Here is a 115343-nt window from a genome sequence, read left to right as displayed (position 1 = left end):
GTGTACGACTTTCAACATCAAGGGCTGGATTGTCTAAAACCGCTATTTGCCAACTCGATGTGGCATCTTTGGAGTCGGGTTTATCGGCGTACATTGCTAGCAGGAGATACTTTTGAAAATGGGCGGCGCTATGAAGATGTTATCTTCACACCTTTCCAATATTTCAAAACCCGAAAAATTGCCCATATTGACCATGCGCTCTATCTATATCGCGATAATAACCAAGGGATCACCCGCAATATCAAGGCTAAAGATATTGAAGACATGCTGTTTGCGATGAAAAAAATGCTGCAATTTGTGGCACAACACCAAGGTGATGAACCGCTACGACAATTGGCTGCATTGATGCTCGCCAACTGTTTCTCCGAGGTGAAGTCCATGTCAAAAATAGTTTACGGCTATTATCACTATGAACCAGAGACCCTAAATACTCTTCGTCAGGCGGCCATGATATGCCAAGATAGTGACGTCCCGGGAAAAAAAGTCCGCCAAATGCGTTATGCACGAGTGGATACTTTTCTATCGAAAATGCGTTGGTGGCTACGCACCATCATACCAAGACGTTTCTAGCCTCTTATCAAGAGTTCAAAGACATATGAGCCACAATCTCATCATAAACACGCTGTGGCTGAATAACCCCCACCGGTCCATCAACCTCCAATGGCATGGTATAACCCGTTCGAGAAAGATGAATAATTCGGTGCAACTCTACATCCTGAATTGGTCCGGTAGACCGAGGATCAGCCGTCACAAATAAACTTATCGTCTTGGTTTTCAATGCAATCGCCAAATGCAAAGGCCCCGTGTCCCCAGATACCAGTAGATCGAGGCTATCAATTAATGTCAACGTTCCCTGTAGCCCAGTCTTACCTATCTTATTATCAACACAAGTCCGAGTATCAGGATGAATAAGCTGCAGGAACTCTTGTGCTTTCTTTTCATCTTTTTGCCCTGCACCAATCAACACAAAGCGCACATTTTGATATTGGACAGCCAACATATCCGCCAACTTGGCAAAGTGACCAACCGGCCAACAACGAGACTCTGTAGAAGCCCCAAGTTGAAATCCAATTGAGCAAAATTCGATGTTTCTAATGCCTGGCTTATAGGGGACAGGAATTTCCATAGTCGGATCGTCACTACGACACCCTAAAATGGAAATCAACTCCAGTTTTCGGCGAATAAAGTGCCCATAATAATGGAATACATAGTTGGTCAACCAAGGTTCCAACCCACATATCCCTGAACTATAGTTATCTCTGATGACATATTTTGCACCGGCCATAATGGCACTGATAACGTCATAAGGTAGGTGTGAATGCAGGATCAGAGCCAGGTCCGGCTGATGTTGCCGCAATGATTTCAATAGAGGGCCAATGGTCTTTATTTTACTGTTCCAGTAAATCACCCGATCATAATAGCGACCATTTTCTACTAACTCGCTATTTTTTTCATGTACTACCAGTGTGATATGTGCGGCAGGATAACGTTCACGCATCGCTCTCAACACCGGGGTATTGAACATGAAATCCCCTAAAGCTGTCGTGGAATAAATAACGATATTCTCGAACTGCATTTTGCTGTCAAAGGTCGCTTTATCCTGGAAACGACCATACTTCGCGGTATAACGTCGCAAGAACCAATCAGCAGCCTTGATTTTCCACTTTTTCGACATGTTAATTCACTTTAACCTGATAATATTCAGCCAACGTCATACCCACCGTGCGTTGCTGTAGCCAATCAAATAACTGTTCTAAATCCCGATACAAGGCTTCAATATCCTGCTCGTTTTTAAAGGTCGGGCTACCACCGGGCATAAACTCGGAAGAGTGCAGCATAAACTCAACATAATCATGCCCTTGTGCCAGCGAATTTTCCGCCACTCGCTTCATTTTTGCCAGATTATGACCGGATGGCCGCAGCCAATCTACTGATGGTGAGCGTTTTTTACCGCGAAAGCGATCATAACCTTGCTTGAGCAAATTCATCAACGCAGAGTGTTTATACTGAATACTCATAGGAACTTCCAGCAACATCGAGTTACCGGGTTTGGCAATATTGGCTGGGTCAATAAAATAAGCCTGAGAGGGAAAATGGCGATAATCAGTTCCGCCGTTACCTTGGGGATTGCCCGGTGAATACTGCCAGTTAACCCGTGGAGTGACCGAACAATCTACCTGATAGCCATATTCCAGCAAAAGTGACGCATAAAACTCATTAAACGCCCAGCGCCCGGCACGGTGGCTGCGCATCTTGGTTTGAAAGGTATCTTCCAGCAACTTAGTCATATGATCGACTTTGGCACGGATCTGATTAGCGGGATATTCAATCAGATAAGGCTTATGGCGCCAGTCATTGTCAGTCAGTGGCTCAAGTGGGGGGCTGTTCCAGGCATGCAGATGCATACCCACTTCGGCGGTGCCGCGGGCAATCACATCACGGGCAAATTCGATATAGTGCGCATCCACTGCCATCTCATAATTGGTTAGATAAACTGGCTTGAACCCATATTTTTCACACAGCGCTTGAAATCGCGGCAAAAAACGGCTGTTCTCGGTCAAAATACGATCATGATTTTGCCAAAGGTTATCGCCTTCAGTATCAATGGTAATAAGAAACGCTGGTACGCTCATAAAGATACCTGTTGTTGTGCAAGCAGCGGGCTGATACTCATAAGGCATACATGTTACGCAGCTGATTTCTTCAGGGCAAACAACTTTGTCATCAGACTGTCCGAGGCTTTGCTCGTCAGGGGAGATTTTCGTTATCGGTAAGAAAACTTGGCAATAGTAGCAACATACGATTAGGTCATTTAGAATCACACTTTGGTTTCACTGAAAGCGACTTATGATGAACGACGCGTTAGCCTCGGCTTCTGCCACGCCAATACAGCATATTCTGATCATTAAACTGCGCCATCACGGCGATATGCTGCTGACTACCCCAGTCATCAATACTTTGCGACAGAACTACCCCCAAGCACAGATCGACATATTACTGTATCAAGAAACGCAAGATATGCTGGCCAGCAACCCGGCACTATCACAGATATTTGTTATCGATCGCCAATGGAAAAAGCAAGGCCTCAAAGCTCATCTCAGCCATGAGTGGCGTTTGATCCGTCAGCTCCGAGCCCAACGATACGATCTGGTGATCAATCTTGCCGATCAGTGGCGCAGCGCGCTACTTTCACGTTTAACCGGGGCGCGCATCCGCCTGGGGTTCGATTTTCCCAAACGCCGAGGTTTTCTGTGGCGCCATTGCCATAGTCGATTGGTCTCGGTGGCTGAACATCAGCATCTGCACACTGTTGAGCAGAACCTTTCATTGCTGCAACCGCTCGGTTTACCCAATCTCAGCCAGCAAGTCACCATGAGTTACAGCGCGCAAGACTGGCAAGCCAGCCAACAACTTTTACGCCAGCATGGCATCAAGGATAGCTATATTGTGGTACAACCCACGTCACGCTGGTTCTTTAAATGTTGGAGTGAAGAAAAAATGGCAGCTACCATCAGCGCCCTACAGGCTGATGGACACCAATTAGTGATAACCTCCGGGCCCGATACCAAAGAGCAGCAGATGGTCAAGCAAATACTGGAGCTGTGCCCACAGCCAGGTATCGTTTCCCTGGCAGGGCAACTGACGCTGCGGCAGTTGGCTGCACTGATTGATCACGCCAAACTGTTTGTGGGTGTCGACTCTGTCCCTATGCATATGGCAGCAGCATTACAGACGCCTTGCGTGGCGCTTTTCGGGCCATCAAAATTGACATTCTGGCGCCCTTGGCAAGTCATCGGCCAGGTAATTTGGGCGGGGAACTATGGCGAACTGCCAGACCCTGATGCGGTTAATACCCGCACTGATGAGCGTTACCTCAACATTATTCCTACAGACGTGGTGATTGCAGCCGCGCGGAGCACCCTGGCATGAAAACATTTCGTTTGGCAATTGTTCGCCAAAAATACCGCCCAGATGGCGGGGCAGAACGTTTTGTTTCCCGGGCACTGGAGGCTCTCGAGCAACAGGGTCTGGATCTGAACGTTATCACCCGCGAATGGCAAGGTGATGCCAATCCGCATTGGCATATCCATCTGTGCAACCCGATGAAATTTGGCCGTATCAGCCGCGAGCGTGGTTTTGCGCAGGCCGCTAGAGCCTTGTGGCAAAAAGAGCACTTCGATCTGGTACAAAGTCATGAGCGCATCCCTGGCTGCGATATTTATCGTGCGGGTGATGGCGTACACCGCCGCTGGCTGTTGCAGCGAGCACGCCTGCTGCCGGAGTGGCGGCGCAAATGGTTATTCTCTAACCGTTACCATCGTTATGTCATGTGCGCTGAACGCGCCATGTATGCCGCACCTGAGTTAAAAGCGGTGATTTGTAATGCCGAAATGATCAAGCAAGAAATTATCGACGACTTTAGCGTCCCTGCGGATAAAATCAGCGTGATCTACAACGCTATTGATAACCAGAAATTTTTACCTGCGGGTGAACAGCAACGGCAACAACTGCGCGCGCAATTTCAACTTCCCCAACAAGCACACTGCCTGGTCTTTGTCGGTTCCGGTTTTGAACGTAAAGGTCTGGCAGCAGCCATCCGTGCGGTAGCCGAAACAGAGAGTTATCTATTGGTCGTGGGTAAAGACAAAGCCGAGCAACGTTACCGAGCACTGGCGCAGTCACTGGGTTGTGGCCACCGAGTGCGCTTTATGGGCGTGCAGCAACAAACACTGCCGTTCTACCAAGCTGCAGATGCTCTGCTGCTGCCAACCTTATACGACCCCTTCCCCAATGTAATCCTGGAAGCGATGTCATGTGGATTACCGGTGATCACCAGTACCACCTGCGGTGGAGCCGAGTTTATCATCCCAGGTGCAAATGGATTTGTCAGCGATGCACTGGATATTCGCGCGCTGACCGAAGCAATTGATGCATTACCTCGGCAAGCGTTGGGGTCCGCCATGGGAGAAACGGCAAGGCAGCGTATTATGTCGACAACACCGACACAACTCTCAGAACAACTTATTGCACTCTATAACCGACTGCTGGATTAACTATGCGTATTCTGATGATTATCGACGGTCTGCCTGGTGGCGGGGCAGAAAAGGTAGTACTGACGTTATGCCAAGGCATACAGCAAGCAGGGCATGACATCAGCCTGATTTCACTGCGTGATATCTGTAACTATCCCATCCCTGCTGGGATTAATTATCAAGTGATTCCCGACACCTGCAGGACACCCTGGCGCAAATTGACTGAGCTGTCACGTCGCGCTGCCATGCTGGACCGAACAATTAGCACCAATGAACAGCAAAAGGGCCGTTATGACCTGGTGTTCTCTAACCTGCATAAGACGGATCGTATTGTCAGTCGTAGTAAAGTGATTGATCAGCAACGTCTCTGGTTCTGCATACACGGTATTCTTTCCACTTCCTATCTGGGCCACCGAGCTGGGCTGGATCGCTGGTTAAAGCGCCGCAAGATAGCAAGCATCTATCAGCACAAAAATATTGTTGCCGTCTCACAGGCGGTAGGCCATGACCTGCAGCAAAATTTAAGAATTGAGCCCAATCGATTGGAAATAATCAACAATCCTTTCGATATCAAAGCAATAGAACAAGAAGCCGCCGAGCCCTGCATGTTAGCAGGCAAAGATTATCTGATACATGTAGGCCGTTTCCATCCACACAAGCGCCATGACCGCTTGCTGAAAGCCTATGCGCTCTCCGGTATTAAAGCCCCTTTGGTATTGCTGGGTGGCGGAGACAAAAAAATAGTCGAAGAGACAAAACAGTTAGCGCAAGAGTTGGGGATCTATGAACAAGTACAATTTCTTGGTTTTCAGGCCAACCCCTTCCCATTTATCAAACACGCGCGCATGTTGGTGCTTAGTTCAGACAATGAAGGTTTCGGCAACGTACTGGTTGAGGCATTGCTGTGTGCGACTCCAGTGGTTAGCACGCGTTGTCCCGGTGGGCCGCAGGAAATCCTGGAAAAAGTAGGTATGAGCAATGCACTGGCCGAATTAAATGAAAAATCTCTAGCGGAAAAGATGGCAAACATTTATGCCAACCCTCCCGAAATTAATCATCAACAATTATTAAGTTATGGTCTAAAACCTATTTGTGAACAATATATTGCATTAAAAAAATAAGCATAGGCAGGGTTGGCCTGCCTTTATTTCAAACTATTTTAACTGTTGCATTTTTTGCCAAACCTCTTCAACCGGAATATCAGCACAGTTACCACTCGTAGCCTGTATTATCTGATAATCATCCGACCAAGGATGCCATTCCTCCGGTTTGGTCTCACCAAAAAATACCACCTGCTTTTTATTCAATGCCGCAGCCAAGTGCATTTGACCACCATCACTGCACAACACCAGATCACACAAATCAAATGCGGCTAGCAACTCACGTACCGAGGCGGTGGGATACAGCGCCACTCGCGGATTTTGACACTGCATCAACAACTGTTCAGCGCGTTTATCATCACCAATATCATCTGGAGCCAACGTACCCGGCGGTGACCAAAAAATCAGTACCGAGGCATGATGATCCGTCGTTAAGTGACGAATAATCTCAGCATAGCGCTCCAGTGGCCAACTACTCTTTACTCTGCGGTTACTGAAATGCACAGCATAGAGATGCCCACTGCTGGCAGGTAACAATGCCTTTAAACGTTGCCTGGCGATATGACGCTCTTCATCGGTTAGATAGACACGCACAGGTGGAATCGGAATAACCTTATCCGTTATTGCCGACAAATAGCTATAGGTACGTTCTACCTGATGTTTACCATGAAAATTAGCTGCTTTAAAAGGATGATGAATGTCGCTGGTGCCTAAATCAGCACCGATAATATTTTTAGCCCCAATCATTTTTGCCATGCGTAAGCTATACTTGCAAGGCTCTGGATTAGCGAGGATCACTGCATCAAATTTTATTTTTCTTAACTGCCAGAGCATCATTAACCGTTGAAAATAGACACCCAGTGTTGTCTCATTCTTGGCTTTATGTTTCGCCTTTTTATACACGAATACTTTTTCAAGGTGGGGGTTATGCTTCACCACGTCTTGGCTGACTTTATTGATCAACAGATACAGTTTTGCATCAGGGTAGGCAATTTTCACTCCTTCAATCAATGGAGTGGTACAAACCAAATCACCAATATTGTCACGGCGTATAATTAAAATATTCTTCATTCCAAACCTATCAGCCAAATCTTGTGTCAGTCGTCGCCAGCGCTCTTCAAACCACCAAACTAGCACCTTTCCGTGCTGGATATGATACTATTCAGAATAACGCATATAAATGAAATTGATAGCATGCTGCTTCGTGTATATCAGGTACTACTCTACCTTATCCAACCGCTAATCTGGCTTCGCTTGCTGTGGCGTAGCCGCAAAGCGCCTGCCTATCGTAAACGCTGGGCTGAACGCTACGGTTTCTGCGCCGGAAAAGTGGTGCCGGGCGGTATTATGTTGCATTCAGTTTCCGTTGGCGAAACCCTGGCCGCAATCCCGTTAGTTCGAGCGCTGCGTCACCGTTATCCCTACCTGCCGATTACCGTCACCACCATGACACCAACCGGCTCTGAGCGTGTGCAATCCGCCTTTGGTAAAGATGTTCACCACGTCTATCTCCCTTATGACTTGCCGGGTTCCATACGCCGTTTTCTCAAGCAGGTTGAGCCTAAGCTGGTGATCATCATGGAGACCGAACTTTGGCCAAACCTGATCAATGGGCTGTATCAACGCCAAATCCCGTTGGTCATCGCCAATGCTCGCCTTTCTGCACGCTCCGCAGCAGGCTATAAAAAAATTGGCGGATTTATTCAAGATATCCTGCAGCATATTACCTTGATTGCTGCTCAAAATCATGAGGATGGTGAGCGCTTTCTTGCCCTTGGCTTAAAACGCTCTCAACTGGCTATCACCGGTAGCCTTAAGTTCGATATCTCGGTGACACCAGAACTTGCCGCGCGGGCCATTACGCTACGTCGCCAATGGGCACCGCGCCGTCCGGTGTGGATCGCCACCAGCACGCACGAGGGTGAAGAAACCTTGTTGCTCGAGGCTCACCGCAGGTTATTGATCACCTACCCGAACTTATTACTGATTTTGGTACCACGCCATCCAGAACGCTTCCCTACCGCTAAGGCGCTGGCACAAAAAGCGGGTTTTAGCTATATCACTCGTAGCAGTGGTGAGATCCCCTCCGGTAGTACGCAGGTGGTGATTGGCGATACCATGGGGGAGTTGATGCTGCTGTATGGCATTGCCGATTTGGCTTTTGTTGGTGGCAGCCTGGTGGAACGTGGGGGGCATAATCCCTTGGAGGCTGCTGCGCATGCCATTCCCGTCCTGATGGGGCCGCATACCTTCAACTTCAAGGATATCTGTGCCAAGCTCACCGAAGCGGGGGGACTTATCACGGTCAATGATGTCGATGCTCTGGTAAAAGAAGTGGCGACATTACTGACTGATGAAGATTACCGCCATTACTATGGCCGTCATGCCGTTGAGGTGTTGTATCAGAATCAGGGAGCACTGCAGCATCTGCTGCAATTGCTGCAACCCTATCTGCCGCCACGGAGTCACTAGATGAGCGACCGTAAACGTCTTTCGGTTGTGATGATCGCTAAAAACGAAGCCGAGCTGTTGCCTGAGTGTCTGCAATCGGTCTCTTGGGCTGATGAAATCATCGTTCTCGATTCCGGCAGTACAGACGGTTCTGTCGCCTTGGCGGAAAGCCTGGGGGCTAAAGTATTTACGCATACCGAGTGGCAAGGTTTTGGCAAGCAACGCCAAAAAGCGCAAAGCTATGCCACCCAGGATTACATTCTGATGATCGACGCCGATGAGCGTGTCACACCAGAGCTACGCCAATCAATTGAACAAGCGCTGGTAACTGCAGAAGACAACGTGGTTTACAGCCTTGGGCGCCGCAATCTGTTCCTTGGCCGCTTTATGCGCCATAGTGGTTGGTATCCGGATCGGGTCAATCGGTTGTATGCCAACGCCCATTATCGTTACAACGATGATTTAGTTCACGAGTCACTCAATACGGCGGGCGCCAAAATTGTGCCATTAAAAGGTGATTTGCTACACCTGACCTGCCGCGACTTTTTTGCTTTTCAGCGTAAACAACTGCATTACGCCGAACAGTGGGCTGCCCAGCGCCATCAGGCCGGTAAACGTTGTGGTTACCTGTCGATCCTTACCCACACCTTGGGAGCCTTCTGCAAAACCTGGTTGCTACGGGCTGGTTTTCTTGACGGTAAACAAGGCTTGCTGTTAGCCATGGTCAACGCGCAATATACTTTCAATAAATATGCCGCACTGTGGGCATTGGGACGTAACGTTACCCAATAACCCTCAAGATACAGCCATGCTGCTTCTTGAAGGTCGTTAGGTCTATTCAGAGAATATGAGTGATGAGCAGCAAAGCAATCTATCCTGGCACTTTCGATCCCATGACCAATGGTCATCTGGATTTAGTCACCCGCGCCTCAAAGATGTTTGATCACATCATCTTGGCTATTGCCGCCAGTTCGAGCAAAAAACCTCTGTTTACGCTGGAAGAGCGCGTAGCCTTGGCTACACAGGTGACCGCGCATCTGGATAATGTTGAAGTACAGGGTTTCAGTGAGCTGATGGCACACTTTGCCGCCCATCAGAATGCCAATATTCTGGTACGCGGCCTGCGCGCCGTGTCTGATTTTGAATATGAATTACAGTTGGCAAATATGAATCGCCACCTGATGCCACAGCTTGAAAGTGTCTTTTTGATGCCATCGGAACAGTGGTCATTCATCTCTTCAACACTGGTGAAAGAAGTCGCTCGCCATGGCGGTGATATCACCGCCTTTCTGCCTGATGTCGTTGCCAAGGCATTAATGGAAAAACTGGCTGAACAGTAATCAATGCTGGCAGTTGCGGCAGAAAAAGGTGCTGCGCTGCCCGTGTTTTGTGCTATCAATCAAGGTACCACAGACGCGGCAGGGCTCTCCTGCTCGGCCGTAAACCTGCAGTTGTTGCGCAAAATACCCAGGTTTGCCATCTGATTGCAGAAAATCACGCAATGTCGTGCCACCTTGTTTAATGGATTGTAGTAAAACCGCCTTGATGGTTGCTGCCAACAACTCTGCCTCTGCTTGGCTTAATGACCCGGCCTGACGACCCGGCAGGATCCCCGCACTGAACAGTGACTCACTGGCATAGATATTACCCACCCCAACCACCAGTTTGTTATCCATCAACCAAGGCTTAATCAATGTGCGTTTGTCGCGGGATTTCTGGTAGAGATAAGTACCATTGAACGTTTCGCTCAACGGCTCTGGGCCAAGATGAGCTAACACCGAGCTCTGCGCAAGGTCTGCACACCACAACCAGGCACCAAAACGGCGCGGATCGGTATAACGCAGGATCATGCCATTACTCATCACAAGATCAACATGATCATGCTTACCGGCTTCAGTCTCCTCTGTCAGCATGCGCAAACTGCCAGACATGCCTAAGTGAACAATAATCCAGCCATCATCCAATTCAATCAGCAAGTATTTAGCACGGCGTTGCACGCTACGTACCAACCGATCACTCAATGACAGGATCTGTTCTGAAACCGGCCAACGCAGGCGAGAATTACGTACCACCGCATACTGAATGTGGTGACCAACAAGATAAGGCTCAATGCCACGGCGGCTGGTTTCGACTTCAGGTAATTCAGGCATACCAGGCTCCTTCTCTGCTTTTGTTACTCCAAGCTATAAGGGATATCGGCGACAACAACTTGGCTTACTGAGTGATACAACGAAAAAAACCCGGCCTAGACCGGGTTTTTATTATAATCCACTAAAATTATTTAATTTTAGCTTCTTTGTAGAGCACGTGTTGACGGACAACTGGATCGAATTTCTTCAGTTCCAATTTTTCCGGCTTAGTACGCTTGTTCTTCGTAGTGGTATAGAAGTGACCAGTACCAGCAGAAGAAACCAGCTTGATCTTCTCGCGAACACCTTTAGCCATGATTCAGTTCCTTAATACTTCTCACCACGGGCACGTAGATCGGCCAAAACCGTCTCAATACCCTTCTTATCAATAACACGCATACCTTTAGCAGATACACGCAGAGTGACAAAGCGCTTCTCAGCCTCAACCCAAAAACGGTGTGAGTGCAGGTTAGGCAGAAAACGGCGTTTAGTCGCGTTCATTGCGTGGGAACGGTTGTTACCGCTCACCGGGCGCTTGCCAGTAACTTGGCAGACTCGGGACATGTCTATTCTCCAAAAATCAAATCAGCTCGAGCTCAAAGGGGTATGGCCGCCTCGTCAGGCTTTTAGAGCCCATCTCAGCAAACTTCATACTGAGGAGACTCTCGTCATCAGGTCAGAAACCACACATCAGGTCAGAAACCTGCTGAGATAGGCTCTTAACGCCAAACCCAAGATTCTCAAAGGTGGCGTAGTATACGCTCTGAAGCGTAAGTGCTCAAGTCCCGAACAAATAAAGATCCCACAAGGATCGCGAAAAAGTGACTTAAAGCCATCCACGCTCAGCAAAAGAGACGCATTCTCCCCGGCCAATCACCACATGATCGAGCACTCGGATCTCCAATAATCGGCAGGCATTGACCACTTGCTCGGTTATTGAACGGTCAGCGTGGCTAGGTTCCGCCTTACCCGATGGGTGATTATGCGCCAAAATGATGGCCGCTGCATTAGCCTTCAACGCTTCACGCACAATTTCTCTTGGGTGCACGACGACACTATTAATGGTACCAGCAAACATCTCCTGATGGCGAATCACCCGGTGTTGATTATCCAAAAAAAGCACTAAGAAAACCTCCCGTTCGTGATGAGACAGCAAACTATGCAAATAATGCTGGGTAATTTTCGGATTGAGTAGAGCATTCTCCAACAGATGGGGGCCCGAAAATAACCGGAAAGCCAATTCAGAAATCGCCTGTAGCTGTGCATACGTCGCTATCCCTAACCCTTTCTGGCTGCAAAATTGTTGGTAATCAGCCGAAATAAGGTGATACAGCGAGCCAAAATGTGCCAATAACTGTTCAGCACGTTGTGAAACATGAACGCCTGGTGAACCTGTTCGTAAAAAAATTGCCAACAACTCGATGTCAGAAAGTGCCGCCGCACCATCACGCATCAGTTTCTCTCTGGGCGCCAGAGCCCCTGGCCATATAGACATATCTTGACTACTCATCGCCTCCTCCCTGCAAGCCACAGAGTATGCCTCGAGAGATTTTGGACTGCGACAGGTGCTTGATAACATTGCGATGCATAGCGAAAACCACCATGCAACTGGCTGCATACACAGCAGAATCGCGCTCCCTGGCAGTGGTTATGCTAATATGCTGCATCTTTAGATTTTCAATCGGACAATCATGATGACGGGACTTTCCGGTAAACATATTGTGCTGGGTATCAGTGGCGGTATCGCTGCTTACAAATGCCCAGAGTTGGTACGGCGACTGCGCGACAGGGGGGCAGAGGTACGGGTGGTCATGACCACCGCCGCTAAAGCATTTATTACCCCACTGACACTGCAAGCGGTTTCCGGCCACCCGGTTTCCGACGATCTCCTCGACCCTGCGGCGGAAGCTGCCATGGGACATATCGAATTAGGTAAATGGGCTGATTTGGTGATCCTGGCTCCGGCAACCGCTGATTTGCTGGCTCGTATCGCCGCCGGTATGGCTAACGATTTGTTAACCACCGTCTGCCTGGCAACCGATGCCCCCATCGCCGCAGCCCCGGCCATGAACCAGCAAATGTATCGCGCAACCGCCACCCAAGCGAATCTGCAAACCTTGCAAGCCCGTGGTTTGCTATTATGGGGGCCGGATTGTGGCAGCCAGGCTTGTGGCGACGTTGGGCCTGGGCGCATGTTGGACCCTCTGCAGATCATTGAACTGGCAGAGAGCTATTTTTCTGCGCCACAAGATCTGAAACAATTAAAAATTATGATTACCGCGGGTCCTACTCGCGAGGCGCTGGACCCGGTGCGCTTTATCAGCAACCACAGCTCCGGCAAAATGGGCTTTGCCATCGCCCATGCTGCTGCTGCTCGTGGGGCACAAGTGACGTTAGTGGCTGGGCCGGTAAGCCTGCCAACGCCCCCTGGCGTAACTCGTGTGGATATCATCAGTGCACTGGAAATGGAACAAGCAGTAAAGCAACAGGTCGAACAACAAGATATTTTTATTGCCTGTGCCGCCGTCGCTGACTATCGGGCAGAGCAGGTTGCCAATGAAAAAATCAAAAAACAGGGTGATACCATCACCCTTAAAATGGTAAAAAATCCCGACATCGTTGCGGGTGTTGCCCTGATGAACAAAAATCGACCTTTTGTCGTCGGGTTTGCGGCAGAAACCCAGAATGTGGAAGAATACGCCCGGCAAAAACTGGCGCGTAAAAAACTGGATTTAATCTGCGCTAACAATGTATCGCTTGCAGAGCATGGTTTTAATAGTGATACCAATGCACTGCATCTTTTTTGGCAAGATGGAGAAAAACGCCTCGCCCATAGTGACAAGGCATCCCTTGGCCAACGTTTAATAGACGAGATAATCAGCCGTTATGATGAAAAAAATCGACGTTAAGATCCTCGACCCACGTATCGGTCAAGATTTCCCATTACCGACCTATGCTACCCCAGGCTCTGCTGGTCTTGATCTGCGCGCCTGTCTGGACAGTGCTGTCGAGTTGGCACCCGGCGAAACCACTTTACTCCCTACCGGTCTGGCGATTCATATTGCCGATACCGGTCTTGCCGCAGTGATCCTGCCGCGCTCGGGTCTGGGCCATAAGCATGGGGTGGTACTTGGCAATCTGGTTGGCTTGATCGATTCCGATTACCAAGGCCAATTAATGGTGTCGGTATGGAACCGTGGCCAGAAATCTTTCACCATTGAACCCGGTGAACGCATCGCACAAATGGTGTTTGTGCCAGTTGTACAAGCGGAGTTCAATCTGGTGACTGAGTTTGATAGCAGCGAGCGTGGAGCCGGTGGTTTCGGCCATTCGGGACGCCAATAGGGTTGCTCTATCTTAAGATGATCACTGAAAACCTTGCTGCCCAAAAGAGGAAGACATCTCTATGGCAAGGTTTACCCGACAATAAAATACCGAATACCAGGTCACACGCAGAATCATTGTCGGAGAAACTTTTGGCTTATATCCAGGTTGATTCAAATTGCCCGAAAGCAGTTTGAAAGACGGTGGGTGTCGGCTGTTTTAGCAAGGGTCTTATTACACATGGCAGAAAAAGAAAATACCAAAAGGAATCGGCGCGAGGACATACTGCAGGCGTTAGCCCAGATGCTGGAATCCAGCGATGGCAGCCAGCGTATCACCACAGCCAAGCTTGCCGCGAACGTAGGTGTCTCTGAGGCAGCCCTTTACCGGCACTTCCCTAGCAAGACTCGAATGTTTGATAGCCTGATCGAGTTTATTGAAGACACCCTGATAACGCGCATCAATCTGATCCTGCAGGATGAAAAAGAGACGCTCAACCGTCTGCGCCTGATTATGCTACTCCTACTTGGGTTTGCTGAGCGCAATCCAGGCCTGACACGTATCATCACCGGGCATGCACTGATGTTTGAGCAAGATCGCCTGCAAGGTAGGATCAACCAGTTGTTTGAACGTATTGAAGCACAGCTACGTCAGGTGCTGAAGGAACGTAAACTGCGTGAAGGGAAAGGCTTTAACGTTGATGAAACGTTGCTGGCCAGCCAATTATTGGCATTTTGCGAAGGGCTATTTTCACGCTATATCCGGTCTGAATTCCGCTACAGTCCAACACAGGATTTCGATGCCCGCTGGCCACTCCTGGCAGCACAGTTGCAATAATCTTTTGAAGTAGCGCTACTTAAATAGTGATGAATGAGGTGCCGGGGTTAACCCGGCATCACTCTTTATACTCCGTACTGTTCGCGATACGCCCGCACCGCTGCCAAATGTTCAGCCATCTCCGGTTTCTCTTCCAGATAAGCAATCAGCTCCTTGAGCGTAATAATTGAGATCACTTTACAGTGATAATCGCGCTCTACTTCCTGAATTGCCGAAACATCAGCACGGCCACGCTCTTGGCGATCAAGGGAGATCAGCACCCCAGCCAAAGTGGCATGATGAGCCTGGATAATCTCCATTGACTCACGAATCGCCGTCCCTGCGGTGATCACATCATCCACCAGCATCACCCGCCCTTGCAGTGGACTCCCCACCAAGGTGCCACCTTCGCCATGATCCTTGGCCTCTTTACGGTTAAAGCAATAAGGCATATCTCGGTCATGATGTTCCGCCAGTGCGACCGCGGTAGTCGTAGCAATGGGAATGCCCTTATAGGCTGGGCCAAACAGCAGATCAAAATCAATACCAGAATCCACCAAGGCTTCAGCATAGAAACGCCCTAATAACGCCAGATCGCGCCCGGTATTAAACAGGCCAGCATTAAAAAAATAAGGGCTGGTACGTCCCGATTTCAAGGTGAACTCACCGAATTTCAGTACCTGTTTGCTAAGCGCGAATTCAATAAACTGGCGCTGATAGGCTTTCATGACTCACTTTCCTCGTCTGAACTGTAATATTTATGCTGTGGTTGCAAATTTAAGTTGTAAAAAAGGCGACTTCGTCGCCTTTGAAAAATTATTCTGCCAACGCCGCTTTCTGCGCTTGAAAGATGGTTTCGATACCCCCACGGGCCAATGCCAGCAAGGCCAGCAACTCATCATGGTTGAACGGCTCACCTTCGGCGGTACCCTGCACCTCGATCATGCGGCCATCTTCCATCATCACCACATTCATGTCGGTTTCTGCTGCAGAATCTTCAACATATTCCAGGTCGCATAACGCTTCACCATTAACGATGCCCACCGAAACTGCCGCCACCAAGCCTTTCATCGGGTTGGTTTTCAATTTCCCTGCAGCAACCAACGCATTCAGCGCATCGGCCAGGGCCACACAGGCACCTGAAATTGAAGCGGTACGGGTGCCACCATCGGCTTGCAATACGTCGCAGTCCAAAGTAATGGTGAATTCACCGAGTTTTTTCAGATCGACAGCAGCCCGTAGTGAACGTGCAATCAGGCGCTGAATTTCCAACGTGCGCCCACCTTGTTTTCCTTTCGCTGCTTCGCGCGCATTACGGCTATGGGTAGAACGGGGTAACATACCGTATTCAGCGGTCACCCACCCTTGCCCCTGACCTTTCAGGAAGCGTGGAACGCCCTCTTCGACGGTGGCGGTGCACAAAACTTTGGTATCGCCAAACTCGACCAGCACTGAACCTTCAGCGTGTTTGGTGTAGTGACGGGTCATTGTCAGGGGGCGAATTTGTTGTGGTGCTCTGCCTGCAGGACGCATGGGCTGTTTTCTCCGGCTTCTTATCAACAATTTGAGGCGTATTATACGAGCTTCGTGACGTTATGCCTATCCTGCCCTCAGGTGCAACGCTATAATCAACGCATCTTTAGCTATTACAGGGTAAGCAACAATGATCCGCAGTATGACCGCCTATGCCCGGCGTGAAATCAAGGGCGAATGGGGTAGTGCAGCCTGGGAGCTACGCTCTGTTAACCAGCGCTACCTTGAAACCTATATCCGCTTGCCGGAACAATTCCGTAGCCTTGAGCCGGTGATCCGCGATCGTATCCGTGGCCGCCTGACTCGTGGCAAAGTGGAATGTAACCTACGTTTCGAACTCGACCCAAGTGCGCAGAGCTCGATGATCCTGAACGAAAAGCTGGCCAAACAACTGGTTGAAGCCGCCAACTGGGTGAAAATGCAAAGCGATGAAGGGGAGATAGACCCCATCGATGTATTACGCTGGCCAGGTGTTATGTCCGCAGAGGAACAAGATCTGGATGTCATCAGTGAAGAGCTGATGCAGTTACTGGAAAATACGCTCGACGATTTTATTACGGCACGCGAAAGCGAAGGTAGTGCACTGAAAGGCATGATCGAACAGCGGCTGGAGGGCGTAAACACTGAAGTGGCAAAAGTACGCACCCAGATGCCCAATATCCTGCAATGGCAACGTGAACGGCTGGTCAGTAAGCTAGAAGAAGCGCAAGTGCAATTAGAAAACACACGTCTTGAGCAAGAACTGGTGCTAATGGCACAACGCATTGACGTTGCAGAAGAGCTGGACCGTCTGGAAGCGCACGTCAAAGAGACGTTCAATATCCTGAAGAAAAAAGAAGCGGTGGGCCGCCGTCTCGACTTTATGATGCAAGAATTCAATCGTGAAGCGAATACCTTGGCCTCAAAATCAATCAATGCGGAGGTCACAGCCTCAGCCATTGAACTAAAGGTATTGATTGAGCAAATGCGTGAGCAGATCCAGAATATCGAGTAACCATTCAGGAAGAATCAACAAGCCGCATAAATCCAGAATGCCCGCATAACAGCGGGCTTTTTTGTTATCATGAGCTAGCATAAAGAAGCAAGAAAGCACACTATTGCCATGTACCTCGCTTTGCCCCTCAAAAATTGGTCGAGATCGCCTTAAAATGAGTTTGGCCTGATGACTTGACCAGCCTTGGCAAGATGTATCAATTTACCAGGCAATTCGTGACGGTATGGATCTTGCCTCATATCGGAGTTTTATTCTGTAAAATGACCATGGCCACGGCGAGTCGATAACAAAAAACTCTGAGAGGTGGTATCGATGCGAAAGAATCGGCGTGAAAAGGCTGCGCAGCACACGGCAACGATTACCGGCACAATCACCAACACACCCAGGCGCATAAAGACACGAATGGGCCGAGTTATGGCCGCCGCCACAGTGCTGGTGGAGTCGGACAAGCCCAACCCGTACCCGATGCAGGTAATCGGCTTTGTCTGTTGGCGCTGGGATTGATGATCCACCGGCGGAGTTAACGGTTATCAGATAACGGTGCATACAGCTTCTCCGTCAAGAGTTTCCTACTCTAATGAACTCCACCAATCTCATAACGGATAAGGAACAATTGATCACGGATAGACTTAACGTCATAACGGATTGTAGATCACTCGCCTTCTTACCACACAAGGCTACCCACTTAAAAAACTGTTCAAACATACAGTTATATTTTTAATTTGGCGTTTTAATGATCCTTCCTGGACTTTCTTATCACTTAAACTAGGGTAAGATACGACCAATTTATACCCACAATACTCACATGGAGGTACAGTGTTCCGGATATCTGATCTGACAGATCTGCGTGCGCTATCTGAATCCTCAGAGCTGGAGTTTAAATTGGCTCAAGGGAAAGATGGTAGAGGCAAGTTGCCGGATGACTTCTGGCCAACTTATAGCGCCATGGCAAATTGTCGCGGTGGATATGTTGTTTTAGGTATTCGTGAAAAGAAAGGTGAGTTCACTGTTGCGGGTATTCCGGATGTTAATACCGTCAAAAAGCAGCTCTTTGACCTTGCAGGCAGCAAGAAAAAGGTAAACGTTAATCTTCTTACTGATCAGCTTGTTCAAACTGTCAAATTAGACGGCAAAGAGATACTTGTCATTGAGGTACCGATTGCAAGACGTGAGCAAAAACCAGTCTATTTAAACAATCAACCAATAACAGAAACATGGTTCAGAATGCATGAAGGTGACCATCGTTGTTCTGAAGAACAAGTTCGCAGGATGATGGCTGAACAAGTTGAAGAAAGCCGTGATAACCGCATTGTCCAGAACTTCGATATGAACGATATAAACCTAGAGAGTCTTCTGGCCTATCGAAACCTTCTTTCAGCCTCTAATCCAGTCCATCCCGCATTAGAGCTAGACAATTTTGCATTCTTACGCAGCATCGGCGGATATAGAAAAGATCGCCAAACAGGTACTGAAGGTATGACTTTGGCAGGCATCCTCATGTTTGGAACATGGGAGGCCATACAAGACGTAGCTCCAAACTATTTCGTAGATTACCAAGAACGACCAGAAGCGAGAACAGAGAGAAGGTGGGTTGATAGACTCTGCCCTGATGGAACGTGGTCGGGTAACGTATTCGATTTCTACAGGCGTACATACCGAAAACTAATAGCCGACTTGAAAGTGCCTTTTGAACTAAAAGAAGGTATCAGGCAAGACGATACACAAATACATACCGCTCTGCGTGAAGCGCTGGTAAACACCTTGGTACATGCGGACTATACAGGCCGGATTTCAATCATGGTCGTAAAAAGACCTGATTTATTCGGCTTTCGCAATCCTGGGCTCATGCGTGTACCTCTTGAACAAGCGATAAAAGGTTACGAGAGCGATTGCCGTAATCGTCTTATGCACCAGATGTTTTTGATTATCGGTGCTGGGGAGCGCTCAGGCTCAGGGATTCCCAAAATATTTAGTGGTTGGAAGTTGGCCAACTGGCGTCTCCCCCGGTTGTATGAAAAAACAGAACCGGAACAAACACTGCTTGAACTCTCTATTGGTAACCTTGTCTCGGAAGAAACAGCGGCTCTTCTGCATTCCAAATTCGGAGACAAAGTTGATCACCTAAGCGAGCTTGAACGCAGTATCGTAATTACAGCAGCGGTAGAAAAATGGATAGATCATGAACGGGCTTGCCAACTCACCAGCTTGCATTCTCGTGAAGTTACTCTTACGCTTCCTCGCCTCGTAACTGGCGGTTTTTTGATTCCACACGGTGAAAAAAGAAACAAATCATACACATTACCAGGGCAAGAGCTCCCCTCTCCTGAAGATGTTTTTGGTGTTAATCCGTTATCAACAAGCACACCCGATTCCCTACACGGCCAAATCATCACGGATAATACCTCTTTGATCACGGATAGCAGCTACTTGATCACGGATAACGACGAGATAATAACGGATAACGAGCAAGAACGAGACGATCTGGGCCGTTTTGTTACAGACAAACTTCCTTATCCTTATATCGACAACCTCGATCACCTTTCTTTGTCGCTAAGGCAGCAACTAGAAGCAGCATCAGCATTAGCAAGAGAGAAAAAAAGACTCTCAAATGAAGTTATGGATGAAATTATCCTTGCGCTTTGCGCAGGCCATTACATGCCGCTTAGTATTATTTCTAAACTGATGTCCCGCACCCCACAAAACTTGCGAGAGAAACAACTAGTTCCTTTAGTAAGGATGGGAAAAATTCGTTTAGCCTTTCCTCATGCAAGAAGACATAAACGGCAGGGCTACATAGCTTGTGATGTGGTGAATACCAGCATGTGTACAAAAAACAGCCCGAAAAGGTGAGCATTCCTTTTTACCGTGTACACAAGGGTGTACACAATAGAAAAGCGCATTATAAGAAATCCAGTAATCAAAAGGATTTTAAGCCGACACTCAATGTATAAATCCAATATCGAGTAACCATTCAGGAAGCATCAACAAGCCGCATAAATCCAGAATTCCCGCATAACAGCGGGATTTTTGCTTGTTATGGAGCAGTATAAGGCAGCAATAAAACGCAACGTTTACATGAGATTGTCGGATGAGTGCGCATTTACCTGATGGCAGCCACGAAGCAAAACCGGAATGTATCGGACCATTTCGTTGAAGCCACCTAAAAGGTCACTCTTGGTTCTGGGGCTCAACGCGAATTAGATGATATTCATCTATCTCGGTATGCTACTACGATTTTTGCTCACCCAGTGGCGAGAGCCTGGATGGTTGTTTAGCACCAATGCCAGCCAGTAGTTCGGTAAGCGATAACACCATGGTGGAACGTACCATCTGTTGATAGCGCTGGTGTTGCATGGCAATCAACGACTCATCCGCTTCACTCGGCTGTAAAAAGGTGGGTACTGGGGGGAGTTCACTCACACAGTGCAGTTCACCAAAGGGCCCCAGGATTTCATCATCAATAAAGCGATATTCAGTGCCATCATGATTCAACTCTTCGCGCATTGCCATCAGCAACTCGGCATCTTCATATTCATGCCGTGAAATAACCCCCAGGCCATACATCAGTTTAAGGCGAACTGAGAGTTCACCAAGCGGGCCAGCACCAGACAATAGGGGTTCGACGGCATACTTCACCGCATAATCGTCTTTACGAAATACCTGCACCACTAATACGTTCAGTGCTTCGGCTAACAACTCGACCGCTGCGATCAGAAAGCTACGTACCGTTTTGCCAGCATTCAGTTTTTCCAAAACTTTGTTTTCAAATGCCTTTGTGTCAATCATCGTCACTTTTCGAACAGCATTAGGGGTGCCCTTTCTTGGCGGAAATCAATATATGCAGGGCAAAAAATTTGCCCTGCATCCTAACCGTTATCCGTGAAGTAAGGGAGTGTTTATTGACACCGATTTATTGCGCCATGGAATTTACTGCGACTGCATGGTGTTATACGCAGCCACCGCCTCTTCCACCACCTTGCTGTCAGCCGGTAAACCAGAAATTTGTATCAGTGCCGCTTTTGGCCCCAATTTTTCCAGCAATTCTACCAGCTCTTTGGCCTGCGGGTCCTGTTCACTACGGTAACTCATGGCGGCCGCAATCCCTTTTATCAGGTTGCCATGTGGCAAATCGTATTCCAATGTTCCCAACAATGGCTTAATCAAGCGGTCGCCTGCACTGAGTTTACGCAGTGGTTGGCGCCCAACACGCTCAACATCATCATGCAGATAGGGGTTTTCAAAGCGGGAGAGAATTTTGTTGATATAAGCGGCATGTTTATCCGCATCAAAGCCATAACGCTTGATCAACACAGCACCACTCTCTTCCATCGCCCCTCGTACCACCTGACGAACTTGTGGGTCGAGAATAGCATCACGAATCGTCAGTAAGTTGGCGCGCTGCCCCAGATAAGCCGTGATTGCATGGCCAGTATTAAGAGTGAACAACTTGCGTTCGACGAACGCCATCAGGTTGTCAGTCAACTCCATACCCGCAATAGCAGGCGGGGGCCCCTTGAACTGAGTCTGATCCACAATCCATTCGCTGAACGTTTCCACGGTAACTTCCAGCGGATCGCTGCTGTTGGCTTCTGCGGGTGGCACGATACGGTCTACGGCAGAATCCACAAACCCGACATGCTGTTCAACCCAAGCCTGCTCATCCTGCGGCAATACGTCGAAAACAGAGTGCTTGAGCTGGCTGGTGCCGCGCACCATATTTTCACAAGCAATGATATTGAGTGGCTGGGTGTTTCCTTGTTGATGGCGTTTAATCAACCCCTTGGCAATAGTCCCGGCGATTTTAGCCAAGACCTGTGGGCCAACTGCTGTTGTCACAATATCCGCCTCAGCAATCAAATCCACCGCCTGCTCACTGCCGCTGTTAACCGCACTGACATTATTCACTTGTTCAATACGTGATTCATCGCCTACCACGTGTACCTGGTAGCTTTTACGTTGGTTCAGTTCATCCAGCAACGTCTGGTTAACGTCAGCAAAAGTCAGTTCGGCATGAGCATCAGCCAGTAACTTGCCGATGAACCCACGGCCGATATTACCCGCGCCGAAGTGTAATGCTTTCATAGTTCTACCTTTGTTAATATCGAAGGGTGCACCCGGTGCACCCTTTAAAACAGCGCTGTGATATTAGCTCTTCTTACTACCAAGTAGTTCCAAAACTTCTTGGACGCTTGCCGTATTGGCTAACCGCTCAATAACCGTTTCATCATCCAATGCATTGGTTAGACAAGTAATCACCTGAATATGCTCATTATTACGGGCTGCAATACCAATCACCAGACGGGCAACCTCATCCTCATCGTCACCAAAACGCACGCCTTGCGGATATTGACAGAACACCACGCCAGTACGCAGTACGCGATCTTTCGCTTCGATGGTACCATGTGGTACGGCAATCGACTCTCCCAAGTAGGTAGAAGTGAGCTTTTCACGCTCCAGCATCGCCTCTACGTATTCAGGTTCCACATAGCCGCCCTTCACCAATTGCTCACCAGCAAAGCGAATTGCCTGCTGTTTGTCGCTAGCCTGTAGACCGAGGAACACATTATTTTCACTCAATTTAAACAGGTTATTTTCGCTGGCTTCAAAGCTGTCATCCAACGTTGAAATCACTTTCTGTTCTGTTTCGCTGGTTTTGTGAGCGGCTAGCAGGCGTGCGGTCAAATCACTGTATAACTGACTGTCCAGAAAATTGGTCAATGAAATATGCTGTGCTTGTGGTGCATGACGCATGGCACGTTCCGTCAAATCACGGTGGGTAATCACCAGATCGACATCTTCCGGCAAACTGTTGATCGCGCAATTGGTAACAGAGATATTTTTCAGCCCTGCATCTGTCACTTTCTTACGTAGAACACCGGCCCCCATCGCACTGGAACCCATACCCGCATCACAAGCCACAATAATTTTGCGCACGGTACTCAGGTCACCATCTACCGCTCCATTAGGTGCTTTAGCCCCTTTGGATTGCGCCTTCATCTCCTGCATACGACGGGTTGCTTGTTCCAGACCCTCTTCCTCTTTCACTTTCGACGTTTTCAGCAGGAAAGAAGAAACCAGGAAGGAGACCAGGAAAGCAGCGAAGATGGCAGCCAAGTTGGCGAAATAGGCTCCTTTTGGCGTCATTGCCAATACGGCCAGAATCGACCCTGGGGAAGCCGGCGATACCAGACCCCCATTCAACACCGTCAGTGTGAATACGCCAGTCATACCACCCAGAATCACCGCCAGCAGCAGGCGTGGATTCATCAGTACATAAGGGAAGTAAATTTCATGGATACCACCCAGGAAGTGGATGATAGCGGCACCACCAGCAGACTGTTTGGCACTACCACGGCCAAAGAACATATAAGCCATCAAGACTCCCATACCTGGGCCCGGGTTGGCTTCAATCAGGAAGAAGATAGACTTGCCAGCCTCTGAGGCTTGCTGAATACCCAGCGGCGAGAAGATACCGTGGTTGATGGCGTTGTTCAGGAAAAGAATTTTTGCTGGTTCAACAAAGATCGAGGTCAATGGCAGCAGGTTATTAACCACCATGACATGTACACCCGCCGCCAGAATTTTGGAGAGCGCTTCGACCAATGGCCCAATCCCCATAAAGGAGATAAGTGCCAGCAGCATACCGATGATACCGGCGGAGAAGTTGTTCACCAACATCTCAAAACCACTTTTGATCTTGCCATCTACCCAGCGGTCAAAATGCTTAATCGCCCAACCACCCAGCGGACCCGCGATCATGGCACCGAGGAACATCGGGATATCAGCACCCACCACGACACCCATGGTGGTAATTGCACCAACCACACCACCACGATCGCCACCCACCAGTTTACCGCCGGTATAACCGATCAACAGTGGCAACAGATAGGTGATCATTGGCCCAACCAGCTTGGCCAATGTCTCATTTGGCACCCAACCGGTAGGGATAAATAATGCGGTGATAATACCCCAGGCGATAAATGCGCCGATGTTGGGCATAACCATATTGCTTAGGAAACGGCCAAAGTTTTGCACTTTAACCTTGATATCTGGTGAAAACATAAAACACCCCCCTATTGCTACGCGCTGACAATAAGAGCGCGCATTCATTGTTGTCATATCCAGCCGTGTTGCTGCTGTTTGCGAAATGGACTCTACCACGCTCCTCTGACTACGCGAACCTCACCCAAGAAACGTGATTAAAATCACACAATAGAGGGGGTTAACCCAGTGGATTTAGTGATTAAAATCACAATTACTTTCGATATTAGAAATAATAGACACTAATAAAGCGTCACCGCCAGCCAATAACGTGATTAAAATCACGTTTATGTCCGCAGAGTTTGTTCTTAAATTGATACATTGATCACAATTTATTTTACGCACCACAAGCGAACCGCGCTCTTGAATGGGATCTTCCCTGCGGCACCCACTCTGCCAGAGAGCTAACCAGGCAAACTCAGCGACCCACATCTCTGGCTGACACTCAAAGCCATTTTTCATGCCGGCAAAAAGAAACACTGATCCACAAATCCAATTCTGGATCCTTTATAACCTGGACAATACGCTCACGAATCAAATCCAACTGACTGATGCCGATATGTTCCATGCTTTCTGGCAGAACGACATAGATCTCCAAGAATAATCCGCGACCTATACGTGTTTCATAGTGGGAATATTTGATGAAGCCGTATTCACGGCTGAGTTGTTGCATTAACTCTTCCACCTTTTTATCCAATGCTGCAGGTGTCATCATCAGAACTTCTTTTATGGCATTAAAGATTATTTTGGCCGGCATTGGCATGACAAACAGGATCAGGACTGCCAGTATCATCGAATCCACATAGGGGACCAGATAGGCAAAGCGCGTGTCTTGTAAAAACCAGGCGAGGATAAAAGCGACAAAGATCGCGGCACTGATCGCTGTGGAGATCATCCAGCCCCGCACGTCCAACTCGACCAGTGGGGAAGATATCCCTTTGTTAGCGTTTTTTTGTTTCAAAAATATCGCAAAACAAATGACGGTGATACTAAACGCGTAAGCTATCGCCCACCCTAACTCAAAATGATTTCCCCCTCCCAAAAGACTTTGAATCGCGTTAATAAAAGCATACAGACAGAGTAACAACAGTAGGCTGCCGTTAAATACCAGAACCAAGGGTTCTACGTGCCAAAAACCGTATTGAAAACGGCGACTGCTCGGGTTTTGCCCGATTAGCCGTAATACGAATAACGCCAAGCCAGATAGGGTCGCATCCAATATGGCGTACATACCATCGAACATGATCGATCTTGAGCCGGTAATAAACCCGAAGGTGATACTCAGACAAGATATCCCAAGAGCACCATAAATTGAGCGCCTTAAAAGCTGTTGTTCACGTTGAGTGCTGGGCACGATAATGACCTCCAACTGACCGAATGACTCTGTTCCCGTATTTTATGCGGCGCTGTTGAATATACCCATCGTCAATCAAGTCGCCGGGGTGTTCAAAAAGCCAGATATTTTATCCTGCAAGTTAATTGAACTTGGCCATAGTTATGCTTTGACCGTGCGTTTTCGGCCCGATAACTGAAGTGTAGTATAGAGATCAGGGTACGGAAGGATGACAAGGCGTTGAAAGAAGGGGAACCGATACTCAGGTACATTCAAACTACAAGCCTGAAAGCCGCTCGAATGTACCTGGATAGTCAATGTACCTGGATAGTTTTGCTTACTGCATCACTGCCTGCACCGTTTTCTGTGCATTGAGCCAATCCTGCTGCTTAGCCACCAGATTAGACATCATGGTGTTGTATTGCGCCACCTGCTGCTGAGTACGGAACTGTACACCGCCATTATTGAAACTCACCTGATTACCCTGAGCCTGCAAGAAATCCCCAACTAGCACCAGTTCCTGAACAAAACTACTGGTGATTGGGATCACTGGCATCAAGCTATTGCTTGGTGTGGTAACAATCTTGTCATACACCTGGCTATACACCGCTTTCAAATCATCGGGTTGCTTCAACGCGGCACGGGCGCTATCCGCCTGTAACTTCGCTGACTGTATCTGTTGACCCAACAGGTTCAATGCACCCAACGATTGCTGCAAGGTATCGCGCTTAGCGATATAGTCTTGTGCGGTGCGAATTTGATTAATCTGTTCCAGTGCTGGTGTCAGACTTGCCTCAACCGATTTCGACAATTGCTGAGAAAAGCCCACCAGAATGGCGTAATCACTCACATAAGTGCCAAATTTCTGTTTTTGGTCTTCACTCAACGTTGGAATGTGTACACCGCTACGCATCACCGTATTATGTAAATAATCAATAAACGCTTTACGCTGTTCTGGCTCTTTATCGCCGCAGGCGGTCAGTTGTATCACGACCAACAATGCAAATACCGGTGCCAACCAACGCGAAAAGCCTCTGCTTTGGATCCCTACCGCCATGTGACATAACTCCCGTTATTAATGTCTCTTTTATCTGGCTCCATGCCTTATGTTGCACTCCATTGCAGATAAGAATAGATCAACTCCCTGCTATAGGATACGTGATTCAACGTTCAGCCCAGAATAACCGACGGATTCTCATGGTGATGAAAAAGCGCCCTCAGGCGCCTTTTCATTAATACTTTACCCTTACTGCAACACCGAAATATCCGCTACTTGCAGGAACAGCTCACGCAACTTACTCAGCAACGTCAAGCGATTCACCCGCACCGCATCATCTTCAGCCATCACCATCACACTGTCGAAGAACGCATCAACCGTCTCACGCAACGCAGCCAGTTCAACCAATGCTTCCTGATAACGACCTGCAGCAAACAAAGGTTCCAGCTTGTCACGCAACACCACCAGATGAGTGGCTAATTTCAGCTCTGTCGGCTCTTTCAATACCGAGGCTTGAACCTGATCCAGCAATACATCGTTGGATTTGGCTAATATATTGGAAACACGCTTGTTAGCCGCGGCCAACGCGGTAGCCTCAGCCAAAGTACGGAAATGTGTTACCGCCTTCACCCGTGCATCAAAGTCTGCCGGGCGGGTTGGGCGACGCGCCAATACCGCCTGGATAGTATCCACTGCATGGCCTTCTTCCTGATACCAGGTACGAAAACGCCCCAACATAAAGTCGATGACATCATCCACCACCTTGGCATTGGTCAGCTTGCTGCCATACAGGCGTGCAGCCTCTTCGGTCAGGGTTTGCAAATCCAGTGACAGGTTTTTCTCAACGATGATACGCAGCACGCCCAACGCAGCACGGCGTAAAGCAAACGGGTCTTTATCACCTTTTGGATGCTGGCCAATACCAAAAATACCGACCAGCGTGTCCATTTTGTCAGCGATTGCCAACGAGCAAGCCACCAGCGATTGAGGCAGTTCATCACCCGCAAAGCGTGGCTGATACTGCTCGTTAAGCGCAACAGCTACGTCCTCGGCTTCACCATCATGGCGTGCGTAGTGCATCCCCATCACACCCTGAGTATCGGTGAATTCGAACACCATATTGGTCATCAGGTCGCACTTCGACAGCAGCCCAGCACGCGTTGCGTGGTTAACATCAGCACCAATCTGGCCCGCAATCCAGCCGGCCATGGCTTGAATACGGTCAGTCTTATCACGCAGGGTACCCAACTGCTGCTGAAACAGTACCGTTTCCAGGCGCGGTAAATGATCTTCCAGACGCTTCTTGCGGTCAGTATTAAAGAAGAATTCAGCATCCGCCAAACGAGGACGCACCACTTTCTCATTACCAGAAATGATTTGCTGCGGGTCTCGGGACTCAATATTGGCGACGAAGATAAAATTCGGTAACAGTTTGCCAGCGGCATCGTAGACCGGAAAATATTTCTGGTCACCCTTCATGGTATAAACCAACGCTTCAGCAGGCACTGCCAGGAATTTCTCTTCAAATTTTGCCGTCAGCACCACTGGCCACTCAACCAATGAAGTCACTTCCTCCAGCAGGCTCTCACTCAGATCGGCTTTTCCACCAATCTTCTGTGCTGCCAGTTCAGCATCACGTTTAATCAACGCCTTGCGAGTTGCGTAATCGGCGATCACTTTACCGCGCTCCAGCAGGATTTGCGGATACTGATCGGCGTTCTCAATAGTAAACTCTGGCTCACCCATAAAACGGTGACCACGAATGGTGCGAGCCGAATCGATGCCCAGCACAGTGCCTGGGATCAGTTCGGCCCCTAGCAGCATGGTCACCGTATGTACCGGACGCACGAACTGGGTTTCTTTATCACCCCAACGCATCAATTTGGGAATCGGCAGCTTTGACAGTGCCGTGCTCACCATACCGGCCAACAGTTGCTGTGCGGATTGGCCTTTAACATGGGCGCGATACAGTAACCATTCACCTTTATCGGTCACCAGGCGTTCAGCTTGATCAACGGTAATGCCGCAACCACGCGCCCAGCCCTCAGCGGCCTTACTGGGCTGACCGCTGGCATCGAATGCCTGAGCGATGGCCGGGCCACGTTTTTCAATTTCACGGTCATCCTGTGCCGCGCTGAGTTTAGCCACTTTTAATGCTAGGCGACGCGGAGCAGCAAACCAGCTCACTTCGCCATGTGCCAAGCCGGCATTATCAAGTTCAGCCGTAAAATCTGCAGCAAAAGCTTCTGCCAGTGAGCGAAGAGCCTTCGGCGGCAGCTCTTCGGTGCCGATTTCCACCAGGAAAGTCTGTTGAGTCATAGCTGCCTCTTACTTCTTATTACACATCGGGAAGCCTAACGCTTCGCGGGAAGCGTAGTAGGCCTCGGCAACGGCTTTGGTCAGCGTGCGGATACGCAAAATATAACGTTGACGTTCGGTGACCGAGATCGCCTTACGCGCATCCAGCAAATTGAAGGTATGGGCCGCTTTGAGAATACGTTCATACGCAGGTAATGGCAGGGGGTTTTCCAACGCCAATAGGGTTTGCGCTTCCTTTTCGTATTGCTCAAAACAGGAAAACAGGAAATCTACATCCGCATACTCAAAGTTGTAGGTGGACTGCTCCACTTCGTTTTGATGGAACACATCACCATAGGTGGTGATACCCAATGGCCCGTTGCTCCAAATCAAATCGTAGACGCTATCCACACCCTGGATATACATCGCCAGGCGTTCCAGACCGTAAGTGATCTCGCCAGTGACCGGTTTACATTCCAAACCGCCAACCTGTTGAAAATAGGTGAACTGGGTCACTTCCATCCCGTTCAACCACACTTCCCAACCTAATCCCCAGGCCCCTAGTGTCGGGTTTTCCCAGTTATCTTCAACAAAACGGATATCGTGAATAGCAGGATCCAACCCCAGTTCTTTCAATGAACCCAGGTACAGTTCCTGAATATTTTCCGGTGAGGGTTTAATCACTACCTGGAATTGATAATAGTGTTGCAGGCGGTTGGGGTTTTCCCCATAACGGCCATCGGTCGGGCGACGTGAAGGTTGCACATAGGCCGCAGCCATTGGCTCCGGGCCAAGAGCACGCAAGCAGGTCATCGGGTGAGATGTTCCTGCGCCAACTTCCATGTCCAAAGGTTGAACAATAGTGCAACCCTGGCGCGCCCAATAGTCCTGCAGTGTCAGGATCAGACCCTGAAAGGTCTTGGTATCAAACTTTTGCATGTTGAATTCGCACGCGATACAAGTGGATTTAATAGAGGGGCTCAGTATACCTGTTGACCGTAAGATATACAGCCAGAATCCAGCAACAAGTCACAATCCCCCGATAAAAAACCGTGGTGTGACATGCAAAAAGCCGGTTCAGCGCGATACCCTAGTTCATTCAGCTTACCCCATGAGGCCCGAATAGCGACAGCAACAGGTTCAAGGTTGACGAGGCATCAAGGGAGTTTGCAAGATGCTACACTTTAAACTCAGCGTTCTTGGGAGCATAGCCTACGCTATAAGTGAAGTGATATAGCGTAGCCAGCACAAGTAACTTCAAGGATAATGTGTCAAACATTTTAAAATTCATTATGGACAGCTAAGTATGATAGAAGGCCTTGATAAAGATTGCCATTTATTATCAGAGAGTAAACCTAACGAACTCATTAATTCATCTATCAAAAGCTATCTAGAAAAAAAACTAAAAGAGTTTAATAATATAAAGTACGCTTATGCCATAATGAATAAAAAGAACCCTGCTGATTTTTCAGTGATTTCAAATAGAACTGAATGGTTTGATTTTTATGTCAATAACAACTTTCAGTATATCGATCCGGTTTTAGTGACTGCATCACATCGGGTTACCCCATTTTTTTGGGATAAAAACATCATGATTAACTCGGGTATTAAACTGCCAAAAATATTTAATATGGCGAAAAGTTATGATGTTACTCATGGTTATACCTTCGTGTTGCATGACCATCTTCATCATCTGGCGGTTTTATCTATTATCATAGATAGTCATTGCGATAATAGTGTTGAACCGCTGATTAGAGATAAGCAAGATAGTTTACAGCTATTGTTGATGAAAACACATGAAAAACTCATTAATACCTCTCAAGAACTGAATAATGCTAACTACTTTGATAAAATAAACCAGAGAAATTTCTTTTCCCCTCGCGAGAATGAAATTATTTATTGGGCAAGCATGGGGAAATCCTATCAGGAAATTGCACTTATCTTAGGAATTAAACTCACCACAGTAAAATTTCATATTGGAAATGCAGTTAAAAAGTTAGGCGTTAACAATGCCAAGCATGCCATAAGGCTCAGTGTTGAATTGCAGCTAATCAGGTCGGTTCGCTAATGTAGCCAAACTTTCAGATAAAATTGCTCAAAAACCATTTGACTAAAAAAAATAAAAAGGAAGAGGGTAAAATGCATAAAAATATACTCTCACCCCTTCTTTGATTGGGTGAGAGAAACTGTTGACAGGCACTCTGTGATTTACAATAATGTTTAAGAATTTTCCCTGGTGTTGGCCAATTTGGCACCTGATCCTTTAATCGGGATCAGTTTTTTTTGCTTAAAATTCTTGTTATTGTTGTTACGCATTAACGATAAAGTTTTTTGTTACTGAATGATAGTTATACTAAAGTACAGTTACCCACTATACTTTTTCGGTAACAGGCCCGCATCAGGCACCGTACCAGCGTTTGTGGCACCCTATGCCGACTGCAAACTACCAGGTAGTCCTTATCTATGGTGCCTTCCCGCTAAGCCAATCATCAGAAATGGTGCACTAACGCTATATACTCGGGTCACTGCGTCAGTAAAAAACGAAATAAGAATAAGGAGTATCGGCATGGATAATCAACGTTGCGGTTGGGTTACCGCTGACCCATTATATCTTGAGTACCACGATAAAGAATGGGGCACCCCAACCACGGATGCACGCGAACTGTTCGAAATGTTGTGTCTGGAAGGGCAACAGGCTGGCCTCTCTTGGATCACGGTGCTGAAAAAACGTGAAAACTACCGCCGTGCTTTCCACAATTTTGACCCAACACGTATCGCGGCCATGAACGAACAAGATGTGGCGTTATTGCTGCAAGACAGCGGGATTATCCGCCATCGCGGCAAGATTGAAGCCATCATTGCCAATGCCAAAGCTTATCAAGCCATGGAACTAGCGGGGGAAAATTTTTCTACCTTTATCTGGCAATTTGTCGGAGGTAAACCGCAACTGAACCACTGGCAAGCCCTAAACGAAGTGCCCGCTCAAACAGAGATTTCTGTTGCCATGTCCAAGGCATTGAAAAAGCGCGGCTTCAAATTTATCGGTTCAACCATCTGCTATGCCTTTATGCAGGCCTGCGGCTTGGTAAACGACCATGTTACTGGTTGTTTTTGCCACCCGGAGAATACCAAAGATGATACGCACCGCAACGCCCGCCGACCTTGACGTGCTGATGGTGCTCTGGCTAGAAAGCACCACCCGTGCTCATCCCTTTGTGCCATCTGACTATTGGCAGCAAAGTGCTCAACTGGTACGGGATAACTATTTGCCCCGGGCTAAAACTTGGGTGTATCTGCATAACCAGCAAATTGTCGCTTTTATCAGCATATTGGATGAGCGCTTTATTGGCGCTCTGTTTGTTGACCATCACTTTCATGGCAAAGGGGTGGGGGCGGCATTAATGGCCTGCGTACAACATCATTATCGTTGGCTTAGCCTGGAAGTGTATGAGGAAAACCAACGAGCTTGCGCCTTCTACTACAAACAAGGGTTCCGCGAAATGCAGCGTCTGTTTAACCAAGAAACTCAAGCCCATACGCTAATCATGAATTGGCCTGCCACCGAGTTCCAATAAACTGGCATGGGTCGGTCCGTAGATTGATCGATTAGGATAGGATGAACTTGAATGAACTGAGCTGGCAGAGGTTGATCACTCCCCTAAAACAACCCGCTATTCTTCCCGTTTTGTGATTGATATCATATTTTTCTCTTCTGTCACTTTTTAATGGGATCGGTTCCATTTATGGTGGCGATACTGATAACAGTGGCAATACTTCCAGCTTAATCTCAAAAATTCACAGGCAACCTGTAAGTTACAACAGTATTTAATCATTTTCCCTGGTGTTGGCCAATTTGGCACCTGATCCTTTAATCGGGATCAGTTTTTTTGCTCCTAAGCAATGATAGCAAAAGCTAAACTGAATGATGTTATCGGTCGCCACTCCGCTTCCCCTATATATTCATCGCCATTCAAGCCGCGACGGTACCCGGGTACCCTGGTTCACACTAATTAATTGATTTATGATAGCTATATCGTTCTCTCGTTGGAGTTTTTAATGAAGCCTTCAGTCATATTGTATCGGAGTATTCCTGCCGACCTGCGTCAGCGGCTGGACAAGCACTTCACGGTACATGCTTTCGATGATTTACCCCCAGATAATACCCCTGCGTTTGAGGCTGCATTACAACAAGCTGAAGGGATTATCGGTTCTGGCGGCAAAATTGATGAAGCCTTTCTGCAACGGGCACCTAAACTACGTGCTGCTTCAACGATTACAGTAGGTTACGATAACTTTGACCTCGAAGCGCTTAATGCCCACCAAGTATTATTGATGCATACCCCGAGCGTATTAACAGAAACCGTGGCCGATACCATCATGGCCTTGATGTTGGCCACCGCACGCCGCGTAGTTGAAGTCGCCGAGCGAGTGAAAGCGGGTGAGTGGCAAAATAACATTGGGCCCGAGTGGTATGGTGTTGATGTTCATCATAAAACTATTGGCATCCTCGGTATGGGGCGCATCGGGCTGGCATTGGCACAACGGGCACACTTAGGCTTTAACATGCCAGTGTTATATAACGCCCGCCGCACCCATCAACAGGCCGAACAAAATTTCAACGCCCGCCGTTGTGATCTTGATACTCTGCTGGCTGAGTCAGATTTTCTCTGCATCACACTCCCGTTAACTAGCGAAACCTTCCATATGATCGGCCATGAACAGTTGGCGAAAATGAAGAAAAGCAGCATTTTGATCAATGCAGGGCGAGGCCCGGTGGTTGATGAGCAAGCGCTTATCGAGGCCTTGCAGAACGGTACTATTCACGCTGCCGGGTTGGATGTTTTTGAGCAAGAACCGTTATCGGTGAATTCACCACTACTGCAATTGCCCAATGTGGTTGCTGTGCCCCATATCGGTTCTGCCACTCATGAAACCCGCTATGGCATGGCTGAATGTGCTGTGGATAACCTGATTGCCGCACTCACAGGTAAGGTAACAAAAAATTGCGTTAATCCCCATTTACTGATTAACCCCTATTAACGACTTGACCTCTATTCACTAAAAAGGTGATAGATACCCGTGTTACTCTTTTAGCTGTAAAAAATAATTAGCGTTTTATGCTATAAAAAGTACATATCATGATACTTCACGTCGCCAGATAAAATATCTGCTTAATTGCACCTGCTTTTATCTGGCGGTATGGTGGAGCCCTACTGACCAATAACAATTCTGCGGCACCTATGACTTTTTCTCTTTTCGGCGATAAATTTACCCGTTATGCCGGTATCACCCGCTTAATGGACGACCTGAATGATGGTCTACGCACCCCAGGCGCCATCATGCTCGGCGGTGGAAACCCTGCAAAAATTCCAGAAATGGAAAGTTACTTCAAGCAACTGTGCCAAGATATGCTCGAAAATGGCAAATTGACTGAAGCACTATGTAACTACGATGGCCCACAAGGCAAAGACCTCTTACTGTCAGCACTGGCTAATCTGCTACAGAAAGAGTTTGATTGGCCCATCGGGCCACAAAATATTGCGCTAACAAACGGCAGTCAAAGCGCATTTTTCTACTTATTTAATTTGTTCGCAGGCCGCTACGCAGAAGGGAAACGCCGCCGCGTGTTATTCCCACTGGCTCCCGAGTACATCGGCTATGCCGATGCCGGGTTAGATGAAGGGCTATTTGTCTCCGCCAAACCCAATATAGAGTTCCTGCCAGACGGCCAATTTAAATATCACATCGATTTTGAGCATTTAACTATCGGCGACGATATTGGCATGATCTGCGTTTCACGCCCGACCAACCCGACAGGTAATGTGATCACCGACGAGGAACTGAACAAACTCGATCTATTGGCACAGCAGCACGGTATACCTTTGGTGATTGATAACGCTTATGGCGTACCTTTCCCGGGCATTATTTTCAGCGACGCGACGCCATTGTGGAACCCCAATATCATTCTGTGCATGAGTCTGTCTAAACTCGGCCTGCCAGGTTCGCGTTGTGGCATCGTCATTGCCAATGAGCAGGTGATTACCGCCCTGACCAATATGAATGGCATTATCAGCCTGTCGCCAGGAAGCATCGGCCCAGCGCTGGCGGCAGAAATGATTGAGCGTGGCGATCTGTTACGTCTGTCTAATGAAGTGATCGGCCCGTTCTACAAACAACGTGTTGAACAGACCATTGGTATTATTCGCCGTTATCTGTCACCAGAACGTTGTCTGATCCACAAACCGGAAGGGGCTATTTTTCTCTGGTTATGGTTTAAGGATCTGCCCATCACCACAGAATTACTCTACCAACGCCTGAAGAAACGTGGGGTCCTGATGGTGCCAGGCCACTATTTCTTCCCAGGACTGGAGCAGGAATGGCCACATACCCACCAATGTATGCGTATGAACTATATCCCTGACCCAGCAAGCATTGAACAGGGTGTGATGATCTTGGCAGAAGAGGTTGAACGAGCACATCAAGAAGCGGGTTAAAGAACCAAGGGGCTCTGAAGAGCCCCTGAATCTACCAACTTGAAAAACATTACTACATGATCTTGAAAAACACCATTACATGGCCCAAAACAGCACGGCCAACAATTGCGGAGACATAATACGCAGGAACATTGCCAACGGATAAACCGTGGCATAAGAGAGTGCCGCTGCACCACTGGTGGGATGCAGGCCATTGGCAAAGGCCAGGGCAGGTGGATCAGTCATCGACCCTGCTAACATGCCCGATAGTGTCAGGTAATTCATTTTGCCCATCACCCGGGCTAATATACCCACGGTGATTAAGGGAATGGCAGTGATCAACGCACCATAGCCAATCCAGGCTAACCCTTCACCATGGATCAGGGTGTTAATAAAGTTACCGCCCGACTTCAACCCCACCACCGCCAGGAACAATACAATACCCAACTCACGCAACGCCAGGTTAGCACTGGGGGGCATAAACCAGTAAAGTTTGCCGATACTGCCAATACGCCCCAGGATCAAAGCCACCACCAGTGGCCCGCCAGCCAACCCCAACCGCAACGCCGCCGGGAAGCCAGGAATAAACAACGGAATAGAACCCAGCAGCACCCCTAACCCGATGCCAATAAACACCGGCAACATTTGTACCTGTTGCAACTTCTGCTTGGCGTTACCAACAATCGCCGCCACGACCTCGATAGATTCTGGCCGCCCTACCAGGTTGAGAATATCCCCGAACTGCAGCGTGACATTACTGCCTGCCACCAGCTCAACACCAGCACGGTTAAGGCGAGAAATCACCACGTCATATTTCTGCTTAAAATTCAGATCGCGAACTTTTTTACCCAAGACCTTTTCGTTGGTCACCACGGCACGAACCACCTGCAGAGCAGTACCCTTGGTAGAAAGTGACACATCCACTTCCTCACCGATCACCAAGCGCGCGTTCTCCAACTCTTCACGCTTACCCACCAGGTGAAGAAAATCCCCTAACTCCAACGTTTCTTGCGGTGATGGCACCATCAACAGGTCGCCCCGCTTCAGGCGCGAGCAGATGATGTCATCGCTGTTAAGTAATGGCACATTTTTGATGGCCAGACCTTGCAGGTTAGGGTTACGTACCGCCACATTCATGGTCTGCAGCAGTTCGCGATTGTTGCCCATGCTGTTTTCAAACTCTTTCGCTTCTTGTTCAATATTGATACGAAAGAACAGCCGGATAAGCCACATCACCAGTAGAATGCCACAGATACCAAATGGATAGGCCATGGCATACCCCATCCCCATACGATCAACCAGTGCTGGATCCGACCCTAAATCGGTCAGTATCTGTTGCCCGGCACCCAGTGCCGGCGTATTGGTCACCGCACCAGAGAACACCCCAAGAATAATTGGTAATGGGACTGCAAATAATTTGTGGACCGCCGCTGCGACCACCCCGCCCATAAGCACCAGCAAAATGGCAAAACCATTCAACCGGAGACCAGAGACACGCAAGGAAGAGAAGAAACCAGGCCCAACCTGGATACCGATGGTGTAAACAAACAGGATCAGCCCAAACTCCTGAATAAAGTGCAACATATCGCCGTTGAGGTCTATCTGATAAGTCTGTGCAAAGTGCCCGACAATGATACCGCCAAACAAGACGCCACCTATCCCTAAACCCACGCCATACACTTTCCAGTTGCCAATCCATAACCCGAGAATAGCCACTAACGCCAGCATACTGACGGTCAGGGCGATATCACTCATACGTCACATCCTTAACAAAAGTTTAATAACCAATATGTGGTAAAAATCACAATTTAAAACGCAACCTAACTAGGTTAGAGGGATTCTGGCATAAACTTTGAGGGGGTAATGTGGGGTATTCCACATTAATGTGACAGGGGAGGCCATTCAGACCTCCCCACCATGATTTTCTTTTTATTCAGCCAGTTACTTGACTTCTAGCTCTGGAGTGCTACTGATGCTGATCCGTTGTGGCTGTAAGGCTTCCGGTACATGGCGCACCAGCTCAATATGCAGCAGGCCATTTTCAAATTTGGCCTCGGAAACCTGCATGTGTTCCGCCAAGGTAAAAGTCAAAGTAAATTCTTTGCACTCCCATCCTTGATGCAGATATTCCACCTGTTTTTCTGGTGGTGTGGGTTTACCGTTTATCGATAAACGCGGACCTTCCACTTCAATAGCCAACTCACGCTGTTTGAACCCGGCCAACGCCAGAGAAATACGGTAGTGGTTATCGTCACTCTTCTCGATGTTGTAGGGGGGAAACCCTTGGGGTTCCTGCCCACCCATTGAGCTGGCCAGCTTGTCAAAACCGATCCATTGACGCAAAAGTGGCGATAAATCGTAGTTACGCATGGTATTAACTCCTTCCAAGAAGCGAGATAGGTATTAATTTGCCCCCGAACTATCAGCAGGCAAGGTGGTGTTTCACCCACAGTGAAACGGAATTATTTAATTTCGATCCGACGCGGTTTTAATGTTTCCGGCACGATGCGCTGCAGATCGATATACAGCAAACCGTTTTCCAACTTGGCCCCTTTAATTTGAATATGTTCGGCCAACTGAAATTTACGTTCAAAATTACGCTCGGCAATACCTTGGTATAAATAGGTTTTTTCAACGGCCTGATTATGGCGAGCCCCACGCACAATCAGCAGATTGTCCTGGGTGATAATCTCCAGTTCCGGCTCGGCAAACCCGGCCACCGCGATGGCGATACGATAATTATTCTCATCAACCAGCTCAACGTTATACGGCGGATAGCCACCATTACCTTGATTTTGTCCGGTTTGCAGAGCATTAAACAGGCGATCAAAACCAATAGCAGAACGGTATAGTGGGGAAAGATCAAAATTGCTCATAAAACTGCCTCCTAAAACACTTCAGCGAGGTGGGTAATAACGTCTTCCATTATGGACAGACTCAAATGTGGACAAGCTCAACGCCAGTGTCCCTTTTCAGCGAACTCTTAAATTGGCGTTACCAAGAAAATGGGGCTGGGTTCACTTATTTCAACTCACCGGGTTAAAAAAATCGTCAAACATAAAGACGATAATTTGCCCATCACATACAATAAAGTGAGATAACCGCCACAGAGCGAAATTTTATATCTTTCAATCTATTCGTGAGCTGGTACAAATTGATTTAACTTAATCATAAATCAGCAAATTTCGGCAGAAATCCACCTCAGGATGAGTCAATGAAATCAGTAAAGAGACTAACCACCAGCGGCCTGTGCTTACTCATCAGTGGCTGCTCCAGCGTGATGAGCCACACCGGTGGCGATCAGGGTTACTATCCTGGCACCCGTGCCAGCATAGATACGATGAAAAAAGAGGACACCAGTTGGGCCATGATGCCCCTGTTAGCCGTCGATCTACCCTTCTCGGCAGTGATGGATACCATTTTGCTACCTTATGATTACCTCCGTTCGGATGATGATAAAACCACCCAGTCCCCCAAAGCACGTATCGAACGTGACGAGGCAAAAAATCTGTCTGAGAGCGGTAATCTAGGGCAGGGGATGCCAACGCTCCCCCCCCGGAAAACCCCGAAATAGTTCCACTCCATTTAAAATCCTAAAGAGAACAGTATGAGCCTATTTGATGACATTGTTTCCGCCCATCAACAATTGCGCCCACAAGTCCGCGTTACCCCGTTGGAACACAGCGTGCTACTTTCACAGCAATTAGGTTGCGAGCTCTATCTCAAATGCGATCATTTACAACATACCGGCTCATTTAAGTTTCGTGGCGCCAGCAACAAACTACGGTTACTGAGTGAACAACAACGTCAACAAGGCGTGATTACCGCATCAACCGGTAACCATGGCCAAGCCGTTGCACTCGCGGGTAAATTAATGGGCGTCAATGTCACCGTCTATGCACCTGAAAGTGCCGCTACCATCAAGCTCGATACCATCCGTGCCTTAGGCGGCAAGGTGGAATTGGTCCCGGGTGACCCATTGAATGCCGAGTTAGCTGCGGAAAAGGCCGCACGCCAACAGCATAAAACCTATATTTCCCCTTATAACGATGCCGACGTGATTGCAGGCCAAGGCACCTGCGGGATGGAAATCATCGAACAGCAGCCAGAACTGGATGCGGTTTTTGTTGCAGTGGGTGGTGGTGGCTATATTGCGGGAATGGGTACCGTTCTAAAGCAATTGTCGCCAAAAACACAACTTATTGCCTGCTGGCCAGAAAATGCCACCAGCATGTACAGCGCACTGGAGGCGGGGCATATCTACCCAGTGGAAGAACAAGAGACTCTCTCTGACGGTACCGCAGGGGGAGTGGAGCCTGGCGCTATCACCTTCCCTCTGTGCCAACAGGTCATCGACCGTAAAGTATTGGTTAGCGAAGAGGAAATCAAACAGGCAATGCGCCTGGTTGCCAGTAGCGACCGTTGGATTATCGAAGGTGCTGCCGGCGTGGCCTTAGCCGCCGCCTGCAAACTGGCTCCCGAGTTGCAAGGCAAAAAAGTGGCCGTGGTGTTATGTGGTAAAAATATTGTGTTGGAAAAATATTTGCAGGCAGTCAGCCATGAAAGTCATTAATAAAACACAAATTCTTGCTGCTTTTGATGCCGACTGCATCACCCAACTGCTAAAAACCGGTTTTATCGCCTACTCTGCGCGCCAGGTACAGATGCCACCAGTGCAACACTTTCGGTTTGAAGCGGCGGAAGGTGACTGTTGTATTAAATCCGCATGGCTGGAAAGGGAAGAATACTTTGTGGTGAAAGTGTCTTCTGGGTTTTACCACAATCCACAACAAGGCCTGCCTAGCAACCAAGGCTTAATGATGGCCTTTTCTGCGCAAACTGGCAAACCACAGGTGCTACTGTTGGATGAAGGCTGGCTGACAGCATTACGTACTGCCCTGGCTGGGCGCATCGCTGCGGAATTATGCGCACCGCAAAACGTGCAGGCCATTGGTATCGTGGGCACAGGAATGCAGGCATGGCTACAATTGCAACACCTTAAAACGGTCACCGACTGTCGCCAAGTGTGGCTTTGGGGTCGCAGCCCACATCACCTTGCTGACTATTGTCAACGGGCTGAAGCGGAAGGTTTTCAGGTAAATACCACCCAAAATGCCGCTGAACTGGCGGCACATTGCAATCTGATTGTGACCACCACACCAAGCCGTGAACCCCTGCTGCAAGCAGAGGATATCCGCCCAGGAACACATATCACCGCCGTAGGGGCAGACGCTGAGGGAAAACAGGAGTTAGCAACGGCGTTGGTCGCCAAAGCTGACACCATCCTGGTGGATGCACTCAGTCAATGCAGTCAATATGGTGAAATTGCTCGTGCCTATCAGCAAAATTTACTGGCGTCAGTAGCTGTGGTTGAGTTCGGAGAAATACTGGCTCGTGGCGAGCGGGTTAGAAAGAATGAACAACAGATCACCTTGGCCGACCTCACCGGGTTAGCCATTCAGGATGCTCAGATTGTGAAAGGAATTCTGGCAAAACTATAATACGAACTTCTCAATAGCGCGTGCCACGCCGTCTTCGGTGTTGGTACTCGTTACAAACTGGGCAATCTCTTTCAGTTCCGCGATCGCATTGCCCATCGCTACGCCAACACCAGCATATTCAATCATCGCAATATCGTTACCCTGATCCCCCAGCGCCATCACGTTTTGCTGTTTGATACCCAGATGATCCGCCAGCATTCTCACCCCAGCGCCTTTATCAACCCGCTGGTGCAAGATTTCCAGGTAAAAGGGGGCGCTTTTCATAATGGTGTAACGCTCGCCGGCTTCCGCTGGCAAATGAGCGATGGCATGCTCTAACAATTCAGGCTCATCAATCATCATCACTTTCGGGAAACGTAGGGTTCGATCCATCTCCTCTACGCTACGGTATTTCAACGGAATACCGGTTATTCCCGCTTCACGAATGGTATATTTGCCAATGTTTTTATTCGGGGTATACAGGGTATCGAAATCAAATGCGTGATAATGCACCCCAAGCTGCCGCGCTAACTGCTCAAAATAGAGATAATCGTCAAAACTGAGGGTTTCTTGCAGAATGCAGGTTCCATCGGCGGCTTTAAGCACCAATGCACCGTTATAGGTAATACAGAAATCATCAGCGCCTTGCATATCCAACTGACATAGATAATCCTGCACCCCCACATAGGGCCGCCCTGTAGCCAGCACCACCTTCACCCCTTGAGCGCGCGCCGCACTAATCGCTTTCTTCACCGCTGGCGTGATCTGGTGTTGAGGGTTGAGTAACGTGCCATCCATATCAATTGCTATCAGTTCAATTGCCATACGAATTTCTCTTAGTGGTTTCCTTGGTAGGTATCAGGTTGATGCAAGGTGTTGGTAGACGATAACCTAGCCTGGCTAGAACGCAGCGAGACTAAAACGCAGCGATAAAAAATCCGCGCGGGAACACCGGCGCGGATTTTTTGTTGCTGATTAACGCATTAAATATCGATGTTCGCCGCTTTCAGGGCATTCTCTTCGATAAAGGCGCGACGCGGTTCAACTGCATCACCCATCAGGGTGGTGAACAGTTGATCTGCGGCGATAGCATCTTTCACCGTCACTCGCAGCATACGGCGTTGTTCTGGGTCCATGGTGGTTTCCCACAATTGGTCTGGGTTCATTTCACCCAAGCCCTTATAACGCTGCACCGACAGACCACGGCGAGATTCTTTCACCAGCCATTCCAACGCTTGCTCGAAACCATTTACCGGCTGACGACGTTCGCCACGTTCAATAAATGCATCCTCTTCCAGCAAACCACGCAGTTTTTCACCCAATGTACAGATCTTGCGATATTCACCGCCGTGGATGAAATTGAAGTCCAGAGGATAATCAGTATCGACGCCGTGAGTACGAATACGCAGCACCGGCTCCAACATCTGACGTTCTGGGTTCTCAACCATGACAAAATCATAGCTGCTGCCATGCTGTTCGTTATCGTTGAGCAATTTCACCAGTGACTCGATCCAGGTTTTCACTTTAGCCTGGTCACTCAGGTCATCTTCGCTCAAGGTAGGTTGATAGATTAGGTTGTTGAGTAAGGCACGCGGATAACGACGCTCCATTCGGCCAATCAGCTTTTGTACGCTGTAATGCTCAGCCACCAGTTTCTCCAACGGTTCCCCGGCCAATGGCGGTGCGACCTCATTGGTATGCAAGGTTGCCCCATCAAGCGCAATGGAAATCAGGTACTGGTCCATGGCCTCGTCGTCTTTAATATACTGTTCCTGCTTGCCTTTCTTCACCTTGTATAGCGGCGGTTGTGCAATAAACACATGACCACGCTCGATGATTTCCGGCATCTGGCGATAAAAGAAAGTCAGTAACAATGTACGGATATGCGAACCATCGACGTCAGCATCGGTCATGATGATGATGCTGTGATAACGCAGTTTATCTGGGTTGTATTCGTCGCGGCCAATGCCACAGCCCAGCGCAGTGATCAAGGTAGCCACTTCCTGCGAAGAGAGCATCTTGTCAAAACGCGCTTTCTCAACGTTAAGGATTTTACCTTTCAGTGGCAAAATCGCCTGGTTTTTGCGGTTACGCCCCTGTTTTGCCGAGCCCCCCGCAGAGTCCCCTTCCACCAGGTACAGTTCAGACAACGCCGGATCGCGCTCTTGGCAGTCCGCCAATTTGCCTGGCAAGCCAGCCAAATCCAGTGCACCTTTACGGCGTGTCATTTCACGCGCTTTACGTGCTGCTTCACGCGCTCGGGCCGCATCAATGATTTTACCAACAACGATTTTGGCGTCTGATGGGTTTTCCATCAGGTAATCCACCAGCTTCTCGTTCATCAGTGACTCAACTGCCGTTTTCACTTCCGAAGAGACCAGTTTATCTTTGGTCTGTGAAGAGAACTTCGGATCCGGCACTTTCACCGAAACGACGGCAATCAAACCTTCACGGGCATCATCACCGGTGGCACTGATCTTGGATTTTTTGCTGTAGCCTTCTTTATCCATATAGCTGTTAAGGGTACGCGTCATCGCGGCACGGAAACCGGCCAGGTGAGTCCCCCCATCACGCTGCGGGATGTTGTTGGTAAAACAGTAGATATTTTCCTGGAAACCATCGTTCCACTGTAGTGCCACTTCCACACCGATATCATCTTTTACCGTTGAGAAGTAGAACACAGTTGGATGGATTGGCGTTTTGTTCTTGTTCAGATACTCAACGAACGCCTTGATCCCGCCCTCATAGTGGAAGTGGTCTTCTTTGTCGTTACGTTTATCTTTCAGACGAATAGAGACACCCGAGTTAAGGAACGACAGTTCCCGCAGGCGCTTGGCCAGAATATCGTATTCAAATTCGATGTTATTGGTAAAAGTCTGGTAACTCGGCCAAAAACGTACTGTGGTGCCGGTTTGGGTGGTCTCACCCACCACTTTCAGCGCCCCTTGTGGCTCACCGTGTTTATAGGTTTGCTCGTGCACTTTGCCTTCACGGCGGATCACCAGCTCAAGTTTCTCTGACAAGGCGTTAACGACGGAAACCCCCACGCCATGCAAGCCACCGGAAACTTTATAGGAGTTATCGTCAAACTTACCGCCGGCATGAAGAACAGTCATGATGACCTGTGCCGCAGAAACCCCTTCTTCTTCGTGAATACCGGTGGGAATACCGCGGCCATCATCCTGCACCGACACCGAGTTGTCAGCATGGATGGTCACCTGAATGTCATTACAGTGGCCAGCGAGGGCTTCGTCGATAGCGTTATCCACAACCTCAAACACCATGTGGTGCAGACCGGTGCCGTCATCAGTATCGCCGATATACATGCCTGGACGCTTACGCACAGCATCCAGCCCTTTTAATACCTTGATACTTGAAGAGTCATAAGAATTCGACATCAACGTTTCTCGCTTATTTTAATCCTGTGGTTGAACTTCTATTTTACCCTGTTCCACACGGAACATCCTGCCCTTTTCACCGATCATGTCAGTAACTTGTTCAGCACTTACCGCGCTGACAAAAACCTGAGCCTGAGTGGCTTTCAGACGTTCAGCCAGCAACCGGCGACGGCCAGTGTCCAGCTCGGAGGCAAAATCATCAATCAGATACAGGCAACGCCGCCCGCTCTGCCGGGTGAGAAACTCACCCTGCGCCAAGCGCAATGCACACATCAGCAATTTAAGCTGACCGCGTGATAATAAATCTTCTACCGGTGTGCCTTCGGCACGAATACGGAAATCTGCTTTATGTGGCCCAACCGAGGTATAGGTTAATGCCCTGTCGCGCTCAAACTGGCGCTCCAACAGCTCCCCATAGTCACTCTCTTTATCCCAACCGCGCTGAAAAGAGAAATTTAACGCAAATTCAGGCAAAAATTGTGCACAGGTCGCAGTAATATCGGCGGAAATGGCCTCACTGTATGCCGCCCGCCACTCGCTGATGCGTTCAGCCAGTGGAACCAACTGCTGATCCCAGGCGCGCAGTTGCGCATAACGACTGACTTGGCGCAAGCCAGCATTACGTTGCTTCAGTAACCGTTTCAGGTTGCTCCAGGCGGTGAAAAAACCGGGTACATCATGGAAGCATCCCCAATCCACAAACGCGCGCCGATATTTTGGCCCGCCATTGAGCAGGGTAAAACCTTCGGGAGTAATCAACTGCATGGGCAATAGTTGGGCGAGTTCCGCCACTTTATGACCATCGCTGCCATCAATACGTACTTTGCTGTCACCTTGCCGGCTTCGGCTTAGCCCTACTGATAACTCACGCTCCGCCCCTTCAATCCGGCCATGCAGTACAAATTCCGGCTGATCATGACGGATCACTCGGCCAGCCTGCAAGCTGCGAAAAGCGCGCCCATGACCAAGGGTATAAACCGCCTCTAATACGCTGGTTTTACCACTGCCATTGGCCCCAACCAGGAAGTTAAACCCAGGTGCGGGAGCCAGATCCGCCGCTTCAATATTGCGGAAATCTTTAATCAGTAAACGCGTTAACGCCATGCGGCAGTTATCTTAATCATCGAACAACCCTGGGCGTTATCGTCGCAAGCCATTTGCGTGGCGTAAGCCGCCCAGCAACCGGAGCGTACACAGAGTACGTCAGGATTGCGAGCACGGCCCAACCGCAAAGGGGCAAGTAAGATAGCCCGATAATTTTTACAAACGCATTGGCATAACAACATAGGCCGCCGCCTGGCTGGCCGCGTCCTCAATCTGTACGCTGGAGACCGAATCAGTCAGCAGTAGACGCACATCCTCGCACTTGAGCGAGTTTAATACATCCAGCACGTAGCTGACGTTAAACCCAATTTCCATCTCGCTGCCATCATAGCTGACATCAAGGATCTCTTCTGCCTCTTCCTGCTCCGGATTATTGGCAGTGATCTTGAGTTGATTTTGACTGACGTACAGGCGGACACCGCGAAACTTCTCATTCGACAAAATGGCCGCACGGGCAAAGGCCTGCTTAAGCAAGTCACACCCGGCTTCTAAGGTCTTGTCAGGGTTCTTCGGCAATACACGACGATAATCAGGGAAACGGCCATCAACCAACTTGGAGGTAAAGATAAAATCCCCCACATGGGCGCGAATATTGTTGCTGCCGATCTGTACACGGAGTGGCGTATCACCTGCATCCAGCAGACGCACCAGCTCCATCACCCCTTTACGTGGCACAATCACCGAATGTGTTGGCAAGGATTGACCAATCGGCATGGCGCATACCGCCAGACGGTGACCATCAGTCGCCACAGTGCGGAGCTCTTCCCCTTCGGTCTCAAACAACATGCCGTTGAGGTAATAGCGCACATCCTGATGCGCCATCGAGAACTGGGTCGCATCGATCAGGCGCTTTAAGGTCGCCTGCGGTAGCGTGAACTCTACTTCACTCTGCCAATCATCCAGATTCGGAAAGTCTACCGCCGGTAGCGTGGATAATGAAAAACGGCTACGGCCAGAACGCACCAACATGCGCTCACTTTCAAGCGTGACGGTAATCTCGGCACCTTCCGGTAAACCCCGGCAGATATCAAAAAATTTGCGTGCAGGGACGGTGGTCGCCCCCACTTCATAGGGCTGGGAGAGAGAGACGCGTGCCACCATCTCCATTTCCAGATCGGTTCCCGTCAACAATAGAGAACCTTCCGTTACCTGCAATAACAGGTTACCCAGAATTGGCAACGTTGGGCGGCCACCCAGTGGACTACTCACCTGTTGCAGCGGTTTTAGCAGATGCTCACGTTCAACGATAAATTTCATATGCGCTATGACGACAATGTTCTGATTAAATTGGAAAAATCTTCTTTGATGTCGTGACTTTCTTCACGCAACTGCTCAATTTTCCGGCAGGCGTGCAACACCGTGGTATGGTCGCGGCCACCAAACGCATCGCCGATTTCTGGCAAGCTGTGGTTGGTGAGTTCCTTTGACAATGCCATCGCCATCTGGCGCGGGCGAGCAACGGAACGGGAACGCCGCTTCGACAGCAGATCCGCCACTTTGATTTTATAGTACTCTGCCACCGTCTTTTGAATATTATCGATAGTGACCAGCTTTTCCTGCAACGCCAGTAGATCCCGCAACGCTTCACGCACGAAATCAATGGTAATGGCGCGGCCAGTAAAATTCGCATTGGCGATCACCCGGTTCAATGCCCCTTCCAGTTCACGCACGTTGGAACGTAGACGTTTAGCGATAAAGAACGCCACTTCACCCGGCAAACGAATATCGTTTTCATCTGCCTTTTTCATCAGGATCGCCACTCGGGTTTCCAGCTCTGGTGGTTCAATTGCCACCGTCAGGCCCCAACCAAAGCGAGACTTCAAACGATCTTCCACCCCGTTAATCTCTTTAGGATAACGGTCAGAAGTGAGGATGATCTGTTGGTTACCTTCCAACAACGCATTAAAAGTATGAAAAAACTCTTCCTGCGAACGCTCTTTATTGGCAAAAAACTGAATGTCATCGATCAGCAACGCATCCACCGAACGGTAGTAGCGCTTGAATTCTTCAATCGCGTTATTCTGCAACGCCTTAACCATATCCTGCACAAAACGTTCCGAGTGCATATAAACCACTTTGGCATTGGCTTTACGTGCCATGATGCCATTACCCACCGCATGCAACAGGTGAGTTTTACCCAAGCCGGTTCCACCATACAGGAAGAGTGGGTTATAAGCCCCACCAGGGTTATCTGCCACTTGCCGAGCCGCAGCGCGCGCCAGTTGGTTCGACTTACCTTCAACGAAGTTATCGAAAGTATGTTTGGGGTTAACATTGGAACGGTAAGAAAGCTCGGGTGGCGGTGCGGCATTATCCCAACTGTGACGAGAAGGTGCCGCAGTACGGGCCACTGGAGCTGCCGGTGCATTGTTGACGCTGGCCGTAGCCGCCTGACTTATCGTTCGTGTCAGAGGTTTACTGCCCACCTCAAAACGCAATAGTGGCACATCAGTCCCACAAAAATCATTAAGCAGCCCATTGATATTGTTTAAGTACTTATCGCGCACCCAATCCAGCACAAAACGATTGGGCGCATACAGCGCCAGAGTATTGTCACTCAGTTCCGCCTGTAATGGGCGTATCCACATACTAAATTCTGTGGCTGGTAACTCATCCTGCAATCGGGCAAGGCACTGCTGCCAAAGCGAAAGTGACACGGCGGACTCCACTCGAACAAGATCAAAAATAAAAAGAAAAGGATCAGGTTACTTTTTTATCACTCATGATGATGCCCACAGGGCTTCATCGGCTGAAAACCGCTAGAAGCATGTGGAACACCTTGGTAGCATAACCTGATGATCCCTGTTTAGGATCGGGATCCGAATGACGGATCATAGCGCAATCCGCGCAAGAGATCCTCTCCTTCATCACAGATTAGATCCATTTTATCCACAGCCAAGAGCGTGCGGTGATATTTTAACCAACGGAAAGCAACCGCTGCAATCACGGTAGTCGATCGCCTTCTTTTTCACACCATGAGCCCGTTGTACTGGGTTATCCACCAGGATCCTGGCGAAAAATGCCGAGGATCGCACGGAGATCCTTGTGATTTACCCTTGAGTCCGTATAATCTTCGCCCACGTGTGATACTTGGTTCTGATTGGTCGGGTTATTTACCAGACAGGATCCTGCGGTGATTATGGGCCAAGACCGTGCTTTACTTGGCTAACAACCAAGTAGACTACCCCCATCAATTTCAAATGACAGGCAGCACAACTGCGGCCTGAAAGATGAAAGGGGCGCGATGTGAATTGACTCAGGGCTGTACAATTATTACAATCCCGCCTCTTTATATTGCGATTGAGGCGTCGGTCATCTTCACGCCGAGTAGTCAAACGCATTTGACTTATACTCTACATAATTCAAGTGGGATGTAGGCAGCAAGGTCGAGAGTCGCCAGAAGCATAGAAAATGATGCGACTGAGGCTAGTGGACACAAGCCAACACCCCGGTCACTTGAAGTATGATGACTATATTAGTAATTCATTTAAGTTTAGGTAGAAATCGCTATGAAACGCACTTTCCAACCGTCCGTACTGAAGCGTAACCGTAGCCACGGTTTCCGTGCTCGTATGGCCACTAAAAATGGTCGTCAAGTTCTGGCCCGCCGTCGTGCAAAAGGCCGTACTCGTCTGACTGTTTCTAAGTAATAAAAGCTAACCCCCTGAGTGGTTAAGCTCGCTTTTCCCAGGGAGTTACGTTTGTTAACTCCCACTCATTTCACTTTCGTCTTCCAGCAGCCACAAAGAGCTGGCACGCCGCAAATCACCATCCTCGGCCGCCAAAACCTGCTGGGGCATCCCCGCATCGGTCTTACTGTCGCCAAAAAACACGTCAAGCGTGCGCATGAACGTAACCGGATCAAACGCCTGACACGCGAAAGTTTCCGTTTACGCCAGCACCAATTACCAGCGATGGATTTTGTCGTGGTTGCCAAAAAGGGGATAGCTGAGTTGGATAACCGTGCACTGACGGAAGTTTTGGAAAAATTATGGCGTCGCCATTGTCGCTTGGCTCCCGCATCTTGATTGGGGTGGTACGGGGTTATCAACTCGTACTGAGCCCACTGCTTGGGCCACGCTGTCGCTTCCAGCCGACATGTTCTCATTACGCAATTGAGGCATTAAGCAGGTTTGGGATGTTAAAAGGCAGTTGGTTGACATTGAAACGCGTATTAAAATGCCATCCTTTGAACCCAGGTGGCGATGATCCCGTACCACCGAAAACCAACGATAACAGAGAACACTAACGATGGATTCGCAACGCAATCTTCTTCTCATCGCTTTTCTGTTCGTGTCTTTTCTGATTTGGGATGCTTGGCAAAAGGATAACAGTCCGCAGCCAGCACCCCAGACCACGCAACAGACAACGAACCCTACAAGCGGTGATGCCGCAAGCCAGGCTGTGCCAACCAGTGGCCAAGGTAAATTGATTACCGTTAATACAGATGTGCTGTCGTTGACCATCAATACTCGTGGTGGTGACATTGAGCAGGCTAAACTGCTGGCCTACCCAGAGTCCCTGGGGTCAGTGACGCCATTCGAATTGCTGGAAACTACGCCAGGATTTGTTTATCAGGCGCAAAGTGGCCTGACCGGCAGAGACGGGCCAGATAATCCTGCCAACGGTGAGCGTCCTCTCTTCACAGCCGCACAAGATACTTTCACCTTAGCTGATGGTCAGGATGAACTGCGGATCCCACTGACCTTTACCGGTAAAGACGGCTCGTTGTTCACCAAAACCTTTGTGCTCAAGCGTAACCATTATGCCATTGGTGTGGATTACTCCATTGTTAACAAAAGTGCGTCTCCACTTGAATTGACGCTATTTGGTCAACTGAAGCAAACCACACAGTTGCCGCAACACCGCGATACTGGCAGCAGTAATTTTGCACTGCACACCTTCCGTGGCGCGGCTTACTCTTCCAGTGACAACAAATACCAAAAGTATGCGTTTGATAAAGAAGAGAACCTGAATATCACCACCCAGGGTGGTTGGGTTGCCATGTTGCAGCAATATTTTGCTACAGCCTGGATACCTCAGACGGAAGGTCAAAATACCTTCTATACCGCCAAACCAGGCGATAATCTGTCTACCATCGGCTTCAAAGCAACGCCGGTTGTGGTAGCGCCAGGTGCTGAGAAACAACTGAATGCCACCTTATGGGTAGGCCCGGAACTGCAAGATAAAATGGCCACGCTGGCACCCCATCTGGATTTGACGGTGGATTACGGCTGGTTGTGGTTTTTGTCTCAACCACTGTTCAAATTGCTGAAGTTCATCAACGGATTTATCGGCAACTGGGGTTTCTCAATCATCATCATCACCTTTATCGTACGTGGCATCATGTACCCGCTAACCAAAGCGCAGTACACATCGATGGCCAAAATGCGCATGCTGCAGCCAAAACTGCAGGCAATGCGTGAACGTATTGGTGATGACAAGCAGCGTATGAGCCAAGAGATGATGGCGCTGTACAAAGCGGAAAAAGTAAACCCTCTGGGGGGTTGCTTGCCGCTGCTCATCCAGATGCCAATCTTCCTGGCGCTGTACTACATGCTGATGAGCTCGGTTGAACTGCGCCATGCGCCGTTTATATTGTGGATTCATGACTTGTCAGCACAGGATCCGTACTACATCCTGCCGTTGCTGATGGGTGTGACGATGTTCTTCATCCAGAAGATGTCACCGACTACAGTGACTGACCCAATGCAGCAGAAAATCATGACCTTTATGCCGGTGATTTTCACAGTGTTCTTCCTGTGGTTCCCGTCTGGTCTGGTGCTGTACTATACCGTCAGTAACTTGGTGACCATCATCCAGCAGCAGTTGATTTATCGCGGGCTGGAAAAACGTGGCCTGCATAGCCGCGATAACAAAAAGGCATAATACAGCTTTATCCCTGAGTTCATCCAAGCTGTAGCCAGTAACACCGCTGCAGCTTTATTGGCGAAGGGCATAACAAGCCAATGTAAGGCGGTCATCTAGGCCGCCTTTTTGCATATTGTTGAGAGATAACCGGCAATGAACAATTCTGATACCATCACGGCCATTGCCACACCACCTGGGCGTGGCGGTGTAGGCATTCTGCGCATCTCAGGCCATGACGCCAAAGAGGTGGCTCTGGCGCTGCTTGGCAAACTGCCCAAACCACGTCATGCCGATTATCTGCCATTCCGCGATGCCGATGGCAGTACCCTGGATCAGGGTATTGCGCTGTGGTTCCCGGCCCCCAATTCCTTTACTGGTGAAGATGTCCTGGAACTTCAGGGTCACGGTGGGCCGGTTATTCTCGATTTATTGCTAAAACGTGTGCTGGCGTTACCCCGTGTACGCATTGCCCGCCCGGGTGAATTCTCAGAGCGCGCTTTCCTCAATGACAAACTGGATCTGGCCCAGGCCGAGGCCATTGCCGACTTGATCGACGCCAGCTCAGAGCAAGCGGCGCGCTCGGCGATGAACTCGTTACAAGGGGCGTTTTCAAGCCGTATCCACCAACTGGTGGAAGCACTCACTCACCTGCGTATCTACGTAGAAGCGGCAATCGACTTTCCTGATGAGGAAATCGACTTTCTTTCAGATGGCAAAATCGAAGCGCAGCTTAATCGTGTTATCGCCGACCTGGATAACGTGCGGGCAGAAGCACACCAGGGCAGCTTATTGCGTGAAGGGATGAAAGTCGTGATCGCCGGGCGGCCCAATGCCGGGAAATCCAGCCTGTTGAATGCGTTAGCAGGGCGTGAAGCCGCCATTGTGACCGATATTGCCGGTACCACCCGTGATGTCCTGCGTGAACATATTCATATCGATGGTATGCCGCTACATATTATCGATACCGCAGGCCTGCGGGATGCCATGGACGAAGTGGAGCGTATTGGTATCGAACGTGCGTGGAATGAGATCGAACAAGCAGACCGCGTGCTATTTATGGTGGATGGCACCACCACCAGCGCGACCGAGCCTAGCGAGATTTGGCCTGAGTTTATGGCACGCCTGCCAACCCGCTTGCCGATCACCGTGGTGCGCAACAAAGCGGATATTACGGGTGAAGAACTGGGCATGAGTGAAGTGAATGGTCACTCACTTATACGTCTTTCCGCCCGTACCGGTGAAGGGCTCGAGCTGTTACGTAACCACCTCAAGCAGAGCATGGGCTTTACCAACAATACCGAAGGCGGCTTCCTGGCCCGCCGCCGCCATTTGCAGGCATTGGAACAAGCAGACGAACATCTTGCTCAGGGGAAAGAACAGTTAGTGAGTGCTTACGCGGGGGAGTTGCTTGCCGAAGAACTGCGCCTGGCACAACGAGCATTAAGCGAAATCACCGGTGAATTTACCTCTGATGACCTGCTCGGGCGTATCTTTTCCAGCTTTTGCATTGGTAAGTGATTACTTATCCATACTGCTCCATAAATGTTCACTAACCCGCATTAACTGCCTGTTAATGCGGGTTTTTATTGTCTACTCACTTCCTAAATGGCCCCAACAACGGGAAAAGCGTTCGCCAAACGCTGGCAAAGTAAGCATGCCGGAATGGGCCTAATTTACGGGCTGATTGCAGATTCTCAATGCTTATCAGAAAACATAGGGTTTAGAACATCTGCAACTACACCCCATCAGTGCATACCAGGGGATTCAGCAGTTGAGCGGCAGATGAAGTAGAAAACACCGTACGAATGGTTGATCGAGTAACATCCCTGACTTGTGTTTTTTTTAAACTTGCGTTGCTTCCCTCCCGGATTGTTCATAATATTATCTTGTTCATGATTCATGAACAAGATAAAGGTCTGAACAAATGAAAGAAGAACAGCTTCTATCTGATGCTGTAGAAAACCTGCCAAAAGGCTTCCTATTGCAGTATGAAATTGGCAACAAACATGACGGCTGGGGCAGGCTGATAGGGCCAGGAGGAGAGATGGCGAATTTTTCCCTGGAAGTAAAGCATATCCATCGCAAAGAGTCGCTGATCGCTATCCGTAAAATGTCCCCTCTCTTATCTGAGGGTTTTCCTATATTACTGGTGTGCAACCGGCTGACGTCCGCACTGGTGGAATATTGCGTGGATAACCAGATTAATTTTATCGATACCGCCGGGAATGCCCGTATCCAGGTTCCGGGGTTATATCTGTTTATTGATGGTCGATATGAAAAGAAACCTGTAGCTGTCAGTAGTCATTTTGCTGAAGGAGTAATGAAGCTGCTTTTTGTGCTGTTATCCTGCCCGGAAAGCCTCAACGATACTTACCGCAGCTTGGCGCAGAAAGCGGGTATCTCTTTGGGAATGGTCAGCAAAGCTTTCAATTCCCTTGAGGCGCATCGCTATTTCCGCAAATCACAGCAGGGGCGCCGCTTAATGAATGAAGGCGAATTACAGGTTTTGTGGCTAAAAGACTATGCCACCGCCCTGCGCCCGAAGCTGGATTTTCTTTCCCTGCCTACGCCTGCTTCATGGGATAAGATAACACTTGCGGCCGATGAATACTGGAGTGGCGAGATTGCAGCCGCAGAACTGAGCGGCGGATACCTGCTACCAGAAAACGGCGTGATTTTTACGCCTCACCCATTGTTACAAAGACGAAAGGAACTAGGACTAAAACCTGTTCTTGGTGGGAAACTGCAACTGATTTCCTGTTTCTGGGGGAACTTTACCCTGAACCATCAAGCAGAAGCGATGTTGTGTGTGGCCGAACTACTGGCAAGCGGCGATGATAGAAACCGGGAAGCAGCAAGGATAATCAATGACAAATATCTTCACCTTAGTGAATCCGATCTTTTCAGCTACTGAAGCCCTGTTCACCCAGATAAAGCGAATTTGCACAGCTCAGGAGATCCCATTTTTTATTGCGGGGGCGACGGCGCGTGAAATTCTGCTCCATCATGTTCACGGCAGGAGCATTGGCCGCCGAACCCGCGATATTGACATCGCGGTTTTTGTCGATAGCTGGCCAACGTTTGATGCGTTAAAAAATGCCTTCCTTGCTGAAGGTGCACAGAGGGTTCGGGGTAATGCCCATCGTATAATTGCCGAAGGGATCGAACTGGATATTATCCCTTTTGGCGGTGTTGCTGAAGGCAATCAAATTATCTGGCCGCCGGAACGTGAAATCATTATGTCAGTGGATGGATTTAGTGAGGTATTTTCTCATACTGTAACCGTGCAACTGACGAATGGCGAAAAGCTGCCGTTTTGCTCCCTGCCGGGGTTAGCGCTGTTAAAACTTTTTGCCTGGCGCGATCGCGGGCATGGTAGTGCTAAAGACGCAACCGATCTCTATAAAATTATTCGTGAATATAGCGCTATAGAAGATGAGCGTATCTATTCCTCCGCCGTTGAAGGTGAAAACTTGGACTGGAATCCGGTGCGTATGGGAGCTGTTCTGCTGGGCAAAGATATCGCGGCGATTAGCGAGCACTCATCTTTGGCAGAGTTGATAAGTCTCGATAGAGAACGTCTGACTGACGCTATCGCGCGACAATCTGATGTGGCCGATATGGCTGAGATTGAGCTGATCATGAATGACTTCTGGAACAGTATAATAAGCCATGGCTAAAACTGGCTGTTAGTACGCATTAGTATCCACCCCCTAAAACATCCATACACATCCACCATTTTTATGTCCATTGTTCGTGGGTAAGATCAAACAGACTGAATTAGCCACAAACCCACATATGTGCTAATGTGGGTTTGTGTGTTTTAAAGGAGATGATCCTGTGAGCCGCCTGACAATAGACATAACAGACCAACAGCACCAAAGCCTGAAGGCGCTGGCAGCCCTACAAGGTAAGACCATCAAACAATACGCTCTCGAACGTTTGTTCCCCGGCGATACAGATGCTGATCAGGCATGGAAGGAACTGAAAAACCTGCTAGGAAGCCGCATCAACGACGGGCTAGCGGGGAAGGTGTCCACCAAAGACATCGGCGAAATTCTTGATGAAGAACTTGACGGGGATCATACTTGAAAACCTACCTCCTCACGGTAGAGGCGGAAGCAGATCTACGCGGCATCATCCGCTACACGCGTAAGCAGTGGGGTACCACGCAGGTACGCAACTATATCGCTAGGCTGGAACATGGCATTGCCAACCTAGCAGCCGGGCGCGGCGCTTTCAAAGATATGAGTGAACTCTTTCCTGAGTTACGGATGGCACATTGTGAACATCACTATGTCTTCTGCCTGCCACGCGGCAGTGCGCCCGCATTGGTCGTAGCGATTTTTCATGAACGCATGGACCTCATGACTCGACTGGCAGAGAGATTCAGCAAAGAAAGTTAACGATTACTAGCCCGATGAAGAGGTATGATTCACCGGAGTTCTGATCACTATCCCGATAAAAAACAGTTTTTCTCCTAATGCTGCCGAAAATAAATTGGGGATTAAGGTTGGGTGTCACTCGCCTTTAAACTCAAATGGATTACATAATAACGGCTGCCGTATTACCGCTAGAAGCCGAAGGTCAATCTCCATGATTCTGCCTTTCGGAAAGTGTCAGAATGAGCAAAAATATCTGCTAAAGGAATTAACAATGTCTCATTCATCATCAAGAGCAAAAGTTTTGGATACAACAAGTCCCTTGGCACACCGAGCTTCCCACGCACGAAGTTGTGCTAACCATGTGGCGAACAGGTTGGGGATTACCCGCCGTGAGCTTTTGATAAAAGTCGAGGAAGATTCCGGGGCAAGTTTAGTATCACCACTCACTGAACAAGAACTGATGAAAGCGTTCCACTATATAGAGAACCTTTAGTTTTAGGCCACTATGAACGAAAAGCGACCATCATATCCTGCTAGCTTGAGTGATAGGCATTCCACTCATCACGAGTAATCTCCCACAACTGTGAGTCCAGAAGCCCGCTGACAAACTGCCTCTTTTCCGTTTTGATTAGTCGCATGCCGCTACTGGCTGAAATGTGCAGAGAACGTATATTCTCAGTCGCTTTTGGAGCACGCAATACTGGCCTGTTCAACGTATTAAACCAGTAATCTGTCGCCGCCATACTGGCTTCGCGCATTAATCCCTGCCCCTGATACTCAGGTGCCAACCAGAAACCACGATTATTATTTTCCGCATCGTCTAGGCAGATAACGCCGATTAAATTGTCAGGATTATCCTGATGCCGTATGGTCCAAACCCAGGCGAGTCCTTTTGCCATAGCTGGCAGCGCGACGTTATTAACGTAATGGGCTGCACCATCGTCAGGATAGGGCCAGGGAACCGATGACACCATATAGCAGACAATTTCCCAGCGTGGATAGAGCTCCTGAATCTGAGGTGCATCTTCGGCAACTAATGGCTTTAACAGCAAACGTTCTGTTTTTAACGTGGGTATCTGCATGTGCTCTTTCCCTTACTGATTGACGTGTCCTTTGCTACTTTTTACTCGTTCAATAGTTACTGTAATTCATTGGGATGTACATAAAACATTCAAGTAATCGGGTAGTTAACCAGATAGTTAGCGTCATATCAAAGGCCAAAACCGCTAGTGAAATCAGCGGTCATGCCATTGCAGACCATTTTGCCGACGTCGGGAAAATGGTCGAGCTAGGTTCAGGCAGCCAACGAGAAATCGACGATGTGATGCTTACTCGTTACCCCTGCTATCTGGTCGCACACAACAGATGACCCTCGAGCAGCAAATATCTATCGAGCATGTAACCAATAACGATGCTGTACGCCAAACACTATTAAGCCGAGGTATACGACCAGAACATTTACCACCTTCAGAAGATGTGAAAAAGGTCGAACGACGATTAGCATCCGGGGACAAAAAGTCACTGAAAAACCCGAACACGCTCAGTGATGGGGATACAAATAATGAATAACTTTAACTAGCTCATACTCTTCGAGATAGTCGCAATCAGATGCCGCGAACACCCCAACTAAGAGGTGATTCAATGACAGATAACACCCCACAAGCTCCGCATGGCGAATTTGTCCTGTTTACAATTGCTGATGGCCAAACACGCGTCGAGTGCCGATTTGAATCTGATACATTGTGGCTTTCTCAGGCTGCAATGGCTGAGCTTTATGATAAAGATGTTCGCACAATTAATGAACATCTAATCAATATCTACAACGAGGGTGAGCTTGTACAAAATGCAACCATCCGGAAATTCCGGATAGTTCGATTGGAAGGAACTCGTCAAGTTTCTCGCGAAATCGATCACTACAATCTCGATGCAATTTTGGCTGTTGGCTACAGGGTTCGTTCTCAACGAGGTACGCAGTTCCGCCAATGGGCAACGCAAGTCCTGAAAGAATACCTAATAAAGGGATTCGCTATGGATGACGAGCGCCTGAAAAATCCCCCCGTTGGTCATTCTGCGGTGCCAGATTACTTTGATGAAATGCTGGAACGCATTCGCGATATCCGAGCGAGTGAGCGTCGTGTTTATCTGCGAGTCAAAGAAATCTTTACTATGGCTGCCGATTACGAGCCATCCAACTAAGAGACCAACCGCTTCTTCCAGATCATCCAGAATAAGTTGCATTATGCCTGTACGCATATGACGGCCGCTGAGCTTATCGCGAGCCGTGTAGATGCCAATAAGCCGGACATAGGCTTAACCAGCTATAAAGGCGATGAAGTGCGTAAGACAGATGTCACCATCGCGAGAAACTATCTGCGTGAAGACGAAATCAAAGAGCTTAATCGCATCGTCAACATGTGGCTCGACTTTGCCGAGGACCAAGCACTACGCCGTAAACAAGTGTTCTTGCAAGATTGGGCCGATAAGCTGGATCAGTTTTTAAGTTTTAATGATCGGGACGTATTAAGCGGAGCGGGAAAAATCTCCAAAAAGGATGCTGATGACAAGGCGAAATTGGAGTTTGACCGCTTTGCAGAACAACGTCGCCGTTTAAAAGAAGCCGAAGGCGCACTTGCCAATATCGCGGCCTAAAAAAGACAAATAACACTGCCTAGGTTGAACAAGCCATGGAACCGACATCAATATCGGTTCCATCGTTCTCGGTTTTGACATTTATCCTGCCAATACCCTCAATCTTATCAAGCAATTATGCCGCTATGGGTGTTCGCACCCGATCACATTTTTACTCATTCGCTTGGTTATTATTACAATGATATGTTTTTATAAAACAATAAATTAACCAAACTGTCGATATTTTGCACTGTTTTTTGGGCAAATTTTACAAAACAAATTTACTATTGGTATGGCACAATCTTGCCGTAGGAGTTATCGATATCCGTCATTATTCAAGCCGCAAGTGAGTGTCGGTTGCATAACTCGACCCTTTAGGGGATCTCGCTCGATGGCTGACAACCTCAGCCTGAATAAAGGGGAGTATCAACCCAATGTGCCGATTTTTAATCACTATTAGAATTAATGTTCTTAATAAACAAAGCAATAATATTATGTATGCTGTTATTTTTACTCTATTGCTGTTTTTTATCACCAGTCCATTACTTGCCAGCGAAATGCGCTATCCCCCCGGGGAAGAACCGCTGAACCTGCCAGCCAATAGCTCACTGATGATGCCATTGCCGCGATCTGTCCATAGCCTGGAGGAAAAAAAAGCAGAAACGATGCCATTGTATCTATCCCTGATACACGAAGATAAACGCAATGTCTGGGTTCCTTTTCAATTGGCCGCTACCTCTGCACAAAAAGGCCAAACAGAACTGGCGGAACACTATTTGCAACTCAGTGCCAAACGGGGATTGTGGTATTACTATAATCTGCTGGAAAACAACGCATTCAATAGCCTTCAGCAAAGTGAGACTTATCGTTCCATCCTCGCTGAGGCCAAAACACGCTATCAGCTATATGCTTCGCCATTTGAGGGTAAAGCACAGTATTCTGTCCCGAATGGCTCACCTCCTGCCACCGGTTGGCCAACCGTTATCTACCTGCACCCTTATGGCAGAGCCGCTAATATCACCCCTAAAGATCGATTGCTTTTTGCTGAAGCAGGTGTAGCCTATATTGAGTTAAACGGTACTCAAATGCTTGCCGAGAATAGCTTCCGCTGGTCTATCGATAGCGAAGAGAGCACCCATAGCGCGATTCAACGTACCCTGCAGGAGCTCACCCCTAAACTGAAGCTTAACCCTCATCAGGTCTACCTTACCGCTCGCGGCCAAGGCGCGTTGCACGCAGGTAATCTGATGGCAAAATACCCGCAATTTTACGCCGGCGCTTTACTGATTACACCACAAGGGAAAATCCCGCCAGCATCATATTCATTAGCAGAGAATAAACGCATTATGATCGCCCATTATGGCCATCAAAACTTTAATGACAAAGCTCTGGCGCTGCATTTTGCCAACCTGTTCAGTAGCCAGAATCTGACCAAGACGGCAAGTTTTAACCTGAGAGAAGATACACAAGGAAACTGGCCGCTACACTTCCAGCAACCATTGCGTTGGATGATGGGCAAAAGCGCCGATGCATCACCGGGAGCCTGATAGAAAAACGGGGACACTTACTGCTGCAATGATTGACGACTTGAACCAGCGGTGCTCAAGCACCGCTTATTCTTTTTGATCAATGCCCATCAACAAACACGATTTTGAGCACAAACAACAGCGCCACGACAATCACACAAGGGCTGATTTCACGCCAACGGCCAGTACCCAGCTTCATCACGCAATAAGAGATAAAGCCCAGCGCAATCCCTTCAGTAATCGAGAAGCTAAAAGGCATCATGGCGGCGGTAACAAAGGCAGGAACCGCTTCAGTCATATCTTCCCATTTTACGCGTGCCAAGCTGGAGGTCATCAGAACCCCAACATAGATCAAAGCACCCGCAGCAGCATAAGCTGGCACCATCGAAGCTAATGGCGACAGGAAAATCACCAACAGGAACAACAGCCCGACTATCACGGCGGTCAGACCGGTGCGACCACCGATAGCGACACCAGAAGAACTTTCAATATAAGCCGTGACTGAAGAAGTACCAATAAATGCCCCTGCTACGGAGCTGATACTATCAACATACAGCGCCTGCTTCATACGTGGGAATTTACCGTTTTCATCGGTTAGCCCCGCCTTGTCGGTCACCCCAATCAGGGTACCGGATGAGTCAAACAGATTAACCAGCATAAAGGCGAAAATCACCCCAGCCAAGCCCAGATCCAGTGCCCCGGTAATATTCACCTGACCGACAACGGTAGTGATATCTGGCGGCATAGAGAATATGCCTGCATACTGTACATCACCCAATAGCCAACCGATCAAGGTGGTGACCACGATGGAAACCAGCACCGCGGCATGAATATTACGCGAGGCCAGAACGGCGATGATAAAAAACCCCAGCGCCCCCAGCAGAACACTGTGAGAAGTCAGGTTCCCTACCGCCACCAGCGTATCAGGATTAGCGACCACGATACCGGCATTTTTCAACCCCATCATGGCAATGAACAAGCCAATACCACTGGTGATCCCCACGCGCAGGCTAAGTGGGATATTGGCTACCATCCAGTAACGGATACGGAATACCGTCAGTAAAAAGAAACCGACAGCTCCCCAAAAAATAGCGCCCATCGCAACCTGCCATGAAATGCCCATCGCACCCACCACCACAAACGCGAAGAAAGCATTCAAGCCCATTGCTGGTGCCAAAGCTACCGGCAAGTTAGCCAATAGGCCCATAAAAATGCTGCCAAAAGCAGCGATCAGGCAGGTAGTGACAAATACCGCTCGAGTATCCATACCCGCCGCCCCCAAGATCTGCGGGTTGACGAACACGATATAGACCATGGTTAAAAAAGTGGTGATTCCGGCAATCGTTTCCGTGCGTACCGTGGTTCCATGCTGCTTGAGTTTAAAAACGCGCTCAAGCAAGCCTTGATTAGCATCAAGGCTGATGTCTTGTTTGCTCATTATCAGTATTCCGAACAGGGGGATGAAGTGTCGGTTGCTATCCTATAACAAAAAATAGGGTTTTTGATCTCACCCATCGCTTTTTTTCGCCATCTGTACGGCTAAAAAATTCAACAGATTGTATTTATTCATATTCATCAGCCATAACCGTTAGCGGTAAATGACACTGGGCGGCAACCGCTAAAACATTCCCCTTCAGCTTGCATGATGACGGAGATAAATAATCCAGTTAAAGTGACAGCCATCATCAGTTAGCCGAAGGCAGATATTCCAATGAGTCAGGTTGAATGTGTTTTATTTGATTGTGATGGCACGCTAGTAGACAGTGAAGTGTTGTGCAGTAAGGCTTATGTGCATATGTTTGCCCATTATGATATTGAGGTTTCGCTAGAAGAAATATTTAAAAAATACAAAGGGGTAAAACTCAACGAAATCATCGAAAAAATCAGTGCCGAACAGGGCGTGACTCTGCCGCAAACACAATTAGAGCCGATCTATCGCCAAGAGGTTGCACGCCTGTTCGATGCCGAGCTGCAACCCATTGCCGGTGCGCAAGCATTGTTGGCACAAATGAAAGCCCCTATATGTACTGTATCCAACGGGCCCGTCAGCAAAATGCAACATTCGCTGGGGCTGACCCAGATGCTTTCCTATTTCGATGACCGATTATTCAGCGGTTACGATATCCAACGCTGGAAACCCGATCCGGCCATCGTTTTCCATGCTGCCCAGCAAATGCAGGTGGCGGTTGAGCGCTGCATTCTGGTGGACGATTCTGCCGCGGGTGCACAGGCGGGTATTGCTGCAGGGATCCCGGTGTTCTACTTCTGTGCCGATCCACACAATAAACCCATCGACCATCCTCTGGTGACCATGTTTGACCATCTGTCACAGTTACCCCTTCTGTGGCAACAGCGTGGTTGGCAACTTACCCATTAACGACCAATGCTCTAGCCGGTTCTGCCCGGCTAATTTCCGACCATAGCCAATCGCGAAAATAACCCACCCGAGGTAATTCCCGCTTACCAGGAGGGATCTCCAACCAATAGCCATGAGTACTCTTAACTGCCAATGGTGAAAACAACATCAGCAAACCACCATGCAGTTCATTATGGATCATCATTTTATCCAACACGGCATAGCCAGCCCCGGTGATACAGGCGTTGATGACCTGATCCTGTGTACTAAACTCCAATCCCCCACGATCTTGTACTTCACTGCGACCCGCTGCATCCAACCAGCGTTGCCAAGTGTCCATCCGGCTATCACCATCAAGAATATGTAATTGCGGCTGACTATTGAGTGGCGGAAACACGCCATTGATCATCAATAATGGGCTTCCCACCAGCACTAACTGTTCATGGCATAACCATTCCCCATTAATGCTGTCGGTCAATCGACCAAAGCGCACTGCACAATCAAAATCACAATATTTTTGTCGAGCCTCACTGATTAACGCAATTTGTAACTGGGTATTGTGTTGACGCAATTCGACTAGCCGTGGAGCCAACCAACGGGTAGCAAAAGTAGGCGCGACTTGTAACCTTAAGTGCTGCAATGGATTGTGTAATCGCACATGACATATCCCTTCTTCCAGAATATCCAGCGCTTGCCGCACTACTGGCAATAACAACATGGCATCCTGCGTGAGTGACAAACCGTAATGACTACGTACAAACAGTAACTTACCGAGAAACTCTTCAAACTGTTTCATTTGTCGGCTGGCTGCACTCTGAGTAATGAATAGTGCTTCAGCCGCCTTACTGAAACTTAATGTCCGACAAGTTTCCTCAAAAACACGCAACATGCTGAGTGATGGGAGCTTTCTCACAATCCATTTACCTCGCCAACAGACATCGTTTTGTTAATTACATGTTATTAATTTGATGCATGTTTTTATCCCTTGCAGCGTTTATTTCCATAAAACCAGAGGTGAGTCACATGCATTTTCTGCTGAGGGGTATGACTAAAACGCACTCGCCTATCGCTTCCTTTATGCTCACATTAGCAACCAAATAAAAACAAAAAAATAACATCAAGGCATTTCACATTGCCAATTGATGACTCGCTCCTCTCATCTTTGGCACTCATAAAGGTCAATGCGTGGGAGTAGGAAAAATCAATTAGCAATACCGACCAACGGTATACCCGTACCGTTCCCAACAGGAGGACAGGTAAATGCAAACTTTAACCCAACAATCCATTCGTATGGATGATGTGCCGTTAAATCGGTTCCATATCAAAATCGCCGGGCTAACCTTTGGTGCACATTTTACGGATGGCTATGTACTCGGTGTTATCGGCTTCGCCTTGGCACAAATCAAACCACAAATGGGCCTCACCCCTTTTTGGGAGGGGTTGCTCGGTAGTTCTGCACTGATTGGGCTATTTATCGGCAGTTTGGTCCTCGGCTGGATCTCTGATTATATTGGCCGCCAGAAAATCTTCAGTTTCAGCTTTGTGGTTATCACGCTCGCCTCTGCCCTGCAGTTCTTCGCCACTACACCGGAACAACTGTTTCTGTTACGAGTGATGGTAGGCATTGGGTTAGGAGGGGATTTTTCAGTAGGACACACCATGTTGGCCGAGTTCGCCCCCCGTAAGCATCGAGGTGTATTACTCGGTTCATTCAGTGTGATCTGGACCTTTGGCTATGTTGCCGCGGGCTTTGCTGGCCATTTTCTAACGGCATTAGGGCCCGATGCCTGGCGCTGGTTGCTCTCCTCTTCTGCCATACCCGCCCTGCTAATTCTGTTAATGCGTATCGGTACACCGGAGTCACCGCGCTGGTTGATGGGGAAAGGACAACGGGAACAAGCCATGGCGATAGTACATAAATACTTCGGCCCCCATGTCCTGTTGATTGATGAAGCCCCCGTGATATCAAAACAACGCTTTTTGTCACTATTTGGGCCTAAATACCGTCGCCGTACCGCGTTCAACAGCCTGTTCTTTGTTTGTCTGGTGATCCCTTACTTTGCCATCTATACCTTCTTGCCCTCTATTTTGCAGGTGATGGGGCTAGACAATAACTTCTCCACTGACCTGCTGCTTAACGGCTTGTTGATCGTCGGAGCCTTGCTGGGAATTGTTCTGACGGTGATTTGCTCACGCCGTGGTTTCCTGATTGGTTCGTTTATCTTCCTCGCAGCCTGCCTGGTGATGCTAAGTATTCTTCCTGGTAGCCAAACAACCTGGCTGATCGCCATTTTTGCCGCCTTTACATTAGTCATGTCAGCAGTCAGTAATCTGGTAGGCGTTTTCCCCGCTGAAAGCTTCCCTACCGAAGTCCGCTCCATGGGCGTGGGGTTTTCAACCTCCATGAGTCGATTAGGCTCCGCCATTGGCACAGGCCTGTTGCCTCTGTCTATCGTGCATTTCGGCATGCCGACGACTACCGCCATTCTGGCCTTTATCTTGATGATTGGCGCCGTTGTTTCCATTGCCTGGGCACCAGAAACCAAGGGGCTGACCCTGGTGGATGCCGCGCAGGGCTCGCAACCTCAAACAGAGAACACGTTAGCCACTGTGGCTAAATAACATTATGTTAAAAACAGGAGATCTTTAAGTGGAAATGTATATCGGAGAAGGGTTTGCAGGTAACGGCGTAAATGCCTCGCATATCAATATCATGATCGGACCGCGTAATGGTGTCGTCGGCCAGGCTTTCTCTTCCAGCTTGGCATCCCCCAGCCAGGGTCACTGCCCATTTATGGTGGTAATTAAACCTAACGTACCGGCTAAACCCATGACGCTGTATGTCAATAAAGCGGAAATTAGCGGTGAATTACACGGCAATGCAACTTGGGGAGCCTCACAAGCCGCTATCGCTAAGGCGGTGACTGAAGCACTACTGTCAGGAACCCTACCCGCAGAGGCTGAAGATGAATGGTGTATTGTCACCGCTAACTGGGTCAACCCCAGTTGCAACAATATTGACGAGGTCTATCACAACAACTACCTCGCCTGTACCCAAGCTATTCAGGCGGCAATGGAAAAACTGCCGACCCGCCACCAATTGACTGAAGCCCTGCCACAGTTGGGCAATCCGTTCTACACCCCAAAAGCCTGAGGAGGGAAGCATGCAGTACATTAATCTGGGTCAATGTGGTTTGAAAGTTTCTCGTTTGTGCTTGGGTACCATGAATATGGGCAGTAAACAGTGGAAACCGTGGATTTTCGATGAGGCACAAAGTGAACCGCTGATCCGCCATGCTTTGGAAAACGGGATTAACTTTATTGATCTAGCGGATTTTTACTCTAGTGGTGCCGGTGAGGAAGTGGTGGGCCGGGTGATCAAGCGCATTGCCAATCGTGATGAACTGGTGCTGACCACCAAAGTAGGCTACCCGATTGGCGCGGGGTTCAACAACCAGGGACATTCACGTAAACATATCATGGCCAGTATCGATGGAAGTTTGCAGCGTTTGGGCACCGATTACGTCGATATCTATATGTTGCATTACTTCGATGTGAATACCCCCATTGAAGAAACCTGGGCAGCGATGAATGATATCGTCCATTCTGGCAAGGCTCGCTATGTTGGGGTATCGACCATGTATACCTGGCAGTTAGCCAAAATCCTATGGTATTGCGAGCGTAATGGCTATACCAAACCCATTAATATGCAACTGCAACTCAACTGTGCTTACCGTGAAGAAGAGCGTGAAATGATACCGTTTTGCCGTGATCAGGGGTTGGGTATTTCAGTCTTCAGCCCATTGGCTCGCGGGCTATTAAGTTGCGATTTCAACTCTGTGCGCAACAAGACCGATTTTTTTACCCAAGAAATGTATGCTGATACGACTTCGCTTAACATAGCGCAGTCGGTTAGCCGGGTGGCTGAGCAACGAGGTATCCCACCAGCACAGGTCGCTCAAGCCTGGGTACTTAACCACCCGGGTGTAGATTGTATGTTAGTCGGTGCCGACTCGATACAACAGATCAACAGTGCCATCGCCGCACTGGATACCCAGCTCAATGACGAGGAACAGCATGAACTGGAGCGTAATTACACCCCTTGCGATGTCATTAATGACTACACCGCGGGCAAGCGTATTCTGCGTGACAGCCGCCCAGCACGCGGTTTTTTTGCAGTGGATAACCTAGAAACAAGGAATATTGCATGACAGCTTATGCCTCCTTACTGCGTACCGGTTGGTATTGCAATGGCCAGTGGCAAACGACCCCACAAACTTATCCCGTCGATAATCCCGCCAGTGGTGAAAAAATTGCTGATGTTGCCCTGGCTGGCCGTGCAGAAACTGAAGCAGCCATTGCCGCAGCGGCGGCGGCGCTACCGGCCTGGCGGGCTCAAACCGCCAAAGCACGGTCAGAAATTTTGCGACGCTGGTTCCAACTGATCATGCAGCATCAACAAGCACTGGCTGAGTTGATGGTGACCGAACAAGGTAAAGTCCTCAGCGAAGCCATCGGCGAAGTGGCTTACGCCGCCAGCTTTATTGAATGGTTTTCCGAAGAGGCTAAACGTGCCTATGGCAAAACCATCCCGGCAACCAAAAATGGCAATCAGATCCTCACCTTTAAAGAGCCGGTGGGTGTTATTGCTGCCATTACGCCATGGAACTTTCCATTAGCCATGCTGACACGCAAATTAGGCCCGGCACTGGCGGCTGGCTGTACTGCGGTGATTAAGCCAGCCAATGAAACTCCGCTCAGCGCTTTCGCGTTGATTGTATTAGCCCAACAAGCCGGGGTTCCGGCAGGGGTGATTAATGCGGTTTCCGGCGATACCGTCGCCATTGGTGAAACACTGATGGCGAGCCCGCTGGTGCGTAAAATTTCTTTCACTGGTTCAACGCCGGTGGGTAAGTTATTAATGCGCCAAGCAGCAGATACAGTGAAAAAGCTGTCACTGGAGCTGGGCGGTAATGCACCTTTTATCGTGTTTGATGATGCCGATCTTGATGTAGCCATTGCCGGCGCAATGGCCGCCAAATTCCGCAACAGCGGGCAGACTTGCATATGTGTTAACCGTTTCTACATTCAGGACGGTATTTATGACCGCTTTGTCCAGAAACTGACGGATGCCGCAAAAGCGTTAAACGTCGCCCCAGGTATGACGCCAGGGGCAGAGCAAGGGCCGCTAATCCATGTTAAAGCGGTAGAAAAAGTGGAAGCTCATGTACAGGATGCCCTGAAGTTAGGTGCAAAGCTGATGTGTGGCGGTAAGCGCGCCAACTTAGGGGGATCATTCTTCCAACCTACAGTGTTGGCTAACGCCACAGAGCAGATGCGGTTAGCGCAGGAAGAGACCTTTGGTCCGCTGGCTGCCTGTTTCCGCTTTACCGATGAGGATGAAGTCATCACCCGAGCTAACGCAACCCCCTTTGGGTTAGCGGCTTATCTGTATACCCGTGATTTGGCACGTGCCTTGCGTGTTACCAAAGCGTTGGAAAGTGGCATGGTGGGTATTAATGAAGGGATTATTTCTACTGAGGTCGCCCCTTTTGGTGGGGTGAAAGAGTCAGGCCTGGGGCGCGAAGGTGCGGATATTGGCCTGGATGAATATCAGGAAACCAAATACGTCAATATCGGCCAACTGCTGTAAATTCGATAAACTGTTGTGAATTTTATAAACAAAAGAAAGGCGCTGTTTCCAGCGCCATTAACCGTAATTTTTTAATAAAATTACTCTTTTTTCTCGTCTTTACCTTCTGCCAGTAATTTGTCCAGTGCATCCCCACCGATATGGCGGAAATCCTGGCCCTTGACGAAATAGAAGATAAATTCACAAATGTTCTGGCAACGATCACCAATACGTTCGATAGAACGAGCACAGAATAACGCCGTCAATACGCTGGGAATGGTACGCGAATCTTCCATCATGTAGGTCATCAACTGGCGCACGATACCCTCATACTCCTGATCGACCTTCTTGTCTTCACGGTAAATACGGATCGCTTCATCCAGATCCATACGCGCAAAGGCATCCAGCACATCATGCAGCATCTGAACGGTATGGCGCCCCAAAGACTCCAGGCTGACCAACAGCGGTTGATGCTGGTGAGAAAATTTCTCCAGTGCCGTACGGCAGATTTTATCTGCAACGTCACCGATACGTTCCAGTTCAGAAATGGTCTTGATAATCGCCATCACCAGGCGTAAATCGCTGGCGGTCGGCTGGCGCTTGGCAATGATACGCACACAGGCTTCATCAATGGCCACTTCCATCATATTGACCTTGGCATCACCCTCGATCACCCGTTTAGCCAGCTCACCATCCTGGTTATGCATCGCCGTGATGGCATCACTCAGTTGCTGTTCCACCAGCCCACCCATCGTCAACACCTGGGTGCGGATATACTCAAGCTCTGCGTTGAACTGGCCAGAAATATGTTTGTTTAAATTCAGATTGTCCATGATGCACCCTTATCAACCATAACGGCCAGTAATGTAATCTTCAGTCTGCTTTTTCTGCGGTGCAGTAAACAAGGTGTCAGTGTCGCTGAACTCGATCAACTCCCCCAGATACATAAATGCGGTGGAGTCAGAACAACGTGCCGCCTGCTGCATATTATGGGTCACAATAACCACGGTATACTCAGACTTCAGTTCACTGATTAACTCTTCAATTTTACCAGTTGAAATAGGGTCAAGTGCCGAACACGGCTCATCCAGCAATAACACTTCTGGCCGAATGGCAATACCACGCGCAATACACAAACGCTGCTGTTGACCACCAGACAAGCTATAACCGCTCTGGTGCAACTTATCCTTGGTTTCATTCCACAGTGCCGCCTTGGTCAGCGCCCACTGAACACGCTCATCCATATCTGCACGGGACAGCTTTTCAAACAGACGTACACCGAAAGCAATATTGTCATAAATCGACATCGGGAACGGTGTTGGCTTTTGAAACACCATGCCCACCTTGGCACGCAGTAAGGCGATATCCTGGTTATCCGTCAGAATATTTTGCCCATCCAATATAATATCGCCTTCAGCACGTTGCTCTGGATATAGCTGATACATCTTGTTGAAAGTACGTAACAACGTTGATTTACCGCAACCCGATGGGCCGATAAAAGCCGTTACCTTATTCTCGGCAATATCCAGGGTGATGTTTTTCAGCGCATGGAATTTGCCATAGTAAAAGTTCAGATCGCGTACCTGAATTTTGCTGCTGGGAGCGTCAGTAACCATACTCATCAAGACTTCTCTCTTTTCACCGCGCCGAACCAACGGCGCTTAAATTTTTATGAATGCTTTTTCTTGGCAAAAATCACACGCGCCAGGATATTCAGTAACAGTACGCACAGGGTGATCAACAATACGCCTGCCCAAGCCAATTGCTGCCATTCGGCAAACGGGCTCATGGCAAACTTGAAGATGGTCACTGGTAGGTTGGCTATCGGCTGCATCAGGTCGGTATTCCAGAACTGATTTGACAGCGAGGTAAACAGCAATGGCGCTGTTTCACCTGCAATACGTGCTATCGCCAGTAATACACCGGTAATGATACCGGAGATAGAAGCTTTCAAGGTAATGGCAGAAATAATACGCCATTTGGGTGTTCCCAGTGCGTGCGCAGCCTCACGCAGCGTATCTGGCACCAGCTTGAGCATGTTCTCGGTGGTGCGGATCACAATCGGGATCTGCAGCAAAGCCAAGGCAATAATCCCCGCCCATCCAGAGAAGTGCTCCATTTTAGCCACCACCACGGTGTAAACAAACAACCCCACCACGATTGACGGCGCAGACAGCAAAATATCGTTAATAAAGCGGATCACCTCAGCCAACCAGGATTTACGGCCATATTCCGCCAGATAAACGCCTGCCATGATGCCCAACGGTGTACCGAAGATGGTCGCCCACAGAATCAGCAAACCACTACCGGCAATGGCGTTAGCCAAACCGCCGCCCGCCGTATTGGGTGGTGGCGTCATTTCGGTGAATAACGCCAGCGACATACCATCGATGCCCTTGGTAATGGTAGAAAACAGAATCCACACCAACCAGAACAGACCAAAGGCCATCGTCGCCAGTGACAAGAACAGTGCAATGCGGTTTTTCTGGCGGCGCCAAGCCTGCATTTTACGGCGGCTTTCCGCCAGTTCTACAGAATCCAACATGGTCACTTTAACGCCCCTCATTTTTAGCCAAGCGCATAACCATCAGTTTTGACAGCGCAAGGACGATAAAAGTGATAACAAACAGGATCAGCCCCAGTTGCATTAATGCTGAGGTGTGCAGCCCCGACTCCGCTTCAGCGAATTCATTGGCCAATGCTGAGGTAATACTGTTGCCAGGCATAAACAGTGAGAAACTGTCGAGTTGGTAGGTGTTACCGATAATGAAGGTGACCGCCATGGTTTCCCCCAAAGCTCGCCCCAGACCCAGCATAATACCGCCAATCACCCCATTTTTAGTAAACGGTAAGACAATACGCCAAATCACTTCCCAGGTAGTACAACCAATACCGTAGGCGGACTCTTTCATCATTACCGGGGTTTGTTCAAATACATCACGCATAACTGCGGCAATGTAAGGAATAATCATAATAGCCAGGATCACCCCGGCAGCCAGAATACCGATACCGAAAGCCGGGCCAGAAAATAATTCACCAACAATCGGAATACCAGAAAGGACATTGCCCACCGGAGTCTGGAAATATTGGGCGAACAGTGGAGCAAACACGAACAGGCCCCACATACCGTAAACAATACTTGGGATCGCCGCTAACAGTTCAATGGCGATACCTAACGGGCGCTTAAGCCAATTAGGGGCGAGTTCCGTCAGGAACAGCGCAATACCAAAACTGACCGGGACCGCAATGATCAAGGCAATCAGCGAGGTGACTAACGTCCCGTAAATAGGGACTAAGGCACCGAACTGCTCAGCGGGTGCATCCCACTCTTTGGTCCACAGAAAAGCGAAACCAAACGCCTGCATACTTGGCCAGGAGGCAATAATCAGCGAAACAATAATGCCGCCCAGCAGCAATAAGGTAATCAGCGCGGCCAGTCTAACCAGCGCGCTGAAGATAATGTCACCGTTTTTACTCGGTGCTTTAATGGTCGGTTTAGGCCCAGCCATAGATTACTCTTCTGTTATAAAGCTTAAAGGGCTCAGCTTACTGAGCCCCGACACATCAGGCAAGGTGTATACCACACCTCTTGTGTTTTTAGAATAATGCTTTACCAGAGCTGTCTTTGATATTGGTCTTCCAAGCTGCACGGACTTGCTCAACTACCTCATCTGGCAGTATAGCGTAATCCAGTTCAAGAGCCTGTTTAGCACCCTGGTTATAGGCCCAATCAAAGAACTTCAGTACTTCTGTACCTTGCTCTGGTTTCTTCTGCTCTTTGTGCATCAGAATAAAGGTAGTGGAAGTAATTGGCCAAGCATTATTACCTTTTTGGTTGGTCAAGTCCTGAGCGAAGGTTTTACTCCAGTCGGCACCTTTGGCTGCAGCGCTAAAGCTCTCTTTGGTTGGGCTCACTGGCTCACCATCAGCAGAGATTAATTTAGTGTAGGCCAGATTATTCTGTTTGGCATAAGCGTATTCTACATAACCGATAGAACCAGGTAAACGTTGGACAAATGCAGCAATACCGTCATTGCCCTTACCACCTAAACCGGTTGGCCACTTAACCGTTGAACCGGTACCCACTTTCTCTTTCCACTGAGCATTTGCCTTAGACAGATAGCTGGTAAAGACGAAAGAAGTACCAGAACCGTCTGCACGGCGTACCACGGCGATATTCTGATCTGGCAGCTTAACGCCTGGGTTCAGTTTAGTAATCGCTGGATCATTCCATTTTTTGATATTGCCCAAATAGATATCACCCAGGGTTTGACCATCGAGAGTCAGTTCACCGGATTTGATGCCAGGGATATTGACCGCCATCACCACACCGCCAATCACGGTTGGGAACTGAAACAGGCCATCGGCAGCCAGTTTGTCATCAGGCAGCGGGGCATCGGAAGCACCAAAGTCAACGGTGTTAGCAATAATTTGCTTCACGCCACCAGAGGAACCAATCCCCTGATAGTTAACTTTATTGCCAGTCTCTTTCTGATAAGAATCTGCCCACTTGGCATAAACCGGAGCGGGGAATGTCGCACCTGCACCGGTCAAGCTCGCAGCAGCGAATGCAGATACAGAGACCAGGGAGATAGTCGCTGCGACAATGCTGGCGACAGTGGTACGCATCAGTTTCATGATCCCTCCTAATGGGATATTTAAAAATCGACTTCGGGCTGTTTGAGTCAAATAAAGTATTGCTGATTGAAGGAAAATAGGACAGTTTCATGACAGTAAAATGTATAAAATATTACAGTTATATGACAGTGATTGGATTTCTTATTTTTTTCTTTACTTTCAATTAATTAAAAATAATCATGCAAAATATCGGCTGAGTAAAACCCTACCGATCCTCACTCAAACTCTGCACATATCGCCGTTTAAGCTGCTGCAGTGTTGGCTTTCCGCACTGACTCTCGTCCCTTGAATGATGACAGATAATAATCTGAACGATAGTATTGGTCGTTAATCAAAAGAATAAATACCAGGGAATGATAATGACACTCTATAGGATTAAGCCTGCCTTTCAGGCCTTGTTACGTCCAATGATGTATTGGCTGGAAAAACATCATGTAACAGCCAACCAGGTCACACTGGCCGCGATGGTGCTCTCATTTCTGGTTGGCGGAATACTGATGCTATTTCCGCAACCTGGTCTGTTTTATCTGCTTCCGATTGTGTTATTTATCCGTATGGCGCTCAATGCACTGGATGGCATGTTAGCCCGGGAGTGCAACCAGAAAAGCCGCCTCGGGGCGATACTGAATGAAATCGGTGATGTCCTTTCTGATGTTGCCTTATATCTGCCTTTTATCTTTCTCGCAAACAGTAACGCACCGCTGGTATTGGTGATGTTATTCATCATGGTGTTAACCGAATTTTGTGGAATTCTGGTACAAACCATTAACGGGACACGTAACTATGCTGGGCCACTGGGTAAAAGTGACCGGGCGTTGGTGTTTGGTTCCTGGGGTTTGGTGCTGGCTATCTGGCCGCAACTGGTTAGCTGGAACAATCTGGTGTGGGGCATAGCAACGTTATTACTGGTCTGGACGGTCATCAATCGCTGCCGTAGCGCCTTGGTAGAGGAGCCGCAATAATGTTGCTGGAAAAATCCCTGGCAGTCATTTTTGCCCTGTTACTGATCGCTACCCTCATTAATGGGCTGTTGGTCTGGTTGCGCCCAGAGAAAAACTGGCGTGAATTAACGCTGCGCATCCGTACCTGGTGGGTCATTATCATCTTGTTTTCCCTGGCGATGATTAGCCCCCACTGGCTGGCATTGACTTTTTTCGCGCTGGTCAGTTTTATAGCGTTGAAGGAATATTTGACCCTGATTCCCTCCCGATATTCTGACCGGATGCCCATATTGTGGATGTTTATCGCCATTCCCATCAACTATTGGCTGATTGGCGCTAACTGGTATGGCATGTTCATTGTGTTTATTCCGGTCTATGTCTTTTTATTCCTTCCCGCTCGCATGGTGATTTCTGGCGATACGCATAGCTTTCTAAGCAGTGTGTCGCAGTTACACTGGGGCCTGATGACTACGGTCTTTGCCTTCAGTCATGTGGCATTTTTGCTGGTTCTCCCTGCCAATGGCCAGCAAACAGGGGCCCTTTTGGTGCTATTTCTGGTCGGTCTGACAGAATTTAACGACATTACACAGTATCTGTGGGGCAAATCTCTGGGGCGGATTAAAGTCACGCCGAAAGTCAGCCCAAATAAAACCCTGGCTGGCTTGCTCGGTGGCATCGCCAGCACCACGTTGGCGGCGGTATTACTTGGCCCGCTACTCACCCCATTAAGCTGGAATATGGCGCTGCTGGCCGGGTTGATTATTGGTGTAACGGGGTTCTGCGGTGATATTGTGATGTCAGCGATCAAACGCGATATCGGTGTAAAAGATAGCGGAACACTGCTCCCTGGCCATGGCGGTATTCTTGACCGCTTGGACTCCCTGATCTTCACCGCTCCGGTTTTCTTCCACTTTATTCGTTATTTCTATTACTGACATTATGGTGAAAAAATTTCTCAAAACACTATTTTCACTCTGTATCGTCTGGCCGGTAATTTGGTTATGGCTTGGGCTGCGAGTAAAACACCCACAACGACTGCCCAAACAAGGGCCGGCGATTATCGTGGCAAATCATAACAGCCATATGGATGCGTTTACGCTGTTATCACTGTTCTCAATTCATCAACAACACAATGTCCACCCGGTGGCCGCTGCAGACTATTTTCTACGTAACCGCTGGTTGGCGTGGTTTACGCTTAATATTCTCAATATTATCCCGGTCTCGCGCCAAGGAGGGGAAACCAATCCACTGGCGCTTTGTGAACAAGCATTACGCGACAATAAGATTCTGATCCTGTTTCCTGAAGGTAGCCGTGGTGAACCAGGAAAATTGGCACCACTAAAATCAGGGCTGTGGCATCTTAGCCAAAGTCTGCCGGAGGTACCAATTATCCCCATCTGGCTGAAAGGGACAGAACAGGTTATGGCAAAAGGCAACCGCATTCCTTTGCCGTTGTTTATTGATGTCAATGTGGGTGAGCCACTGTACTCTCACCCGGATAAGAGCCAGTTTAAGGAAGCGCTATTACAGCGTTTATTACAACTCCGGCAGGAGACTCAAGGAAATGAATCCCATGATTAATACCCGTACGCCAGACGAGAAGTGTTTTCTGACCAGCGACCAGACTGAACTGTTTTATCGCCACTGGCCGGCTCAGGAAAACGGTGAAATAAATAAAATCATCGTTTTGTTCCATCGTGGCCATGAGCACTCTGGGCGTATGCAACACATTGTTGATGAATTAGCTATGCCGGATAGCGCATTCTATGCTTGGGATGCACGGGGACATGGGCGTTCGCCAGGTCAACGCGGTTACAGCCCATCGCTGACCCGCTCAGTACAGGATATGGATGAATTTGTTCGCTTTGTTGCTGCCGAAAATAATGTGCCCCTGGAGAATATTACCGTGGTAGCACAAAGCGTTGGGGCGGTACTGGCTGCGACCTGGGTACACGACTATGCGCCAGCCATTCGCGGCTTGGTGCTGGCATCACCCGCTTTTAAGGTTAAGTTGTATGTACCGTTTGCACGTAGCGGGCTGGCACTTTTGCACCGTTTGCGCGGGTTGTTTTTCGTCAACTCTTACGTCAAAGGCAAATACCTGACACACGACCCCGAGCGGGTAGCCAGCTTTGATCATGATCCTTTAGTTACCCGGCCAATCGCCGTCAATATATTGCTTGATCTCTACCGTACTGCGGAACGCGTGGTACGCGACGCCGCTGCAATTACCCTACCAGTACAGTTACTGATTTCCGGCAATGATCATGTTGTCCACCGCAAGCCGCAATTGGATTTCTACCAAGGGTTACGCAGCCAATTAAAAGAATTGCACATCCTCCCTGGTTTTTATCATGACACGCTCGGTGAGCGGGATCGCCACATCGCATTCGACAAAATGCGCAGTTTTATCGACACCCTGTACGCCTTACCACCGCAACGCTTCGATTACAGTAATGAAGACCGCTGGAGCCCAAGTGCTGATACTTGGCGAATGCTCAGTGGCGGCCCGGTTCCCTATTCTCTCGATGATGTGGCTTATCGCGCAATGCGTTATGGCATGAAAATGCTGGGTACTCAGTCAACTGGCGTGAAGTTAGGGTTTGAGACTGGTTTTGATTCCGGTAGCACCCTGGATTATGTCTATCGTAACCAACCACAAGGAAGTAACTGGCTAGGTCGGCAAATCGATAAGAACTACCTCAATAGCATTGGTTGGCAAGGGATCCGTCAGCGTAAACTTCATCTGCAGCAACTTATCCAACAAGCAGTAGCGCAGTTGGCCACACAAGGGACGCCAGTGCGTGTAGTGGATGTTGCCGCCGGGCATGGTCGCTATGTGTTGGATGCGTTGGCGAGTGAACCCCTCGTCAGTCATATTCTCCTGCGTGATTACAGCGAACTGAATGTCGAGAAAGGGCAGGAAATGATCGCTTCACGCGGCATGGAAGATAAAGCCCATTTTGAACGTGGTGACGCTTTTAACCGCGATGAACTGGCTGCATTAACGCCACGCCCAACGCTGGGTATCGTTTCTGGGCTTTACGAGCTATTTCCTGAAAATACACTGGTACGTAATTCATTAGCTGGGTTGGCAGAGGCCATTGAACCCGGGGGGATATTGATCTACACCGGGCAACCGTGGCATCCGCAGTTAAAAACCATCGCCTGGTCTCTCACCAGCCATAAAGATGGTAAGGCGTGGGTAATGCGTGTACGTACCCAAGGGGAAATGGATGCCTTGGTGCAAGAAGCCGGTTTTGATAAATGTGCCCAGTTAATTGATCAGTGGGGGATTTTTACTGTTTCACTGGCGGTGCGTCGCTAAGCATGAGCAGTTCTGTAACTCGCCGTACTATTATTATTCACGGGATAGGCTGGCTGCTGTTGCTGGCCCCCCTTTTTTTCCTCACCTATGGTCAGGTAAACCAGTTTACCGCAGGCAGGAGTGATGTGGGCAGCCTGGTGTTTGACTGGGAGAAGCATATTCCCTTTATTCCGCTGACCATAATTCCCTATTGGAGCCTTGATATATTCTACGGGTTGTCGCTATTTATCTGTACAACACTCAGTGAACAGCGACGCTTGGTCTACCGGTTAGCATTAGCCCCTCTGGTGGCCTGTATCGGTTTTTTACTCTTTCCGCTGAAATTTTCCTTCACCAGACCGCCAATTTCTGGTGCTGCCGGTTGGTTATTCGAACAATTGGAGCAATTTGATTTACCCTATAATCAATCACCTTCGCTGCATATTATTTTTTGCTGGTTACTCTGGCGCCACTTCAGCCGCCACCTTGGCGGCCACGGGCACCGGATTTTTACCGCATGGTTTCTGCTTATCGCACTCTCCGTTGTGACGACTTGGCAGCACCATTTTATCGACGTTATCACTGGGTTGATCGTGGGTATGGTGATTGACTGGCTGGTACCAGAACAGGGGCAATGGCGTTGGCAACGCCCAGACAGCCGCCGCTGGAAATTAACCAGACGCTATTTGTTCGGTTCACTCATAGTCGTAGCAGCAAGTTTTTATCTGCCGTGGCTGTGGTGGCCAGCCATAGCGTTGATGATTGTCACGCTGGGATATGCCGGGTTTGGCGTCACCGTGTTGCAAAAAAATGAACAAGGAAAACTCACCCCTGCCACCTACTGGTTACTGATGCCCTGGCGGTTGGGGATGTTTATTTCTCTACGCTATTACACCCGCCGTTTGCCTGCGGTTAGCCCGCTCACGGATGCGGTGTTCCTGGGCTCTTACCCCCGTAGCCAGCCATTACAACGGGCAGTGTTGGATGTTACCAGTGAGTTTCCCCGATCGCGCAACATAACCGGAGTCGCCTATTATTGTGTACCGATGTTGGATTTGGTCAACCCGCAAGAGAGCCAACTCCGTGAGGCGGTTCTCATGCTGGAACAGTTGCAGCGTACACAAGGTAGCGTGCTTATCCATTGTGCATTAGGCTTGTCACGCAGTGCTTTAGTGGCAGCCGCCTGGCTACTCTATAAACAACCGTCACTCACGGTAATGGAAGCCATCGCCTATATTCGGCAGAAGCGGCCGCAGGTGGTCTTAAACGCTCAACATCTGGAGCTGTTAGAACAATGGCGAATGAACATCAGGAAATAACAGCAACCGAACAACTAACCACCGTGTTGCTTGAACGAACTCTGCTGAGCTGGCGTTTTTTGCTGTTGATGGTGGTACCACCATTACTATGGGTTATTTTTGCTGCATCACCCGGCTTGATGCGGGCAGGGGTGGCGTTGCTGAGTGGTGTATGTATTTATGGCTGCTGGCGCCTATGGTTGGATGTCGGTTATTTAACACAGTTCAACGAGGCGCAGAATCAACAAGCCGGGAAAGCGCTGGCATTGATTTGGCAACGGCAACGGTTAACCCAACTGACATTCCCGCAACGTCAACATGGTGCTTTATGCCAACTCAAGCGCACCATGTTAATCACGGCGTTATTGTGGGTTCTCTGGTTGTTCGCTTTGATTCTCTACTGAACGTTGGCTAAGCAGTGAACCCTGTAAGCATTGCTGGGTGAATCTATTAACCATAGGCAACTACAGGCAACTACAGGCCTTAAATAATCGGCTGTTGCCTAACGTTTCTCTGTGATAACAAAGATTAATTTTTATCCGGTGCTTTTATAAAAAATCTTCACCCGCTATTCTGTTAATCATTACTCATTTAGACAAGCCAAAGGTATTCCTATGTCTTTTCGTCTCACGACCCAAAAGGTGCTGTTTGCGAGTTCGCTGATTATGTCAGGTTATGTACTCACCGCCAACGCAGAAGATCCGGCAACCACAGTACAAACACCACCCTCTGTACCATCAGCAACGCTGCCAGCATCGACAGACGGAGCTCCCTCTGCACAAACAACAAACAACACTAAAGCAGCAGAGGCAGAACCCGCAGCCACCCCCACGTCAACAGGCCCAAGCCTAACTGAACAGCCTAAAATGTCGAATGAAAAAGAGACAGATGAAAAAGAGACAAAACAAGAGGTAAAAGAGAACCTGGCGACTTCAACTAACGTGAATGCGGCGACACCAGAAAGTACGACCACGCCAGAAAATATCACTACGCCGAAAAATATAACTTCACCAGAAAATATAACTACGCCACAACAAAAAGAGACAGTGGCTGTTCCAACCGAAACAACAGCAACAAAAACAACGACAGCGGAAACAACAGAAGACACCAAAACACCCGATGCAGCCCCTGCGGCAACACCATCATCCGCCTTTCCATCCATAACTGAACAACCAAAAGAGTCGGATAAAAAAGAGATACAACCGGGTGAAGCCGCTGCAACTGACGCAAGTTCAGCAACAGCAGAAAGTACATCCGTGTCTGAAAATATTGCGACAGCAGAAAAAAAAGAGGCTGCGACTACTACGCCAACAGGAGCAAAAGAATTTAAATTAGATAGCGAAGAGCAAAAACGTGCTTATGCCAGTGGTATCGCATTAGGGCACTATATTGAAGCGCAAATTGCTCAACAAAAAGAACTCCATATAACGCTTGATAAAAATATCATGTTAGCGGGTGTCGCTGATGCCTTCAACAAGCAGGATAAAATGAGCGAGAAAGAGGTACGCGACACGTTACTCATTCTTGACGAACAGATAAACGTCTTAACAGAAGATAAAAATAATAAAAGAATTGCTGCAGATAAAATCTGGATGGAGCAATTTGCACAGCGTGAAGGGGTCAAGAAAAACAAAGAAGGGTTGCTTTACTTGATAATCAATAAAGGGAGTGGTCCAGCACTGCAAAGTACCGATGTTGTTGAGTTAAGTTTTAAAGGTACCTTGATTGATGGCACTGTGGTTGATGGCCCTAAAGTTGATAACTCGTACCAAGTATTTAAAGTAGATAATATACCGCCACTGCTGCGTGATAGCGTGAAACTTATTCGTAAAGGGGGAGAGATTCAGGTCGCGATCCCACCTTCAGCGATAAAAGTTCCGGATGGATCTAAAAAACCTGAGTTTGTGGTTATCTACACTATTTCTGTTATTGATGTAAATAAACCGCAATAGCGATTTATCCCCCAGCAGTTATTCGAACTGCTGGGGTTAGCGAGTACCAGATTCTCTGCAATCCCTACGTTTTGATCTTCAAGTTAACGTAGCTCTTACTCAAATTGGGGCACGATCGATCTGCGACAAAGCTTGGTTAATGGCAAATATCTTTCCATTAACCAGAGGAATACCAAAATTGCGAAGCCGCTCGCTATGCATCGCCAGATAGGCCTCAGCACTGGAAATATTGGCGAACAAGTAGATGCCACCCGCTTCCTGGGTGGCCTGGTTTTCAGTCCAGATCTTCCAAATCAACCCCGGTTCTTCGGCAATAGAGTGGGCTAACCCCTCCATCGCTTGCGCCATTTCCTGCCCCCAAGGGCCATGGTAGGGAAAATCAACTTGCAGTATGTAGCTCATAAAAAACTCCTTTTTCATTGCATTATCAGTGAAGAATAATGCGTTCTGATAAACATCACTTGAGCTTAATCATAAAAAATCCGGTTTGCCTTTAAAGGCATAACCGGATTTATTCAGTTCACAACTTTATAGTAGAGATGCCCAACGTCTTCCTTTTCCTTTCTAGAAAAGTGACATGGCTAAAACTAGCGTATCCCCTGGAGATGGGGTTCGACACAGCAATCAATGGAAATTTTGTCGAGTTCGTAGCTCTCAACATCGTGGCAATGAATGAAAACTGTCGTTGTGACGTAATCATGCTAATTGGCGATAAGATACTTACCGATCAAATCATTTACACTTAAGACTAGTTATGCGAGAGTAGTCATATGTCATCTATTAGAATATTCATCTTAGGTTCCCTCGCTAAGCAAGGTCCGATGCACGGGCATGCTTTAGTTCGTCTTGCAGAAGACGAACATATCGAACAGTGGGCCGATTTCGCCGCAGGGGCGATCTATGGTGCGCTCAAACGTTTGGCGGCAGAAAAGCTGATCATCGAAGAGCGCGTGGAGAAAGTTGGTAACTATCCCGAAAGGCAGGTTTTTCGACTCAGTGAGTCTGGACGTAAGGCACTACGCGCCCTTGGGATCCAGGGGTTGAGCAAAGTGGTGCTCAAGCCTGATCCCTTCGATCTTGCGTTTGCCCGGTTTTATTCAGATCAGCTTGATGAGTTGCCAGCCATCATTCAAGAACGACTTCTGTTACTACGAGCCAGGCTTAACGCCCACGTCGCTAAGCTCGACAGAATTCGTGATGACATCAGTGTCGCCGAAGCTTGGATGGTTGATCACCATACGTTTCGACTTCGCGCTGAAATTGACTGGCATGAAGGTCTTTTGGCTGCTCTTCCCAACATTATTGAAGATGAACGGTCTCGAAGGAACAATACATTATGACCACCAGTTCCATCTCACTCATTGCGCCTAAACGTGCCTGGCAGGCGCTGGCAATCTTGCTTATTGGTATGTTCATGGCCCTGCTGGATACCACGATTGTCAATATTGCTCTGCCGAGCATCAAAATGAACCTGAATACATCAGACGCAGCATTGTCATGGATTATCTCCGGCTACGCTCTGGCTTACGGGTTAGCGTTGATCCCAGCAGGCCGTCTTGGTGATCGCTTCGGACATAAATGGGTTTTCTGTAGCGGGCTTGCTCTCTTCACTATCGCGAGCTTCGCTTGTGGTATTGCGCAAAACAGCGGTCAACTGATTGTAGCCAGAATTATTCAGGGTCTTGCGGGGGGGATATTTTTTCCTGCTGTCATTGCATTCATTCAATTACTGTTTACAGGTTATAAACGTGGCAAAGCCTTCGCAATTATGGGGGCAGTCATGGGCGTATCAACCGCACTCGGGCCCCTTGTCGGTGGTATTCTGATTCAAGTCTTCGGCGAAGCTGATGGTTGGCGCCTGGTTTTCTGGGTTAATTTGCCATTAGGTGCCGCCGCATTGTTCGGGGCCGTGATGTTGCTGCCTACAAGTGTAGAACGCAGCAGAACATCAGGCAGTATTGACGGGGTGGGGCTTTTACTTATCACGGTAAGCCTGGTAGCCATTCTGGTTCCTCTCATTGAAGGGCAAGACAAACCCTGGCCAGTTTGGTCCTATCTATCACTGTTCGGCGGCGTCATCCTTCTCGTGATGTTTGCATTTTGGGAGCTCAGGGTTGAGCGGAAAAATGGCGATCCACTCGTTCCACCCCATTTGTTCACACGTCGCTCCTTCACTGGAGGAACTATTTTAGCGCTGGTTTATTTCGCTGCATTCACCAGTATCTTCTTTACGCTATCCATCTTTTGGCAATCAGGGCTTGGTCATAGTGCTCTAGCAGCCGGTTTTATTTCATTACCCTTTGCTATTGGAGACATTTTGGGTGCCTCATACAGCCACAAGCTAGCAGAGCGTTATGGACGAACCTCGCTCTTCATGGGCACCGGCCTGCTCGCCATCGGGCTAACCATACTCTGGTTGCTGCTAACAACAATTCCAGCAACAGAACTAACAATATGGACCATTGCTACCCCTTTATTTGTAGCTGGTATTGGTTGTGGTCTGTTTATTGCGGCAAATTCCCAATTTATTGTTGCCACTGTTGAGCGCAGCGAAGCGGGTGCGGCGGCGGCTGTTATCGGTACGGTACAACGACTCGGCAGCGCGACTGGAATTGCCGTCGTGGGAAGTGTCTTTTTTGGAACGTTATCGATATCCCCATTAACCACGGAACAAATCAGTGAGATAAAGCAACGATATGCAGGTCAGGGAGCCGACGCTATTCAAGCTGCTATCGCAACCTCAACCCAAAACGACATAGCTCTCGGTTTTGGCAACAGTGCGGCAATGGCTATCTCAGTAGGAGCCGTGCTCGCACTGATTGCCTTCTTCCTAGTGTTCACATTACCCAATAAAGTTGATCTCAGTGTAAACACTTAAGGTTACTTTTTTACTTTTATGACGGAGTTTTATAATGCCTATATCTCGTACTCTAACGTACTGGTTCTGCTCCCTGATATTGGCAGTTCTTGCTATACCGGCTATAGCACAACTACCCCCAGTGCAAGCGACACAAGCCCCTGGATTTTATCATATGGCTATTGGTGATTTTACCGTGACAGCTATTTATGACGGGCAATCCCACTTGAGTCCCGAATTATTATCCGGTGCCAGTCAGAAAGATATAAAGGCACTACTGGAGAGTAACTTTACCACCAATACTGCAATTAACAGTTTTCTGGTTCGTACCAATAAAAATTTGATACTGATAGATACAGGGGCTGGTGCTTGCTTGAGCGCTAACCTGGGTAAGCTTAGAGCCAACATTCGTGCAGCGGGCTATAAACTCAACCAAATCGATACCATACTATTAACCCATCTGCACCCCGACCATGTTTGCGGTTTGATTGATGCAGATGGAAAACCAGTATTTGAGAACGCTCAAGTCTATGTTAACAAGATTGAGGCTGATTTTTGGCTTGATCCTAAACAAGCGGCTAGCGCACATAAGTCAGAACAGGGGGCATTTACTTTAGCAGTCAAGTCTCTGGCACCTTACCAAGCACAAAAACGCCTACATTTATTTATGGTTGGTGACAATAGTCTCCCACTTGGCATTAAGGCTGAGCTGACACCTGGACATACCCTTGGGCATACCTCTTATTTAGTGGAATCGGCGGGGGAAAGTCTATTAGTGTGGGGGGATATTGTTAACAGCTATGCCGTCCAATTGGCACGACCTGACGTTGCTATCGTATTTGACCACGACAGCATGCTAGCAAATACGACGCGCAAGAAAGTGCTAGTTGATGCAGTCAATGATAAACGCTGGATTGCTGGTGCTCATTTACCTTTCCCAGGTATAGGACATGTGAGCAAAGCAGACCATGGGTACCGTTGGTTACCTGTAGAATATGCCCCGCTTGAAACACAAAAAAATAAAAAACCTTAAAGACAGCAAAAGTGAAACGATGTTTGTTTCTGACAGTGAACTACGTTGACTTGACCATAAAAAAATCCGGTTTGCCTTTAAGGGCATAACCGGATTTATTCAGTTCACAACTTTATAGTCATCCTGCAACTGAAATGATTACTCAACAGTAACCGATTTCGCCAGGTTGCGCGGCTGATCCACATCTGTACCTTTAATCAATGCCACATGATAGGACAACAGTTGTAGCGGAACCGTGTAGAAGATTGGCGCGACAATTTCTTCAACATGAGGCAATGGGATAATGGTCATGCCTTCACTACTGACAAAACCCGCATCCTGATCGGCGAACACATAAAGCTGACCGCCACGCGCACGAACCTCTTCAATGTTGGATTTGAGTTTTTCCAGCAATTCATTGTTTGGCGCCACCACAATCACAGGCATATCTGCATCGATCAACGCTAATGGACCGTGCTTCAGTTCACCTGCAGCATAGGCTTCCGCATGAATATAGGAGATCTCTTTCAGCTTAAGCGCACCCTCCATGGCGATCGGGTATTGATCACCACGGCCTAAAAACAGGGCGTGATTCTTGTCAGAGAAACCTTCTGCCAATGCCTCAATATTTTTATCCAGCGACAGCATCTGTTCTATACGCGCAGGCAGCGCTTGCAAACCATGCACAATCTCATGCTCTACGCTCTCTGGCATCCCCTTCAGATGGCCAATACGCGCCACCAGCATCAACAACACCGCAAGCTGGGTGGTAAAGGCTTTGGTGGACGCCACACCGATTTCAACGCCTGCTTTCGTCATCAGCGCCAGATCGGATTCACGAACCAGAGAAGAACCTGCCACATTACACACCGCCAAAGAACCCAGATATCCTAGTTCTTTAGACAGGCGTAGAGCCGCCAATGTATCGGCGGTTTCACCGGATTGGGACAGGGTGATCAGTAAGCTACCTGGGCGCACCGCAGATTTGCGGTAGCGGAATTCGGAGGCGATCTCTACATCGCAAGAGACACCGGCCAGCGACTCGAACCAATAACGCGCTACCATACCCGAATGATAAGAGGTGCCACAGGCAATAATCTGTACATGCTGTACTTTTGCCAGCAATTCATCACTCTTTGGCCCTAATTCACTCAGATTGATCTGCCCATGGCTAAAACGCCCTTCCAGGGTGTTTTTCAATGCCATTGGCTGCTCAAAAATCTCTTTCTGCATGTAGTGACGATATATGCCTTTGTCACCGGCATCGTATTGCACCTGAGATTCAATCTCCTGGCGCTTAATTTCATCACCTTGTTTATCAAAAATAGTGACAGTACGACGAGTCACAGCCACTACATCTCCCTCTTCCAGGAAGATAAAACGGCGGGTTACCGGTAGCAATGCCAGTTGGTCGGAAGCAATAAAATTCTCGCCAACACCAAGGCCAATGACCAATGGGCTACCAGAACGGGCAGCAATCAACTCGCTGGGGTCACGGCTATCCATCACCACCATGCCATAAGCACCACGCAACTGTGGGATCACCCGCTGAACCACTTCACGTAGTGTCCCACCCAGTTTCTGCTCCCAATGAACCAAGTGAGTAATCACTTCAGTATCGGTTTCAGAGCTGAAATGGTAACCACGCTCAATCAATAATTCACGCAACGGTTCGTGGTTTTCAATAATGCCGTTATGCACTACGGTGATGTAATCTGATACATGAGGATGCGCATTCGCTTCTGATGGTTCACCGTGGGTAGCCCAACGGGTGTGAGCAATACCGGTTCCCCCATGCAGAGGATGTTGTTTTGCTGCTTCCGCCAGTTTTTGTACTTTGCCGACACGACGCAAACGGCTGACATGACCTTCACTATCCACTACCGCCAAGCCAGCAGAGTCATATCCACGGTATTCCAAACGACGTAAACCTTCTAACAGAATTTCTGCTATATCGCGCTGCGCTACTGCACCTACAATTCCACACATATTTTGTATTCCTGATTAAGTGCCTTTCAGGGCACTTGCGATGCCTTGACCTGATTTTGCCGGTTTTTTACCGTGCGCCCCGAGCCTGTAGATGGTGGGGTTATTATGTTTTGTACTGACCTCTATACCGGTCATTCTTCAAATTGCTTGGGTGTTGGCTGTGTTCTATCACCCCAGTCACATAGTTAGCTATGCTCTTGGGGATTCCATCACTTGCCGCCTACAAGCAAATCGAATTATCTTGGGTATATAGAAGAGCCCAATACAAAACACACTGGTTAATCGGTACTGATTTATCCACTCAGTCACACTCGCCTGAATGCTAACAATATAAGGTTGGCATTCAGGCGCGAGGTAGCCAGAAAAATAACGGTAAATTACTTTTTCTTCACCGGGCGTTGCCACCCTTGAATATGCACCTGTTTGACACGGCTGAGGACCAGTTCATCATCGGCGATATCATCGGTAACCGTAGTACCTGCAGCAATAGTGGCTCTTTTACCCACACAAACCGGCGCAACCAGTTGAGTATCCGACCCGACAAAAACACCATCACCAATGATAGTTTTATGCTTGTTAGCCCCGTCGTAATTACAGGTAATCGTTCCGGCGCCAATATTCACATCATCACCGATTTCGGCATCACCCAAATAGCTCAAATGACCCGCTTTAGAACCTTTACCCAAGCGTGCTTTTTTTATTTCCACAAAGTTGCCAACATGAGCACCTTCAGCCAATTGTGCACCTGGGCGCAGTCGAGCAAATGGGCCAACCGTGCAAGCCGCTTTAAGCTCAGCATCTTCCAACACACTGTAAGGGCTGATTTCACAATCATCATCGATAACACAGTTTTTCAGCACACAACCACTACCAATTTTTACCCGATTACCCAGTTTGACCTTACCTTCAATAATCACATTGGTATCAATGGTAATATCACGGCCATGCTCCAACTCACCACGCAGATCAAAACGCGCGGGATCCAACAGCATTACACCCGCCAGCAACAGTTTTTCCGCTTGCTCAGCTTGATAGACACGTTCCAATTGTGACAATTGCAAACGGTTATTCACCCCTTCTACTTCACTCAGGCGGGCTGGGTGCACCGCTTCAATTTTGTTGCCCTCTGCATGCGCCAAAGCGATGATATCGGTGATATAGAACTCACCCTGAGCATTGTTGTTATTCAACATACCCAACCAGCGCTTAAGATCACCACCGCTAGCCACCAGAATCCCGGTGTTAATTTCATTAATCTGACGTTGTTGTTCGCTGGCATCTTTATGTTCAACAATGCCAACAACTTCATCATTTTCACGCATGATACGGCCATATCCGCTAGGATCCTCGAGCTTCACGGTCAGCAAGCCAATCCCCCCTTGAGGTTTGGCTGCCAACAGGCGCGTCAAAGTTTCCACTGCAATCAGCGGTACATCGCCATACAACATCAACACATCTTCATCATCAGCAAAATGCGGTGCCGCTTGCTGCATGGCATGGCCAGTTCCTAACTGTTCTGCTTGTAACACCCAATTTAGTGCATCGTTTTTTAAGGTGCTTTTCAGCAATTCACCACCGTGGCCATAAACCAGATGGACGTTTTTTGCGCCCAACTTCATGGCAGCATCAATAACATGCTGCACCATAGGTTTACCCGCCAATGGATGTAATACTTTGGGAAGGTCAGAATACATGCGTGTTCCTTTGCCTGCGGCAAGGATAACCACGCTCATTGCGCTGTTAGACATAAGTAACCTGATAACTCCATTTCGATGGACAAAAGTAAAACCGTTTACTGGCGGAATTACTACATATTTCTCTACAAAAATCTGAACGCTGTCAGAAGGCCTCTGACCTGACGCTAATTAAACCAAACCTATTTTACAACGAAAAAACTGTCGGCGATCAGAGACGTTTTTATTCCTCTGTAAGTAGCGATAGATAGCAATATCAGCCTGATTGAACCGCTTATTTTAATACAAAAAAAAAGCGACCATAAAGGCCGCTTTTCTGATTTCTGGATGTGGTGTACACCATTACATCGCTTTTCTGGTGAGCTCGATAACACGCAATTTTGCAATCGCTTTCGCCAGTTCAGCGGAGGCCTGAGCATAGTCGACATCACCATGAGAAGTACGGATGTGCTCTTCAGCTCTACGCTTAGCTTCCAGCGCTCTCGCTTCGTCAAGATCCGATCCACGGATGGCTGTGTCTACCAGCACGGTGACCATACTTGGCTGTACCTCAAGGATACCGCCAGATAAGTAGATAAACTCTTCTTCACCAAACTGTTTAACAATACGCACCATACCAGGCTTGATGGCAGTCAGCAGCGGCGCATGACCAGGGTAAATCCCCAGCTCACCTTCGCTACCAGTCACCTGGATTTTCTGTACCAGCCCGGAAAACATCTCTCTTTCCGCACTGACCACATCCAGATGGTAAGTCATAGCCATATCAACCTCCTCTCAAGGCATTACAGTTTCTTGGCTTTTTCCACTGCTTCTTCAATGGTGCCAACCATGTAGAACGCCTGCTCCGGCAGGTGGTCGTAGTCACCAGCCATAATGCCTTTGAAACCACGAATGGTATCTTTCAGCGATACGAACTTGCCCGGTGAACCGGTGAAGACTTCTGCCACGAAGAACGGCTGAGAAAGGAAACGTTGGATTTTACGCGCACGGGATACCACCAGCTTGTCATCTTCTGACAGCTCGTCCATCCCCAGAATGGCGATAATATCTTTCAGTTCCTGATAGCGTTGCAATATAGACTGCACGCCACGCGCAACATCGTAATGCTCTTGGCCTACTACCAAAGGATCAAGCTGACGGCTGGTAGAATCCAGCGGATCAACAGCCGGGTAGATACCCAGAGAAGCAATGTTACGGCTCAGTACCACAGTCGCATCCAAGTGAGCAAACGTGGTGGCTGGTGATGGGTCAGTCAAGTCATCCGCAGGAACGTAAACCGCCTGTACGGAAGTGATAGAACCGGTCTTGGTAGAGGTGATACGTTCTTGCAGAACACCCATCTCTTCCGCCAGTGTTGGCTGATAACCTACCGCCGATGGCATACGGCCCAGAAGTGCAGACACTTCGGTACCGGCCAGGGTATAACGATAAATGTTATCGACGAACAGCAGTACGTCACGGCCTTCATCACGGAACTTCTCCGCCATGGTCAACCCGGTCAGCGCAACACGCAGACGGTTACCCGGTGGCTCGTTCATCTGGCCGTAAACCAGAGAAACTTTATCCAATACGTTGGAGTCGGTCATTTCGTGGTAGAAGTCGTTACCCTCACGAGTACGTTCACCCACGCCCGCAAACACCGAATAACCAGAGTGTTCGATGGCGATGTTACGAATCAGCTCCATCATGTTTACGGTTTTACCCACACCCGCACCACCGAACAGACCTACTTTCCCGCCTTTAGCGAATGGGCAGATCAGGTCCATAACCTTGATACCGGTTTCCAGCAGTTCCTGCGAGTTGGACAGCTCTTCGTAGCTAGGTGCCGGGCGATGGATAGCCCAACGCTCTTCTTCACCAATGTCACCCTTCATATCGATAGGCTGACCTAACACGTTCATGATACGGCCCAAGGTAGCTTTACCTACCGGGACTTCAATCGGGTGTTGCAGGTCAGTGACCTGAAGGCCACGGCGTAAACCATCAGAGGTTCCCATGGCGATACAACGGACGACACCACCACCCAATTGTTGTTGAACTTCCAGCACCAGTTTCTCGGTACCGTTTTCAACCTCAAGAGCATCGTACACTTTTGGTACGGCATCCTGAGGGAATTCGACGTCCACTACGGCGCCGATTACCTGGATAATCTTTCCAGTAGCCATCTTGAATCCTCTACGTAATTCGTAAACCTGGTTAAACCGCGGAGGCTCCCGAAACGATTTCGGTGAGTTCCTGAGTGATGCTGGCCTGACGCGCCTTGTTGTATACCAACTGCAGCTCTTTGATCAGGCTACCGCCGTTATCCGTTGCGGCTTTCATTGCAACCATTCGGGCGGCCTGCTCACTGGCCAGGTTTTCCACGACACCCTGATAAACCTGTGATTCCACATAGCGGCGCAGCAACGTATCAAGCAGCACCTTAGGATCGGGTTCATACAGGTAATCCCAGGATTTCCGCTTCAACTCATCGTCTTCGCAAGGCGGTAACGGGAGTAGTTGAACAATTTGAGGTTCCTGAGACATCGTATTAACAAATTTGTTGCTGACAATGTATAGCTTGTCTAAACGACCTTCGTCGTAGGCTTGCAGCATCACTTTCACTGGACCGATCAAATCTGACAATGTCGGGTTATCCCCCATGCCAGTGACCTGGGCAACCACCTTACCGCCCACAGAACCGAAGAAAGAAGTGGCTTTGGAGCCAACTAACGCCAAATCAGCTTCGACGCCTTTTTCAGACCAGCCTTTCATTTCTGTCAGCAGCTTCTTGAACAGGTTAATATTCAAGCCGCCGCACAAACCACGGTCAGTTGACACCACCAGATACCCTACGCGCTTAACATCACGCTCATCCAGGTACGGGTGTTTATATTCCAGATTCCCTAACGCCAGGTGACCAATCACCGCACGCATGGTCTCTGCATAAGGACGGCTGGCCGCCATGCGATCCTGCGATTTACGCATTTTGGAGGCGGCGACCATCTCCATCGCTTTGGTGATCTTCTGCGTGTTTTGCACGCTGCCGATCTTACTACGTATCTCTTTTGCGCCGGCCATCTCTGATTCTCCTCATTGCCAGCAACCTGCCATCATTCAACGACAGGTTGCTACGCGTTACCAGGACTGGGTTGCCTTAAAGGTATCGAGGATGCCTTTCAGCTTTCCTTCGATTTCGTCGTTATAAGCACCAGTTTGGTTGATGTGGTTCAGTAGTTCGGCATGCTCACGATCAGCATAAGCAACCAGAGCCTCTTCGAAGCTCACAACTTTCGCGACTTCAACATCGTTCAGGTAGCCACGCTCGGCAGCAAACAACACCAGAGACTGCTGGGCAACAGACATTGGCGCATACTGTTTCTGCTTCAGCAACTCAGTAACTTTCTGACCATGGCTAAGTTGTTTGCGTGTTGCGTCGTCCAGATCGGAAGCAAACTGAGAGAACGCAGCCAGTTCACGATACTGTGCCAGTGCGGTACGGATACCACCGGACAGTTTTTTAATGATCTTGGTCTGTGCTGCACCACCCACACGGGATACTGAGATCCCCGGGTTAACTGCCGGACGAATACCGGAGTTAAACAGGTTGGATTCCAGGAAGATCTGACCATCGGTAATCGAAATTACGTTAGTCGGAACGAATGCAGAAACGTCACCCGCCTGAGTTTCAATAATAGGCAGCGCAGTCAGTGAACCGGTTTTCCCTTTAACTTCACCTTTGGTGAAAGCTTCAACGTATTCCGCATTAACACGAGCTGCACGCTCCAACAAACGGGAGTGGAGGTAGAAAACATCACCAGGGTATGCTTCACGACCAGGTGGACGACGAAGCAACAAGGAAATCTGGCGGTAAGCAACAGCTTGTTTAGACAAATCATCATAAACAATCAGTGCATCTTCACCACGGTCACGGAAATACTCACCCATTGCACAACCGGCATACGGTGCCAAATATTGCAATGCGGCTGATTCAGATGCCGTAGCAACCACCACAATGGTGTTAGCCAGTGCACCGTGCTCTTCCAGTTTGCGTACCACGTTAGAAATGGTAGATGCTTTCTGACCAATCGCCACGTAAACACATTTGATACCAGAATCGCGCTGGTTGATGATGGCATCAATAGCCAGTGCAGTTTTACCGGTTTGACGGTCACCGATCACCAACTCACGCTGACCGCGACCAATTGGAATCATGGCATCGACTGATTTATAACCAGTCTGTACCGGCTGATCAACCGACTGACGTTCGATAACGCCAGGGGCAATGGTTTCAACGGGAGAGAAGCCATCATTATCAACCGGGCCTTTACCATCAATAGGTTCGCCCAGGGTGTTAACTACACGCCCTAGCAAACCACGACCTACTGGCACTTCCAGGATACGACCGGTACATTTTACTTTCATGCCTTCGGCCAGATCCGTGTATGGCCCCATAACCACCGCACCCACAGAGTCGCGCTCCAGGTTCAATGCAATGGCATAACGGTTACCCGGCAGTGCGATCATTTCGCCCTGCATAACTTCGGCCAAACCGTGTACACGGATGATCCCGTCACTGACGGAAACGATAGTACCTTCATTGTGAGCTTCGCTCACTACATTAAACTGAGCAATGCGCTGCTTGATCAGTTCGCTGATTTCGGTGGAATTCAGTTGCATGCTCCAGTCCCCTTAAGACTGCAAGACGTCTGCCAGGCGTTCAAGACGACCGCGAACGCTGCCATCAATCACCATATCACCGGCACGGATAATGACACCGGCCAGTACAGACTTGTCAATTTTGCAATTCAGCTTAACTTTGCGTGATAAACGTTTTTCCATCGCAGCGGCAATCTTGGCCTGCTGTTCATCGTTCAGTGCGCTCGCAGAGAGCACGTCGACTTCGACGGTTGATTCCAGTGTGGCACGTAATGCAATAAACTGTTGCAGTACCGCAGGAAGAACCTGTAAACGCCTATTTTCGGCCATTACACGGATAAAGTTCTGGCCATGCTCATCGAACTCGTCACCACAAACCGCTATAAATGTTTTAGATAGCGTATCGGGTGCGATATCACCGGAAAGCAGTTCTGCCATCTGTTCATTACCAGTAACAGCAGCAGCAAACGTCAGCATTTTCTGCCAGCGTTCTATGCTTTGGTTCTCAACGGCAAAGTCAAAAGCTGCTTTGGCGTAGGGGCGAGCTACAGTAATAAATTCAGACATCAGCCCCTCCCTCCTTACAGTTCAGCGACCAGTTTATCAACGATGTCGCTGTTAGCAGCTTCATCCACGGAACGTTCGATTATTTTCTCGGCGCCTGCAATGGCCAACATCGCCACCTGCTTACGCAACTCTTCACGAGCGCGCTTACGTTCGGCATCGATCTCAGCCTGGGCCTGCGCCACGATTTTGTTGCGTTCCAGCTCGGCTTCCGCTTTGGCGTCGTCCACGATCTGAGCTTTGCGTTTGTTTGCCTGCTCAATGATTTTCTGGGCTTCCGCTTTGGCAGTTTTCAACTGCTCGGTCGCATGGGCTTGCGCTAAGTCCAAATCTTTTTTGCCACGCTCTGCAGAAGCGAGGCCATCAGCAATTTCTTTCTGACGCTTCTCGATGGCAGCCATAATTGGCGGCCATACATACTTCATGCAGAACCAGACAAACAGGATGAACGCGATAGCCTGGCCGAGGATTGTAGCATTAAGATTCACAGCACAATGCCTCTATAAAAGTTTAAAATGTGGTTTCTTCGCAGCGAGTGAACTCTGCTTACGCAACAGCAAACATTACGTATAGACCCAGACCCACAGCAATCATCGGGATGGCGTCAACCAAGCCCATAACGATAAAGAACTGTGTACGCAGTAAAGGGATCAAGTCAGGCTGACGTGCAGCACCTTCCAAGAATTTACCCCCCAGGATGCCGATACCGATCGCAGCACCGATTGCCGCTAAACCCATCATCACAGCGGCAGCCATGTACAGCAGATCCATATTCAGGTTTTCCATGACAGTCTCCAGTTTATTTCAGTTTATAAAAGTGCAAGTGTTTTAAGAAAATCAGTGCTCTTCAGACGCCATCGACAGATAGACAATCGTCAGAACCATGAAAATAAAGGCTTGAAGCGTAATGATCAGAATGTGGAAGATTGCCCAAGGCAAGCTCAGAACCCACTGTGACCACCACGGCAACAGACCAGCAATAAGGATGAAGATCAACTCACCCGCATACATGTTGCCAAACAGTCGCAACCCGAGAGAAACAGGCTTGGACAGCAGGCTGACACCTTCAAGGATCAGGTTGATAGGTATAAACACCGGATGGTTGAATGGCTGCATGGTCAACTCTTTAGCGAATCCACCAATACCTTTCATTTTGATGCTATAGAACAGAATCAGGATAAATACGGCCAGTGCCATCGATAAGGTGATATTGACATCTGCCGTAGGCACAACACGCAGTGCAGGAAGGCCTGCCATTGTCGCAATGTGCGGCAGAAAATCGACCGGAAGCAGATCCATCAGGTTCATCAAAAATACCCAGATAAATACTGTCAACGCTAACGGTGCAATCACCTTGCTCTTACCGTGGTACATATCCTTGACGTTGTTATCGACAAAACCGACGATCATCTCAACCGCAGTTTGCAACTTACCCGGGACACCACTGGTAGCATGTTTAGCCACTTTGCGGAAAATCGCCAAGAAAACAACCCCGAGGACAACAGAGAAAAACATCGAGTCGACATTAATCGACCAAAAACCCGTCCCGACCTGAAGATGCGTCAGGTGGTGACCGATATACTCCTGTGGAGTTAAGACTTCTGCAGACATGATGCCTCTACCCTTTGTATAGTTAATTTCGGTAACTGTTAATCACGGCAGGTGCCACTATCTGCACCACCAACACCGCTAAATAGGTCAGGGCTAACGGCATAAATGCCACTTTGAACACCCCAAGTGCCACAATCAACAAAATGATGGTGATCACGACCTTCAACCCCTCACCAATAGCAAACGACCAAGCAACCCGACCAGGTGCTGGTGTCTGCACCTGATGGCGCAAGGCAAACAGCATAAACATAGCATTGGGTAACCAGGCAGCAAGGCCGCCGGCCAATGCTGAAACACCCCATTCCAGGCTTTTCAACCCGAAACCCATGCTGATCAGAACAAAAGTCATTAACTGCAGAAACAGCAATTTGCGTGCTACTCTTCCATTGTAAAGGAACACAGACATGACGTTTGTTCTCTCCGTACCCCGAAAGGGTAAACTGAGTGGCATATTCCTGTAAAACCCGCTTCATTGCCGTCTAGTTGCAACTTGCATGAACATGGGTAATGAAACAGCCTTCAATGCTATGAGTCAAGTAGCAAAAACCGTGCAAATTATACGGGCCACTCCAACGAATTCAATCAATAAGTAGCAAAAAGGTGAACAATTATTTAAATTTTCCCCTTTGAGACACATTTCAATAGAAACCGCCCTTTGCTCTATCACACTTACTGGCCTAGTTACTAGGCTATTGCATCAGTAAATGTGCTGTCTATCACAGTAAATTTTAGCGCTAATTTATAATCCAATTTAACGCCCATTGTCTTTAGCTAATCGAGCTATAAAAAAGATTACAAATCAAAGTATTGTAAGTAAACTTTTTAAAAACAATCGTAATACCATGCAAAAACATTTTACTGACATTTATACCCAGGTTAATTAAAGTTGCTGCTCACTGTTTACCATTTGAGTAACAATGGGGTCAGACAAATAACATAAACACGTCGTTAAAGGTGTGACCAGATAGGTTTATCAAAAACCGCATACTATCTGACAGCACTTACCTTCAAAAAATTACAACTTATTGAAATTTAATAATATCAGTTCTCAAATCCACGAAATTATCATAGACACTGTCGACAGATAAGCTCTTCACATCATTATCCATTGACTCCAGAACCCGTGATGGTACTTGCCAAGGGCCCCAAAATGAGGAGTCATGACCTGCAAACAACGCAACGACCGGTTTACCTACCCCCACAGCGATATGTAATGCGCCGCCATCACTGGTGACAATTTGATCACATAAAGCCATACCTGCCATCAATTCACGAAGGTTGTTGGTTCTGTAAGGGATCAAATCTATGTCACGGCAGCCCTCTACCACTAAATCTGCTTTTTCATCATCACCAGGATGAGTCGGATTATTACTCGAACCAGGGGACCAAAAAAGCATGATTTTACAGGGTTCACGCTCGGCTAATCGGTGAGCAAGTTCAATAAAATGGTTAACTGACCATCTCTGATTGATTTTTCTAGAACTGATCTGCAGACCATATAGCGGTATCTTGTCATTTTTAGATACTTTTTCTTCCGCTTTTTTTATCTCATCTGCTGTTAGATACAGTTCTGCTTTCCCTGGGGTTTGATAACAACCGAGCGGTTTTGCCAAGAGCGATAACTCTTCTACGATATGATGACTTGTCCCTTGTACATACGGAATTTTGTCGGTGACAATATCAGGCGCATCGTCACCAATGGTAATAATTCGTTTAGCACCAGAGAGTTTTGCCCACATCACCGCCCGTTTGTTCCACTGCCCAGCAACGATAGCGGCATCATAACCAGCTCGACGGATACGATAGGTGGTCTGCAAACGATGCAGAAAGGCACCCATTTTAGCCTTGAGCGATCGTTCATGGTGCGACTTGGTGTAGTAATAAATATTGGCGACATTAGGATTACCATCGAGTACTGACATGTTATAAGAGTTAACCAACACATCAACTTGGTGATCTTTTGCTAGCATCGAGATAAGCGGGGTGGTCAAAATCAGGTCACCGATATTTTCTCGCCTGATCAGTAATATTTTCATTAATGAATCCCTTTATAAAACAAGCAGCATATCTCTTTTAAACGATGCCAATATTTATTCAATGGTTGATAGTACAACTAAATGGCGTTCCCCCGCCAACTCTGGCACCTGCAGACGGACCACAGACTCCAAAGAAACGCCCGCTGGCAATGGCGCCAGTTCGTTTTCAGGGTAGACTCCCTTCAATGCATAGAAACGCCCTTGGCCTGGTGTTGGCAAGTGGTGACACCAAACCAGCATATCTTGTAATGACGCAAAAGCACGGCTGATTACACCATCAAATGTCGGCTCGGCAATGAACTCCTCCACACGGCTTTGTACTGGTTCGATATTTTTCAGACCCAGTTCATGCTGCACCTGGCGTAAAAAACGGACACGCTTGCCCAAGCTATCAAGCAGAGTGAAATGCGCATCAGGCCGTACAATAGCCAACGGAATACCAGGCAAACCAGGGCCAGTACCTACATCGATAAAGCGTGAACCGGTCAGATGGGAATTAACCACGATGCTATCCATGATATGGCGAACCAGCATTTGTTGTGGATCACGGACTGAAGTGAGATTGTAAGCTTTATTCCACTTGTCGAGCATATCGACATAAGCCAGTAATTGGCTTTTTTGCTGATCGGGAAGCGCAATTCCTGCCGCAGAAAGCAATGAATCCAGTTTTTTTTGCACCACTAATGTCCTCTGACAGATGCAGAACAGCAGACCAATCAGGAACTGCCTCTTAAGACAATCAATAATAATTCAGACATGCTGAGATGTCAGTGGCCGTTTCTCAGTTGAAAGGAAACGACCACATCACAGCATTAAGCACTATGCCGTAACAACCCCTGTTTTTTTAACCAGATCAATAAAATAGAGATCGCCGCCGGTGTAATACCTGAAATACGAGAAGCCTGACCGATCGAGTTAGGCTTATGATCATTAAGTTTGGCAATCACCTCATTCGATAAACCTGAAACCTGGCGATAATCAAGATCCAGCGGCAATACGGTATTCTCATGACGCTGGTGTTTTTCGATCTCATCTTGTTGACGGGCAATATATCCTTCGTATTTAACCTGAATTTCTACTTGTTCGGCAGCTTGTAAATCAGTGAGTGCCGGAGCGAAAACAGCCACGGAGGTTAATAGGCGATAATCCACCTCTGGGCGACGCAAAAGCTCTTCGCCGTTAGTTTCTCGCGATAATGGCGATTTCAACAGAACATTAACCAATTCCACATGCTCTGAATGCGGATGGACCAGGATATTACGCAAGCGCTGACGTTCTTGCTCAATGCGCTCCAACTTCTCACAGTAACGCTGCCAACGTACATCATCAACCAATCCCAATTCACGGCCTTTTTCTGTCAGGCGCAAATCGGCGTTATCTTCACGTAGCATCAGACGATATTCAGCTCGTGAGGTAAACATACGGTATGGTTCTTTGGTGCCTAATGTACTGAGATCATCCACCAGCACACCAAGATAAGCCTGATCGCGGCGTGGTGACCACCCTTCCTGTTCCGTAGCATGGCGTGCAGCATTCAAGCCAGCCAACAAACCTTGTGCGGCAGCTTCTTCATAACCGGTGGTCCCATTTATCTGGCCAGCAAAGAACAGCCCCTGGATAAATTTGCTTTCCAACGTTGGTTTTAAGTCTCGAGGATCAAAGAAGTCATATTCAATAGCATAACCAGGGCGAACAATACGGGCATTCTGCATTCCTTTCATTGAACGAACAATTTGCATCTGTACGTCAAAAGGCAGACTGGTAGAAATACCGTTGGGATAAATTTCGTTACTGGTTAAACCTTCGGGTTCAAGGAAGATCTGGTGAGCATTACGATCAGCAAAGCGCATGACTTTGTCTTCGATCGATGGGCAATAACGTGGCCCGATCCCTTCAATGATCCCGGCATACATTGGACTACGATCAAGGTTGCTACGGATCACTTCATGCGTTTTTTCATTGGTATAGGTGATATAGCAAGGTAGCTGTTGAGGATGTTGATTAGCATTCCCCAAAAAAGAGAACACCGGGAGTGGGGTATCCCCAAACTGTGGTTCTAACAGATTAAAATCAATTGTTCGCGCATCAATACGGGGTGGTGTGCCCGTTTTTAGACGGTTGACACGCAACGGCAGCTCACGCAGACGTCGTGATAAAGAGATCGATGGCGGATCTCCTGCTCGGCCACCACTGTAGTTTTCCAACCCGATATGGATCTTGCCATCAAGGAAGGTTCCCACCGTCAGGACGACCGCTTTGGCGCGGAATTTTAATCCCATCTGGGTAACCGCACCAACAACACGATCATTTTCGACAATCAAGTCTTCAACCGCTTGTTGAAAGACCATCAAATTAGGTTGGTTTTCTAACGCGGTGCGAATTGCTTGGCGATACAGCACACGATCTGCCTGAGCGCGGGTGGCTCTGACAGCGGGTCCTTTACTGGCGTTTAGTATTCTAAACTGGATCCCAGCCTGATCGATCGCCGTCGCCATTAAGCCGCCAAGTGCATCAATTTCTTTAACCAGATGCCCTTTACCAATACCACCAATCGCCGGGTTACAGGACATTTGTCCAAGCGTATCGATATTGTGAGTCAGTAATAACGTTTGACGCCCCATACGTGCAGCAGCCATGGCTGCTTCAGTGCCAGCATGGCCACCACCGATAATAATGACGTCAAATTGCTCTGGATAAAACATGGAACAGCACCTCAAAAGAACTGGCGAACAATCATTGTTTGTCCTGGGGGAGGGATTCTACTCAAGTTTAGACGATCGACCAAGTGGTCAGGATCGACGGGTAATAAAAAGAAGATCTTTTTATTTAAAGATCTCTTTATTAGATCTCTTATTAGGATCACGATCTTCTGTGTATAACTCAACATTCTCTATTTATATCATTAAATTAAAGAGGATCATTTACTGTGAATGATCGGTGATCCTGGTCAGTATAAGCTGGGATCTAAAAGGCATGTTATACACAGGCCTAACTGAGTATCTAAGTTATTATAGGGATAACTACGGGTTTTCCCCTGCTTTAAAGCCTAGTTATACACAATCGTTCGCTTGTTATTTAATCAATTAGAGCAAAATAATCCAATCACTGAGCCATTTTTCGGCGGGATCTTCGGGGATCTCATGTTGGGTGACGTCGATCTCAAGACGTGAACCGATCCTTTTTGCGCCATTTTCTTGCAGAAGCTCATCAAGCTGTTTGATCGCCCCGCAGAAAGTATCGTACTCAGAACTACCTAACCCCACGGCGCCAAACTTCACCAAAGATAAATCCGGTTGTTGTTGTTTAATCTGTTCCACCAGGGATTGCAGGTTTTCTGGTAAATCGCCGGCTCCATGAGTAGAAGATATCACCAACCATAAGCCAGATAACGTCAGTTCATCCAATTCCGGACCATGCAATATTTCGGTTGAGAAACCGGCTGCTTCGAGCTGTTCGGCTAAGTGTTCTGCAACATATTCTGCACTGCCAAGCGTACTGCCACTGATTAGAGTAATGTCTGCCATGAATGATCCTAACCTTGCTGAAGAGGAGCTATTGTACGCTGTGAATTAGTTGGGATCTAGCAGTGGATAATATGTGTATGTTTTAGCATTTATCCAAGCTGTAGGCGGGTTGGACGCAACTTGGATAAATGTGGATAGAATCAGTACTAAGGTGTGATGGTACGCATAATGGGATTCTGCAGCGAGATCAGGGTTTCTGTTGACTGGATCTCGTCGATAGTCTGGATCTTATTGATAAGGACCTGCTGCAATGCGTCTATCGAACGACACATAACCTTGATGAATACACTATAGTGGCCAGTGGTATAGTAGGCTTCAACCACCTCTTCCAGATTTTCCAGTTTTTTTAGGGCTGAAGGGTAATCCTTGGCACTCTTTAAGATAATGCCGATAAAGCAGCAGACATCATAACCCAGTTGTTTAGGATCGATATCAACTCGGGTACCGGTAATGATCCCCGCCTGTTTCATTTTCTCAACCCGTACATGAATGGTGCCCGGGCTAACACTAAAGTTTTTTGCCAGTTCAGCATAAGGTGTTCTGGCATTTTCCATTAAGGCGTTCAGAATGCCGCGATCGAGATTATCGATCTGATAAATTTCTGCCATTAAAACCCTCTTTAATTGATGATTATTGAATTATTACGGGTTAAAAATGAACGATTAAAAAGAAAAAGGCAATATTTATTGATGGATATTGAATTCAAGTATCATTCTGTTGCTTAATCGTTGGCAACTAAACAGGTTATTAAAGAGATACCGTAATGAAAAAGCAGTATATTCAAAAACAGCAACAGATCAGCTTTGTGAAATCCTTCTTTTCCAACCAACTGGAACAACAGCTTGGTTTGATTGAAGTTCAGGCTCCAATCCTCAGTCGACTCGGTGATGGCACTCAAGACAACCTTTCCGGTAGTGAGAAAGCGGTTCAAGTAAAGGTGAAAAGCTTGCCTGCATCTACGTTTGAAGTAGTGCATTCATTGGCTAAATGGAAACGTAAAACACTGGGTAGTTACGATTTCAGTGCTGGTGAGGGTCTGTATACCCATATGAAAGCGCTGCGTCCGGACGAAGATCGTCTGACCCCGATTCATTCAGTGTATGTGGATCAATGGGACTGGGAACGCGTCATGGGTGATGGTGAGCGTGACCTGGCTTATCTGAAAAAGACGGTTAAGCAGATCTATGCTGCAATAAAGGATACGGAACTCGCGGTTAGCCAGAAATATGGTTTAGTACCGTTCCTGCCAGAGCAGATCCACTTTGTTCACAGCGAAACCCTACTGCAACGTTACCCAGAACTGGATGCCAAAGGCCGTGAGCGTGCTATTGCCAAAGAATTGGGCGCGGTATTCCTGATTGGTATTGGTGGTAAGCTTTCTCATGGTAAATCCCATGATGTACGAGCACCGGATTATGATGACTGGACCACGGCAGATAGTGAAAATGGTGCTGGGTTGAATGGTGATATTTTGGTGTGGAACCCAGTATTGCAAGACGCATTTGAGCTTTCGTCGATGGGGATCCGGGTTGATGCTGAAGCACTGCAACGTCAACTGACCTTGACTGACGATTTGGATCGTCTGAAGTTGGAATGGCACCAATCATTATTGCGTGGCGAAATGCCACAGACCATTGGTGGTGGTATTGGGCAATCTCGTCTGGTGATGCTGTTACTGCAATTGCCACATATTGGTCAGGTGCAGTGCGGTGTATGGGCGCCAGAAGTGCGTGAAACTGTAGAAGGGTTGTTATAAGTATCAGCGCCGCCAACGGCGCATTAAACGGTTTTTTAATCCGGTATCAAAGCGCCAGATATGATCGAAAATGCGCATGATGCCGGGTTTGCCATAAGCAGACATCGCGACTGCATGGAAACGTTGCTGGTGGTTCTGTTGCTGTAATTTTACTTTCTTGATCACTTCATCGGGCAGACGTTGAGCTATAAAGTCTGAAATGATCACGGCATCGGCATCAAACCAGCTACTTTCTGTCATCTTGGTGATAGTTGCGTTTAGGCAAGCGGCTAAATCAGTCCCACCGCGAAAATGCTGCCCCAAAAAACGGATGGCTTGTTCAATGCCGCTATCAGCGGTCAGTTCATAGTGAACTATCTGGTTGGCAAATAACATAATGTAGCAACGGCGGTTATCAGCCAGAGCGATGCGCAGTAGTGCCAGACAAAACGCTTTGGCGCATTGTTCGTTAAAGCCACCCATTGAACCAGATGTATCGACACAGACAATAAAGGGTCCGCGAGGTTGGTTTTCCTGTTGCTGGTGGGTAACGGGGCGTATAACAGTTTGTTCCTGCCAAGCATCCCCTTGTAGACGATAGCTCAATAACCGTTTTTCCAGTAGCCGGCGATAAAACTCGAACTCCAGCTCTTCAATACCCAGCGTGGCTAATTCTGGCGGTAACAGCCGTAGGATATCGTCACTTTGATGTATGCCGCACACCTCTTCGGGTTGAATGGTTGGCACCTGTACCATAATGCGGAATGTTTCGGGTTGTGCGTCTTGGTGTAATACCGCTTTGGCTTCATAACTGCGCCCTAATTGCTGGGCCAATTGCTGCAATTCCGGTTGTTTTTGTAGAAAGTCGCCATACTCTACCAGCCGCTGATAGTCCCCGTGTTGTAATTGACCTTTACTCATATCCCATAATTTGCCCGCCGCAGTATCATTTTCCGCCAGTACCGGTTCCAGCGAGCCGCTTAATGCCAGCCGTTCCTGCAGTTCGGCCATCAATTGCTCACGTTCTTGATCCAGTAACTGATGATGCAAGAGGGTTGCTTGTAATGTCAGGCTGATACGCCAACGTTGCAAGAACAGCGTTTGAAAGCTGTCATTAAGTGGGTGATTGGCTAGGTCAGCGGTATCCACCATGCTTTGTGCTTGTTGGTAAAATGGGGAAGCGATCTGCTGTAACAAGCTAAGTGTATCGTTGAGGTTGTGTAGAAATTGGTTTGGGTTTTCTAATTGGCACTGTTGGTAGAGGTAAAATTCTTGAGCCAGTGCAGGGGGAACCATCGCCTGACGAACTCGTTCTTTGAGTTGTAATTTCCAACGGGGTAGATCGCGGTTTAATGCACGGCGTATTGCTGGGAATTTATTAAAAAATACCACTAATGTCGGTGTTGTCAGCATATCAACGATTAATTCTTCGATTAACTCCTCTTCAGCGATCGACAACAACAGGTCGAGGGTTTCAAAGCTGAGCATACTGATTAGCCGCGCATTTGCTGATACAGCGGTTTAATTTGTTCAGCAACCTGCAACAGACTCGCTTCTATTTTGGCTAAACCTGCAGAAGGCGTGAAAAGGCAAGGTTGATGTTGACTGAATAACCGCCGCTGTTCTGCCAAACGTTGATTTAGCGATTCAGTATCATCGAGCAGTTCTTGCGGAGTTCCGCCGGTTGGTTTACCTGGTAGAGTTAACAAGGCCGGTTGACGGCTGATATCCAATACCGTCAGATGTTGCTGATCGTTTATTTCCAAATCAATCTGCTGGGCAAAACCGATACCATTGAGCTTAGCGCGCACAATTCCCCCTTTTTGTAGCCAATTTTCTAACATGCTGCACTCTATAGTCAGGTGATTTACCTGGATATCATGCAGTTGTAGGGGCTTTTGCAACAGGAGTGTCAAGGTACCGCTGCTGAGGGGAGATTCCAGCGTATATTGTGGCTTGCGACTGAACATGTTGTTTTTTTTCACCAGGTTGATTGCCTGATGATGACTTTGTTGTTGCTGATATTGCATCCAGCGGGTGTGGATTTGCTGTAATTGGATCAGTAAGGTTTGTTGTTGATAAGCCTGTTCTGTCATTAATTGGTCAATCTGTTGTTGTAACAATTTTAATGAGGTTAGATCGTGCCATAGGCAATCTTTTAATAATATTAAGTCCAGTGGAACAATGGTTTCACGCCCACTGAAAAATGCGCAGGCCTGCAGTAATCGTAGGGATTTTTTCCATCGACGGTCAGAAATATAAGGGGCCTGATCTAATGATTCCAACCGCTGGCGCAAGATGAAGATCAGTTCAAAACAGTTATCTGGCAGTTTGATTTTATCGATCATCGGTTGCCATTGCAGAAATTCTTCATCACTGATGCTCAGTGCTTCTGGAACAGGGTTTTCGCTCTCATTTTGCCGGTTAAGCAACAGAGAACGGAAGTTCTGTTTATCTTTAACCTTGTCTAGCCATAAGCGGATTAGCATACGGTCATACAGTGCTTCAAGGCTATTATCAGTTTCCGGCAATTCATTGGAAGCGGTTACCAGCAAGCGCAGTGGAATAGGCTCTTCACTATTACCATTACGGAAACGGCGTTCATTGATCGCTGTCAGCAGAGTATTAAGAATGGCTGGGCCCGCTTTCCAGATTTCATCGAGAAAGACGATTTCTGCTTCGGGCAGATAGCCGGTTGTTAAACGCAGGTAGCGGCCTTCGTCTTTCAAAGCCTGAATCGAAAGAGGTCCAAACACCTCTTCTGGCGTGGAAAAACGGGTCATCAGATATTCAAATGAGCGGGCTTGGCGAAAAGCAAACTTTAGTCGGCGTGCGATCAAACTTTTGGCAATACCGGGTGGGCCGAGCAGGAATACACTTTCACCGCATAGTGCCGCTAACAAGCACAGTCTGATAGCTTCTTGCCGTTCATAAAGACCGCTCTCCAGCGCGTTGCTGAGGCGGTAAATTCTTTCTGCCAGAAGTGGGGATGCCATAAAATAGTTCACTTTGTCATAGGGTTAGGTTCTTGTATATCCACTATTCATGCTATTTGCAGAGAGTGGCTACAACTTGAATAAACCTGATTATAATTAGTCTGGTAACTAATATTGATAGATAATGAGAGGATAGACCACTGTTATTTTTATCCCTGTCTATTTTGTAATGAGAACGGATGATAATGGTTCGTATTCAGTCGGTTCGCTATCACACAGTGGTATCCTGATATACGTTATCCACTTGCTTAACACCTGCCCTGATGTACTGCTTTGTTTTTAATTGGCAGAAAAAACTGATCACCTATAACACTTTTATGCGCATAAAAGTGTGGGTTTGGTTATAGTGTCTGTTATTGAATCACCTTGTAAGCAGGAAATAACGATGCAGCGAAGCTTACTCAACTCATTGATGGCATGGAAAAAATAACCCTTGCGTAAGCCCTTGTTGATTGATGGTGCGCGCCAAACGGGCAAGACATTTCTGCTACAAGAACTGTTTGGTAAAACCTTTGCCAATACCCTGCACATAGACTTTCTGGAAAATCCAGCTTACAAAGAAGCATTTGAGGGCTCGCTTTCGCCAGATGAGTTGTTGATGAATATTGAACTTATCACCAACCAATCGTTTAACCCGGAAACCGACTTGCTGGTTTTGGATGAGATTGGTGAGTGCGAGCGTGCGGTTACCTCGCTTAAATATTTTGCAGAAAAAACCCCGACGTACTTTGTTGCGGCAAGCGGCTCCAACATCGGTTTGCTTAACGCCTTTCCTGTTGGCAAGGTCGAGCAATACAATTTACGCCCACTTACCTTCCAAGAATTTATTTATGCCTCAAAAGAATCGGCGTTGATCAAGGCATTCGATACGCAAGCTAGTACTCCCGCAGCGCATAGCAAATTGATGGATAAGCTGACGGATTACTTTTTTACTGGTGGCATGCCGGAAGCGGTTGTCGCGTGGTACCAATTCAAAGAGTTGGGCATTTTAGAGCGCGTTGCAAAGGTCGCTAAAATTCATGCTGATTTAGTCGCAGGCTACCAACGTGATTTTGCTAAATACGCCGGTAAGGTTGATGCAACATTGATTGAGTCAGTGTTCAATAGCATACCCGCGCAGCTTTCCCTGGTTTTAGATGAGTCGGTTAAACGCTTTAAGTTTAAAAACGTCCATAACCGTAAATATCGCTATAGCGATTTTGAAACCGCTATCCACTGGTTAAGATGCTGCCGTTTGGCGCTGGCTAACTACCCCATTGAAGGTACGCCCAAAGCCCCACTTGCTGCCTACAAAAAAGAAAATAAGGTTAAATTATTTCTGTTTGATGTGGGCTTGCTTAACCATATGTTGGGCAGCAGTTATAAAGAAATTAAACAGCAACACTATGAGTACAAAGGTTATATAGCTGAAAATTTTGTACAACAAGAGCTTGCTGCCATTGGCGTTGACCCTAGCTATTCGTGGAATGATGCTCGCGCAGAAATCGAATTCATTATCTCAAATGATGAGGGCAATATTGTCCCAATAGAAGTAAAAAGCGGCAAAAGGACACGCGCTAAATCGCTGGCCTCCTATATAGAAAAGTGCGCACCAAGAAAAACATTTAAATTAACTGGTACGCAAGGTTCTTCACCATTAGAGCAAACCAACATGGTGATGCCTTTGTATTATATCCAGTATTTACCTTCAAAGTGGTAACTGCTCCATCAAGGTAGGAGCCCACAGGGTTATTCATATTTTGTTTATTTTTATCATCAGTGATAAGCATAGGTATGCAGGTTAAATGATGCATACAGTGTGTCCCTAGTGTTTGCGGATTTTTACGTAACGTGAAACAACTGGGGTATTTTTTGGTAGGGATAGTTGGTTGAGCTAGCAAAAAAATTATGAATACTGAACACAAGCAGCCGTTATCGGCAGTCACTCTGGCAGCAATTGGGGTGGTTTATGGTGATATAGGGACCAGCCCGCTCTATACCTTAAGAGAGTGTTTTTCTGGGCACTATGGTTTTGAGGTCCGTCCTGATGTGGTATTCGGGTTTCTATCTCTTATTTTTTGGATGTTGATTGTTATCGTTTCTTTGAAGTACCTCACTTACGTTATGCGTGCAGATAATGCGGGTGAAGGGGGTATTCTGACCTTGATGTCGTTGGCCGGGCGCAATACATCGGCACGTACCACGTCATTATTGGTTATTCTGGGTTTGGTTGGTGGCAGCTTCTTTTATGGCGAGGTGGTAATTACCCCGGCGATATCGGTTATGTCGGCAATTGAAGGGTTGGGAATCGCAGCACCTTCACTCGAACCCTATATCGTTCCTTTGTCCATTCTGGTTTTGACTCTATTATTTGCTATCCAAAAGCATGGTACCGGCAGCGTCGGCAAACTTTTTGCGCCAGTAATGTTGCTGTGGTTCATCGCGTTGGCGTTACTCGGTGTGCGCAGTATTATTGCTAATCCTGAAGTGTTGCAGGCCCTCAACCCTAAGTGGGCATTCAACTTCTTTGTTGAATATAAGACAGTCTCCTTTTTTGCCATGGGAGCGGTGGTTCTTGCAATTACCGGAGTGGAAGCCTTGTATGCCGATATGGGCCACTTTGGTAAATTTCCAATCCGTTTGGCTTGGTTTGCGGTGGTGTTACCTTCATTGGTACTCAATTATTTCGGTCAAGGGGCCTTGCTGCTGAAATCACCCGAGGCCATCAAAAATCCGTTCTTCTTGCTTGCTCCTGACTGGGCCCTGATTCCTTTGCTGATTCTTGCCACATTGGCTACAGTTATCGCTTCTCAGGCGGTCATTTCCGGCGTGTTTTCATTGACTCGTCAGGCGGTACGTCTGGGGTATTTGTCGCCGATGCGTATTATTCATACCTCGGAGATGGAGTCTGGCCAGATTTATATCCCGGTGATTAACTGGACACTCTATCTTGCTGTCATCTTGGTGATTGTCGGTTTTGAACACTCCAGTAATCTGGCAGCGGCTTACGGTATCGCTGTTACTGGCACCATGGTGTTGACCAGTATTCTTATTACTTGCGTTGCGATTAAAAATTGGCATTGGAACCGCTATTTTGTACTGAGTATTTTACTGATATTGCTGATTATAGATGTTCCTATGTTCTTAGCCAATGCGATGAAACTCTTTTCCGGCGGTTGGCTGCCACTGGTGATGGCATTGATGATGTTCATTATCATGACAACTTGGAAAAGTGAACGTTTTCGCTTGTTGCGTCAGATGCACGAACACGGTAACTCTCTTGAAGCAATGATAGCTTCATTGGAGAAATCTCCCCCGGTTCGCGTTCCTGGAACGGCGGTGTTTATGTCGCGTGCGATTAATGTCATTCCATTTGCGTTACTACATAACTTAAAGCACAACAAAGTATTACATGAACGTGTTGTCCTGCTTACCTTGCGTACCGAAGATGCCCCCTATGTGTCTAATGTCCAACGGGTGACAATTGAACAGTTATCGCCGACTTTCTGGCGTGTTGTCGCTCGCTATGGTTGGCGTGAAAGACCTAATGTTGAGGATATTTTTCACCGTTGCGGATTGGAAGGGTTACCTTGCCGAATGATGGAAACATCGTTTTTTATGTCCCATGAGTCACTGATACTGAGTAAACGCCCCTGGTATTTGCTACTGAGGGGGAAATTGTTTATTGCATTAAGCCGTAACGCGCTGAGGGCTGCTGATCAGTTTGAGATCCCACCTAATCGAGTTCTAGAACTGGGTACCCAAGTGGAAATATAACAATCTGAATTTATTAATTAAATAAAATTTTGTCATCGAATCATTCAAGTTACAGAGGTAGGTAAACGGTAGTTTGAATGAAATTAACCAGGTAAGCGAAACGTTTCGATGGCGATCACATTTTTTCGATTATTGAGTTGTCTTTCTCAGAAATTTTTCTAAACTCTATGGTGAGCGAAACGTTTCGCTGTTGGAGTTAATCTAAAAAATGAAAAAAGGCGTACTACTGAATTGTGATGTTTCTGCGGTTGTATCTCGCCTCGGACATACTGATCAGATCACGATTTGCGATGCAGGATTGCCGATTCCGGCGACAACGCAGCGTATTGACTTGGCTCTGACTCAAGGGGTGCCGACATTCTTACAGGTTGTCGGCGTGGTCACGCAGGAAATGCAGGTAGAAAGCGCTATTCTGGCGGAAGAGATTGTTAAAAATAATCCGTCGCTCCATGAAATGTTACTGGCTCAACTAAAACAAATTGGCCAACTCCAGGGAAACACCATCAGTGTAAGCTATATCAGCCATAGTGCTTTTAAAGTGCAAACTGAACATAGCCGGGCGGTGATACGCAGTGGAGAATGTTCGCCTTATGCGAATGTGATCCTCTGCGCCGGCGTAACATTCTGAGGCATTTATGCAACCTTTACTGGAACTTAAAGGGATTGATAAAGCCTTTCCCGGCGTGAAAGCACTTTCTGGCGCTGCCCTCAGCGTTTACCCAGGTAGGGTAATGGCGTTGGTGGGGGAAAACGGTGCCGGAAAGTCAACCATGATGAAAGTGCTTACTGGTATTTACAGCAAAGATGCTGGCAGTCAGTACTATCTTGGTAAAGAAGTGACCTTCAATGGGCCGAAGGATTCGCAGGAGGCGGGCATCGGCATCATTCATCAGGAACTGAACCTGATCCCACAGCTAACCATTGCTGAAAATATCTTTTTGGGGCGTGAGTTTGTCAATCGGTTTGGCCGCATTGACTGGAAACGTATGTATGCCGAAGCGGACAAACTGCTGGCACGCCTCAACCTGCGTTATAGCAGCCACCGTCTGGTCGGGGAACTGTCGATTGGTGATCAGCAAATGGTGGAAATCGCCAAAGTGTTGAGCTTTGAATCTAAAGTTATCATCATGGATGAACCTACCGATGCGCTGACCGACACTGAAACTGCCTCTCTGTTCAATGTGATCAATGAGCTGAAAGCCGAAGGGTGTGGCATTGTTTATATTTCCCATCGGTTGAAAGAGATCTTTGAAATCTGCGACGATGTGACCATTTTCCGTGATGGGCAGTTTATTGCTGAACAGCCGGTTGTTCAATTGCAGGAAGATACGCTGATTGAAATGATGGTTGGGCGCAAATTGGAAGAGCAATATCCACGCCTGAACTTGCCTCGAGGTGAAAAACGTCTGCAAGTTAGCCATGTTTCCGGCCCGGGTGTTAATGATGTCAGCTTTACTCTGTATAGCGGTGAGATTTTGGGTGTTGCTGGCTTGATGGGTGCTGGCCGTACCGAGTTAATGAAAATCCTATATGGCGCTGCACCGCGCAAAAGTGGCACAGTGAATCTGGATGGTCATGATGTGATCACCCACTCTCCCCAAGATGGTCTGGCAAACGGCATCGTCTATATTTCTGAAGACCGTAAGCGTGATGGCCTGGTACTGGGGATGTCAGTAAAGGAAAATATGTCGCTTACTGCCCTGCGTTATTTCAGCCGTGCTGGTGGTAGCTTGAAGCATTCAGATGAACAAGTCGCCGTGAGTGATTTTATCCGTTTGTTCAATATAAAAACCCCTTCAATGGAACAGCCTATTGGGTTACTTTCCGGCGGAAATCAGCAAAAGGTGGCGATAGCTCGCGGTTTGATGACTCGGCCAAAAGTGTTGATCCTTGATGAACCTACTCGTGGTGTCGATGTCGGGGCGAAGAAAGAGATTTATCAGTTAATTAATCAGTTTAAGCAGGAAGGGTTGAGCATCATTCTGGTCTCTTCGGAAATGCCTGAAGTACTGGGAATGAGTGATCGCATTTTGGTTATGCATGAAGGTCATCTCACCGGAGAGTTCCCAATTGAACAGGCTACCCAGGAAGTGCTGATGGCTGCCGCTGTCGGCAAGCAATACGGCGTAAAGCAGGAGTAATCAGATATGAGTTCACAGACTGTCGCGGCTAAGCGCTGGTTTAGTAAAGAGTGGCTGTTGGAGCAAAAATCACTGATAGCGCTGCTGGTGCTGATTGCCGTGGTTTCTTCAATGAGCCCGAATTTTTTCACTGTCAATAACCTGTTCAATATCCTACAGCAGACATCAGTGAATGCCATTATGGCGGTCGGGATGACGTTGGTGATCCTCACTTCTGGTATTGATCTCTCAGTAGGCTCATTACTGGCGCTGACCGGTGCGATAGCTGCCTCTATGGTAGGGCTTGAAATCAATGCCGTCGCTGCGGTTGCTGCTGCGCTGGCATTAGGTGCTCTTGTAGGCGCCGGTACCGGGTTTATTGTAGCCAAAGGTAAAGTTCAGGCATTTATTGCAACCTTGGTGATGATGCTGTTACTCCGTGGTGTCACCATGGTGTACACCAATGGCAGCCCGATCAACACCGGTTTTACTGATGTTGCTGATGCCTTTGGCTGGTTTGGTATTGGCCGTCCGTTGGGGGTACCTACGCCAATTTGGATCATGGCTATCGTGTTTATTGCTGCATGGTATATGCTGCACCATACCCGCCTGGGCCGTTATATCTATGCTTTGGGGGGCAATGAAGCCGCAACTCGTCTTTCCGGCATTAATATCGATAGAGTGAAAATCATCGTTTACTCACTGTGCGGGTTGTTAGCTGCCCTGGCGGGAGTGATAGAAGTAGCACGCTTATCCTCGGCACAACCCACGGCAGGTACCGGTTATGAACTGGATGCCATTGCTGCGGTCGTTTTGGGGGGAACCAGCCTGGCGGGTGGTAAAGGGCGGATCGTTGGTACACTGATCGGGGCGCTGATCCTTGGCTTCTTGAGCAATGGTTTGAATTTGTTGGGTGTTTCTTCTTACTACCAAATGATCGTCAAGGCAGTGGTTATTTTGCTGGCGGTTTTGGTAGATGACAAAAGTAGCAAGTAACCTCTCCATTACAGGAATATCGACCATGAAAATGAAAAAACTGGCAACTTTAGTTTCAGCTTTTGCGTTGACTGCAACTTTGAGTGTTAATGCTTTGGCAAAAGATACTATTGCTCTGGTAGTGTCTACCCTTAATAACCCCTTCTTTGTTGCCATGAAAGAGGGTGCACAAAAAGAAGCTGACAAACTGGGCTACAACCTGGTGGTGTTGGATTCTCAGAACAACCCCGCAAAAGAACTGGGAAACGTGCAAGATCTGGTGGTACAGAGCCCAAAACTATTATTGATTAACCCGACAGACTCTGATGCGGTAGGTAATGCCATCAAGATGGCTAATATGAACAAGATCCCGGTTATTACATTGGACCGTATGGCATCTAAAGGTGATGTTGTTAGTCATATCGCCTCTGATAACCGTGCTGGCGGTAAAATGGCAGGTGATTTTATTGCTAAGAAAGTGGGTGCTGATGCCAAAGTTATCCAATTGGAAGGTATCGCAGGGACTTCTGCAGCACGTGAGCGTGGCGAAGGTTTCAAACAAGCACTGGAGCAACACAAATTTAAGTTGCTGGCTAGCCAACCTGCAGACTTTGATCGCACTAAAGGCCTGAACGTTATGCAAAACCTGCTAACAGCTCATCCAGATGTGCAGGCTGTATTTGCTCAAAACGATGAGATGGCGCTGGGTGCATTACGTGCATTGCAAACTGCCGGTAAAACGGATGTTGTGGTAGTGGGTTTTGATGGTACTGATGATGGGGTGAAAGCGGTAGAGGGCGGTAAAATGGCTGCAACCGTGGCGCAACGTCCAGAGCAGATTGGTGCAATGGGTGTTGAAACTGCCAATAAAGTACTGAAAGGCGAGAAGGTTCCAGCCACTATTCCGGTTGACTTGAAACTGATCACTAAATAAGTCATCTCTGCGCCATCAATGTGGTTATCACGATGGCGCGTAATTTTCTGGAATCAATGCGATGCAAACTGGCAAGTTGGTGGTGTTAGGCAGTATCAACGCCGACCATATCCTCAATGTAAAACAATTTCCTTTGCCGGGCGAAACGGTGATAGGCAAGCAGTATAAAGTTGCTTTTGGTGGCAAAGGCGCTAATCAGGCGGTCGCTGCTGGGCGTAGTGGGGCTGATATTGTCTTTATTGCCTGTGTTGGCGCCGATGATATTGGTGAACGTATTCGCCAACAACTGGTTACTGATCGCATTGATACCCAACCAATAGAAGCTATTCCTGGTAACACCACTGGTGTCGCCCTGATTTTTGTCAATGAAGACGGTGAGAATGTTATTGGGATTGATGCGGGAGCCAATGCTGCCGTGACCCCTGATTACCTCCGTCGCTATCAACAAAAAGTGATTGATGCTGATGCGCTATTGATGCAGCTTGAGTCACCACTTGAAACGGTGATAGCCGCAGCCAAACTGGCAAAACAGCACCAGACTCAGGTTATTCTTAACCCCGCGCCTGCCTGTGAATTACCTGATGATTTGCTGGCGATGGTCGATATGATCACCCCAAATGAAACAGAAGCACAGCGACTCACGGGTATTGCCATCAATAATGATGACGATGCCGCTCGAGCCGCCAAAGTATTACATGATAAAGGCATTAGCCGTGTGATTATTACCCTTGGTAGCCGAGGTGTGTGGTTAAGTGAACAGGGTGATGGTGGCAAACTGGTTCCCGGTTTTAAGGTTAAAGCAGTGGACACCATAGCGGCTGGTGATACGTTCAATGGTGCATTGGTTACCGCTTTACTTGAAGGTAAAGCAATCAGTGAGGCGGTGCGATTTGCCCATGCGGCAGCAGCGATAGCGGTTACTCGCCCAGGCGCTCAACCCTCAGTACCATGGCGAGAAGAGATAGACACCTTCCTGCAGCACCAGGGGTAAATTTTGGCTACCATGAAAGATGTCGCCCGCTTGGCGGGTGTTTCAACCTCGACAGTGTCACATGTGATTAATAATAATCGCTTTGTCAGTGATAGTGTGCGCGCCAAAGTCATGGTGGCGATAGAACAACTTAATTATGCTCCCTCCGCTTTGGCCCGCAGCCTGAAACTTAACACCACACATACTATTGGTATGTTGGTGACATCCAGTAATAACCCTTTCTATGCCGAAGTAGTCCGTGGTGTTGAACGAAGCTGTTACGAACGTGGTTATAGCTTGATCTTGTGTAATACCGAAGAAGACCTGGAGCGAATGAACCACAGTATTGAAACACTGCTGCAAAAGCGTGTTGATGGTTTGTTGGTTATGTGTACTGAGAATCATCGAACTTCACAAGATGCGTTTAGCCGTTACCCCTCTTTACCTATCGTGATGATGGATTGGTCCCCATTCGATGGAGCCAACGATATTATTAAGGATAACTCGTTATTGGGGGGCGAAATGGCAACCGATCATCTGATTGCCAGGGGCTATCGCCAAATAGCGTGTATTGCTGGGCCGCAGGATAAAATGACCGCGGGCCATCGTTTGGAAGGTTATCGCCGTGCCATGCAACGTGCTGGGCTCGAAATTCTGCCAGGTTATGAAGTACATTGCGATTTTGAGTTTGCTGGTGGAGTAAATGCCATGAAACAACTCTTGGCACTGGATAATCCGCCACATGCGGTATTTGCAGGGAATGATGCCATTGCTGTGGGGGTTTATCAGGCACTATATCAGGCGGGGCTTGTGGTACCGAGGGATATGGCAGTCATTGGATATGACGATATTGAGCTGGCACAGTATCTGGTTCCCCCACTAAGCACTATTCATCAACCGAAAGACTCCTTGGGAGAACTGGCGATCGACGCATTAATCAATCGATTGCAGGATCCTGAGCGTGATGCTCAACTTCTGGTGCTGACACCTGAATTGATGCAACGAGCTTCCGTTGGTCAGCGTTAACTCAACAGATGTCAAACTAAGTGACCAGCCAACCCCTTGCAAGATTCAATATCGTCGCCATCAAGGGTTATCCCCATCTTCATTTAAGTGTTGTCTTGTAACAATATCTGACAGGCAGTCAATGCCGAGATACTGTCACCCGCTATGATGGCATCAACAATGGCTTGATGTTGTTGTAGCTTGATGACTTCATTGCCGGTAATCGCTTGAAAATAGTTTCGATAAACCGAGCTGAAAAGGTTGGCAAATGAAATCAGAAACGGATTATCGCTGGCTTGGTATATAAGCTGATGGTAGCGGGTATCGATATCAATCCAGTGGTCACGGTCAAAATTAATGTGCAGTGCTTTCATTTCTGCCATCAAGAGAGTTAATTGCGTTTTCTGATGTGACGTCGCTTGAGTTGCGGCCAGTGAGCATGCTTGGGGTTCCAGAGAAGCCCGCAGGATAAGAAAATGCTGCATAATCTGGTCGAAGTTCTCCTTTGTCATCCACCAGGTCAATAAATCTTGATCGAGAAAATTCCATTGGTTTTGTGGCATGACGCGAGTACCAATACGTGGACGTGGCAACAGCATCCCTTTGGCTGCCAGTATTTTTACCGCTTCACGTACTGCGGTGCGACTAACTCCAAATTTTTCTCCCAACTCCATCTCGCCAGGAAGAATAGAGCCAGCCTGATATTCACCAGCCAGAATTTTTCGGCCAAGCTTTTCCGCAAGCAAATAGGAAAGATTACGCTGTGCGGCCTGTTGTTGAATATTAAATTGCATGACAACTATTTCCTTTGACTGCATCGTTATCCGTCAGTTTACGTCAGAGCGAGCCTGGTTTATGGCTATTTTCCGAATAAAAAGAGATAAAAAGA

Annotated in this window: 106 protein-coding genes and 2 pseudogenes (1 of these 108 running past the window's edge); 56 read left to right on the top strand and 52 right to left on the bottom strand. The window is 48.1% G+C overall.

Annotation, left to right across the window (positions count from 1 at the left end):
• A protein-coding gene (locus tag AC2A06_RS09020) for a glycosyltransferase family 2 protein (protein ID WP_473196411.1) crosses the window boundary here: on the top strand, nucleotides 1–570 show its 3' portion. 429 nt of this gene lie to the left of the window's left edge; 570 of the gene's 999 nt are visible here — the last part of the coding sequence; its start codon lies off the left edge, out of view; its stop codon occupies nucleotides 568–570.
• 7 nt (nucleotides 571–577) lie between these two features.
• Here the strand turns inward: AC2A06_RS09020 and AC2A06_RS09015 are convergent, their stop codons facing one another.
• Complete coding sequence (locus AC2A06_RS09015; protein ID WP_484380054.1) at nucleotides 578–1675, bottom strand: glycosyltransferase family 9 protein; 1098 nt, start codon at nucleotides 1673–1675, stop codon at nucleotides 578–580.
• 1 nt (nucleotide 1676) lies between these two features.
• Nucleotides 1677–2633: a polysaccharide deacetylase family protein gene (locus AC2A06_RS09010; protein WP_037384831.1), complete on the bottom strand. Its 957-nt coding sequence runs from the start codon at nucleotides 2631–2633 to the stop codon at nucleotides 1677–1679.
• A 214-nt stretch (nucleotides 2634–2847) separates the two neighbouring features.
• On the opposite strand from AC2A06_RS09010, the gene rfaQ reads away from it, so the two are divergent.
• From rfaQ to AC2A06_RS08995, 3 genes are read left to right on the top strand one after another with little or no spacing between them, the layout of a single operon-like run.
• Nucleotides 2848–3930, top strand: coding sequence for a putative lipopolysaccharide heptosyltransferase III (gene rfaQ / locus AC2A06_RS09005; RefSeq protein WP_484380053.1), 1083 nt, complete (start codon nucleotides 2848–2850; stop codon nucleotides 3928–3930).
• Entirely contained in the window at nucleotides 3927–5054 is a 1128-nt protein-coding gene (locus AC2A06_RS09000) for a glycosyltransferase family 4 protein (protein ID WP_484380052.1), read from the top strand. The genes rfaQ and AC2A06_RS09000 overlap by 4 nt, the downstream gene beginning before the upstream one ends.
• A gap of 2 nt (nucleotides 5055–5056) precedes the next feature.
• Nucleotides 5057–6154, top strand: a complete 1098-nt coding sequence (locus tag AC2A06_RS08995; protein ID WP_484380051.1) for a glycosyltransferase — start codon at nucleotides 5057–5059, stop codon at nucleotides 6152–6154.
• A gap of 33 nt (nucleotides 6155–6187) precedes the next feature.
• Here the strand turns inward: AC2A06_RS08995 and AC2A06_RS08990 are convergent, their stop codons facing one another.
• Nucleotides 6188–7204 (bottom strand): glycosyltransferase family 9 protein, encoded by a 1017-nt coding sequence (locus AC2A06_RS08990; protein ID WP_484380050.1) that lies wholly within the window; start codon nucleotides 7202–7204, stop codon nucleotides 6188–6190.
• A gap of 123 nt (nucleotides 7205–7327) precedes the next feature.
• Here AC2A06_RS08990 and waaA point away from each other — a divergent pair, with 123 nt between their 5' ends.
• The 3 genes from waaA (at nucleotide 7328) to coaD (ending at nucleotide 9924) form a co-directional block, all read left to right on the top strand.
• A complete protein-coding gene (waaA, locus tag AC2A06_RS08985; protein WP_023490035.1) occupies nucleotides 7328–8605 on the top strand; it encodes a lipid IV(A) 3-deoxy-D-manno-octulosonic acid transferase in 1278 nt (425 codons plus the stop codon).
• Nucleotides 8606–9376 carry a glycosyltransferase family 2 protein gene (locus AC2A06_RS08980; RefSeq protein ID WP_473196416.1) on the top strand — a complete coding sequence of 257 codons (771 nt, stop codon included), beginning with the start codon at nucleotides 8606–8608 and terminating at the stop codon, nucleotides 9374–9376.
• Between the two features lie 62 nt (nucleotides 9377–9438).
• A complete protein-coding gene (coaD, locus tag AC2A06_RS08975) occupies nucleotides 9439–9924 on the top strand; it encodes a pantetheine-phosphate adenylyltransferase (RefSeq protein ID WP_484380049.1) in 486 nt (161 codons plus the stop codon).
• On the opposite strand, the gene mutM is transcribed toward coaD, so the two are convergent.
• The 4 genes from mutM to radC all read right to left on the bottom strand — a co-directional run bounded on the left by mutM (nucleotide 9925) and on the right by radC (nucleotide 12208).
• Nucleotides 9925–10734, bottom strand: a complete 810-nt coding sequence (mutM, locus tag AC2A06_RS08970; protein ID WP_023490032.1) for a bifunctional DNA-formamidopyrimidine glycosylase/DNA-(apurinic or apyrimidinic site) lyase — start codon at nucleotides 10732–10734, stop codon at nucleotides 9925–9927.
• A gap of 127 nt (nucleotides 10735–10861) precedes the next feature.
• Nucleotides 10862–11029, bottom strand: coding sequence for a 50S ribosomal protein L33 (gene rpmG / locus AC2A06_RS08965; protein WP_002208990.1), 168 nt, complete (start codon nucleotides 11027–11029; stop codon nucleotides 10862–10864).
• A gap of 11 nt (nucleotides 11030–11040) precedes the next feature.
• Nucleotides 11041–11277, bottom strand: coding sequence for a 50S ribosomal protein L28 (rpmB, locus tag AC2A06_RS08960; RefSeq protein ID WP_004931195.1), 237 nt, complete (start codon nucleotides 11275–11277; stop codon nucleotides 11041–11043).
• 262 nt (nucleotides 11278–11539) lie between these two features.
• The gene (radC, locus tag AC2A06_RS08955; RefSeq protein WP_484380079.1) at nucleotides 11540–12208 is read right to left on the bottom strand and encodes a RadC family protein; all 669 of its coding nucleotides are present in this window, start codon (nucleotides 12206–12208) and stop codon (nucleotides 11540–11542) included.
• 196 nt (nucleotides 12209–12404) lie between these two features.
• Here radC and coaBC point away from each other — a divergent pair, with 196 nt between their 5' ends.
• From coaBC to slmA, 3 genes are all read left to right on the top strand, one after another.
• Nucleotides 12405–13622, top strand: coding sequence for a bifunctional phosphopantothenoylcysteine decarboxylase/phosphopantothenate--cysteine ligase CoaBC (gene coaBC, locus AC2A06_RS08950; protein WP_484380048.1), 1218 nt, complete (start codon nucleotides 12405–12407; stop codon nucleotides 13620–13622).
• On the top strand, nucleotides 13600–14058 hold the full coding sequence (gene dut, locus AC2A06_RS08945) for a dUTP diphosphatase (protein ID WP_023490029.1): 459 nt from the start codon (nucleotides 13600–13602) through the stop codon (nucleotides 14056–14058). The genes coaBC and dut overlap by 23 nt, the downstream gene beginning before the upstream one ends.
• Before the next feature lie 219 nt (nucleotides 14059–14277).
• A complete protein-coding gene (gene slmA / locus AC2A06_RS08940) occupies nucleotides 14278–14874 on the top strand; it encodes a nucleoid occlusion factor SlmA (protein ID WP_023490028.1) in 597 nt (198 codons plus the stop codon).
• 65 nt (nucleotides 14875–14939) lie between these two features.
• Here the strand turns inward: slmA and pyrE are convergent, their stop codons facing one another.
• The gene (pyrE, locus tag AC2A06_RS08935) at nucleotides 14940–15581 is read right to left on the bottom strand and encodes an orotate phosphoribosyltransferase (protein WP_023490027.1); all 642 of its coding nucleotides are present in this window, start codon (nucleotides 15579–15581) and stop codon (nucleotides 14940–14942) included.
• Between the two features lie 88 nt (nucleotides 15582–15669).
• Nucleotides 15670–16386: a ribonuclease PH gene (gene rph, locus AC2A06_RS08930; protein ID WP_023490026.1), complete on the bottom strand. Its 717-nt coding sequence runs from the start codon at nucleotides 16384–16386 to the stop codon at nucleotides 15670–15672.
• Nucleotides 16387–16516: 130 nt separating this feature from the next.
• Here rph and AC2A06_RS08925 point away from each other — a divergent pair, with 130 nt between their 5' ends.
• From AC2A06_RS08925 to dinD, 3 genes and pseudogenes are all read left to right on the top strand, one after another.
• On the top strand, nucleotides 16517–17380 hold the full coding sequence (locus AC2A06_RS08925) for a YicC/YloC family endoribonuclease (protein ID WP_023490025.1): 864 nt from the start codon (nucleotides 16517–16519) through the stop codon (nucleotides 17378–17380).
• Between the two features lie 816 nt (nucleotides 17381–18196).
• A complete protein-coding gene (locus AC2A06_RS08920) occupies nucleotides 18197–20230 on the top strand; it encodes an RNA-binding domain-containing protein (RefSeq protein WP_484380047.1) in 2034 nt (677 codons plus the stop codon).
• A 281-nt stretch (nucleotides 20231–20511) separates the two neighbouring features.
• A pseudogene (gene dinD / locus AC2A06_RS08915) lies at nucleotides 20512–20607 on the top strand (DNA damage-inducible protein D); the annotation flags it as partial.
• 1 nt (nucleotide 20608) lies between these two features.
• On the opposite strand, the gene AC2A06_RS08910 reads toward dinD, so the two are convergent.
• The 7 genes from AC2A06_RS08910 to glyQ all read right to left on the bottom strand — a co-directional run bounded on the left by AC2A06_RS08910 (nucleotide 20609) and on the right by glyQ (nucleotide 29988).
• Entirely contained in the window at nucleotides 20609–21166 is a 558-nt protein-coding gene (locus AC2A06_RS08910) for an MltR family transcriptional regulator (RefSeq protein WP_023491294.1), read from the bottom strand.
• 141 nt (nucleotides 21167–21307) lie between these two features.
• Nucleotides 21308–22462, bottom strand: a complete 1155-nt coding sequence (locus AC2A06_RS08905; RefSeq protein WP_023491295.1) for a mannitol-1-phosphate 5-dehydrogenase — start codon at nucleotides 22460–22462, stop codon at nucleotides 21308–21310.
• A 63-nt stretch (nucleotides 22463–22525) separates the two neighbouring features.
• The gene (locus AC2A06_RS08900; RefSeq protein ID WP_484380046.1) at nucleotides 22526–24442 is read right to left on the bottom strand and encodes a PTS mannitol transporter subunit IICBA; all 1917 of its coding nucleotides are present in this window, start codon (nucleotides 24440–24442) and stop codon (nucleotides 22526–22528) included.
• Between the two features lie 424 nt (nucleotides 24443–24866).
• Nucleotides 24867–25778 carry a cation diffusion facilitator family transporter gene (locus tag AC2A06_RS08895; RefSeq protein ID WP_037384984.1) on the bottom strand — a complete coding sequence of 304 codons (912 nt, stop codon included), beginning with the start codon at nucleotides 25776–25778 and terminating at the stop codon, nucleotides 24867–24869.
• A 313-nt stretch (nucleotides 25779–26091) separates the two neighbouring features.
• Nucleotides 26092–26811 carry a DUF3053 domain-containing protein gene (locus AC2A06_RS08890; RefSeq protein WP_484380045.1) on the bottom strand — a complete coding sequence of 240 codons (720 nt, stop codon included), beginning with the start codon at nucleotides 26809–26811 and terminating at the stop codon, nucleotides 26092–26094.
• Between the two features lie 189 nt (nucleotides 26812–27000).
• Entirely contained in the window at nucleotides 27001–29070 is a 2070-nt protein-coding gene (gene glyS, locus AC2A06_RS08885; RefSeq protein ID WP_484380044.1) for a glycine--tRNA ligase subunit beta, read from the bottom strand.
• Between the two features lie 9 nt (nucleotides 29071–29079).
• Nucleotides 29080–29988, bottom strand: a complete 909-nt coding sequence (glyQ, locus tag AC2A06_RS08880; RefSeq protein ID WP_023491270.1) for a glycine--tRNA ligase subunit alpha — start codon at nucleotides 29986–29988, stop codon at nucleotides 29080–29082.
• 367 nt (nucleotides 29989–30355) lie between these two features.
• Between glyQ and AC2A06_RS08875 the strand changes: the two genes are divergently transcribed.
• The 5 genes from AC2A06_RS08875 to AC2A06_RS08855 all read left to right on the top strand — a co-directional run bounded on the left by AC2A06_RS08875 (nucleotide 30356) and on the right by AC2A06_RS08855 (nucleotide 35543).
• Nucleotides 30356–31117 (top strand): helix-turn-helix transcriptional regulator, encoded by a 762-nt coding sequence (locus AC2A06_RS08875; protein ID WP_484380043.1) that lies wholly within the window; start codon nucleotides 30356–30358, stop codon nucleotides 31115–31117.
• Nucleotides 31118–31615: 498 nt separating this feature from the next.
• Nucleotides 31616–32215: a DNA-3-methyladenine glycosylase I gene (locus AC2A06_RS08870; protein ID WP_473196427.1), complete on the top strand. Its 600-nt coding sequence runs from the start codon at nucleotides 31616–31618 to the stop codon at nucleotides 32213–32215.
• Nucleotides 32184–32624, top strand: a complete 441-nt coding sequence (locus AC2A06_RS08865; RefSeq protein ID WP_484380042.1) for an N-acetyltransferase — start codon at nucleotides 32184–32186, stop codon at nucleotides 32622–32624. The genes AC2A06_RS08870 and AC2A06_RS08865 overlap by 32 nt, the downstream gene beginning before the upstream one ends.
• 481 nt (nucleotides 32625–33105) lie before the next feature.
• Nucleotides 33106–34089, top strand: coding sequence for a glyoxylate/hydroxypyruvate reductase GhrB (gene ghrB / locus AC2A06_RS08860; protein WP_484380041.1), 984 nt, complete (start codon nucleotides 33106–33108; stop codon nucleotides 34087–34089).
• Nucleotides 34090–34289: 200 nt separating this feature from the next.
• Nucleotides 34290–35543, top strand: coding sequence for a valine--pyruvate transaminase (locus AC2A06_RS08855; RefSeq protein ID WP_484380040.1), 1254 nt, complete (start codon nucleotides 34290–34292; stop codon nucleotides 35541–35543).
• A 75-nt stretch (nucleotides 35544–35618) separates the two neighbouring features.
• On the opposite strand, the gene AC2A06_RS08850 is transcribed toward AC2A06_RS08855, so the two are convergent.
• From AC2A06_RS08850 to ibpA, 3 genes are all read right to left on the bottom strand, one after another.
• Nucleotides 35619–37277 carry a putative transporter gene (locus tag AC2A06_RS08850; protein WP_484380039.1) on the bottom strand — a complete coding sequence of 553 codons (1659 nt, stop codon included), beginning with the start codon at nucleotides 37275–37277 and terminating at the stop codon, nucleotides 35619–35621.
• 186 nt (nucleotides 37278–37463) lie between these two features.
• A complete protein-coding gene (ibpB, locus tag AC2A06_RS08845) occupies nucleotides 37464–37892 on the bottom strand; it encodes a small heat shock chaperone IbpB (protein ID WP_484380038.1) in 429 nt (142 codons plus the stop codon).
• 92 nt (nucleotides 37893–37984) lie between these two features.
• Complete coding sequence (ibpA, locus tag AC2A06_RS08840; RefSeq protein ID WP_023489190.1) at nucleotides 37985–38398, bottom strand: small heat shock chaperone IbpA; 414 nt, start codon at nucleotides 38396–38398, stop codon at nucleotides 37985–37987.
• Nucleotides 38399–38736: 338 nt separating this feature from the next.
• Between ibpA and AC2A06_RS08835 the strand changes: the two genes are divergently transcribed.
• The 3 genes from AC2A06_RS08835 to AC2A06_RS08825 are packed head-to-tail and all read left to right on the top strand — an operon-like array spanning nucleotide 38737 to nucleotide 41023.
• On the top strand, nucleotides 38737–39096 hold the full coding sequence (locus tag AC2A06_RS08835) for a YceK/YidQ family lipoprotein (RefSeq protein ID WP_484380037.1): 360 nt from the start codon (nucleotides 38737–38739) through the stop codon (nucleotides 39094–39096).
• A 33-nt stretch (nucleotides 39097–39129) separates the two neighbouring features.
• Nucleotides 39130–40095 (top strand): threonine/serine dehydratase, encoded by a 966-nt coding sequence (locus AC2A06_RS08830; RefSeq protein ID WP_484380036.1) that lies wholly within the window; start codon nucleotides 39130–39132, stop codon nucleotides 40093–40095.
• Nucleotides 40082–41023 (top strand): ornithine cyclodeaminase family protein, encoded by a 942-nt coding sequence (locus AC2A06_RS08825; protein ID WP_484380035.1) that lies wholly within the window; start codon nucleotides 40082–40084, stop codon nucleotides 41021–41023. Before AC2A06_RS08830 ends, AC2A06_RS08825 begins: the two co-directional genes overlap by 14 nt.
• On the opposite strand, the gene yidA is transcribed toward AC2A06_RS08825, so the two are convergent.
• The 5 genes from yidA to dnaA form a co-directional block, all read right to left on the bottom strand.
• Nucleotides 41018–41827, bottom strand: a complete 810-nt coding sequence (gene yidA / locus AC2A06_RS08820) for a sugar-phosphatase (protein WP_484380034.1) — start codon at nucleotides 41825–41827, stop codon at nucleotides 41018–41020. The two genes, AC2A06_RS08825 and yidA, sit on opposite strands and share 6 nt — an antisense overlap.
• A gap of 158 nt (nucleotides 41828–41985) precedes the next feature.
• Nucleotides 41986–44400, bottom strand: a complete 2415-nt coding sequence (gene gyrB, locus AC2A06_RS08815; RefSeq protein ID WP_484380033.1) for a DNA topoisomerase (ATP-hydrolyzing) subunit B — start codon at nucleotides 44398–44400, stop codon at nucleotides 41986–41988.
• 18 nt (nucleotides 44401–44418) lie between these two features.
• Complete coding sequence (recF, locus tag AC2A06_RS08810) at nucleotides 44419–45504, bottom strand: DNA replication/repair protein RecF (RefSeq protein WP_484380032.1); 1086 nt, start codon at nucleotides 45502–45504, stop codon at nucleotides 44419–44421.
• A gap of 156 nt (nucleotides 45505–45660) precedes the next feature.
• The gene (gene dnaN / locus AC2A06_RS08805; protein WP_023489197.1) at nucleotides 45661–46761 is read right to left on the bottom strand and encodes a DNA polymerase III subunit beta; all 1101 of its coding nucleotides are present in this window, start codon (nucleotides 46759–46761) and stop codon (nucleotides 45661–45663) included.
• A gap of 5 nt (nucleotides 46762–46766) precedes the next feature.
• A complete protein-coding gene (gene dnaA, locus AC2A06_RS08800; RefSeq protein ID WP_473196437.1) occupies nucleotides 46767–48161 on the bottom strand; it encodes a chromosomal replication initiator protein DnaA in 1395 nt (464 codons plus the stop codon).
• Between the two features lie 852 nt (nucleotides 48162–49013).
• On the opposite strand from dnaA, the gene rpmH reads away from it, so the two are divergent.
• From rpmH to AC2A06_RS08755, 9 genes are all read left to right on the top strand, one after another.
• Nucleotides 49014–49154, top strand: coding sequence for a 50S ribosomal protein L34 (gene rpmH, locus AC2A06_RS08795; RefSeq protein ID WP_004093983.1), 141 nt, complete (start codon nucleotides 49014–49016; stop codon nucleotides 49152–49154).
• Nucleotides 49155–49172: 18 nt separating this feature from the next.
• Entirely contained in the window at nucleotides 49173–49532 is a 360-nt protein-coding gene (gene rnpA / locus AC2A06_RS08790) for a ribonuclease P protein component (protein WP_072011659.1), read from the top strand.
• Nucleotides 49496–49753 carry a membrane protein insertion efficiency factor YidD gene (gene yidD / locus AC2A06_RS08785; RefSeq protein WP_023492504.1) on the top strand — a complete coding sequence of 86 codons (258 nt, stop codon included), beginning with the start codon at nucleotides 49496–49498 and terminating at the stop codon, nucleotides 49751–49753. The genes rnpA and yidD overlap by 37 nt, the downstream gene beginning before the upstream one ends.
• A 2-nt stretch (nucleotides 49754–49755) precedes the next feature.
• Nucleotides 49756–51393 carry a membrane protein insertase YidC gene (gene yidC, locus AC2A06_RS08780; protein WP_484380031.1) on the top strand — a complete coding sequence of 546 codons (1638 nt, stop codon included), beginning with the start codon at nucleotides 49756–49758 and terminating at the stop codon, nucleotides 51391–51393.
• A 135-nt stretch (nucleotides 51394–51528) separates the two neighbouring features.
• Nucleotides 51529–52893 carry a tRNA uridine-5-carboxymethylaminomethyl(34) synthesis GTPase MnmE gene (mnmE, locus tag AC2A06_RS08775; RefSeq protein WP_484380030.1) on the top strand — a complete coding sequence of 455 codons (1365 nt, stop codon included), beginning with the start codon at nucleotides 51529–51531 and terminating at the stop codon, nucleotides 52891–52893.
• 406 nt (nucleotides 52894–53299) lie between these two features.
• Entirely contained in the window at nucleotides 53300–54289 is a 990-nt protein-coding gene (locus AC2A06_RS08770; protein ID WP_484380029.1) for a type IV toxin-antitoxin system AbiEi family antitoxin, read from the top strand.
• On the top strand, nucleotides 54243–55055 hold the full coding sequence (locus AC2A06_RS08765; RefSeq protein ID WP_484380028.1) for a nucleotidyl transferase AbiEii/AbiGii toxin family protein: 813 nt from the start codon (nucleotides 54243–54245) through the stop codon (nucleotides 55053–55055). The genes AC2A06_RS08770 and AC2A06_RS08765 overlap by 47 nt, the downstream gene beginning before the upstream one ends.
• A 160-nt stretch (nucleotides 55056–55215) precedes the next feature.
• The gene (locus tag AC2A06_RS08760; RefSeq protein WP_484380027.1) at nucleotides 55216–55467 is read left to right on the top strand and encodes an antitoxin; all 252 of its coding nucleotides are present in this window, start codon (nucleotides 55216–55218) and stop codon (nucleotides 55465–55467) included.
• Nucleotides 55464–55781: a type II toxin-antitoxin system RelE/ParE family toxin gene (locus AC2A06_RS08755; RefSeq protein WP_116730791.1), complete on the top strand. Its 318-nt coding sequence runs from the start codon at nucleotides 55464–55466 to the stop codon at nucleotides 55779–55781. The genes AC2A06_RS08760 and AC2A06_RS08755 overlap by 4 nt, the downstream gene beginning before the upstream one ends.
• A gap of 512 nt (nucleotides 55782–56293) precedes the next feature.
• Here AC2A06_RS08755 and AC2A06_RS08750 read toward each other — a convergent pair.
• Nucleotides 56294–56842, bottom strand: coding sequence for a GNAT family N-acetyltransferase (locus AC2A06_RS08750; protein WP_484380026.1), 549 nt, complete (start codon nucleotides 56840–56842; stop codon nucleotides 56294–56296).
• Nucleotides 56843–57401: 559 nt separating this feature from the next.
• Between AC2A06_RS08750 and AC2A06_RS08745 the strand changes: the two are divergent.
• Together AC2A06_RS08745 and AC2A06_RS08740 are read left to right on the top strand one after the other, a co-directional pair.
• A pseudogene (locus tag AC2A06_RS08745) lies at nucleotides 57402–58409 on the top strand (virulence RhuM family protein).
• A 473-nt stretch (nucleotides 58410–58882) separates the two neighbouring features.
• Nucleotides 58883–59935, top strand: a complete 1053-nt coding sequence (locus AC2A06_RS08740; protein WP_484380025.1) for an alpha/beta hydrolase — start codon at nucleotides 58883–58885, stop codon at nucleotides 59933–59935.
• 79 nt (nucleotides 59936–60014) lie between these two features.
• On the opposite strand, the gene AC2A06_RS08735 is transcribed toward AC2A06_RS08740, so the two are convergent.
• Nucleotides 60015–61352 (bottom strand): NCS2 family permease, encoded by a 1338-nt coding sequence (locus AC2A06_RS08735; protein ID WP_023489082.1) that lies wholly within the window; start codon nucleotides 61350–61352, stop codon nucleotides 60015–60017.
• Nucleotides 61353–61625: 273 nt separating this feature from the next.
• Here AC2A06_RS08735 and yieH point away from each other — a divergent pair, with 273 nt between their 5' ends.
• Nucleotides 61626–62291 (top strand): 6-phosphogluconate phosphatase, encoded by a 666-nt coding sequence (gene yieH / locus AC2A06_RS08730; protein ID WP_023489083.1) that lies wholly within the window; start codon nucleotides 61626–61628, stop codon nucleotides 62289–62291.
• Here yieH and AC2A06_RS08725 read toward each other — a convergent pair.
• Nucleotides 62281–63183: a LysR substrate-binding domain-containing protein gene (locus tag AC2A06_RS08725; protein ID WP_023489084.1), complete on the bottom strand. Its 903-nt coding sequence runs from the start codon at nucleotides 63181–63183 to the stop codon at nucleotides 62281–62283. The two genes, yieH and AC2A06_RS08725, sit on opposite strands and share 11 nt — an antisense overlap.
• Nucleotides 63184–63530: 347 nt before the next feature.
• On the opposite strand from AC2A06_RS08725, the gene AC2A06_RS08720 reads away from it, so the two are divergent.
• From AC2A06_RS08720 to AC2A06_RS08705, 4 genes are read left to right on the top strand one after another with little or no spacing between them, the layout of a single operon-like run.
• Nucleotides 63531–64892: an MFS transporter gene (locus AC2A06_RS08720; RefSeq protein WP_023491296.1), complete on the top strand. Its 1362-nt coding sequence runs from the start codon at nucleotides 63531–63533 to the stop codon at nucleotides 64890–64892.
• A gap of 28 nt (nucleotides 64893–64920) precedes the next feature.
• Entirely contained in the window at nucleotides 64921–65424 is a 504-nt protein-coding gene (fae, locus tag AC2A06_RS08715) for a formaldehyde-activating enzyme (RefSeq protein WP_473196445.1), read from the top strand.
• A gap of 10 nt (nucleotides 65425–65434) precedes the next feature.
• Entirely contained in the window at nucleotides 65435–66481 is a 1047-nt protein-coding gene (locus tag AC2A06_RS08710) for an aldo/keto reductase (RefSeq protein ID WP_484380024.1), read from the top strand.
• Nucleotides 66478–67923: an NAD-dependent succinate-semialdehyde dehydrogenase gene (locus tag AC2A06_RS08705; RefSeq protein WP_484380023.1), complete on the top strand. Its 1446-nt coding sequence runs from the start codon at nucleotides 66478–66480 to the stop codon at nucleotides 67921–67923. The genes AC2A06_RS08710 and AC2A06_RS08705 overlap by 4 nt, the downstream gene beginning before the upstream one ends.
• 80 nt (nucleotides 67924–68003) lie before the next feature.
• On the opposite strand, the gene phoU is transcribed toward AC2A06_RS08705, so the two are convergent.
• From phoU to pstS, 5 genes are all read right to left on the bottom strand, one after another.
• Nucleotides 68004–68735, bottom strand: a complete 732-nt coding sequence (phoU, locus tag AC2A06_RS08700) for a phosphate signaling complex protein PhoU (RefSeq protein ID WP_473196448.1) — start codon at nucleotides 68733–68735, stop codon at nucleotides 68004–68006.
• Nucleotides 68736–68747: 12 nt separating this feature from the next.
• Entirely contained in the window at nucleotides 68748–69518 is a 771-nt protein-coding gene (pstB, locus tag AC2A06_RS08695; protein ID WP_473198068.1) for a phosphate ABC transporter ATP-binding protein PstB, read from the bottom strand.
• Nucleotides 69519–69571: 53 nt separating this feature from the next.
• Complete coding sequence (gene pstA, locus AC2A06_RS08690) at nucleotides 69572–70447, bottom strand: phosphate ABC transporter permease PstA (RefSeq protein WP_473196449.1); 876 nt, start codon at nucleotides 70445–70447, stop codon at nucleotides 69572–69574.
• Nucleotides 70448–70454: 7 nt separating this feature from the next.
• Nucleotides 70455–71411, bottom strand: coding sequence for a phosphate ABC transporter permease PstC (gene pstC, locus AC2A06_RS08685; RefSeq protein WP_473196450.1), 957 nt, complete (start codon nucleotides 71409–71411; stop codon nucleotides 70455–70457).
• An 88-nt stretch (nucleotides 71412–71499) separates the two neighbouring features.
• Nucleotides 71500–72540 (bottom strand): phosphate ABC transporter substrate-binding protein PstS, encoded by a 1041-nt coding sequence (gene pstS / locus AC2A06_RS08680; protein ID WP_484380022.1) that lies wholly within the window; start codon nucleotides 72538–72540, stop codon nucleotides 71500–71502.
• Between the two features lie 359 nt (nucleotides 72541–72899).
• Here pstS and AC2A06_RS08675 point away from each other — a divergent pair, with 359 nt between their 5' ends.
• The 7 genes from AC2A06_RS08675 to AC2A06_RS08645 all read left to right on the top strand — a co-directional run bounded on the left by AC2A06_RS08675 (nucleotide 72900) and on the right by AC2A06_RS08645 (nucleotide 80038).
• Nucleotides 72900–73502 carry a CDP-alcohol phosphatidyltransferase family protein gene (locus tag AC2A06_RS08675; RefSeq protein ID WP_484380021.1) on the top strand — a complete coding sequence of 201 codons (603 nt, stop codon included), beginning with the start codon at nucleotides 72900–72902 and terminating at the stop codon, nucleotides 73500–73502.
• Nucleotides 73502–74416 carry a phosphatidate cytidylyltransferase gene (locus tag AC2A06_RS08670; RefSeq protein WP_023491147.1) on the top strand — a complete coding sequence of 305 codons (915 nt, stop codon included), beginning with the start codon at nucleotides 73502–73504 and terminating at the stop codon, nucleotides 74414–74416. The genes AC2A06_RS08675 and AC2A06_RS08670 overlap by 1 nt, the downstream gene beginning before the upstream one ends.
• A 4-nt stretch (nucleotides 74417–74420) precedes the next feature.
• A complete protein-coding gene (locus AC2A06_RS08665; protein ID WP_484380020.1) occupies nucleotides 74421–75062 on the top strand; it encodes a lysophospholipid acyltransferase family protein in 642 nt (213 codons plus the stop codon).
• Complete coding sequence (locus AC2A06_RS08660) at nucleotides 75055–76809, top strand: bifunctional alpha/beta hydrolase/class I SAM-dependent methyltransferase (protein WP_484380019.1); 1755 nt, start codon at nucleotides 75055–75057, stop codon at nucleotides 76807–76809. Before AC2A06_RS08665 ends, AC2A06_RS08660 begins: the two co-directional genes overlap by 8 nt.
• Nucleotides 76810–76811: 2 nt before the next feature.
• Complete coding sequence (locus tag AC2A06_RS08655) at nucleotides 76812–78107, top strand: phosphatase PAP2/dual specificity phosphatase family protein (RefSeq protein ID WP_484380018.1); 1296 nt, start codon at nucleotides 76812–76814, stop codon at nucleotides 78105–78107.
• Nucleotides 78083–78490 carry a hypothetical protein gene (locus AC2A06_RS08650; protein ID WP_484380017.1) on the top strand — a complete coding sequence of 136 codons (408 nt, stop codon included), beginning with the start codon at nucleotides 78083–78085 and terminating at the stop codon, nucleotides 78488–78490. Before AC2A06_RS08655 ends, AC2A06_RS08650 begins: the two co-directional genes overlap by 25 nt.
• 210 nt (nucleotides 78491–78700) lie before the next feature.
• Entirely contained in the window at nucleotides 78701–80038 is a 1338-nt protein-coding gene (locus AC2A06_RS08645) for an FKBP-type peptidyl-prolyl cis-trans isomerase N-terminal domain-containing protein (RefSeq protein WP_484380016.1), read from the top strand.
• Between the two features lie 99 nt (nucleotides 80039–80137).
• On the opposite strand, the gene AC2A06_RS08640 is transcribed toward AC2A06_RS08645, so the two are convergent.
• On the bottom strand, nucleotides 80138–80440 hold the full coding sequence (locus AC2A06_RS08640) for a monooxygenase (protein ID WP_484380015.1): 303 nt from the start codon (nucleotides 80438–80440) through the stop codon (nucleotides 80138–80140).
• A gap of 368 nt (nucleotides 80441–80808) precedes the next feature.
• Here AC2A06_RS08640 and AC2A06_RS08635 point away from each other — a divergent pair, with 368 nt between their 5' ends.
• The 3 genes from AC2A06_RS08635 to AC2A06_RS08625 all read left to right on the top strand — a co-directional run bounded on the left by AC2A06_RS08635 (nucleotide 80809) and on the right by AC2A06_RS08625 (nucleotide 83928).
• Nucleotides 80809–81378 (top strand): PadR family transcriptional regulator, encoded by a 570-nt coding sequence (locus AC2A06_RS08635; RefSeq protein WP_484380014.1) that lies wholly within the window; start codon nucleotides 80809–80811, stop codon nucleotides 81376–81378.
• Nucleotides 81375–82916, top strand: a complete 1542-nt coding sequence (locus AC2A06_RS08630) for an MFS transporter (RefSeq protein WP_484380013.1) — start codon at nucleotides 81375–81377, stop codon at nucleotides 82914–82916. The genes AC2A06_RS08635 and AC2A06_RS08630 overlap by 4 nt, the downstream gene beginning before the upstream one ends.
• Nucleotides 82917–83070: 154 nt before the next feature.
• A complete protein-coding gene (locus AC2A06_RS08625; protein WP_484380012.1) occupies nucleotides 83071–83928 on the top strand; it encodes an MBL fold metallo-hydrolase in 858 nt (285 codons plus the stop codon).
• A 138-nt stretch (nucleotides 83929–84066) separates the two neighbouring features.
• Here AC2A06_RS08625 and glmS read toward each other — a convergent pair whose 3' ends face one another.
• From glmS to asnC, 16 genes are all read right to left on the bottom strand, one after another.
• On the bottom strand, nucleotides 84067–85896 hold the full coding sequence (gene glmS / locus AC2A06_RS08620) for a glutamine--fructose-6-phosphate transaminase (isomerizing) (RefSeq protein ID WP_484380011.1): 1830 nt from the start codon (nucleotides 85894–85896) through the stop codon (nucleotides 84067–84069).
• A 377-nt stretch (nucleotides 85897–86273) separates the two neighbouring features.
• A complete protein-coding gene (gene glmU / locus AC2A06_RS08615; protein ID WP_484380010.1) occupies nucleotides 86274–87644 on the bottom strand; it encodes a bifunctional UDP-N-acetylglucosamine diphosphorylase/glucosamine-1-phosphate N-acetyltransferase GlmU in 1371 nt (456 codons plus the stop codon).
• A gap of 288 nt (nucleotides 87645–87932) precedes the next feature.
• Complete coding sequence (locus tag AC2A06_RS08610; RefSeq protein ID WP_023488961.1) at nucleotides 87933–88352, bottom strand: F0F1 ATP synthase subunit epsilon; 420 nt, start codon at nucleotides 88350–88352, stop codon at nucleotides 87933–87935.
• Between the two features lie 20 nt (nucleotides 88353–88372).
• Nucleotides 88373–89755: a F0F1 ATP synthase subunit beta gene (atpD, locus tag AC2A06_RS08605; RefSeq protein WP_023488960.1), complete on the bottom strand. Its 1383-nt coding sequence runs from the start codon at nucleotides 89753–89755 to the stop codon at nucleotides 88373–88375.
• A 31-nt stretch (nucleotides 89756–89786) separates the two neighbouring features.
• Nucleotides 89787–90650 (bottom strand): F0F1 ATP synthase subunit gamma, encoded by an 864-nt coding sequence (atpG, locus tag AC2A06_RS08600; RefSeq protein WP_023488959.1) that lies wholly within the window; start codon nucleotides 90648–90650, stop codon nucleotides 89787–89789.
• Between the two features lie 57 nt (nucleotides 90651–90707).
• On the bottom strand, nucleotides 90708–92249 hold the full coding sequence (gene atpA, locus AC2A06_RS08595; RefSeq protein ID WP_023488958.1) for a F0F1 ATP synthase subunit alpha: 1542 nt from the start codon (nucleotides 92247–92249) through the stop codon (nucleotides 90708–90710).
• Between the two features lie 12 nt (nucleotides 92250–92261).
• On the bottom strand, nucleotides 92262–92795 hold the full coding sequence (gene atpH / locus AC2A06_RS08590) for a F0F1 ATP synthase subunit delta (RefSeq protein ID WP_023488957.1): 534 nt from the start codon (nucleotides 92793–92795) through the stop codon (nucleotides 92262–92264).
• 14 nt (nucleotides 92796–92809) lie between these two features.
• Entirely contained in the window at nucleotides 92810–93280 is a 471-nt protein-coding gene (gene atpF / locus AC2A06_RS08585) for a F0F1 ATP synthase subunit B (RefSeq protein WP_023488956.1), read from the bottom strand.
• A gap of 58 nt (nucleotides 93281–93338) precedes the next feature.
• Nucleotides 93339–93578, bottom strand: coding sequence for a F0F1 ATP synthase subunit C (gene atpE / locus AC2A06_RS08580; protein WP_000429386.1), 240 nt, complete (start codon nucleotides 93576–93578; stop codon nucleotides 93339–93341).
• A gap of 51 nt (nucleotides 93579–93629) precedes the next feature.
• On the bottom strand, nucleotides 93630–94403 hold the full coding sequence (gene atpB / locus AC2A06_RS08575) for a F0F1 ATP synthase subunit A (RefSeq protein WP_116731585.1): 774 nt from the start codon (nucleotides 94401–94403) through the stop codon (nucleotides 93630–93632).
• Between the two features lie 22 nt (nucleotides 94404–94425).
• A complete protein-coding gene (atpI, locus tag AC2A06_RS08570) occupies nucleotides 94426–94809 on the bottom strand; it encodes a F0F1 ATP synthase subunit I (protein WP_037384896.1) in 384 nt (127 codons plus the stop codon).
• Nucleotides 94810–95425: 616 nt separating this feature from the next.
• On the bottom strand, nucleotides 95426–96439 hold the full coding sequence (locus tag AC2A06_RS08565) for a glycosyltransferase family 9 protein (RefSeq protein ID WP_484380009.1): 1014 nt from the start codon (nucleotides 96437–96439) through the stop codon (nucleotides 95426–95428).
• A 54-nt stretch (nucleotides 96440–96493) separates the two neighbouring features.
• Complete coding sequence (gene rsmG / locus AC2A06_RS08560) at nucleotides 96494–97117, bottom strand: 16S rRNA (guanine(527)-N(7))-methyltransferase RsmG (RefSeq protein ID WP_484380008.1); 624 nt, start codon at nucleotides 97115–97117, stop codon at nucleotides 96494–96496.
• Between the two features lie 134 nt (nucleotides 97118–97251).
• Nucleotides 97252–99141 (bottom strand): tRNA uridine-5-carboxymethylaminomethyl(34) synthesis enzyme MnmG, encoded by a 1890-nt coding sequence (gene mnmG, locus AC2A06_RS08555; protein ID WP_473196468.1) that lies wholly within the window; start codon nucleotides 99139–99141, stop codon nucleotides 97252–97254.
• A gap of 381 nt (nucleotides 99142–99522) precedes the next feature.
• Nucleotides 99523–99963 carry an FMN-binding protein MioC gene (mioC, locus tag AC2A06_RS08550; protein WP_037384903.1) on the bottom strand — a complete coding sequence of 147 codons (441 nt, stop codon included), beginning with the start codon at nucleotides 99961–99963 and terminating at the stop codon, nucleotides 99523–99525.
• 146 nt (nucleotides 99964–100109) lie between these two features.
• Complete coding sequence (gene asnC, locus AC2A06_RS08545; protein ID WP_037384906.1) at nucleotides 100110–100571, bottom strand: transcriptional regulator AsnC; 462 nt, start codon at nucleotides 100569–100571, stop codon at nucleotides 100110–100112.
• 155 nt (nucleotides 100572–100726) lie between these two features.
• Between asnC and asnA the strand changes: the two genes are divergently transcribed.
• Nucleotides 100727–101719 (top strand): aspartate--ammonia ligase, encoded by a 993-nt coding sequence (gene asnA / locus AC2A06_RS08540; RefSeq protein WP_037384909.1) that lies wholly within the window; start codon nucleotides 100727–100729, stop codon nucleotides 101717–101719.
• Nucleotides 101720–101722: 3 nt separating this feature from the next.
• On the opposite strand, the gene viaA is transcribed toward asnA, so the two are convergent.
• Together viaA and ravA are read right to left on the bottom strand one after the other, a co-directional pair.
• A complete protein-coding gene (viaA, locus tag AC2A06_RS08535) occupies nucleotides 101723–103186 on the bottom strand; it encodes an ATPase RavA stimulator ViaA (RefSeq protein ID WP_484380007.1) in 1464 nt (487 codons plus the stop codon).
• Nucleotides 103187–103191: 5 nt separating this feature from the next.
• Nucleotides 103192–104694, bottom strand: coding sequence for an ATPase RavA (gene ravA, locus AC2A06_RS08530; protein ID WP_484380006.1), 1503 nt, complete (start codon nucleotides 104692–104694; stop codon nucleotides 103192–103194).
• A gap of 433 nt (nucleotides 104695–105127) precedes the next feature.
• On the opposite strand from ravA, the gene AC2A06_RS08525 reads away from it, so the two are divergent.
• The 8 genes from AC2A06_RS08525 to rbsR all read left to right on the top strand — a co-directional run bounded on the left by AC2A06_RS08525 (nucleotide 105128) and on the right by rbsR (nucleotide 114475).
• Nucleotides 105128–106393 carry an ATP-binding protein gene (locus AC2A06_RS08525; RefSeq protein WP_484380005.1) on the top strand — a complete coding sequence of 422 codons (1266 nt, stop codon included), beginning with the start codon at nucleotides 105128–105130 and terminating at the stop codon, nucleotides 106391–106393.
• A gap of 188 nt (nucleotides 106394–106581) precedes the next feature.
• Nucleotides 106582–108450 (top strand): low affinity potassium transporter Kup, encoded by a 1869-nt coding sequence (gene kup / locus AC2A06_RS08520; protein ID WP_484380004.1) that lies wholly within the window; start codon nucleotides 106582–106584, stop codon nucleotides 108448–108450.
• A 208-nt stretch (nucleotides 108451–108658) separates the two neighbouring features.
• Nucleotides 108659–109078, top strand: a complete 420-nt coding sequence (gene rbsD / locus AC2A06_RS08515; RefSeq protein ID WP_023490699.1) for a D-ribose pyranase — start codon at nucleotides 108659–108661, stop codon at nucleotides 109076–109078.
• Nucleotides 109079–109085: 7 nt separating this feature from the next.
• The gene (gene rbsA, locus AC2A06_RS08510) at nucleotides 109086–110591 is read left to right on the top strand and encodes a ribose ABC transporter ATP-binding protein RbsA (RefSeq protein WP_023490700.1); all 1506 of its coding nucleotides are present in this window, start codon (nucleotides 109086–109088) and stop codon (nucleotides 110589–110591) included.
• Between the two features lie 6 nt (nucleotides 110592–110597).
• On the top strand, nucleotides 110598–111566 hold the full coding sequence (gene rbsC, locus AC2A06_RS08505) for a ribose ABC transporter permease (RefSeq protein ID WP_023490701.1): 969 nt from the start codon (nucleotides 110598–110600) through the stop codon (nucleotides 111564–111566).
• A gap of 25 nt (nucleotides 111567–111591) precedes the next feature.
• Entirely contained in the window at nucleotides 111592–112479 is an 888-nt protein-coding gene (rbsB, locus tag AC2A06_RS08500; RefSeq protein WP_037384913.1) for a ribose ABC transporter substrate-binding protein RbsB, read from the top strand.
• Nucleotides 112480–112540: 61 nt separating this feature from the next.
• The gene (rbsK, locus tag AC2A06_RS08495) at nucleotides 112541–113470 is read left to right on the top strand and encodes a ribokinase (RefSeq protein WP_484380003.1); all 930 of its coding nucleotides are present in this window, start codon (nucleotides 112541–112543) and stop codon (nucleotides 113468–113470) included.
• 3 nt (nucleotides 113471–113473) lie between these two features.
• Nucleotides 113474–114475: a ribose operon transcriptional repressor RbsR gene (rbsR, locus tag AC2A06_RS08490; protein ID WP_484380002.1), complete on the top strand. Its 1002-nt coding sequence runs from the start codon at nucleotides 113474–113476 to the stop codon at nucleotides 114473–114475.
• Nucleotides 114476–114558: 83 nt separating this feature from the next.
• Here rbsR and AC2A06_RS08485 read toward each other — a convergent pair whose 3' ends face one another.
• On the bottom strand, nucleotides 114559–115248 hold the full coding sequence (locus tag AC2A06_RS08485; RefSeq protein ID WP_484380001.1) for a FadR/GntR family transcriptional regulator: 690 nt from the start codon (nucleotides 115246–115248) through the stop codon (nucleotides 114559–114561).
• Nucleotides 115249–115343: the final 95 nt, after the last annotated feature.

Source organism: Serratia sp. HNCC26DJ244, from assembly GCF_057180565.1.
This window is presented reverse-complemented; position numbering and strand designations above follow the sequence as displayed.

Coding starts and splice junctions, on each gene's coding strand:
- pstB (WP_473198068.1), bottom strand. CDS start 69,518: ATGGTTACTGACGCTCCCAGCAGCAAAATTCAGGTACGCGATCTGAAC.
- AC2A06_RS08740 (WP_484380025.1), top strand. CDS start 58,883: ATGTATGCTGTTATTTTTACTCTATTGCTGTTTTTTATCACCAGTCCA.
- ghrB (WP_484380041.1), top strand. CDS start 33,106: ATGAAGCCTTCAGTCATATTGTATCGGAGTATTCCTGCCGACCTGCGT.
- glmU (WP_484380010.1), bottom strand. CDS start 87,644: ATGTCTAACAGCGCAATGAGCGTGGTTATCCTTGCCGCAGGCAAAGGA.
- yidA (WP_484380034.1), bottom strand. CDS start 41,827: ATGGCAATTGAACTGATAGCAATTGATATGGATGGCACGTTACTCAAC.
- rbsD (WP_023490699.1), top strand. CDS start 108,659: ATGAAAAAAGGCGTACTACTGAATTGTGATGTTTCTGCGGTTGTATCT.
- rbsB (WP_037384913.1), top strand. CDS start 111,592: ATGAAAATGAAAAAACTGGCAACTTTAGTTTCAGCTTTTGCGTTGACT.
- pstA (WP_473196449.1), bottom strand. CDS start 70,447: ATGTTGGATTCTGTAGAACTGGCGGAAAGCCGCCGTAAAATGCAGGCT.
- rbsK (WP_484380003.1), top strand. CDS start 112,541: ATGCAAACTGGCAAGTTGGTGGTGTTAGGCAGTATCAACGCCGACCAT.
- atpG (WP_023488959.1), bottom strand. CDS start 90,650: ATGGCCGGCGCAAAAGAGATACGTAGTAAGATCGGCAGCGTGCAAAAC.
- AC2A06_RS08830 (WP_484380036.1), top strand. CDS start 39,130: ATGAGCCTATTTGATGACATTGTTTCCGCCCATCAACAATTGCGCCCA.
- asnA (WP_037384909.1), top strand. CDS start 100,727: ATGAAAAAGCAGTATATTCAAAAACAGCAACAGATCAGCTTTGTGAAA.
- phoU (WP_473196448.1), bottom strand. CDS start 68,735: ATGGACAATCTGAATTTAAACAAACATATTTCTGGCCAGTTCAACGCA.
- ibpA (WP_023489190.1), bottom strand. CDS start 38,398: ATGAGCAATTTTGATCTTTCCCCACTATACCGTTCTGCTATTGGTTTT.
- rpmH (WP_004093983.1), top strand. CDS start 49,014: ATGAAACGCACTTTCCAACCGTCCGTACTGAAGCGTAACCGTAGCCAC.
- AC2A06_RS08890 (WP_484380045.1), bottom strand. CDS start 26,811: ATGGCGGTAGGGATCCAAAGCAGAGGCTTTTCGCGTTGGTTGGCACCG.
- dut (WP_023490029.1), top strand. CDS start 13,600: ATGATGAAAAAAATCGACGTTAAGATCCTCGACCCACGTATCGGTCAA.
- atpB (WP_116731585.1), bottom strand. CDS start 94,403: ATGTCTGCAGAAGTCTTAACTCCACAGGAGTATATCGGTCACCACCTG.
- AC2A06_RS08650 (WP_484380017.1), top strand. CDS start 78,083: ATGGCGAATGAACATCAGGAAATAACAGCAACCGAACAACTAACCACC.
- yieH (WP_023489083.1), top strand. CDS start 61,626: ATGAGTCAGGTTGAATGTGTTTTATTTGATTGTGATGGCACGCTAGTA.
- atpH (WP_023488957.1), bottom strand. CDS start 92,795: ATGTCTGAATTTATTACTGTAGCTCGCCCCTACGCCAAAGCAGCTTTT.
- AC2A06_RS08835 (WP_484380037.1), top strand. CDS start 38,737: ATGAAATCAGTAAAGAGACTAACCACCAGCGGCCTGTGCTTACTCATC.
- AC2A06_RS08485 (WP_484380001.1), bottom strand. CDS start 115,248: ATGCAATTTAATATTCAACAACAGGCCGCACAGCGTAATCTTTCCTAT.
- slmA (WP_023490028.1), top strand. CDS start 14,278: ATGGCAGAAAAAGAAAATACCAAAAGGAATCGGCGCGAGGACATACTG.
- AC2A06_RS09010 (WP_037384831.1), bottom strand. CDS start 2,633: ATGAGCGTACCAGCGTTTCTTATTACCATTGATACTGAAGGCGATAAC.
- AC2A06_RS08625 (WP_484380012.1), top strand. CDS start 83,071: ATGGCTATTGGTGATTTTACCGTGACAGCTATTTATGACGGGCAATCC.
- AC2A06_RS08735 (WP_023489082.1), bottom strand. CDS start 61,352: ATGAGCAAACAAGACATCAGCCTTGATGCTAATCAAGGCTTGCTTGAG.
- AC2A06_RS08855 (WP_484380040.1), top strand. CDS start 34,290: ATGACTTTTTCTCTTTTCGGCGATAAATTTACCCGTTATGCCGGTATC.
- AC2A06_RS08660 (WP_484380019.1), top strand. CDS start 75,055: ATGATTAATACCCGTACGCCAGACGAGAAGTGTTTTCTGACCAGCGAC.
- recF (WP_484380032.1), bottom strand. CDS start 45,504: ATGGCGTTAACGCGTTTACTGATTAAAGATTTCCGCAATATTGAAGCG.
- AC2A06_RS08910 (WP_023491294.1), bottom strand. CDS start 21,166: ATGATTGACACAAAGGCATTTGAAAACAAAGTTTTGGAAAAACTGAAT.
- AC2A06_RS08675 (WP_484380021.1), top strand. CDS start 72,900: ATGACACTCTATAGGATTAAGCCTGCCTTTCAGGCCTTGTTACGTCCA.
- AC2A06_RS08640 (WP_484380015.1), bottom strand. CDS start 80,440: ATGAGCTACATACTGCAAGTTGATTTTCCCTACCATGGCCCTTGGGGG.
- AC2A06_RS08765 (WP_484380028.1), top strand. CDS start 54,243: ATGACAAATATCTTCACCTTAGTGAATCCGATCTTTTCAGCTACTGAA.
- AC2A06_RS08865 (WP_484380042.1), top strand. CDS start 32,184: ATGATACGCACCGCAACGCCCGCCGACCTTGACGTGCTGATGGTGCTC.
- waaA (WP_023490035.1), top strand. CDS start 7,328: ATGCTGCTTCGTGTATATCAGGTACTACTCTACCTTATCCAACCGCTA.
- pstC (WP_473196450.1), bottom strand. CDS start 71,411: ATGGCTGGGCCTAAACCGACCATTAAAGCACCGAGTAAAAACGGTGAC.
- asnC (WP_037384906.1), bottom strand. CDS start 100,571: ATGGCAGAAATTTATCAGATCGATAATCTCGATCGCGGCATTCTGAAC.
- AC2A06_RS08610 (WP_023488961.1), bottom strand. CDS start 88,352: ATGGCTATGACTTACCATCTGGATGTGGTCAGTGCGGAAAGAGAGATG.
- AC2A06_RS09015 (WP_484380054.1), bottom strand. CDS start 1,675: ATGTCGAAAAAGTGGAAAATCAAGGCTGCTGATTGGTTCTTGCGACGT.
- rpmB (WP_004931195.1), bottom strand. CDS start 11,277: ATGTCCCGAGTCTGCCAAGTTACTGGCAAGCGCCCGGTGAGCGGTAAC.
- AC2A06_RS08710 (WP_484380024.1), top strand. CDS start 65,435: ATGCAGTACATTAATCTGGGTCAATGTGGTTTGAAAGTTTCTCGTTTG.
- AC2A06_RS08875 (WP_484380043.1), top strand. CDS start 30,356: ATGATAGAAGGCCTTGATAAAGATTGCCATTTATTATCAGAGAGTAAA.
- AC2A06_RS08770 (WP_484380029.1), top strand. CDS start 53,300: ATGAAAGAAGAACAGCTTCTATCTGATGCTGTAGAAAACCTGCCAAAA.
- rbsC (WP_023490701.1), top strand. CDS start 110,598: ATGAGTTCACAGACTGTCGCGGCTAAGCGCTGGTTTAGTAAAGAGTGG.
- AC2A06_RS08565 (WP_484380009.1), bottom strand. CDS start 96,439: ATGAAAATATTACTGATCAGGCGAGAAAATATCGGTGACCTGATTTTG.
- mnmG (WP_473196468.1), bottom strand. CDS start 99,141: ATGTTTTATCCAGAGCAATTTGACGTCATTATTATCGGTGGTGGCCAT.
- AC2A06_RS08705 (WP_484380023.1), top strand. CDS start 66,478: ATGACAGCTTATGCCTCCTTACTGCGTACCGGTTGGTATTGCAATGGC.
- pyrE (WP_023490027.1), bottom strand. CDS start 15,581: ATGAAAGCCTATCAGCGCCAGTTTATTGAATTCGCGCTTAGCAAACAG.
- mioC (WP_037384903.1), bottom strand. CDS start 99,963: ATGGCAGACATTACTCTAATCAGTGGCAGTACGCTTGGCAGTGCAGAA.
- glyQ (WP_023491270.1), bottom strand. CDS start 29,988: ATGCAAAAGTTTGATACCAAGACCTTTCAGGGTCTGATCCTGACACTG.
- AC2A06_RS08870 (WP_473196427.1), top strand. CDS start 31,616: ATGGATAATCAACGTTGCGGTTGGGTTACCGCTGACCCATTATATCTT.
- glmS (WP_484380011.1), bottom strand. CDS start 85,896: ATGTGTGGAATTGTAGGTGCAGTAGCGCAGCGCGATATAGCAGAAATT.
- radC (WP_484380079.1), bottom strand. CDS start 12,208: ATGTCTATATGGCCAGGGGCTCTGGCGCCCAGAGAGAAACTGATGCGT.
- AC2A06_RS08990 (WP_484380050.1), bottom strand. CDS start 7,204: ATGAAGAATATTTTAATTATACGCCGTGACAATATTGGTGATTTGGTT.
- ravA (WP_484380006.1), bottom strand. CDS start 104,694: ATGGCATCCCCACTTCTGGCAGAAAGAATTTACCGCCTCAGCAACGCG.
- atpI (WP_037384896.1), bottom strand. CDS start 94,809: ATGTCTGTGTTCCTTTACAATGGAAGAGTAGCACGCAAATTGCTGTTT.
- gyrB (WP_484380033.1), bottom strand. CDS start 44,400: ATGTCGAATTCTTATGACTCTTCAAGTATCAAGGTATTAAAAGGGCTG.
- AC2A06_RS09000 (WP_484380052.1), top strand. CDS start 3,927: ATGAAAACATTTCGTTTGGCAATTGTTCGCCAAAAATACCGCCCAGAT.
- mutM (WP_023490032.1), bottom strand. CDS start 10,734: ATGCCTGAATTACCTGAAGTCGAAACCAGCCGCCGTGGCATTGAGCCT.
- AC2A06_RS08850 (WP_484380039.1), bottom strand. CDS start 37,277: ATGAGTGATATCGCCCTGACCGTCAGTATGCTGGCGTTAGTGGCTATT.
- AC2A06_RS08635 (WP_484380014.1), top strand. CDS start 80,809: ATGTCATCTATTAGAATATTCATCTTAGGTTCCCTCGCTAAGCAAGGT.
- atpD (WP_023488960.1), bottom strand. CDS start 89,755: ATGGCTACTGGAAAGATTATCCAGGTAATCGGCGCCGTAGTGGACGTC.
- AC2A06_RS08750 (WP_484380026.1), bottom strand. CDS start 56,842: ATGCAGATACCCACGTTAAAAACAGAACGTTTGCTGTTAAAGCCATTA.
- rfaQ (WP_484380053.1), top strand. CDS start 2,848: ATGATGAACGACGCGTTAGCCTCGGCTTCTGCCACGCCAATACAGCAT.
- rbsA (WP_023490700.1), top strand. CDS start 109,086: ATGCAACCTTTACTGGAACTTAAAGGGATTGATAAAGCCTTTCCCGGC.
- pstS (WP_484380022.1), bottom strand. CDS start 72,540: ATGAAACTGATGCGTACCACTGTCGCCAGCATTGTCGCAGCGACTATC.
- kup (WP_484380004.1), top strand. CDS start 106,582: ATGAATACTGAACACAAGCAGCCGTTATCGGCAGTCACTCTGGCAGCA.
- AC2A06_RS08825 (WP_484380035.1), top strand. CDS start 40,082: ATGAAAGTCATTAATAAAACACAAATTCTTGCTGCTTTTGATGCCGAC.
- AC2A06_RS08645 (WP_484380016.1), top strand. CDS start 78,701: ATGTCTTTTCGTCTCACGACCCAAAAGGTGCTGTTTGCGAGTTCGCTG.
- mnmE (WP_484380030.1), top strand. CDS start 51,529: ATGAACAATTCTGATACCATCACGGCCATTGCCACACCACCTGGGCGT.
- AC2A06_RS08655 (WP_484380018.1), top strand. CDS start 76,812: ATGAGCAGTTCTGTAACTCGCCGTACTATTATTATTCACGGGATAGGC.
- AC2A06_RS08905 (WP_023491295.1), bottom strand. CDS start 22,462: ATGAAAGCATTACACTTCGGCGCGGGTAATATCGGCCGTGGGTTCATC.
- rpmG (WP_002208990.1), bottom strand. CDS start 11,029: ATGGCTAAAGGTGTTCGCGAGAAGATCAAGCTGGTTTCTTCTGCTGGT.
- coaBC (WP_484380048.1), top strand. CDS start 12,405: ATGATGACGGGACTTTCCGGTAAACATATTGTGCTGGGTATCAGTGGC.
- AC2A06_RS08665 (WP_484380020.1), top strand. CDS start 74,421: ATGGTGAAAAAATTTCTCAAAACACTATTTTCACTCTGTATCGTCTGG.
- AC2A06_RS08630 (WP_484380013.1), top strand. CDS start 81,375: ATGACCACCAGTTCCATCTCACTCATTGCGCCTAAACGTGCCTGGCAG.
- ibpB (WP_484380038.1), bottom strand. CDS start 37,892: ATGCGTAACTACGATTTATCGCCACTTTTGCGTCAATGGATCGGTTTT.
- yidD (WP_023492504.1), top strand. CDS start 49,496: ATGGCGTCGCCATTGTCGCTTGGCTCCCGCATCTTGATTGGGGTGGTA.
- AC2A06_RS08900 (WP_484380046.1), bottom strand. CDS start 24,442: ATGTTTTCACCAGATATCAAGGTTAAAGTGCAAAACTTTGGCCGTTTC.
- atpA (WP_023488958.1), bottom strand. CDS start 92,249: ATGCAACTGAATTCCACCGAAATCAGCGAACTGATCAAGCAGCGCATT.
- AC2A06_RS08995 (WP_484380051.1), top strand. CDS start 5,057: ATGCGTATTCTGATGATTATCGACGGTCTGCCTGGTGGCGGGGCAGAA.
- coaD (WP_484380049.1), top strand. CDS start 9,439: ATGAGCAGCAAAGCAATCTATCCTGGCACTTTCGATCCCATGACCAAT.
- atpE (WP_000429386.1), bottom strand. CDS start 93,578: ATGGAAAACCTGAATATGGATCTGCTGTACATGGCTGCCGCTGTGATG.
- glyS (WP_484380044.1), bottom strand. CDS start 29,070: ATGACTCAACAGACTTTCCTGGTGGAAATCGGCACCGAAGAGCTGCCG.
- AC2A06_RS08980 (WP_473196416.1), top strand. CDS start 8,606: ATGAGCGACCGTAAACGTCTTTCGGTTGTGATGATCGCTAAAAACGAA.
- yidC (WP_484380031.1), top strand. CDS start 49,756: ATGGATTCGCAACGCAATCTTCTTCTCATCGCTTTTCTGTTCGTGTCT.
- viaA (WP_484380007.1), bottom strand. CDS start 103,186: ATGCTCAGCTTTGAAACCCTCGACCTGTTGTTGTCGATCGCTGAAGAG.
- rph (WP_023490026.1), bottom strand. CDS start 16,386: ATGCGTCCTGCAGGCAGAGCACCACAACAAATTCGCCCCCTGACAATG.
- AC2A06_RS08925 (WP_023490025.1), top strand. CDS start 16,517: ATGATCCGCAGTATGACCGCCTATGCCCGGCGTGAAATCAAGGGCGAA.
- AC2A06_RS08670 (WP_023491147.1), top strand. CDS start 73,502: ATGTTGCTGGAAAAATCCCTGGCAGTCATTTTTGCCCTGTTACTGATC.
- dnaN (WP_023489197.1), bottom strand. CDS start 46,761: ATGAAATTTATCGTTGAACGTGAGCATCTGCTAAAACCGCTGCAACAG.
- AC2A06_RS08720 (WP_023491296.1), top strand. CDS start 63,531: ATGCAAACTTTAACCCAACAATCCATTCGTATGGATGATGTGCCGTTA.